Origin of the sequence: Bartonella phoceensis (assembly GCF_902825145.1) — a bacterium.
Lineage (GTDB): Bacteria > Pseudomonadota > Alphaproteobacteria > Rhizobiales > Rhizobiaceae > Bartonella > Bartonella phoceensis.
The window spans coordinates 57,672-173,014 of the sequence record NZ_CADEAD010000002.1; the positions used below are offsets into that span (position 1 = coordinate 57,672).

Annotated in this window: 102 protein-coding genes and 1 pseudogene (2 of these 103 cut by a window edge); 46 read left to right on the forward strand and 57 right to left on the reverse strand. The window is 39.6% G+C overall.

Annotated features, from left to right (window positions below; genetic code table 11):
• Together J7R07_RS02470 and J7R07_RS02475 are read right to left on the reverse strand one after the other, a co-directional pair.
• Nucleotides 1–150, reverse strand: partial view of a glycine zipper domain-containing protein gene (locus J7R07_RS02470; RefSeq protein WP_208435363.1) — the 5' portion only. Its footprint begins 252 nt before the window's first position; the window shows 150 of its 402 coding nt (coding positions 1–150); the start codon lies at nt 148–150; its stop codon lies off the left edge, out of view.
• Nucleotides 151–246: 96 nt separating this feature from the next.
• Nucleotides 247–882: a thiamine diphosphokinase gene (locus tag J7R07_RS02475; protein WP_208435364.1), complete on the reverse strand. Its 636-nt coding sequence runs from the start codon at nt 880–882 to the stop codon at nt 247–249.
• Between the two features lie 147 nt (nt 883–1,029).
• Between J7R07_RS02475 and J7R07_RS02480 the strand changes: the two genes are divergently transcribed.
• Complete coding sequence (locus J7R07_RS02480; protein ID WP_208435365.1) at nt 1,030–2,565, forward strand: M48 family metalloprotease; 1,536 nt, start codon at nt 1,030–1,032, stop codon at nt 2,563–2,565.
• Nucleotides 2,566–2,739: 174 nt separating this feature from the next.
• On the opposite strand, the gene J7R07_RS02485 is transcribed toward J7R07_RS02480, so the two are convergent.
• The gene (locus J7R07_RS02485) at nt 2,740–3,651 is read right to left on the reverse strand and encodes an RNA polymerase factor sigma-32 (RefSeq protein WP_208435366.1); all 912 of its coding nucleotides are present in this window, start codon (nt 3,649–3,651) and stop codon (nt 2,740–2,742) included.
• A 562-nt stretch (nt 3,652–4,213) separates the two neighbouring features.
• Here J7R07_RS02485 and J7R07_RS02490 point away from each other — a divergent pair.
• From J7R07_RS02490 to J7R07_RS02500, 3 genes are all read left to right on the forward strand, one after another.
• Nucleotides 4,214–5,779, forward strand: coding sequence for a hypothetical protein (locus J7R07_RS02490; protein WP_208435367.1), 1,566 nt, complete (start codon nt 4,214–4,216; stop codon nt 5,777–5,779).
• 21 nt (nt 5,780–5,800) lie between these two features.
• Nucleotides 5,801–6,139, forward strand: a complete 339-nt coding sequence (fdxA, locus tag J7R07_RS02495; protein WP_208435368.1) for a ferredoxin FdxA — start codon at nt 5,801–5,803, stop codon at nt 6,137–6,139.
• A 306-nt stretch (nt 6,140–6,445) separates the two neighbouring features.
• Entirely contained in the window at nt 6,446–7,030 is a 585-nt protein-coding gene (locus tag J7R07_RS02500; RefSeq protein ID WP_208435369.1) for a CarD family transcriptional regulator, read from the forward strand.
• A 518-nt stretch (nt 7,031–7,548) separates the two neighbouring features.
• Here J7R07_RS02500 and rpmF read toward each other — a convergent pair.
• Nucleotides 7,549–7,728: a 50S ribosomal protein L32 gene (rpmF, locus tag J7R07_RS02505; RefSeq protein ID WP_208435635.1), complete on the reverse strand. Its 180-nt coding sequence runs from the start codon at nt 7,726–7,728 to the stop codon at nt 7,549–7,551.
• Nucleotides 7,729–8,046: 318 nt separating this feature from the next.
• Between rpmF and J7R07_RS02510 the strand changes: the two genes are divergently transcribed.
• On the forward strand, nt 8,047–8,949 hold the full coding sequence (locus J7R07_RS02510) for a polyprenyl synthetase family protein (RefSeq protein ID WP_208435370.1): 903 nt from the start codon (nt 8,047–8,049) through the stop codon (nt 8,947–8,949).
• 79 nt (nt 8,950–9,028) lie between these two features.
• Here J7R07_RS02510 and ispG read toward each other — a convergent pair whose 3' ends face one another.
• Nucleotides 9,029–10,270 carry a flavodoxin-dependent (E)-4-hydroxy-3-methylbut-2-enyl-diphosphate synthase gene (gene ispG, locus J7R07_RS02515; RefSeq protein WP_208435371.1) on the reverse strand — a complete coding sequence of 414 codons (1,242 nt, stop codon included), beginning with the start codon at nt 10,268–10,270 and terminating at the stop codon, nt 9,029–9,031.
• 239 nt (nt 10,271–10,509) lie between these two features.
• On the opposite strand from ispG, the gene J7R07_RS02520 reads away from it, so the two are divergent.
• Nucleotides 10,510–10,806: a hypothetical protein gene (locus tag J7R07_RS02520; RefSeq protein WP_208435372.1), complete on the forward strand. Its 297-nt coding sequence runs from the start codon at nt 10,510–10,512 to the stop codon at nt 10,804–10,806.
• 469 nt (nt 10,807–11,275) lie between these two features.
• Here J7R07_RS02520 and J7R07_RS02525 read toward each other — a convergent pair whose 3' ends face one another.
• From J7R07_RS02525 to J7R07_RS02560, 8 genes are all read right to left on the reverse strand, one after another.
• Complete coding sequence (locus J7R07_RS02525) at nt 11,276–12,283, reverse strand: HlyD family secretion protein (protein ID WP_208435373.1); 1,008 nt, start codon at nt 12,281–12,283, stop codon at nt 11,276–11,278.
• Nucleotides 12,280–13,941: an MFS transporter gene (locus tag J7R07_RS02530; protein WP_208435374.1), complete on the reverse strand. Its 1,662-nt coding sequence runs from the start codon at nt 13,939–13,941 to the stop codon at nt 12,280–12,282. Before J7R07_RS02530 ends, J7R07_RS02525 begins: the two co-directional genes overlap by 4 nt.
• Nucleotides 13,942–13,964: 23 nt before the next feature.
• The gene (gene atpC / locus J7R07_RS02535; RefSeq protein ID WP_208435375.1) at nt 13,965–14,381 is read right to left on the reverse strand and encodes an ATP synthase F1 subunit epsilon; all 417 of its coding nucleotides are present in this window, start codon (nt 14,379–14,381) and stop codon (nt 13,965–13,967) included.
• A 72-nt stretch (nt 14,382–14,453) separates the two neighbouring features.
• On the reverse strand, nt 14,454–16,070 hold the full coding sequence (gene atpD, locus J7R07_RS02540) for a F0F1 ATP synthase subunit beta (RefSeq protein ID WP_208435376.1): 1,617 nt from the start codon (nt 16,068–16,070) through the stop codon (nt 14,454–14,456).
• 19 nt (nt 16,071–16,089) lie between these two features.
• On the reverse strand, nt 16,090–17,001 hold the full coding sequence (locus J7R07_RS02545; RefSeq protein WP_208435377.1) for a F0F1 ATP synthase subunit gamma: 912 nt from the start codon (nt 16,999–17,001) through the stop codon (nt 16,090–16,092).
• Nucleotides 17,002–17,021: 20 nt separating this feature from the next.
• On the reverse strand, nt 17,022–18,557 hold the full coding sequence (gene atpA / locus J7R07_RS02550) for a F0F1 ATP synthase subunit alpha (protein WP_208435378.1): 1,536 nt from the start codon (nt 18,555–18,557) through the stop codon (nt 17,022–17,024).
• A complete protein-coding gene (gene atpH / locus J7R07_RS02555) occupies nt 18,557–19,141 on the reverse strand; it encodes an ATP synthase F1 subunit delta (RefSeq protein ID WP_208435379.1) in 585 nt (194 codons plus the stop codon). The genes atpA and atpH overlap by 1 nt, the downstream gene beginning before the upstream one ends.
• Before the next feature lie 415 nt (nt 19,142–19,556).
• Nucleotides 19,557–21,779, reverse strand: coding sequence for a primosomal protein N' (locus J7R07_RS02560; protein ID WP_208435636.1), 2,223 nt, complete (start codon nt 21,777–21,779; stop codon nt 19,557–19,559).
• 272 nt (nt 21,780–22,051) lie between these two features.
• On the opposite strand from J7R07_RS02560, the gene J7R07_RS02565 reads away from it, so the two are divergent.
• Nucleotides 22,052–22,279, forward strand: a complete 228-nt coding sequence (locus J7R07_RS02565; RefSeq protein WP_208435380.1) for a hypothetical protein — start codon at nt 22,052–22,054, stop codon at nt 22,277–22,279.
• Nucleotides 22,276–22,929, forward strand: a complete 654-nt coding sequence (fsa, locus tag J7R07_RS02570; RefSeq protein ID WP_208435381.1) for a fructose-6-phosphate aldolase — start codon at nt 22,276–22,278, stop codon at nt 22,927–22,929. Before J7R07_RS02565 ends, fsa begins: the two co-directional genes overlap by 4 nt.
• Here fsa and lptE read toward each other — a convergent pair.
• The gene (gene lptE, locus J7R07_RS02575; protein ID WP_208435382.1) at nt 22,926–23,504 is read right to left on the reverse strand and encodes an LPS assembly lipoprotein LptE; all 579 of its coding nucleotides are present in this window, start codon (nt 23,502–23,504) and stop codon (nt 22,926–22,928) included. The two genes, fsa and lptE, sit on opposite strands and share 4 nt — an antisense overlap.
• A complete protein-coding gene (leuS, locus tag J7R07_RS02580; protein WP_208435383.1) occupies nt 23,491–26,133 on the reverse strand; it encodes a leucine--tRNA ligase in 2,643 nt (880 codons plus the stop codon). The genes lptE and leuS overlap by 14 nt, the downstream gene beginning before the upstream one ends.
• 166 nt (nt 26,134–26,299) lie before the next feature.
• On the opposite strand from leuS, the gene J7R07_RS02585 reads away from it, so the two are divergent.
• The 6 genes from J7R07_RS02585 to J7R07_RS02610 all read left to right on the forward strand — a co-directional run bounded on the left by J7R07_RS02585 (nt 26,300) and on the right by J7R07_RS02610 (nt 33,609).
• Nucleotides 26,300–26,989: a YggS family pyridoxal phosphate-dependent enzyme gene (locus J7R07_RS02585; RefSeq protein ID WP_208435384.1), complete on the forward strand. Its 690-nt coding sequence runs from the start codon at nt 26,300–26,302 to the stop codon at nt 26,987–26,989.
• Nucleotides 26,990–28,857: 1,868 nt separating this feature from the next.
• Nucleotides 28,858–30,816: an acetate--CoA ligase gene (gene acs / locus J7R07_RS02590; protein WP_208435385.1), complete on the forward strand. Its 1,959-nt coding sequence runs from the start codon at nt 28,858–28,860 to the stop codon at nt 30,814–30,816.
• Between the two features lie 15 nt (nt 30,817–30,831).
• Nucleotides 30,832–30,993, forward strand: a complete 162-nt coding sequence (locus tag J7R07_RS02595; RefSeq protein ID WP_208435386.1) for a hypothetical protein — start codon at nt 30,832–30,834, stop codon at nt 30,991–30,993.
• A 331-nt stretch (nt 30,994–31,324) separates the two neighbouring features.
• Nucleotides 31,325–31,984, forward strand: a complete 660-nt coding sequence (ftsE, locus tag J7R07_RS02600; protein ID WP_208435387.1) for a cell division ATP-binding protein FtsE — start codon at nt 31,325–31,327, stop codon at nt 31,982–31,984.
• On the forward strand, nt 31,977–32,930 hold the full coding sequence (locus tag J7R07_RS02605) for a cell division protein FtsX (RefSeq protein ID WP_208435388.1): 954 nt from the start codon (nt 31,977–31,979) through the stop codon (nt 32,928–32,930). The genes ftsE and J7R07_RS02605 overlap by 8 nt, the downstream gene beginning before the upstream one ends.
• 4 nt (nt 32,931–32,934) lie before the next feature.
• Nucleotides 32,935–33,609: a YdcF family protein gene (locus J7R07_RS02610; protein ID WP_208435389.1), complete on the forward strand. Its 675-nt coding sequence runs from the start codon at nt 32,935–32,937 to the stop codon at nt 33,607–33,609.
• 395 nt (nt 33,610–34,004) lie between these two features.
• On the opposite strand, the pseudogene J7R07_RS02615 reads toward J7R07_RS02610, so the two are convergent.
• The 7 genes and pseudogenes from J7R07_RS02615 to J7R07_RS02645 all read right to left on the reverse strand — a co-directional run.
• A pseudogene (locus J7R07_RS02615) lies at nt 34,005–34,576 on the reverse strand (type ISP restriction/modification enzyme); the annotation flags it as partial.
• A gap of 703 nt (nt 34,577–35,279) precedes the next feature.
• Entirely contained in the window at nt 35,280–37,268 is a 1,989-nt protein-coding gene (locus J7R07_RS02620; RefSeq protein WP_208435390.1) for a MacB family efflux pump subunit, read from the reverse strand.
• Between the two features lie 3 nt (nt 37,269–37,271).
• Nucleotides 37,272–38,498, reverse strand: a complete 1,227-nt coding sequence (locus J7R07_RS02625; RefSeq protein WP_208435391.1) for an efflux RND transporter periplasmic adaptor subunit — start codon at nt 38,496–38,498, stop codon at nt 37,272–37,274.
• Nucleotides 38,495–40,042 (reverse strand): efflux transporter outer membrane subunit, encoded by a 1,548-nt coding sequence (locus tag J7R07_RS02630; RefSeq protein WP_208435392.1) that lies wholly within the window; start codon nt 40,040–40,042, stop codon nt 38,495–38,497. Before J7R07_RS02630 ends, J7R07_RS02625 begins: the two co-directional genes overlap by 4 nt.
• 59 nt (nt 40,043–40,101) lie before the next feature.
• Complete coding sequence (locus J7R07_RS02635; protein ID WP_208435393.1) at nt 40,102–40,917, reverse strand: exodeoxyribonuclease III; 816 nt, start codon at nt 40,915–40,917, stop codon at nt 40,102–40,104.
• A gap of 30 nt (nt 40,918–40,947) precedes the next feature.
• A complete protein-coding gene (locus J7R07_RS02640) occupies nt 40,948–41,556 on the reverse strand; it encodes a LolA family protein (RefSeq protein ID WP_208435394.1) in 609 nt (202 codons plus the stop codon).
• Between the two features lie 116 nt (nt 41,557–41,672).
• Nucleotides 41,673–44,111, reverse strand: coding sequence for an FtsK/SpoIIIE family DNA translocase (locus tag J7R07_RS02645; protein WP_208435395.1), 2,439 nt, complete (start codon nt 44,109–44,111; stop codon nt 41,673–41,675).
• Nucleotides 44,112–44,577: 466 nt separating this feature from the next.
• Between J7R07_RS02645 and J7R07_RS02650 the strand changes: the two genes are divergently transcribed.
• Nucleotides 44,578–45,840 (forward strand): ubiquinone biosynthesis hydroxylase, encoded by a 1,263-nt coding sequence (locus J7R07_RS02650; protein ID WP_208435396.1) that lies wholly within the window; start codon nt 44,578–44,580, stop codon nt 45,838–45,840.
• Between the two features lie 916 nt (nt 45,841–46,756).
• On the opposite strand, the gene J7R07_RS02655 is transcribed toward J7R07_RS02650, so the two are convergent.
• Complete coding sequence (locus J7R07_RS02655; protein WP_208435397.1) at nt 46,757–47,044, reverse strand: H-NS histone family protein; 288 nt, start codon at nt 47,042–47,044, stop codon at nt 46,757–46,759.
• A gap of 724 nt (nt 47,045–47,768) precedes the next feature.
• Between J7R07_RS02655 and J7R07_RS02660 the strand changes: the two genes are divergently transcribed.
• From J7R07_RS02660 to virB11, 19 genes are all read left to right on the forward strand, one after another.
• Complete coding sequence (locus J7R07_RS02660) at nt 47,769–48,434, forward strand: lysozyme family protein (RefSeq protein WP_208435398.1); 666 nt, start codon at nt 47,769–47,771, stop codon at nt 48,432–48,434.
• Between the two features lie 127 nt (nt 48,435–48,561).
• Nucleotides 48,562–48,858 (forward strand): KorA family transcriptional regulator, encoded by a 297-nt coding sequence (korA, locus tag J7R07_RS02665; protein ID WP_208435399.1) that lies wholly within the window; start codon nt 48,562–48,564, stop codon nt 48,856–48,858.
• A complete protein-coding gene (gene trwL, locus J7R07_RS02670; RefSeq protein WP_208435400.1) occupies nt 48,824–49,138 on the forward strand; it encodes a VirB2 family type IV secretion system major pilin TrwL in 315 nt (104 codons plus the stop codon). The genes korA and trwL (J7R07_RS02670) overlap by 35 nt, the downstream gene beginning before the upstream one ends.
• A 134-nt stretch (nt 49,139–49,272) precedes the next feature.
• The gene (gene trwL / locus J7R07_RS02675; RefSeq protein ID WP_208435401.1) at nt 49,273–49,587 is read left to right on the forward strand and encodes a VirB2 family type IV secretion system major pilin TrwL; all 315 of its coding nucleotides are present in this window, start codon (nt 49,273–49,275) and stop codon (nt 49,585–49,587) included.
• A 157-nt stretch (nt 49,588–49,744) separates the two neighbouring features.
• Nucleotides 49,745–50,059: a VirB2 family type IV secretion system major pilin TrwL gene (trwL, locus tag J7R07_RS02680; RefSeq protein WP_208435402.1), complete on the forward strand. Its 315-nt coding sequence runs from the start codon at nt 49,745–49,747 to the stop codon at nt 50,057–50,059.
• A gap of 137 nt (nt 50,060–50,196) precedes the next feature.
• Nucleotides 50,197–50,448, forward strand: coding sequence for a conjugal transfer protein (locus J7R07_RS02685; protein WP_208435403.1), 252 nt, complete (start codon nt 50,197–50,199; stop codon nt 50,446–50,448).
• Between the two features lie 211 nt (nt 50,449–50,659).
• Nucleotides 50,660–50,968, forward strand: coding sequence for a conjugal transfer protein (locus J7R07_RS02690; RefSeq protein ID WP_208435404.1), 309 nt, complete (start codon nt 50,660–50,662; stop codon nt 50,966–50,968).
• A 13-nt stretch (nt 50,969–50,981) separates the two neighbouring features.
• On the forward strand, nt 50,982–51,290 hold the full coding sequence (locus J7R07_RS02695) for a VirB3 family type IV secretion system protein (protein ID WP_208435405.1): 309 nt from the start codon (nt 50,982–50,984) through the stop codon (nt 51,288–51,290).
• Between the two features lie 2 nt (nt 51,291–51,292).
• Nucleotides 51,293–53,764, forward strand: coding sequence for a VirB4 family type IV secretion/conjugal transfer ATPase (locus tag J7R07_RS02700; RefSeq protein ID WP_208435406.1), 2,472 nt, complete (start codon nt 51,293–51,295; stop codon nt 53,762–53,764).
• Complete coding sequence (locus J7R07_RS02705) at nt 53,761–54,534, forward strand: TrbJ/VirB5 family protein (RefSeq protein WP_208435407.1); 774 nt, start codon at nt 53,761–53,763, stop codon at nt 54,532–54,534. Before J7R07_RS02700 ends, J7R07_RS02705 begins: the two co-directional genes overlap by 4 nt.
• Before the next feature lie 249 nt (nt 54,535–54,783).
• Entirely contained in the window at nt 54,784–55,668 is an 885-nt protein-coding gene (locus tag J7R07_RS02710) for a TrbL/VirB6 family protein (RefSeq protein WP_208435408.1), read from the forward strand.
• Nucleotides 55,669–56,115: 447 nt separating this feature from the next.
• Nucleotides 56,116–56,811: a TrbJ/VirB5 family protein gene (locus J7R07_RS02715; RefSeq protein WP_208435409.1), complete on the forward strand. Its 696-nt coding sequence runs from the start codon at nt 56,116–56,118 to the stop codon at nt 56,809–56,811.
• A 251-nt stretch (nt 56,812–57,062) separates the two neighbouring features.
• Nucleotides 57,063–57,230 (forward strand): hypothetical protein, encoded by a 168-nt coding sequence (locus J7R07_RS08340; RefSeq protein WP_246464830.1) that lies wholly within the window; start codon nt 57,063–57,065, stop codon nt 57,228–57,230.
• A gap of 399 nt (nt 57,231–57,629) precedes the next feature.
• On the forward strand, nt 57,630–57,761 hold the full coding sequence (locus J7R07_RS08580) for a type IV secretion system protein (protein ID WP_425489180.1): 132 nt from the start codon (nt 57,630–57,632) through the stop codon (nt 57,759–57,761).
• A gap of 366 nt (nt 57,762–58,127) precedes the next feature.
• A complete protein-coding gene (locus J7R07_RS02725; RefSeq protein WP_208435410.1) occupies nt 58,128–58,271 on the forward strand; it encodes a TrwH protein in 144 nt (47 codons plus the stop codon).
• Nucleotides 58,268–58,966, forward strand: coding sequence for a VirB8 family type IV secretion system protein (locus J7R07_RS02730; protein ID WP_208435411.1), 699 nt, complete (start codon nt 58,268–58,270; stop codon nt 58,964–58,966). Before J7R07_RS02725 ends, J7R07_RS02730 begins: the two co-directional genes overlap by 4 nt.
• Nucleotides 58,967–58,979: 13 nt before the next feature.
• A complete protein-coding gene (gene virB9, locus J7R07_RS02735; protein WP_208435412.1) occupies nt 58,980–59,786 on the forward strand; it encodes a P-type conjugative transfer protein VirB9 in 807 nt (268 codons plus the stop codon).
• Nucleotides 59,786–60,952: a type IV secretion system protein VirB10 gene (gene virB10 / locus J7R07_RS02740; protein ID WP_208435413.1), complete on the forward strand. Its 1,167-nt coding sequence runs from the start codon at nt 59,786–59,788 to the stop codon at nt 60,950–60,952. Before virB9 ends, virB10 begins: the two co-directional genes overlap by 1 nt.
• A complete protein-coding gene (gene virB11, locus J7R07_RS02745) occupies nt 60,924–61,988 on the forward strand; it encodes a P-type DNA transfer ATPase VirB11 (protein WP_208435414.1) in 1,065 nt (354 codons plus the stop codon). The genes virB10 and virB11 overlap by 29 nt, the downstream gene beginning before the upstream one ends.
• A gap of 1,331 nt (nt 61,989–63,319) precedes the next feature.
• Here the strand turns inward: virB11 and J7R07_RS02750 are convergent.
• The 7 genes from J7R07_RS02750 to rimM all read right to left on the reverse strand — a co-directional run bounded on the left by J7R07_RS02750 (nt 63,320) and on the right by rimM (nt 69,441).
• Entirely contained in the window at nt 63,320–64,099 is a 780-nt protein-coding gene (locus J7R07_RS02750; RefSeq protein WP_208435415.1) for a succinate dehydrogenase iron-sulfur subunit, read from the reverse strand.
• A gap of 14 nt (nt 64,100–64,113) precedes the next feature.
• Nucleotides 64,114–65,958 (reverse strand): succinate dehydrogenase flavoprotein subunit, encoded by a 1,845-nt coding sequence (gene sdhA / locus J7R07_RS02755; protein WP_208435416.1) that lies wholly within the window; start codon nt 65,956–65,958, stop codon nt 64,114–64,116.
• A 4-nt stretch (nt 65,959–65,962) separates the two neighbouring features.
• Nucleotides 65,963–66,349 carry a succinate dehydrogenase, hydrophobic membrane anchor protein gene (gene sdhD, locus J7R07_RS02760; protein ID WP_208435417.1) on the reverse strand — a complete coding sequence of 129 codons (387 nt, stop codon included), beginning with the start codon at nt 66,347–66,349 and terminating at the stop codon, nt 65,963–65,965.
• Between the two features lie 18 nt (nt 66,350–66,367).
• Nucleotides 66,368–66,769 carry a succinate dehydrogenase, cytochrome b556 subunit gene (gene sdhC, locus J7R07_RS02765; protein ID WP_208435418.1) on the reverse strand — a complete coding sequence of 134 codons (402 nt, stop codon included), beginning with the start codon at nt 66,767–66,769 and terminating at the stop codon, nt 66,368–66,370.
• A 484-nt stretch (nt 66,770–67,253) separates the two neighbouring features.
• Nucleotides 67,254–67,694: a 50S ribosomal protein L19 gene (gene rplS / locus J7R07_RS02770; RefSeq protein ID WP_208435419.1), complete on the reverse strand. Its 441-nt coding sequence runs from the start codon at nt 67,692–67,694 to the stop codon at nt 67,254–67,256.
• 215 nt (nt 67,695–67,909) lie between these two features.
• Complete coding sequence (gene trmD, locus J7R07_RS02775; RefSeq protein WP_208435420.1) at nt 67,910–68,608, reverse strand: tRNA (guanosine(37)-N1)-methyltransferase TrmD; 699 nt, start codon at nt 68,606–68,608, stop codon at nt 67,910–67,912.
• Nucleotides 68,609–68,898: 290 nt separating this feature from the next.
• Nucleotides 68,899–69,441: a ribosome maturation factor RimM gene (gene rimM / locus J7R07_RS02780; protein WP_208435421.1), complete on the reverse strand. Its 543-nt coding sequence runs from the start codon at nt 69,439–69,441 to the stop codon at nt 68,899–68,901.
• A 131-nt stretch (nt 69,442–69,572) separates the two neighbouring features.
• On the opposite strand from rimM, the gene J7R07_RS02785 reads away from it, so the two are divergent.
• Nucleotides 69,573–70,382, forward strand: coding sequence for a SapC family protein (locus J7R07_RS02785; protein WP_208435422.1), 810 nt, complete (start codon nt 69,573–69,575; stop codon nt 70,380–70,382).
• A gap of 3 nt (nt 70,383–70,385) precedes the next feature.
• The gene (locus J7R07_RS02790) at nt 70,386–71,354 is read left to right on the forward strand and encodes a tyrosine recombinase XerC (protein ID WP_208435423.1); all 969 of its coding nucleotides are present in this window, start codon (nt 70,386–70,388) and stop codon (nt 71,352–71,354) included.
• 22 nt (nt 71,355–71,376) lie between these two features.
• On the opposite strand, the gene J7R07_RS02795 is transcribed toward J7R07_RS02790, so the two are convergent.
• Nucleotides 71,377–71,655, reverse strand: a complete 279-nt coding sequence (locus J7R07_RS02795; RefSeq protein ID WP_208435424.1) for a BolA family protein — start codon at nt 71,653–71,655, stop codon at nt 71,377–71,379.
• A gap of 120 nt (nt 71,656–71,775) precedes the next feature.
• Here J7R07_RS02795 and J7R07_RS02800 point away from each other — a divergent pair, with 120 nt between their 5' ends.
• From J7R07_RS02800 to cobT, 3 genes are all read left to right on the forward strand, one after another.
• Nucleotides 71,776–72,396, forward strand: coding sequence for a J domain-containing protein (locus tag J7R07_RS02800; RefSeq protein ID WP_208435425.1), 621 nt, complete (start codon nt 71,776–71,778; stop codon nt 72,394–72,396).
• Between the two features lie 197 nt (nt 72,397–72,593).
• Entirely contained in the window at nt 72,594–73,580 is a 987-nt protein-coding gene (cobS, locus tag J7R07_RS02805; protein WP_208435426.1) for a cobaltochelatase subunit CobS, read from the forward strand.
• A gap of 14 nt (nt 73,581–73,594) precedes the next feature.
• Nucleotides 73,595–75,505: a cobaltochelatase subunit CobT gene (cobT, locus tag J7R07_RS02810; protein ID WP_208435427.1), complete on the forward strand. Its 1,911-nt coding sequence runs from the start codon at nt 73,595–73,597 to the stop codon at nt 75,503–75,505.
• Between the two features lie 397 nt (nt 75,506–75,902).
• Here cobT and J7R07_RS02815 read toward each other — a convergent pair whose 3' ends face one another.
• Both J7R07_RS02815 and rpmB read right to left on the reverse strand, forming a co-directional pair.
• Complete coding sequence (locus tag J7R07_RS02815; RefSeq protein ID WP_208435428.1) at nt 75,903–76,589, reverse strand: VUT family protein; 687 nt, start codon at nt 76,587–76,589, stop codon at nt 75,903–75,905.
• 116 nt (nt 76,590–76,705) lie between these two features.
• The gene (gene rpmB / locus J7R07_RS02820) at nt 76,706–76,999 is read right to left on the reverse strand and encodes a 50S ribosomal protein L28 (RefSeq protein ID WP_208435429.1); all 294 of its coding nucleotides are present in this window, start codon (nt 76,997–76,999) and stop codon (nt 76,706–76,708) included.
• A gap of 268 nt (nt 77,000–77,267) precedes the next feature.
• Between rpmB and J7R07_RS02825 the strand changes: the two genes are divergently transcribed.
• Nucleotides 77,268–78,053: an SURF1 family protein gene (locus J7R07_RS02825; protein ID WP_208435430.1), complete on the forward strand. Its 786-nt coding sequence runs from the start codon at nt 77,268–77,270 to the stop codon at nt 78,051–78,053.
• A 276-nt stretch (nt 78,054–78,329) separates the two neighbouring features.
• Here the strand turns inward: J7R07_RS02825 and J7R07_RS02830 are convergent, their stop codons facing one another.
• The 5 genes from J7R07_RS02830 to htpX all read right to left on the reverse strand — a co-directional run bounded on the left by J7R07_RS02830 (nt 78,330) and on the right by htpX (nt 84,840).
• Entirely contained in the window at nt 78,330–78,482 is a 153-nt protein-coding gene (locus tag J7R07_RS02830; RefSeq protein ID WP_208435431.1) for a DUF1127 domain-containing protein, read from the reverse strand.
• A 364-nt stretch (nt 78,483–78,846) separates the two neighbouring features.
• A complete protein-coding gene (gene purH / locus J7R07_RS02835) occupies nt 78,847–80,463 on the reverse strand; it encodes a bifunctional phosphoribosylaminoimidazolecarboxamide formyltransferase/IMP cyclohydrolase (RefSeq protein ID WP_208435432.1) in 1,617 nt (538 codons plus the stop codon).
• Between the two features lie 166 nt (nt 80,464–80,629).
• A complete protein-coding gene (locus tag J7R07_RS02840) occupies nt 80,630–82,330 on the reverse strand; it encodes a heparinase II/III family protein (protein ID WP_208435433.1) in 1,701 nt (566 codons plus the stop codon).
• Nucleotides 82,331–82,395: 65 nt separating this feature from the next.
• A complete protein-coding gene (locus J7R07_RS02845) occupies nt 82,396–83,763 on the reverse strand; it encodes an RsmB/NOP family class I SAM-dependent RNA methyltransferase (protein WP_208435434.1) in 1,368 nt (455 codons plus the stop codon).
• A 33-nt stretch (nt 83,764–83,796) separates the two neighbouring features.
• Nucleotides 83,797–84,840, reverse strand: a complete 1,044-nt coding sequence (gene htpX / locus J7R07_RS02850) for a zinc metalloprotease HtpX (protein ID WP_208435435.1) — start codon at nt 84,838–84,840, stop codon at nt 83,797–83,799.
• 83 nt (nt 84,841–84,923) lie between these two features.
• On the opposite strand from htpX, the gene J7R07_RS02855 reads away from it, so the two are divergent.
• Nucleotides 84,924–85,142, forward strand: a complete 219-nt coding sequence (locus J7R07_RS02855) for a DUF1674 domain-containing protein (RefSeq protein WP_208435436.1) — start codon at nt 84,924–84,926, stop codon at nt 85,140–85,142.
• Nucleotides 85,143–85,279: 137 nt separating this feature from the next.
• On the opposite strand, the gene rpsP is transcribed toward J7R07_RS02855, so the two are convergent.
• The 4 genes from rpsP to J7R07_RS02875 form a co-directional block, all read right to left on the reverse strand.
• Entirely contained in the window at nt 85,280–85,645 is a 366-nt protein-coding gene (gene rpsP, locus J7R07_RS02860; protein WP_208435437.1) for a 30S ribosomal protein S16, read from the reverse strand.
• 33 nt (nt 85,646–85,678) lie between these two features.
• Nucleotides 85,679–85,993, reverse strand: a complete 315-nt coding sequence (locus tag J7R07_RS02865) for a chorismate mutase (RefSeq protein ID WP_208435438.1) — start codon at nt 85,991–85,993, stop codon at nt 85,679–85,681.
• 21 nt (nt 85,994–86,014) lie between these two features.
• A complete protein-coding gene (gene ffh, locus J7R07_RS02870; protein WP_208435439.1) occupies nt 86,015–87,583 on the reverse strand; it encodes a signal recognition particle protein in 1,569 nt (522 codons plus the stop codon).
• 217 nt (nt 87,584–87,800) lie between these two features.
• Nucleotides 87,801–88,457: a carbonic anhydrase gene (locus J7R07_RS02875; protein ID WP_208435440.1), complete on the reverse strand. Its 657-nt coding sequence runs from the start codon at nt 88,455–88,457 to the stop codon at nt 87,801–87,803.
• Nucleotides 88,458–88,711: 254 nt separating this feature from the next.
• Between J7R07_RS02875 and J7R07_RS02880 the strand changes: the two genes are divergently transcribed.
• Nucleotides 88,712–93,415 carry an NAD-glutamate dehydrogenase gene (locus J7R07_RS02880; RefSeq protein ID WP_208435441.1) on the forward strand — a complete coding sequence of 1,568 codons (4,704 nt, stop codon included), beginning with the start codon at nt 88,712–88,714 and terminating at the stop codon, nt 93,413–93,415.
• 176 nt (nt 93,416–93,591) lie between these two features.
• Here the strand turns inward: J7R07_RS02880 and J7R07_RS02885 are convergent, their stop codons facing one another.
• From J7R07_RS02885 to J7R07_RS02900, 4 genes are all read right to left on the reverse strand, one after another.
• Nucleotides 93,592–94,578 (reverse strand): DUF2125 domain-containing protein, encoded by a 987-nt coding sequence (locus tag J7R07_RS02885; RefSeq protein ID WP_246464833.1) that lies wholly within the window; start codon nt 94,576–94,578, stop codon nt 93,592–93,594.
• Nucleotides 94,579–94,801: 223 nt separating this feature from the next.
• The gene (locus J7R07_RS02890) at nt 94,802–95,548 is read right to left on the reverse strand and encodes a glutamine amidotransferase (RefSeq protein WP_208435442.1); all 747 of its coding nucleotides are present in this window, start codon (nt 95,546–95,548) and stop codon (nt 94,802–94,804) included.
• A gap of 93 nt (nt 95,549–95,641) precedes the next feature.
• On the reverse strand, nt 95,642–97,186 hold the full coding sequence (locus tag J7R07_RS02895; RefSeq protein WP_208435443.1) for a heme biosynthesis protein HemY: 1,545 nt from the start codon (nt 97,184–97,186) through the stop codon (nt 95,642–95,644).
• 11 nt (nt 97,187–97,197) lie between these two features.
• Complete coding sequence (locus tag J7R07_RS02900) at nt 97,198–98,403, reverse strand: COG4223 family protein (RefSeq protein WP_208435444.1); 1,206 nt, start codon at nt 98,401–98,403, stop codon at nt 97,198–97,200.
• 383 nt (nt 98,404–98,786) lie between these two features.
• Here J7R07_RS02900 and tsaD point away from each other — a divergent pair, with 383 nt between their 5' ends.
• The 3 genes from tsaD to J7R07_RS02915 all read left to right on the forward strand — a co-directional run bounded on the left by tsaD (nt 98,787) and on the right by J7R07_RS02915 (nt 102,088).
• Nucleotides 98,787–99,881: a tRNA (adenosine(37)-N6)-threonylcarbamoyltransferase complex transferase subunit TsaD gene (gene tsaD, locus J7R07_RS02905; RefSeq protein ID WP_208435445.1), complete on the forward strand. Its 1,095-nt coding sequence runs from the start codon at nt 98,787–98,789 to the stop codon at nt 99,879–99,881.
• Between the two features lie 477 nt (nt 99,882–100,358).
• Nucleotides 100,359–100,793, forward strand: a complete 435-nt coding sequence (locus tag J7R07_RS02910) for an EVE domain-containing protein (protein WP_208435446.1) — start codon at nt 100,359–100,361, stop codon at nt 100,791–100,793.
• 611 nt (nt 100,794–101,404) lie between these two features.
• Complete coding sequence (locus J7R07_RS02915) at nt 101,405–102,088, forward strand: response regulator transcription factor (RefSeq protein ID WP_208435447.1); 684 nt, start codon at nt 101,405–101,407, stop codon at nt 102,086–102,088.
• A gap of 373 nt (nt 102,089–102,461) precedes the next feature.
• Here the strand turns inward: J7R07_RS02915 and J7R07_RS02920 are convergent, their stop codons facing one another.
• From J7R07_RS02920 to argH, 5 genes are all read right to left on the reverse strand, one after another.
• Entirely contained in the window at nt 102,462–103,226 is a 765-nt protein-coding gene (locus J7R07_RS02920) for a class I SAM-dependent methyltransferase (protein ID WP_208435448.1), read from the reverse strand.
• 248 nt (nt 103,227–103,474) lie between these two features.
• Nucleotides 103,475–105,910: a TIGR02302 family protein gene (locus J7R07_RS02925; RefSeq protein ID WP_208435449.1), complete on the reverse strand. Its 2,436-nt coding sequence runs from the start codon at nt 105,908–105,910 to the stop codon at nt 103,475–103,477.
• Between the two features lie 397 nt (nt 105,911–106,307).
• Nucleotides 106,308–107,582: a diaminopimelate decarboxylase gene (gene lysA / locus J7R07_RS02930; protein WP_208435450.1), complete on the reverse strand. Its 1,275-nt coding sequence runs from the start codon at nt 107,580–107,582 to the stop codon at nt 106,308–106,310.
• A 9-nt stretch (nt 107,583–107,591) separates the two neighbouring features.
• The gene (gene lptM, locus J7R07_RS02935; protein WP_208435451.1) at nt 107,592–107,771 is read right to left on the reverse strand and encodes an LPS translocon maturation chaperone LptM; all 180 of its coding nucleotides are present in this window, start codon (nt 107,769–107,771) and stop codon (nt 107,592–107,594) included.
• A 60-nt stretch (nt 107,772–107,831) separates the two neighbouring features.
• Nucleotides 107,832–109,232 carry an argininosuccinate lyase gene (gene argH, locus J7R07_RS02940; RefSeq protein WP_208435452.1) on the reverse strand — a complete coding sequence of 467 codons (1,401 nt, stop codon included), beginning with the start codon at nt 109,230–109,232 and terminating at the stop codon, nt 107,832–107,834.
• A 33-nt stretch (nt 109,233–109,265) separates the two neighbouring features.
• Here argH and J7R07_RS02945 point away from each other — a divergent pair, with 33 nt between their 5' ends.
• The gene (locus J7R07_RS02945) at nt 109,266–109,961 is read left to right on the forward strand and encodes a TlpA disulfide reductase family protein (RefSeq protein WP_208435453.1); all 696 of its coding nucleotides are present in this window, start codon (nt 109,266–109,268) and stop codon (nt 109,959–109,961) included.
• 1 nt (nt 109,962) lies between these two features.
• On the opposite strand, the gene J7R07_RS02950 is transcribed toward J7R07_RS02945, so the two are convergent.
• The 6 genes from J7R07_RS02950 to J7R07_RS02975 form a co-directional block, all read right to left on the reverse strand.
• Nucleotides 109,963–110,478: a YaiI/YqxD family protein gene (locus tag J7R07_RS02950; protein ID WP_208435454.1), complete on the reverse strand. Its 516-nt coding sequence runs from the start codon at nt 110,476–110,478 to the stop codon at nt 109,963–109,965.
• A complete protein-coding gene (locus J7R07_RS02955; RefSeq protein ID WP_208435455.1) occupies nt 110,475–111,329 on the reverse strand; it encodes a YihY/virulence factor BrkB family protein in 855 nt (284 codons plus the stop codon). The genes J7R07_RS02950 and J7R07_RS02955 overlap by 4 nt, the downstream gene beginning before the upstream one ends.
• A 309-nt stretch (nt 111,330–111,638) precedes the next feature.
• The gene (locus J7R07_RS02960) at nt 111,639–112,571 is read right to left on the reverse strand and encodes a prephenate/arogenate dehydrogenase family protein (protein WP_208435456.1); all 933 of its coding nucleotides are present in this window, start codon (nt 112,569–112,571) and stop codon (nt 111,639–111,641) included.
• Nucleotides 112,572–113,359: 788 nt separating this feature from the next.
• Complete coding sequence (holA, locus tag J7R07_RS02965; RefSeq protein WP_208435457.1) at nt 113,360–114,400, reverse strand: DNA polymerase III subunit delta; 1,041 nt, start codon at nt 114,398–114,400, stop codon at nt 113,360–113,362.
• Nucleotides 114,401–114,404: 4 nt separating this feature from the next.
• A complete protein-coding gene (locus J7R07_RS02970; RefSeq protein ID WP_208435458.1) occupies nt 114,405–115,199 on the reverse strand; it encodes an ABC transporter ATP-binding protein in 795 nt (264 codons plus the stop codon).
• A protein-coding gene (locus tag J7R07_RS02975) for an ABC transporter permease (RefSeq protein WP_208435459.1) crosses the window boundary here: on the reverse strand, nt 115,192–115,343 show its 3' portion. 745 nt of this gene lie beyond the right edge of the window; the window shows 152 of its 897 coding nt (coding positions 746–897); the start codon falls outside the window, past its right edge; its stop codon occupies nt 115,192–115,194. The genes J7R07_RS02970 and J7R07_RS02975 overlap by 8 nt, the downstream gene beginning before the upstream one ends.

Below are 115,343 nucleotides of genomic sequence, written 5' to 3' on the forward strand. Positions count from 1 at the left end.
AGTACTTCCACCAATTGCTGTCCCTGCCAAAGCACCGATTGCAGCACCCCCCACACCATAACGTGCCACGCGTTGATCATTAACGGTACAAGCCACCGTACTAAGGCCAATTGCTGAAACAACAGCCACTTTCAAAACTGATTTTAACATATTAAAACCTCTCCTTATCAGTATATCAATATATTATTCATGCCAGCACTTCATCACCTGTCCCCCTCTGCCTTACTCAAATATACCAGAAGAGCCTTATGGAATAGGTACAGACGCCAACAATATAGCTTTTCCAGAACCTAAATGGCAAGAAAAGGTTCCACAAATACGGTTAGAAAGTGTCAAAGAAGACCCAAATGACACATTTTCATCATAAAGTGGCCATTTTACACCTGAGAGCGTCAAGCCTTGTAAATCAGAAAAACCGACAATACTAAACAAACATCCCTCAGGCAAATCATATGAACAAGGTATGGGCAAAACTGGCCAGCCTTCCTCCAAACCGCTCGTCAACAACACTGGAATACCTTTTTCGGCCATTGCCAGTGCTTGTGTCATATGAGAAAGACTATGATCACTTCTTTCACCGCCCAAAGCACCACACAAAATAAGCTGCTTGGCGCCATTTTGCAAAGCTCTTTCACATGCCAAAGCACTATCGGTCATATCTTTATCAGAAGGAAAAACCTCACGCGGAATATCACTATATCGACTTATTAAAACCTGATCAGAGGAATCGAAGTCGCCCACCCACAGCTCAGGAATGACATTCAACGCTGCTGCATGACGCATTCCACCATCTGCAGCAATCACACGACTATTTTGAATTTGATTGAGCAAACGATCAGTGATACCGACATCTCCATTTAACAATATTGTAAATGTTGTCATGCCCTCTTCTGCCTTTCGCAATGTTTCACTTGCATAAGCCCTTTTTTATAAAAAAGAGCTATTTTTATAGATAAGAACCGTGATATAGCCAAAATACTCCTTATACTAAAAGTTTCTTTATTGTAAAAAAATGCATACACGACACAAATGAAATTTACCAAAATACACTCCGAAGATGTGGTGCACGATGGTCAAAGGCACCGGTTTTTTCAACAAAACTTTCTTTCTTACACCAGAATGTATAAAGCCACTTTCATAAGCTTCATACTTCTTCTTTCTGCTTGTCATATGCATCTCCCCCAAAATGACATGCTTTCTTCCTCAGGTCTTTCTGGAACAACCAAACGTACCAGCAAACACAATATCTATGTCAGATTAAGCGCTATACAACACCCGCGGATTTTACAAATATATGGCGGCGCATATCATAATGCAAAACTTGAACGTTTATTAGCAAATATTGTGCACAAACTTACAACTCTATCACACGGTGCACGACAAAGCTATTCTGTCACCATTTTAAACTCTGAAAGCGTTAACGCATTTGCCCAACCAAATGGTTCTATCTATATAACCCGTGGCATGCTGGCATTGGCCAATGATTCCTCAGAAGTTGCCGCAATTTTAGCCCATGAAATAGCCCATATTACTGCCAATCATGGCATTTTACGTTTACAAAAAGAAGCCCAATTGAAGATGACAAATCACATGTCACCTCATCTTCTCTCTCACGCTGAAAGAAACGTGCACAGCCATCTTGAAAACAAGCAACAACTTGCGCAATTTTCACGCAATCAGGAACTGGAAGCCGATTCCCTTGCGTTGGAAATGCTCCAACAGGCAGGATATGATCCCTTTGCTTCTCCACGCTTTCTCCAATCAATGGAAGCCTATAGCGCTTTTCTTAATCTCTCAGGGACAAAAAATACCTCCCTAGATTTTCTAGCAAGCCACCCAACCACCCCCCAACGCATTCGCCTTGCCAGAGAAAAAGCCCGTAAACTCAGTATAGTAAACAAAAAAAACACAGATCATGATTCCTTTCTCAAGAGCATTGATGGCATGGTTTTTGGGGGAGACTTTCATACAGGTTTTATACGAGGCAACCAATTTATTCACCCACAATTGCGTATAACTTTTTGTATTCCAAACAATTTCACAAGAGAAAATTCAATGCATACGGTCTGGGCCAGCAGATCAGATAATATTGCCATTCGTTTTGATGCTTTGCCATATCCTGCTGAAACATCTGCAAGTGATTATTTAAAAAGCGGATGGATTCTAGGCCTAGATAAATCTTCTATCCGCCCAATCACAATTAACGGTCTACCTGGAGCACAAGCCCGCGCAGCCGATGAACAATGGCAATTTGATGTGGTTGTCATTTTGTTCAACAACCATATCTTTCGTTTTCTGACTGCTGCCCCCCATAATTCTCAAAATTTTGAAACGATTGCTGAAAAAACGGTTCAAAGCTTTCACTCCCTTTCACCATCACAGTTAACAAAGCTAAAACCCTCAAGAATCCGTATCGTGCGTGTAAAACAGGGAGAGAGTGTCGCAAATCTTGCCAATAAAATGCAAAATATACCACAAAAAGAAAAACTCTTTCGCATTCTCAATGCCCTCTCACCAACCCACACTTTACACGTCGGTAGAAACATTAAAATTATTGCGGAATAAATCTGACGATCTTTACCGTTTTTTGCACTTTTAATCCCCTCATACCCTCTGAATTACCGCCTACATTCTGAAAAACTCTCTGCCCGCATCTGGTTGCACGTTACAACCAGCCACGGCATACATCCTCTATTCCCTAGACCCCTTCAGATTACCTTCTTATAAAATTTTCAATACTTACATTTCATAAGCTTCTGCTGAATGAACCGTAAGAAGAGCAGAACGCAACTTTTGCAAAGCACGTGCTTCAATTTGGCGCACGCGTTCTTTCGAGATTCCTAACTTTTCACCCAAAACTTCTAAGGTCGCCCCTTCTTCATTCAAACGACGAAAACGAATAATTTCAAGCTCCCGTTCATTAAGAATTTGCAACGCATCATAAAGCCATTGTGCTCGCCGTTGGCTATCAATTGCTTGCTCAATTAAAGCATCAGGCAGCGGGCTATCATCTACCAAAGCATCCATTTTGGCAATAGGATTATCACTGTTGTCAGAAACAGAACCGCTCAAGGAATTATCAGAGCTGGAAAAACGAAAATCCATTGTTTCAACATCATGAACTGAAACACCAAGCTTTTCAGCGATTGTGCGAAAGATATCTTGTTTTGAAAGAGCACTGTCATCCTGCACCAATTTCGCTCGCAAACGCCGAAGATTAAAGAAAAGTGCTTTTTGCGAAGAACTTGTCCCGCCTCGAACGATAGACCAATTTCGTAAAATATAATCTTGAATAGAGGCGCGTATCCACCATGTTGCATAGGTCGAAAAACGGACCTCCCGATCAGGTTCGAAACGCGCAGCAGCTTCCAAAAGGCCCACATAACCTTCTTGTACCAGATCCCCCAATGGCATTTTGAAACGTTTAAAACGGTTCGCAATCGCAATAACCAAACGCATATGTGCCGCTGCAATTTGATGCATAGCCTCATCATCGCGTTTATCTTTCCACCGCAAAGCCAAATCATGCTCTTTTTGTCGTTCAAGATAAGGTGCTTGCATCGCAGAACGCATCATATTGCGTCCCAAGCTTTTATCTGCGTCGCTATAATTTTTGCCGTTTTTATAAATAGCATTTGAAAGATTACTCATAATAACCCCTTGCGATTAAAAATATCAAAATTGATTTGGTAACGACATCACCGTTCTTCCTCAAAAAGAACGCAAAAGTTGTTTGTTTCAATGCCACTACTTTAGCGTGTATTTTTATAATCGCAATTGTTTTTTTATTACAATTGTAAAACTTATTGTTACAGAACACAGTTTTGCCTCTAAAACGGCAATATGATGTACACCGCTTACCGGCGAAAAATATATAGAAAAGCTTTCTTTGTAATATTATTGTGACAGGTTAGAAAAAAATAAAAAGGACAGGAAAAATAAATACTGTTTTGTTTCATGATGCTAATAGCCTTTTGAGCGAAGAGTTTATTTTTGCTTCCAGCTTTACAATGCAACTAATACGTGTAATGAACATTTCTAAAATATTCAAGGTAAATAAAAAAAGAAATACCCAAAGTTAAAGAAAAAAGAAGTATTAAAAACGACAAGAATTATTGAAGAAAATGCAACAAACGTGTTAAAGGAGCAACACAATGATAGAATTGTTGAGAATAAGCTTTTTACCAGTCTAGCACTGAGAAAGAAAATAATCATGGATAGCAAGATTGTTCAACGGAATGAGATTTTTCAGGATGATATTCTTATTGAAAAACAGGGAAATGGCAAATTTGAAGGTTTTCGTTTTTATGCCAACAAAAACAATGCCAACCAAAGCGATGAAACGCAAAGTTTCATAGAGAATGAAGATTTGATTCTTGCTTTTTCCAAACGTGCAGCACGTCTTTGTGCTTGTCCTAATAAAGATTTTACACTGAGTTCTGATGGCATTGTGCGCTGGATTGGTCAGCCCGTGGGTCAACTTATTGCAACAGAGGATTTTCTAAAACCCAGACTGATTATTTTAGCAGATACGCAATTAACAGGAGAAGCGCGTGATAACGTTGTGAAACGCCTAGAGCGTTTTATAGCTTTTCATTTTGAAATGGCTTTAAAACCTCTGTTTGATTTACGCAATGCCGATAGCTTGACAGATTCGACAAGTGGTCTTGCCTTAAAAATTGTCAACTCTTTAGGCATTTTACCACGTCGAGAAGTGGCTGAAGTTGTCAAAAACCTTGATCAAGAATCACGTTCTGTCCTGCGACGTCTAGGTGTGCGTTTTGGCGCTTTCCATATTTATGTTGCTGGCATGCTTAAACCAGCATCAGTCCAAGCCACGACATTGCTGTGGAATCTGCAAAATGGGGATCATGACCAAACTGGATTGGGGGAAATTTTTGCAGCATTATCTGCGGGACGAACCTCGCTTGTTGTGGAACCTAGCTATAACCAACAATTTTACCGACTAGCCGGTTACCAGATCCTAGGGCAGCGTGCTGTACGCATTGACATTTTAGAACGCCTTGCAAACCTGATCCGCCCTGCTCTTCATTGGAAACAAGGCAATACACCCAAACCCGAAGGCGCTTATGATGGCAAAAGTTTTTTTGTTACATCCACTATGATGTCGATTCTTGGAGCCAATGGAACTGATATGGAAGAAATTCTAAAAGGGCTTGGCTACCAATCGCATGCCGTAAGCAGCACGGTTTTTGAACAACATCTCCTTGCAGACAAAGCCTCTTCTCATGCATATACGAAAACACAAGAGGTTCCAGAGGCAGAGTTTGTTGGCGATCAATGGCAAATCATGAAAACCTTAGAAACAAAAGAGGAAGCAAAAAGACCTTTATCTCCTTGTGTTGAAGCACAACCAAACAGTATAGATCGTTTACCGAAAGCTGAACTCGTTGGCGATTTTGCCAAACAAAAATGCTTTGCAACAGAAGATAAAGTTGTTTTACTATGGCGCTATAATTATCAATTTCACCACCATGCACAAAAAAAACGTGATAAATCTGGTTACAGGTGGAAAAATAAACCGCAAAAAGCGTTTAAAAAAGGGGCAAGTGCGAAAGAAAACACCTCCCTGGAAACCACGTCATACACAAAGCATTCTTATAAGTTTCACAAACCACATGCCAAACGTGGGAATGATAAATCGTTTCAAAAAGAAAAACACCCTAATCCTGATTCACCTTTTGCAAAATTAGCTGTGCTACGTAATAAACTTGTAAATAATAAAGACACAGATACGCTTTCCTCCGAAGATCACTAAAACAACAAATGGAGGTAGATCTTGACTCATGTAGTAACTGATAACTGCATTCATTGCAAATATACTGATTGCGTTGAAGTGTGTCCTGTTGATTGTTTTTATGAAGGTGAGAATATGCTTGTCATCCACCCTGATGAATGTATTGATTGTGGGGTGTGTGTACCGGAATGTCCAGCGGAAGCCATTAAGCCTGACACCGAACCAGGGCTTGAAGAGTGGTTAGAACTGAATCTTCAGTATGCAAACAAATGGCCTAATTTAACTACCCGCAAAGACCCTCTTCCTCAAGCAAAAGAAATGGATGGCGTTCCAAATAAATTAGAAAAGTATTTTTCAGAAAATCCAGGAAGTGGTGAATAATAATGATACAACATACACCATACGCCTTCAAGAATGAAGAAAATTACCTTGTAAAAATGAAAATTCCTAAGCAAAACGATTGATTCTTTTGAATTTTTATGTTAGTGTTATTTTAATATAATTATCTTTCTAAGTATTTTTCTTTGCTTTTCTCTGTAGAGCAATGTGTTTTTTGTTGGATTTAAAAGTACTCGACTTTTATGCTCACTCAATTAGTGTAATATACTTGGTTAAGAACACTCAACATTCAGGTTTGCAGCCTGTTTTCCGATACATTTGTTGATCATAAAGGGAGTAAACTAAAATATGGCATCCCAGCACGGAACGTCCTCCAGTACTAAAGGATTTTCAACCTCTGAATATATCGTTTATCCTACCCATGGAGTGGGTCAAATTATAGCGATTGAAGATCAAGAAGTTGCAGGACACAAATTAAAACTCTTTGTTATTCATTTTGCAAAAGACAAAATGGATGTCAAAGTGCCGATTGCGAAAGCCCTTTCCGTTGGAATGCGTAAATTATCTGCCGTCGATTCTGTTGAACGCGCATTAAAAATTCTACACGGAAAAGCACGGGTTAAACGAACCATGTGGTCACGCCGTGCTCAAGAGTATGATGCTAAAATTAATTCGGGGGATCTTATTTGTATCGCTGAAGTAGTGCGCGATCTTTTTCGCTCAAATCTACAACCTGAGCAATCTTATTCTGAGCGTCAGCTTTATACTGCTGCACTTGAAAGAATGGCTCGTGAAATTGCTGTTATCAATAATCTTTCTGAAACAGAAGCTATCAATCTCATAGAGATGCATCTTTCAAAAAAGCCAAATCGTGAATTTAAGGCTGAGAGAGATGAAGTGAATACAAGTGGGGAAGCTGTTTACGCTGCATAAGAAATCAAGTTAAAATATTTTGCTAACAAAACAAAACCAGCATATCGTTGGTTTTGTTTTTTATAGCCAGAACTTCATCAACAGTAGAACATTTGATAAAGAGCTCACTTACGTTTTTCTGTTCAACAATATATGAGTAAAACCGAATAGGATGTGCCGATCATTAAAATTTCACATCTTATAAAAATTGATATTTAAACTTTCTCTAGCCCTTTTTATACTCTATGTTTTAAGAGCGTTACTTAAGAAAAATAGTTTATTATAAGGCTTATCTCTTCAATACTTACGAGAGTTTTTGCACCATTTTCTCTTATAGTCTATGCTACAGAGAGCATTTATGAAAACACTTATCTTATTCTCTCAATAGAATAAGAAAGTCACTAAACCACCGCACGAGGGGAATAGTGCGTATTTCACTCTTTTCACGAAAAAGAACAACTGAAAAACACATTCAACCCGTGTACACACACTTACCGACGATAAAGTGACCCCTACCCCTTTGTAGAGAGACAAAATGCTCAATCTTTAGCAGGTAAAACTTGGCGTCCGCAATACATCCCTGTTTTCAAATCAATATGATGAGGGCGACGCAATTCACCAGAGTTTCTATCCTCAACATAAGTCGGTGCCTTTAAGGCATGAGTCGAACGGCGCATACCCCGCTTTGCTGGAGAGGTTTTTCGTTTAGGTACAGCCATAAAGAGACACTCCAAATCTGTTAAAACAAAACAGGCAGCATCAAGAATGACACAGCCTTTATCAAAAACATCATAAAATCTGGAAGGGTTATACACTGATTAAAAGCTTTTGGCTAGACTTTCATTTCATTTTTTGTTTGGCATTTCATTTTTTGTTTGGCTTTCACAGAGACTTTCGCATACAGTGAGTGTGAGTATCAAAAGAAAAAATGATTTTTTCATAAGAAAACTATACAAATGTAACTAAAACGAGCAAAAGCAATGCCCTCTTTCTTGTAAATTTCAAGGTTTCATTTGCAATAATATAAGGAAGCAAGAATGCACGAATTTGCCACCCTTCTTGCAAAACATGGTCACAGCGTTGAAAGCCGACTTGCTATACTGCTCGGTGATCAAGCCCAAAATGGTGAAATTTCCCGTCCTGAAATCTTGCTCAAAACTATGCGCTACGGTGTTCTCAATGGTGGAAAACGCCTGCGTCCTTTTCTTGTTATGCAAAGTGCTGCTCTTTTTGATATCCCGTCTGAACACGCTCTTGATGTCGCCTGTGCTCTAGAATGTGTGCATTGTTATTCGCTCATTCATGATGACCTCCCCGCCATGGATAACGATACACTTCGACGTGGCAAACCCACTGTCCACATAGCATTTGATGAAGCAACAGCGATTCTTGCAGGGAATGCTCTTTTAACATTTGCTTTTGAAATCATTGCTGATAAAGCCCGTGCACTGTCTTGTGACACCCGAATAAAGCTGATCACAGCTCTTGCACAGGCCGCAGGACTTGGCGGTATGATAGGTGGCCAAATGCTTGACATTGAGGCAGAAAAAAAACCGCAAGCGAGCACCAATATTATCACTCTACAACGCATGAAAACAGCAGCCCTTATAAGCTTTGCTTGCCAAGCAGGAGCCATTATCGGCAATGCTTCAAAAGAACTAACGGAAAGACTTTCTGCTTTTGGGACATATCTCGGTTTAGCCTTTCAATTGACAGATGATCTTCTCGATGTGACAACCAGCAGCGAAGTACTAGGCAAAACCGCCGGTAAAGATGAAACGGCGCATAAAGCCACTTTTGTTCGTCTTTATGGTATTGAAGAAACACAAAAAAAGCGAGATGACCTGATTACGAAAGCCGAAGCACTTTTACGCCCCTTTGGCGACAAAGCGAAAGCTCTCCAACAAGCAGCCCATTTTAGTGCAACACGAAAAAATTAATATTCACCAGCCATAGCACAAGCAAAAAGGCAGGCAAAACAAAGTGTTTTTTTATTTTGAATCCATACAACGGTTTCTTTCAACCCTGTCCAAAGCGTTTATGGATATAATCACTCAAGAGAGATTCAAATTCTTCAGCAATATGGTTACCCCGCAAAGTCTTTACCTTTTGTCCCTCAATAAAAACAGGCGCCGCCGGACTTTCACCCACTCCCGGCAAAGAGATTCCAATATCAGCATGTTTTGATTCTCCTGGTCCATTGACAATACATCCCATCACTGCCACCTTCAAACTTTCAACACCAGGATACTTTTCACGCCAGATGGGCATATTTTTGTACAAATTCGCTTCAATTTTTTGCGCCAATTGCTGAAACACTGTCGAGGTTGTACGACCACAACCAGGACAAGCAGCAACAACAGGCAAAAATTGCCGAAACCCCATCACTTGTAAAAGTTCTTGTCCCACCTTCACTTCTCGTGTCCGATCTCCACCGGGTTCAGGCGTCAAGGAAATGCGGATTGTATCCCCAATTCCTTGCTGTAACAAAATTCCCAAAGCCACAGAAGAAGCAACAACACCCTTTGTTCCCATTCCTGCTTCTGTCAAACCCAAATGGAGCGCATAATCACAACGCTCTGCCAGGGTACTGTAGACAGCAATAAGATCTTGAACATCACTCACTTTAGCAGAAAGAATAATTTTATCACGTCCCAACCCCAGCTCTTCCGCAAAAGCAGCCGAATGCAAAGCCGACTGCACAACAGTTTCCCGCATCACTTCTGCCACAGATAAGGGATTCTCCTGCTGTGCATTTTCATTCATAAGCTGTGTTAATAACACATTATCAAGAGATCCCCAATTCACACCAATACGAATGGCTTTATGATACCGACAAGCAATTTCGACAATTTCTGCAAACTGCTGATCCTTTTTTGCGCCAAAACCAACATTTCCAGGATTGATCCGATATTTTGCAAGAGCCTTAGCACACGCAGGATGTGCTGCCAAAAGTTTATGGCCAATATAATGAAAATCTCCCACCAATGGTACAGAAAAACCCAACCGTTCCAATCGTTCTCGTATTTTTGGCACAGCAGCAGCAGCTTCATCACGATCAACGGTGATCCGAACCAATTGGGAACCGGCCTGCCAAAGAGCAGCAATTTGTGCAACGGTTGAATCAATATCAGCAGTATCGGTATTGGTCATTGACTGAACAACAATTGGGTTATTGCCACCCACCATCACATCACCAACCGCAACACCAACAGACCAACGACGTTCAAGAGGTTTAGATAAAGGATACGGTGTGCTCATCAAGCCCTCAAATTTCAAAACTTGGTATATATCGAACCTCATTTATGACAATGCTTGTCAAAGTACAATTTAAAAAATGAATGAAAGACACCACCTCACTCAACCAAAGCTATTAGCTTTCTTACATCACTGACAAGTAAAGCCATCAATGCAACCTTTCAATTTTCAAGCCGTTATAGCAAAACCCCAAACACAATGCCAATTTTCGTAAAACATCAAATACATAAAGGAGTTAACAAATGTGTTTATTTTCAACCCACGCAAAAAATGCTAGAATTAAAAAACGTATCGCACAATTAAAAAGTGAACTTGTCCCTGCAAATCGTTGGCGTTCTCATAATAGCAGCTTTGCAAACATCTTAGACATGCTTGATACATGGAAACAAAAAGGCCATCACGCACTTTGCCACCTCAATGAGCATGCTACAGAATTGAAGAAAAAAGCAAAAGAACACCCCAAAACAATTATCGCATTGGCTACAGGAGTGGTTTTAGCGAGCTTTTTGCTGATCCGCAAAAACCAACAACAGAGCTAAAGCCCTTTTAATGCCCGCTTTGAATCGGGCATTCTTTTATAGCGTAAAAAAGTGAAAAAATACCATCACCATCCCAATCAAAGTCTCACCGCCCTAATGGAATGAGGTCCCCTCTAAACCGCCAATCTGATTACAGACTGGTTTCTCTCGCATACATTTTCCGTCTTCACGACCGCTATAATTTCCCCATAAGTTCATAAGAAAAGCTTTGCCGTGACTCTTCCCCGCAACCTTCTCCTTCCACGCTGAATGCATGCAAAAGAAAACTGAAATCAGAAAGAAACGAAACTCTTATCTTTCATCTGCATGAACATACCTTATCTCACCGTTCTAAAGCACAATATCTTACAGCAGTACAGATAAGAGTTTAAAAAGATGTAGCATGACAAACCAAATAAAGTCTTCCAAACTTAACACCCACTTACTACAAACAGCGGGCATAAAAATAAAATTTAAAAAACCCAAAATTCTACCCTCCAGAAGCAATACGCTGTGACGTATCCACATACGTGACAACTGACATACCAGGAATAAGCTTTTCAGCCCCTTCTTGTCCAGGATCTAAAGCAATACGCACAGAAATACGCTGTGCAATTTTAATAAAATTCCCGATTGTCGTATCTGTTTTTAATAATGAAAATTCTGAACCAGTCGCAGGTGCAAAACGAACCACACGTCCTGTTAATTTTTTATTGTTCAATGCATCAACAGAAAAAATAACCGGTTGCCCAACACGCATTTGCGAAAGCTGCGTTTCCTTATAATTGGCAACAATCCAAATATCATCAGAAATAACTGGCACCAATTGCGTACCAGGCAAAACATATTGTCCCACCCGCGCACCAACCAACCCAATATATCCCGTTATAGGAGATAAAATCTTCGTATGATCCAGGTTGATTTTAGCCAACTCGACGCCAACCTGCGCACTTGCCACCTCCGATTGTAGACTTTGCCGTTCAAGACCCAATTGTTTTTGCAATTGGCGTTTTGTTTCAAGCGTTGCCAACAATTGCGAAAGAGGACGAGAGACAGAATTGGAAGCATCTGTAAAATCGATTTTTTTGTTTTCAGACAGAACATTAGAAAATGCTTTCGAACGCGCCAATTCGGCTTCTGTTGCATTAATTTCTCCCTGCAAAATCTGAGCCTGCAACATAATGCTAGAAAGTTTAGCATTTTTTGAATCTAAAACAGCCTGTGCCTGCGCAAGCTGTTGACGAAAAAGAGCATCATCGAGTTCAAAGAGCAGCATTCCCTTTTCAACGCGTTGGTAATCTTGAACATAAATTCGTGCAATGACCCCAGAGATCTGTGAACTAACCAAAGTAACACTGCCCTTAACAGAAGCATTATCGGTTATTTGAATTGTACTGACAAAAGGAGGAAGTCTCCAAGCCCATAAAATTAACAAAACACCCGTAATACCTGAAAGGAATGTAATAAGCGTCGCTCTTGACCTTAATGCTTTTATCATTTCTCACACCCCTCCTCACCACTTTTATACCGCTTTTCAAATGCATACAAAGCATATGGTTTTACAAATATTTTGAAAAAAAAAGCAGCAAATACAACTATTGCAATATAAAAATAAAGTCGAAAAACATCATCATAAGCAAAAATATTTGCTGTTAACTTAAACTTTTCAATCAATCTAGAGGTATCTTGTTCACTTCCTAAGAAGTCAGGAACAGAAGCACCATAAGAAGGCAAAAATAAGGTATTCGTCTCCCCTGAAATAAAGGGATTTGTGACAGTAATATTTTGTGTTAAAGATTCAAAGTTCTTATGAGCGAAAAAAAACTGTAAACTACCAAAAAAAGCCGACCCCATTAATCCGCCTGTCACTTGTGTCAAGAGAAAGACAGCAATAAAACTTAAGACATAACGTGGTCCTCGTGCACCAGCTATCACAAACCCCTTGCAAAGAGCAGGAGGTAAAAAAAGTGCGTAACTAAAACTGACCAACCCTTGACTGAGCATCATATCTTGGGGACGCGTTAAATGATTCACGTGACTATCTAAATAAGCTCCAAGCGCCAGACAAGCCAAGGATAAAAGATAAAAATAATCCTCACGTCCAGCACGTAGAAAAAAGACACAAACTGCACCTCCTAAAAGACTACCCAATACAATCGCAAGATACATGGGAGCCATCTCACGATTTAACAAACCAAAAAGATTAAAAAATCCTACTGCTAAAGTTGACCTTTCTAACAAAAAAACGTGAAAGATTAATAAGATGAGAACAGAGTGTACGATTTCTTTACTGAAAAGCCAGCGTAAATCAATCAACGGGTTTGCTCTATTAAGTTCAATCATAATCGCAATGACTAACGAAGCAATAGCCAGTGCAAGTGCCCACCCAATCCATGGTGCTTCATACCACCAATACAATATGCCAACAGACATAATCATGGCATTAAGCCCAAGACCAAGTGCAATCAAACCATAACTCACCCAGTCTAACTTCTGAATAACTTTACTACGGACCACAGGAGTCAGTGGAAGAGCATAGATACATCCCAAACTGATGAGAACCAACCCCATTTCCATCGCTGAAAGGCTCGAAAAACTCCCATTTTCCAATAAATCCGGTGAAATTAAACGCGATAAGGGAGCTGCTAACGCAGCATTCGTATAATTTAAACTAAGTCCAATAGTAAATTTCTTTGCCGGTGCAAAAGCCTCCATCATATAAAGCAGTGCGAGTGAAGCTAAGGGCGCTGCAGCAATACCAGCAAAAAAACGAATGATAAGAGCAGAACGCAAATCTGTCACAAAAAGCTGCAAGACACAAACCAAAACGAAGCCAAGAATTGATAACTCAGCAAAAGCTCGAAGCCCAAACTGGTAGCGAATTTTGATCAACATGATCGCAACACTCACATTTGGTGCCATATAAGCCGCAACCAACCATGTCGTTTCGGTCAGGGTTGCGTGGAAATCCCCCGTAAGACGAACAATGTTAGATTGAACAACATTCGCTCCCAAACCATAGGCCCACTGCAAAATAAAAGAAGCAAAAATATAAACAAAACATTTCGGCAAAGGCCCTGCGAAAACACGACCTGGATGCGGAAAAGGTTTTCCTCCTCTTTTAGCAGACATAACCGTACTTTTTTTTCCGCCCATGCCCCTTTTTCCTGTATAATCCTTTACGCCTCTGTTCCCCCAGAACCAGCAGCTGTTAGTTGATGAAAAAACTTTTCGACGTTATGATTTATCTCATCGCTTATGCCCTCTTCTAACGTTGCTCGAACTTGCAAAATCTTCTGTTCCAATGCATCAAAAGAAAGATGCTCAACACCAACAACGTGCTCCACCAACAGAGAACAACCGGAAAAGGTAATATTAGCAACGCCTCCGTAAACAGCAAACAGCTTTTCCCCTGAAGAGGTACGAACGCGAACACTGCCCAACACAATGCTTGCCACCAGCGGTGCATGATGCGCCATAATTGTCAGAGCACCTGACGCTGAAGGAAGAACAACAGAAACCACCTGCTCTGAAAACACAATTTTCTCAGGCGACACAAGCTCAAATAAAAAATGCTCTTCTTTATTGTGTTCCACAAAAATCTCCACAAGGCTTGACGTAAGGACTCTTCATCCTCTTCACAAAAAACATCCCTTACAGATTTCTTCTTATGAAGAAGCCTCTGCAATAAGACGTTTTCCTTTTTCTATGGCTTCATCAATCGAACCAACCATATAAAAAGCGGCTTCCGGCAAATCATCATACTCACCAGCGCAAAGACCTTTAAAGCCTTTTATTGTCTCTTCTAAGGGGACGAGTTTTCCGGGTGAACCAGTAAAAGCTTCAGCCACATGGAAAGGTTGCGAAAGGAAACGTTCAATTTTACGTGCCCGCCCTACCAACAATTTATCATCTTCAGAAAGCTCATCCATTCCAAGGATAGCAATAATATCCTGGAGAGCTCTATAACGTTGCAAAATAGTTTGAACCTGACAAGCAACCGTATAATGCTCTTCTCCCACAATCAATGGATCGAGCATGCGCGAGAAAGAATCAAGCGGATCAACGGCTGGATAAATTCCCTTTTCAGCAATCGAACGCGAAAGAACCGTTGTTGCATCCAAATGGGCAAAAGATGTTGCAGGTGCTGGGTCTGTTAAGTCATCGGCTGGAACATAAATAGCCTGAACAGAGGTAATAGATCCAGTTTTCGTACTGGTAATACGTTCTTGCAAAGCACCCATATCCGTTGCTAAAGTTGGCTGATACCCCACAGCAGAAGGGATACGCCCCAAAAGCGCTGAAACTTCAGCCCCTGCTTGAGTAAAACGGAAAATATTATCCACAAAGAAAAGAACATCCTGTCCCTCATCCCGGAAACTTTCCGCAATGGTCAATCCTGAAAGAGCAACACGAGCACGTGCTCCTGGTGGCTCATTCATTTGCCCATAAACGAGCGCACATTTTGATCCTGCTGTTGAACCATTATTCTCTTTTGGATTCACATTCACACGGCTTTCGATCATTTCATAATAAAGATCATTTCCCTCACGTGTACGCTCTCCAACGCCAGCAAAGACAGAATACCCACCATGGGCTTTTGCAATATTGTTGATAAGCTCCATAATGAGAACGGTTTTACCAACCCCAGCCCCACCAAACAAACCAATCTTACCACCCTTAGAATAAGGCGCCAACAAATCAACGACTTTAATACCCGTGACAAGAATTTCTGACACGGTTGATTGCTCAACATATTCAGGAGCATCTTGGTGAATAGAACGCTTTTTGGCTGTCACAATTGGACCCACATTATCAACCGGCTCTCCAATCACATTCATGATACGACCAAGCGTTGCCTCTCCAACAGGAACACTGATCTGTGTTCCTGTATCAAAAACCTTTTGACCACGGATAAGACCATCAGTGGTATCCATAGCAATCGTACGCACGGTATTTTCACCCAAATGCTGTGCAACTTCCAAAACCAGGCGATTGCCTAAATTGTCTGTTTCTAATGCATTAAGAATATTTGGCAACGCATTTTCAAACTGCACATCAACAACAGCACCAATAACCTGTTTGATCTTACCAACGGCCCCTTTTACAGGGGTATCTTTAGGACTTTTCGGCATATTTTTCTGAGAAGAAGACCGCACAGGCGTAGACGAATCTTTCATACCAGTCTGAGATTTCGAGGCGGCTTTTTTCACGCCTGAACGAGCAGCTGTTTTCTTTTTTTCAACCTTTGCTGTTTCCTTGCTTGACGTCACTGCTTTTACCATCAACCCTTACCTTTTCAATTTAAAGCGCTTCAGCGCCCGCAATAATTTCGATCAATTCCGTAGTGATCTGTGTCTGACGCTGACGATTATAAGCCACCATCAATTTATTAATCATTTCACCCGCATTACGCGATGCATTGTCCATAGCTGTCATTTTCGCACCCATTTCACCAGCAACATTCTCAAGCAAAGCTCTAAAGATTTGCACTGAAAGATTGCGCGGCACAAGCGCCTCCAAAAGAGAAGCAGCATCGGGCTCATACTCATAAACCATCGCTTGTAGATCTTGGTTTTGCTCTGCCTTTTTAACGCCTTCTCTTGTCTCAACAGCTCCTTTTGTAGAAACCATTGGGATCAAACCAAAAGCTGTTGGGCGCTGATTAATCACTGAAACAAATTCAGAATAAAACAGCGTACACACATCAAAAGCGCCCTCATTGAACAAATCAACAACCCGTTGGCTAATCATGGCTGCCTCGGCAAAACCAACACGCTTGACAGAATGCAAATCAATGTGATCAATCATTAAAGCTTTATAATCACGCGATAAAATATCTGCACCCTTTTTACCCACGGTTAAAATTTTAACGATTTTACCAACGGCAAGCAGTGCCTTAATCTGTTCGCGTGCACGGCGTGCAATCTGCACATTAAAAGCACCACACAAACCACGTTCAGCAGTACACACCACCAAAAGATGCACATCATCCCGACCGGTTCCCCGCATAAGAGGCGGAGCATCAATGCCATCAACATCGGCAGCAACATTGGTTAAAATAGCAGCCATCCGCTGCGCATACGGGCGTGCAGACTGCGCTGCCTCTTGTGCACGGTGCAACCTCGCTGCCGCAACCATTTGCATGGCTTTGGTAATCTTCTGTGTTGCCTTCACCGAAGCGATACGGTCTCTAAGATCCTTCAACGACGCCATTTAAGCATTCCATCAATTTATCACGAAAAATTCTTCGCGTAAGACTTCAGAACAGTCAACAACTGATCCTTAAGTTCATCGGTTAATTGTTTCTGGTCAGCAATTGCTTGCAAAAGATTCTGGTGATCATTGCGTAAAAGAGTTAAAAGCCCCTGTTCGAACCGAGCAACATCAGCAATAGCCAAAGGATCAAGAAAACCATTCACCCCAGCAAAAATGACAGCCACCTGTTCTTCTGTTTTCAGGGGAGAAAATTGCGGCTGCTTTAAAAGCTCAGTCAAACGTGCACCACGGTTTAAAAGACGCTGTGTTGAAACATCCAAATCAGAACCAAATTGTGCGAAAGCAGCCATTTCACGATATTGTGCCAATTCCCCTTTGATCGAACCAGCAACTTGCTTCATTGCTTTGATTTGCGCAGCAGAACCAACACGCGACACAGAAAGACCCACATTCACAGCAGGACGAATTCCCTGATAAAACAAATTGGTTTCTAGAAAAATTTGCCCATCAGTGATCGAAATCACATTTGTAGGAATATAAGCAGAAACGTCATTCGCCTGTGTTTCAATGACCGGCAAAGCTGTCAGAGACCCGGAACCATTTTCAGCATTCAGCTTTGCAGCCCGCTCTAAAAGGCGCGAATGAAGGTAGAACACATCACCGGGATAAGCTTCACGCCCAGGGGGACGGCGAAGCAAAAGAGACATTTGGCGATAAGCAACAGCCTGTTTGGAAAGATCATCATAACCGATCAAAGCATGTTGACCATTGTCACGGAAATATTCACCCATTGCACAACCTGCAAGAGGCGCAATAAATTGCAGTGGAGCAGGATCAGAAGCGGTCGCCGCAACAATAATAGAATATTCAAGGGCTCCCCGTTCTTCCAACACTTTAACGAATTGTGCAACCGTTGAGCGTTTTTGACCAATAGCAACATAAATACAATATACTTTATCCTGTTCGTGCTCTGCACCTTTTTCGTGGAACGGCTTCTGGTTTAAAAACGTATCGAGTAAAACTGCTGTTTTCCCCGTTTGACGGTCACCGATCACCAATTCACGCTGTCCACGTCCAATGGGAATGAGTGCATCAATAGCTTTCAATCCGGTTGACATAGGCTCATGCACAGATTGACGTGGAATAATCCCTGGCGCCTTCACATCAACACGACGACGCTCTGTTGTCTTAAGAGGTCCTTTACCATCTATAGGATTTCCGAGTGCATCGACAACACGCCCAAGCAGAGCCGGTCCCACGGGAACATCCACAATTGTGCCTAACCGCTTAACACAATCACCTTCACGAATATCACGATCCGATCCGAAGATCACGACCCCGACATTATCAATTTCCAGATTCAAAGCCATACCGCGTACGCCATTTGAAAAGGAAACCATTTCACCTGCTTGGACATTATCCAAACCATACACACGGGCGATACCATCACCCACAGAGAGAACCCAACCAATTTCTGAAACTTCAGCCTTTTGGTCAAAGTTCCTGATTTGCTCTTTTAGAATTTTTGAAATTTCAGATGGTCTAATATCCATCAGCTGACCTCTTTTTTCAATGCAAGCTTAAGCGAAGACAATTTTGTTACAAGAGACGTATCAATCTGAGACGACCCCACACGAATGATCAACCCACCAAGAACAGTTGGATCAACAAGAATGTGTAGTAAAACTTTTCCCCCCACGACACCTTCCAAAGCTCTACGCAGCTCTTTTTCTTGTTGAGAATTCAGGGGATACGCAGAAATGACCTGCGCGGAAACTTCTTTACGAGAGAGAGCGACATGACGTTGAAAAGCGTGTAAAATACCATATAAAGCACAAAGTCGACGGTTTGTAGCGATAACGCGCAGAAAACTACCGACAATCTTACCAGCACGCTCATCAGCAAATTTGATGCTTGTACAAACAGAATGCATCACTTCAACTTGCTCTTTTACTGAAAAGAATGGACTTTCTATAAAGCGTTTTAAGTCTTCATTTTGGTCCAAGATAAGCAAAAAAGATGCCACTGCCTTTTCAACTTTTTCAACGATTCCTGCTTCTTGCACGAAATCAAAAAGTGCTTGCGCATAGCGTTGATCTACTAATGGCAGCGGTATAAGAGAAAATGAATCCGACACGAAATACCGCCTCTTTCCCTTGAGCGACTCTCTGATAGTTATCAGATGATAATGAAACAAACACTTTAAGATTTTAAGAATCTTCTTAAAACCCACAACAAAAAACATTTCGGTTTCTAGCATAGACATAAAAGACTCGCAACACTCCAAATCGATGCTTTCTAAAAATTTTTTTGTGAAAAGAATTTTTTCAAATATACAATGAGCATCATAGTTTTTATACGCTGTTTTTGGTATCTCCTACGAGATTTTTCAAGGATCTTTTTTGCCCCATACACGGTCTAAAATCAGAAGCAAAACAGTGTCCTTCACTATTTAAACGAGATATTTTTCCTAACATTCTCTCACAAAAAAGGGCGCTACCGCTACCGATAAAAAAATCTCTCCATGATATTGCACTATATTGCTTTGTTTTCTAAAGAAAACTTTGCGGATCAATATCAATCTGAACCCGAACTGAAGAAGGCATTTTGGGAGCATTTGCCAGCATCGCACGTATAAACCCTTGTATATCAAAAGAACGCTGCCCCTGTAGCAAGAGCCGAAAACGATAACGCCCTCGAATAAGAGCCAATGGAGCTTCTGCAGGCCCCATCAATGAGATGTTTCTCTCACCAGGAGAAACTTGGCGCAATACCCGTGCATAATGTTCTGCCGCCTGACGTTTTTCTGAAGACACAATCAAAGAGGCGAGTCGTCCATAAGGAGGAAGATGATAATGCTGACGCATGGCAATTTCATGCGTGTAAAAATCCTCACGTTGTCGTGAAAGCAAGGCTTGTATCACAGGATGATCCGGTTGGTATGTTTGCAACAATCCTAGACTTTTCAATCCCATACGCCCTGCTCTCCCGGTCACCTGAGACAAGAGCTGAAAGGTGCGCTCACTCGCACGTAAATCGCCATTGGCAAGACCAAGATCAGCATCAATAACCCCTACCAACGATAACCCAGGGAAATGGTGTCCCTTCGCGACCAACTGTGTTCCAATAATAATGTCAACTTCGCCCTTTGCAATTGTTTCCAATTCGCGCCGCAATTGCCCAATCCCCCCTTGAAGGTCGGTTGAGAGAATCAGCAAACGCGCCTGTGGAAAAAGTCCCCGTGTCTCTTCAGCAATTCTTTCCACACCAGGTCCACAAGCCACGAGATGGTCTAAAATCCCGCAGTGAGGACACGCTTCAGGAATTGGCTGATGATAACCGCAATGATGGCATTTAAGTTGCCCTTGTAAACGATGCTCTACCAGCCAACTTGAACAATCTCTGCAATGAAATCGATGTCCACAAACACGGCATAAAGTTAAAGGTGCATAACCGCGTCGATTGAGAAAAAGCAGTGCCTGTTCACCTTTTTCGATGGTTTTTAGCAAAGCCTCTTCAAGAGCAGAGGAAATAAAACGCCCCTTTTGCACACCTCCTTTACGCATATCAACCACCCGTAGTTGTGGAAGCGCAGCTGCTTTAAAGCGCGACGGCAAATTAACCCGTTGATAACGTCCCCACAAAACATTTGCCTGGCTTTCAATCGACGGTGTTGCTGAAGATAAAATAACAGGAAAACGCTCGAACGAACCCCGTGCAACCGCCATATCACGCGCATGATAAAAAATACGCTCTTCCTGTTTATAGGCACCATCATGTTCTTCATCAACAACAATCAACCCAAGATCATGAAAGGGGAGAAAAAGTGCCGAACGCGCTCCAGCCACAACCCGTACCCGACCTTCGGCAACCTGTCGCCATACACGTTCTCGACGACGTGGTGCCAAATCAGAATGCCATTCAGCGGCAGCTGCTCCAAAACGTGCATGAAAACGATCTAAGAATTGTTGTGTTAAAGCAATTTCAGGCAACAAAATCAAAACCTGCTTGCCCCCTGTAAGCGCTTGGGCAACCGCTTCAAAATACACCTCTGTTTTCCCTGATCCTGTCACACCATCAAGCAGAAAAACGTGAAACTGAGAAGACAACACACCTTCCCGCAAAAGCCTTGCTGCTTTACTCTGTGCTCCCTCAAGAACAGTGGGGCAAAAGTCAGGATTAGGCATCCCTACAAGCGCTGGTGGGGGCACCATAACCTCTTCAAAAACCCCAAGCGATTTTAACCCTTCAACAACAGAAACAGAAGTTCCCGCCGCATGAGCAAGGCCAGAACGTGTCCAAATCCCACCATCGCGTGCCAACTTCAAAATCCGTGAGCGTGCTGGTGTTAAACGCTCTATGTCTCCCCCACAATACCGCAAACCAGGCATTGGCGTCTCTGGTTCTAAAGCAGCCGGCACACATAAAACCAATCGTGCAACAAGCCCGAGAGGGGTCATTGTATATCGGCTCACAAAACGCAAAAATGTGATCATTTCCTCTTTTAATGGTGGACAATCAAAAACATGGAGGAGAGAGCGTAATTTTTTACCTACCACCGATGCAGCACTTTGCCCTTCTTTTACCGCTTGCTCTCCAATATCCACCACAATACCACAAACTTGGCGCCCCATTACCGGAACACGAACAAAAGAGCCAATTTCAGCTTTCATAAAAGAGGGAACCTCATAACTATAAGCATGCGCAACAGGAAGAGGAACCAAGACCGAAACAATCTTTCTCTCCTGCACGCTTTCTGTTACCTTTGACTTCATCTTTTGTCTCAAATTTTATACGCACCTCTTAGACAAAGAGCATCTAGTTTCTTTTTTGATATCCGTTGGTGAAAAACCCCTTACGGGGCTTAGCATTTCAACCCTCCAACAACACCTTATCCATACACCAACCATCACTAAACCACAAAAAAGAACCCAATCTCCCCCATAGTGGATAGAAACCCATAAAAAGAAGCATACACAACATAAGCGATTTCATAACCCCACATCATTGAAAATAAACAAAAAACACATCCCATCCTTCATAAAAAATGAAGTTTAATCAGTATCAATATCAAATAAGAAGACCTCAAATGCTCATAGGACAAACAATTCCCTCTGAGATTTTGCTCTCTTTCCAAATTTATGTCGTGGCTTATCATATAAGAGTAAAATCCTTCCTCTTGCTTTTACCACAAACAATAGCGCATAACAAAAAACAGGGTGAATCATCAAAGGCTTTAAAGGAAAGAACTAAAAACCAAGGAGATTGGATATGAAATTTTTTGTGGATAGTGCTCATATTGAAGAGATCCGAGAATTACAAAATTTAAGCCTCGTTGATGGTGTCACCACCAATCCCTCGCTTATCTTAAAATCAGGACGGAATATTTTTGAAGTCACAAAAGAAATCTGTAGCCTTGTCAATGGTCCTGTTTCTGCCGAAGTTGCAGCAACAGAATTTGAAGACATGATGAGGGAAGCAGCTGTTTTTGCAAAAATTGCTGACAACATTTGTATCAAACTTCCTTTAACATTTGATGGATTGAAAGCCTGTAAAGCACTAACAGCACAAGGCTTAAAAACCAATCTCACACTTTGTTTTTCTGCTAATCAAGCCCTATTAGCTGCCAAAGCAGGTGCAACATTTGTTTCACCGTTTGTTGGCAGAATTGATGATTGCGGAAATGAAGGCCATGAACTGCTTCATGAAATTCGTACAATTTATGACAACTACAGCTTTGAAACGCAAATTTTGGCAGCTTCAATCCGCACTGTTAATCATGTTAAAGAAGCAGCACTAAGCGGTGCAGATGTTGCAACTGTCCCACCAGCAATCTTAAAAGCATTAGTAAAACATCCTTTAACCGATAAAGGATTACAAATCTTCCTCGAGGATTGGCAAAAAACCGGGCAAAGTATCGCTTAACCTTTTGCCAAATCTCTTGAAAGCAACAGTAAAATCTGCTCCGCCAACTCTTCAGCTACCCGTTTTTTCGCATCTTCTTCTGCTTGCATGGTTGCATATTCTTGGCGAAGCCGTTCAAAAGATGCGCTCACGGTTCCCATACCACTGCCAACAGGAGTATTTTTCATATCTTGCAAGGTATAGGAAACTTTCCCCACTACAGTTCCAACGGAAGGGCGTCCTTCTCTTTTTCTATCGAGATCAACCTCTATCTGTACAGAATTTCTTATAAACAGGGATGTTTGCAATGTTAGTTGATAAGCTGGATCATTGGGTTGGCTGCCATTTTCATAAAGAAGAAACAACAGGTGATTCCGCACCATTTGTCCAAAACGATCTGAAGGTTCTGCAATAATAATACTTGCGAGTTTTTCAGAAAGTCTCAAGGATTTTGGTTCTGAGGAGTGACGATAAGAAACAGAATCTATTGTCGTAACCTCTGACATCTCATGATAAAGTGGTTCAATTTTGCATCCACACAAAAGTGTTAACAAAACAGTAAAAGTCACAAAAAGAAAATTTTTAAAGCACGACATTGACAATCCTTTTTGGAACAATAATCATTTTTTTAACAGGTTTTTTACCCACATGCGCCTTTACAAAATCAAGAGCCAGAACAGCTGCTTCAATTATTTCTGGAGTAGCCGTTGCTGCCACAGTCACCTCACCACGTTTTTTACCATTAATCTGTATCGGCAAACTATAGCAATCCTCAACGATTAATGTAGGGTCATAAACGGGCCAAGGAAGCTCAGACATTAAAGTTTTCTCTCCTAGAGCAGCATGGCATTCTTCAGCTAAATGAGGCATGATAGGTGAAATCAATGCAAGGAAAAAATCCACTGCTTGGCGCAAAGCCGCCTTCATTTCATCCTCCATATCTCCCACCTTATTGAGAAAAGGCGCCATAATATTCAAGAATTCATAAAGACGTGCGATTGCCCGATTAAAAGCAAATTTTTCCAAATCATCCCCCACGGAATAGAGTGTACGGTGCGCCACCTTTGAAAGCTTCAAAGCCGCCCCCTGACGCCCAGTATGGGGCTCCACTTCCCTTAACATCGGAGCACTCAAAGCCACATGGCGCCAAACGCGTTGCACAAAACGATGCGCTCCTTCAACCCCCGATTCTGTCCAGATAACATCCCGTTCAGGAGGAGAATCAGACAGCACAAACCAGCGTACAGTATCGGCTCCATAGGATGCAATAATATCATCAGGATCAACGACATTCCTTTTTGATTTAGACATTTTTTCAATCAAACCAATCGTCACTTCGCTTTGATCAGCTAATTTATAAGCGCGCCGCTTTCCATCCTTTTCAACAATAGAAATTTCTTCTGGTGCAACCCATCCTTGATCATCGCGATAGGTTTCATGAACCACCATGCCTTGGGTAAAAAGCCCCTTAAAAGGCTCATCCACAGCCACAGAACCCAACAATTTCATGGCACGCATAAAAAAGCGCGCATAAAGCAGGTGTAAAATGGCATGTTCAATTCCACCAATATATTGTTGCACAGGCAACCATTCTGTTGTCGCTTGTTTGTCGACAGGTTCTTGTGCAAAAGGTGCAGTAAAACGTGCATAATACCAAGAAGAATCCACAAATGTATCCATGGTATCGGTTTCGCGTTTAGCAGCCTTTCCACAAACAGGACAAGCAACAGTTTGCCATGTTTCATGACGCACAAGTGGGTTCCCCGGCTGATCAAAAGTCACATCATCAGGCAACACAACGGGTAAATCCGCACGCGGAACAGGCACCACCCCACAAGATGTACAATGGATCATTGGGATCGGGCATCCCCAATAACGTTGACGCGAAATGCCCCAATCACGCAGACGAAATTGTACTGTTTTTTTCCCCTGTGGCTGTCCATTAAGCATTTGCCCCTCAAGCCTTTTGGCTGCTTCTTCAAAAGCCTGTTGGGGTGTCAAACCATCCAAAAAGCTGGAATTGATCATCACACCATCACCAACATAAGGCGTTTCAGTAATGATAAAATCTTCTTTCTCCACCCCTGAAGGCAACACCACCGGCTGCATAGGAAGACCATATTTACGGGCAAAATCGAAATCCCTTTGATCATGGGCAGGACAACCAAAAATAGCCCCCGTTCCATAGTCCATAAGCACAAAATTGGCGATATAAACGGGAATATGAATCGTTGGATCAAAGGGATGAACAGCCAAAAGTGGTATGCGAAAACCTTGTTTTTCAGCAGTTTCAAGAGCCACCGTTGTTGTTCCACCACTCCGACAACTTTCGATAAAAGCCTCCAGTGCTTTATCTTTTTGTGCAAAAGCTTGCGCAATGGGATGATCAACAGACAGAGCCAAAAAGGAAGCACCAAACAGCGTATCAGGCCGCGTTGAATAACAAATAATCTCATGAAAGGATGTACAAACCTCATCAGTCTTCTCTGTCGGCTTCAAAGCCCAGCGAATCAAGAGACCTTGTGACTTACCAATCCAGTTTTTTTGCATAGTACGCACTTTTTCAGGCCACTGTTCAAGATCTTCAAGCCCTTCCAGTAAATCTTCACTAAAGCTACTAATTTTGAAAAACCACTGCGTTAATTCACGTTGTTCAACCAGTGCGCCAGAACGCCAACCCCGCCCATCAACAACCTGCTCATTGGCCAAAACAGTATGGTCAACGGGGTCCCAATTCACCTTAGCCACTTTGCGCACCACCAACCCCTTGTGATAAAGATCAAGGAATAACATTTGTTGGCGGTGGTAATAATCCACATCACACGTTGCAAATTCACGCGACCAATCCAAGGAAAACCCCAACTGCTTTAATTGCCCACGCATCACGGCAATATTCTGATAAGTCCACGTTTTGGGATGCACTTTATTCTGCATAGCAGCATTTTCAGCCGGCATACCAAAAGCATCCCACCCCATAGGATGAAGCACATTAAAACCTTTTGCACGTTTATAGCGTGCGACAACATCCCCCATAGCATAATTGCGCACATGCCCCATGTGAATGCGCCCTGATGGGTAAGGGAACATCTCTAAGACATAACATTTTTCACGGCAATCTTCCTCCTTGGTATAAAAAATTTTCTTTTCATCCCAAACTGCTTGCCATTTTTTTTCGCAGGCACGTGGATTATAGCGTTCGCCTAAATTATAATGTTCAATTGTCATTCCCTTTATACTCTTTATTCTTTAATAAACTTGAACCAAAAACTTGTTTTATGCTTGACCATGGATTAACTCCATCGTCAATATTTTCAGTAATATTTTACAAAGTTTTTTCAAAGCGCCTCCAAACAATACCGCAACCAGCAAAAAAAACAGAAAGCAAGAAAAAATGAATACACAGATTCCCCCACATCGCTCCTCCGTTGAAACATGGAAAGATCTCCAAAAAGATATTGCAGAAACATGTAAAGACTATCACCGCCTCAGAGAGGAAGTTCAACTTATCGCTGTTTCAAAAACTGTTCCCGTAGAAAATATACTTCCCCTTTTACAAGCAGGTCAAACTTTCTTTGCAGAAAACCGCGTGCAAGAAGCTACTGCAAAATGGACCGATCTGCGTCAACAGTTTAAAAATATTGAACTTCACCTCATCGGTCCCTTACAATCGAATAAAACAGCACAAGCTGTCAAAATTTTTGATGTCATTCAAACCGTTGATCGCGAAAAAATAGCCAAAAGCTTGGCAGAGGAAATGCAAAAACAAAACAGACATCTCCCCTGCTATGTTCAAGTTAATATTGGCTTAGAACCGCAAAAAAGCGGTATAGTACCACAAGAAGTGGCGCCTTTTGTTGCCCAATGTAAAAACCACTATGGCCTTGATATCATCGGCCTTATGGCCATCCCGCCTGTAGAGGAAAATCCAGGCCCTTATTTCGCCCTGCTAGCAAAGCTAGCAAAACAAGCAGATCTGCCGAAGCTTTCCATGGGCATGTCCAATGATTTTAAGATAGCTCTTCAATTTGGCTCTAACGTTCTTCGCATTGGTTCGGCTTTATTTGGAGAGCACCCTGTTTAAAGCTATTTTCACCAAATTGCCTCAAAAAAAACCCACTTATAAAGGCAAAATGATAAGAACAACAAAATAAATTGCCCACTCATGGAAAAAAGTACTGTGAAATCAATAATCGCAAAAGAATATTCAGCACGGTTATCGCGATGTTTCTCATTAAAAACACATGAATTGTATCAACCTCTTCGAGACGTAGGAATAATTCCCCCTCTTGTCAATAACGCACCACAAACAAAAACTTAAAACATGGATATAAAGACAACGCCTCAACCTCGTATAAGCCGACTGGCTAAATACCTCCTAAAGTGCCTAAGAAAGTTCTAAGAACCGTGCAAAATTACATAGATAGCAATCGCGAGAAACCAATAATATAAAAGCTTTCTGCACTCTGAAAGGGTAAGCCGTGCTCAATAATCACCTAAAAAATAAAAGGATTTATAAAACAAACCTCAAACAACAGCAATGAAACTACATTCAATAACGGTATGAATATATTGCTTGGTAGTTTTTATAAATATAGAAAAAAATACTACTTATTTGGATGAATGACTCATTTGCTTTTATTTTTTTGTTAAAAAAGTAGTGCTTAATAACTCGTATTAGAATAATATTTTTATTATTTATATAGTATTTTTATTGTTAATTTTAAAAATTATATTTTACATTTCTCTAAAATGTATGACAGAAAATTTAAATCAGTATATTGATACAATTTTTTAATGGAGACAAAGGGAAGAGTTCTATAAATAATCTTGGTTTAAGCGTAATTTATACGATACATGATTCAACACCTGTTTATGCAAATGATATCACCGTAGTGATTTTGTTTATCACATAGCTACAGAATGCTTGAAACCAAGAATTCAGACAAAAGCAGACGAAGTATTTATAGGTGGTGTGGCTAGAGAAGTATCAGGTGTAGTCTCAGCTAGCCTCCAAGGTTTTTGAAGAGGTGTTCTTGTGGGCTTTGTCCAGAAAGTTTGGGAATTTTGGTTCTCATTGAAAACAAATAACGTATAAAGATATCTCTGAAAATAATAATTTGTAAGTATTTTCGAAAAAATATCTAAATTGTATTGTATATAACTATGATTTATACATACTTTATAGATAATTATATTTTATAAGTGTATATTATAAATTGTATTTCGTTATGACATATTTTACTGATAAACTTATTGCATCGCTTATAGCAACAGTTTTTTTGGTTTAATATATTTTACTGTAAATTTATTGATTACAGTTGGAAATCTTCTCTAAAAGAAGCATTATTAATAAGATCTATATTCTTTCTTATGAATTTTTCATTTAACTATATTGGTTTATATCAACTTGTGAGAAATATTTTATATTGGAGGTGCATTCTAAAACCGTAAGAATGTTTTGCATGTTTGTTCTATTTGTCTCTCTCTATGCCACTATTGCCAAAGTATTCTATGGTCTGAGTTGGAAGTTCTCTATCACAACAGGATTATTGGGAGGAATTCTGTTTTTCCTTTCTGATAGTTTGTGTAAATATTTTAAGTCTATATGAATATCTTAATTTTTAAAATAAGAGAGTATAAAATAAAAAACATTTAAAGAGGGAAAGCACCTTTATCCTCCTTTTTTAGACTATTGAAAAACTCTCATTTTCTTATGTGCTTATAAAAAGTTTATACTATACTTTGTCACATTTAAGCACCCTAAAAGAGCATAAAAATACTCTCTTAAATATAATTGCATCAGAATTTAAAAATTGACTATTCTAATCTTTGTAATTTAGTCTAACCTCAAAATGAAGATTTTCATTTAAGAAAAAAATTGGAAAAACTCTGCCAAAGCATAAAATGACAAGGATTGATTTTTCTAAAAAAAATTAAAAGAGGGAACATATGTCTGAAAAAATTTATCCAATACAAGAGTATATCAAAAAAAATGCTTTAATCGATGAAGAGACTTATCTCCAGTGGTATCATGAGAGTATTAATGATCCAGAAAGCTTCTGGGCGAAACAGGGTCAATGTATTGAATGGTTTAAACCTTTTACAAAAGTAAAAAATACTTCTTTTGACGGTGATGTATCGATTCAATGGTACGAGGATGGAATAACAAATGTTGCCTATAACTGCATTGACCGCCACTTAAAAACCCATGGAGACAAAATCGCTCTGATTTGGGAGGGAGATAATCCTTATCATGATAAAAAAATAACCTATAATGAACTTTATGAACATGTTTGCCGTTTTGCCAATATTTTAAAGAATCACGGTGTCAAAAAAGGTGACAAAGTCATCATTTACCTAACCATGATCCCCGAAGCAGCCTATGCCATGCTTGCTTGCGCCCGCATTGGTGCCATTCATTCGGTGATTTTTGCTGGCTTTTCTCCTGAAGCGATAGCAGGACGCATTGTTGACTGTGAATCGACCTTCATCATTACCGCTGATCAGGGCTTGCGTGGTGGAAAACGGGTTAACTTAAAAGACAATGTTGACCAAGCGATTGAAAGAGCAGCTCATCAGAATATGCATGTGGACCAAGTCATGGTCATACGCCGTACCTGCGAACCAATTAATTGGGTAGAAGGACGTGATTTTTGGTACCACGAGGAAATGCCTCATACCGCAACGGATTGCCCGGTAGAAAAAATGAATGCAGAAGATCCACTTTTTATTCTTTACACCTCCGGCTCCATAGGAAAACCCAAAGGTGTTTTGCATACAACAGCTGGTTACCTTATTTACGTATCTATGACCCATAAATATGTTTTTGATTATCATCCTGGTGAAATTTACTGGTGTACTGCTGATATTGGCTGGATTACGGGTCATTCTTACTTGATTTATGGCCCTTTATGCAACGCAGCGACCACTTTAATGTTTGAAGGGACACCAGCTTTTCCCGATAAAAGCAGGTTTTGGGAAATTGTTGATAAACACCAAGTGAACACGCTCTACACAGCACCCACAGCCATTCGCACCTTAATGGGTGCGGGAAATGCATTTGTTGAGCGCTCTGAGAGAACATCTTTGCGCCTTTTAGGCACCGTGGGCGAACCAATTAATCCAGAAGCATGGGAATGGTTTTACCACACGGTTGGAAATGACCGTTGTCCTATTCTTGATACATGGTGGCAGACCGAAACAGGAGGGCATATAATTACCCCCTTGCCCGGAGCAACAAAGCTCAAAGCAGGTTCAGCAACACGTCCTTTCTTTGGGGTTCAACTTCAAATCATAGATGAGCAAGGAAATGCTCAGGAAGGAGCAACAGAAGGCAATCTCTGCATCATTGACTCATGGCCTGGACAAATGCGCACCCTCTATAATGACCATGAACGCTTTATTCAAACCTATTTTTCCACCTATAAAGGAAAATATTTTACAGGCGATGGTTGTAGACGCGATAGCGATGGCTATTATTGGATTACGGGACGGGTGGATGATATTCTCAATGTTTCTGGGCACCGGCTAGGGACAGCAGAAATTGAATCAACGCTTGTTTCTCATCCTGCTGTTTCAGAAGCCGCTGTTGTTGGTTACCCTCATCCCATTAAAGGACAGGGAATTTATAGTTTCGTCACCTTAATGGAAGGAACATCCGTGAGTGAAGAGTTGCAAAAAGACCTTATCAAGCATGTAAGAAAAGAGATAGGCTCCATTGCCACATTGGATCAAATTCAGTTTGCTCCTCAGCTCCCCAAAACGCGATCGGGAAAAATTATGAGACGTATTTTACGCAAAATTGCTGAAAATAATTTTGACAATCTAGGAGATACTTCAACACTTGCCGAACCACAAGTCGTTGATGATCTTATTGCTAATCGCCAAAATAAAGAAGCCACAGTTTAACGCAGAATACCATCGGTGGCTTTAGCCTTTCCGCTAAAAAATGATTTTGACATTTTTGCTACAGTCACCGACCCAAAAAAGGGAAAAGCGAAAGAAGCTTTACAATACCCTGAAAATAGACACTTTTTCTCCATAGGCAAACAAGAAATGATTAAAGATCAAAGCTGTGGAACATGAATTGTAGTAGGGATAGAGTTATCAATATAAAGTATTTTTTTACCAATCACCAAACGAAAAAGATCACTCCTAAGCAAAAAAACGGAAGCAACGGTTTTTATGTTTATGCTAGAATGACCTCAGAATTCCTGCTAAACTCATAAACAAAGAAAAACAAGGAAAGAGGGTAATTCAAGATACTACACACAATATTTTTTAATAACAAACGAAAAATGGTGAAAGAAAAAAATATTTTAAGAACCGTGGGATATGACCCCAACCAAGAGCCTAAAAGAATAAAAGCAAAAGTCCTTATAATGATGCAAGAGAACAACAGAAGTGGTAACAAAAAGTGATTCATTTTGAAAATGTTGGTTTGCGCTATGGAATGGGACCAGAAGTCCTTCGTGATATTAGCTTTCATATTCCTCCTGGATCCTTTCAATTTCTCACGGGTGCCTCTGGTGCAGGTAAGACATCGTTGATGCGTCTGATGTTTTTGGCACTCAAACCCACCCGCGGCCATATTGATCTCTTTGGAAACGATACAGCACTGCTCAAACGACAAGAGCTCCCTGCACTTCGGCGACGTATTGGTGTTGTTTTTCAAGACTTTCGTCTTCTTGATCACATGACCACCTACGAAAATGTCTCTCTACCATTACGCATTAAGGGACAAGAAGAAGCAACCTATCGCAGTGAAGTAGAAGATCTTCTCTGTTGGGTAGGTCTTGGAGACCATATTCATGTTTTACCCCCTGTTCTTTCAGGTGGAGAGAAACAAAGAGTAGCAATTGCCCGCGCGCTCATTGATCAACCGGAAATTTTGCTTGCTGATGAACCAACAGGAAACGTTGATCCACCTTTGGCAAAACGTCTGCTCCGCTTGTTTATTGAATTAAACCGTTTTGGAACGGCTGTCATCATTGCCACCCATGATATCGCCTTGATGGAACAAGTTGCAGCACGACGGATGCTTCTCCATAACGGACGGATGACAATTCATGAATAAGTCTTTCTCCATTTTTCCACGCGATAAAAAAAATACAACTGCAATTATTCCCAGTGGGAACATTTCCGGGCAAGCACTGATTGCAGTGATTGCTATTATGACATTTCTTTCAAGCCTCACATTGATCAGTGTTGATTTAGTACAGCGTGCAGCGCGTAACTGGAGCAGTCAAATTAGCTATGAAGCTACCATTCAAATACGCCCCGTTGAAAATGTGGATATCGAAAAATCCCTTCATGATGCGGTTCAATTGGTTAAAACATTTAACGGTATAGACGATGCCATAATTGTTGACCAAACAGCCACTGAAAAATTGCTTGAACCTTGGCTTGGAAAGGGTTTAAGCTTAAATGAATTGCCTATTCCCCGCCTTATCATCGTAACACTGAAAGAGAATGAAGAGATCAACTTTCATGCAATCAATCACGCCATTAAAACACGAATTCCAGGAGGCCAATTTGATGATCACCGTATTTGGATAAATCGTTTTACAACAATGGCCCACACCACTGTTTTCATTGGCTTCTCAATTTTAATATTGGTTCTAGGTTCATTGGTTCTCACGGTTATCTTTGCCACACGCAATGCATTGGCAGAAAATGCACATATCATCAATGTGTTATACTTTCTGGGGACTGAAATGCTTTTCATTGCACGCCAATTTGACTGGCATTTTTTTAAAACTGCGCTGCGGGGTGCATTATATGGCGGTATTGCAAGCGCACTTCTGTTTGCTGTTTTTATCCTTTGGACCAACTATAACATAGGGAGAGTGGAAGCCAGCCAAATCACTGCTTTGTTTGGGCATTTTTCCATAAGTTCCATTCCTTATGGAAAAATCATTGGCCTTATTTTTTTCGTTTCTTTTCTTACCATGCTTACAAACCACATGACTATTTTAGCACAACTTAAAAAAATTGATCAATGTGAAAACGGTTTATTTTAATTGTATGATTCACGACTCACAAAATTCTCAGTCACTGATGCAAGACAATCAAGAGCATTCCCTGAAAAAATATGCCACAGGTAATTTATGGAATTTTTGTTGCGTGTTTCGCTATTTTTCATCGATAGTATTTTTTCTTTTAACAGTTGTTCTATTTTTTTGTATCGGTTTTGTTATTTTTTCTGAAAAAACCGAACGACTTCAACCACCAAACACTTTATCAAAAGCAGATGCAATCATTGTTCTTACAGGGGGAGAAAACCGGATAGAAAAAGGGCTCAGTCTCTTACAAAAGGGGCTTGGTGCGCGGCTCTTGATCACGGGTGTTAACACAACAACCAATTTGAAAAATCTTATGTATAGTACGCATATTACCCCACAGCTTTTCACCTGTTGCGTTGATATCGGATATCAAGCGACCAACACAAAAGGTAACGCTGAAGAAAGTGCCGCTTGGATCAAAAAACACCACTATAAAACACTTTATATCGTCACCCACGATTACCACATGTGGCGCTCTTTGCGTGAACTGAAATATCTCATGCCTGACATTACTTTCATTGCTTATCCCGTTAAAAAGAGTGGCAATGAAAGCACGATACAACAACTCAATCAAATGCGCATTCTTGCATTCCAATATATCAAAACCATCCACGTCTACATAAGGACCGTATTCTGAGTTTTCCCTTCCTCATTTTCTAAAAAATTTGCCATAAGATAAGCAACACCGTCGTTCTTTACCAATCCAATATTGCAAAAAACACTTGAGAATGTTCATAAGGGGATGTTCATAAAAGGTATTATTTTCAGGACTCAAACACCAACCCTACCTATGATGTACAAAAGAATGGTCCTGATTGCTTCAAGATAAGCAGTCTAAAAATGAGAAAACTAAGATATCCAAGGTTCTTATTCAAATTGAATAATGGTAAATTACCCTTTACAAATCAAGGCATTTATCTGTGCACACCTCACACATTCTAGTAAAATACCTTATATAGAAACTTTAAAAGCCTTCTATTACTACCGCTCTAAAGAGTGGTGTTTTACCACTGTGCTTCAAAAGACGTTCTTTTACGGCACAACGGATAACTGAACATTTTCAGTCTCTCGCACTTCCAATTTTGGGAGAGACTATGCACAATTTTTATTGTTTCTAAGCTTACTGTAATAATCCGTTGAAACAATTCCAGAGGATAGGCTGGGTTCCCCACTGTCTCAACAGCATAGCGATTAGCATCATTAACGATACCGCGCACTTTATCCGTTTTGACCACCTGCCGCTCCATCACCCATTCAAGAACAGGTCTACCACTGACCACATACTCATAAGCTTCAAGAGGAATATTCTACATTGTGTTATTCGCATTATAAACCACAGTGCTTTTATCAAGAACACCACACTTACCCACAAATTTCATCGCTTCAACACGGTAAAAACTCACTTCATCAGAAATCATCCAAGTTCTTGGATCACCCTTTTTATAAATAACGGGATAGGGCTCAACCTCTTCATAATTCCTATACAAATCACCAAGCTTTCACCCTACTGTCACAAAAGCCCAAAAATCCTCTATTTTTTTAACTGTTGGAATTCGCTGCAATTCTTTAGACAAATTATGCGCATAACGTGCACGATAATCCTCAAATTGAAAATAGTTTAATCTCATACTCAAGAGGAAGACAATGCAACAAAGTATATCGTAAAATTAATCTCCAGCTCTACCGATACACATAATAATAAATGAAGCAATTACCATTCCCAGTATTATAAGCCTATAAGTGTACTCACCTAGCCCTTCATAAGAAACTGGAACTTCGTGTGAATCTGTAGCTCCATCGCATCAAGCTATCAAGACTCCCAAACTAAACTTTACTCATACGAGCGCCCCTCCCTTTGCCATCCAACCTGTAAGAAAAAGAACCGATTCACGAATAAACAAAAGGAAAAGAAAAACTCTATAGGTTAACACACCTCGTATACCAGTTTATTTTTTTGGATATAAGTCGTTTTTTGTTTAAACTTGCTTCTCCATTATCTCGTGTGCCAATAGATACCTCTCCACTCTCCCTCCTACTTCGAGGTTAATAGGTTAAAGTCCTAAAGTTACTACATATTGTAGTTTGTATAGCGAAAAAACACGACAAAAAATTATTCATGATAGGTTGTGCCGTAAAAACTTATTCTTTAATGTGAAGATACAAAGCACGCTCCACCTAGCGAATAAAGCATCTTCTAAGATAAAACCACGAAGAATACGAAACCTTTCCTATCCGTGTTTTACTCCATAAACACTTTATCCAAGTGGATCGCGTAACAATACCCCTATCTATTATAATGATTGATGCTTAATCACGCGAAAGTGCGACAACAGGATCCAATCTTGAAGCTTGCCGCGCTGGTGAAAAGCCAAAACATATCCCAATAAGAGTGGAAAAAGTAAGGGATAGGATGATTGAATCAATTGTATAAACCAGGTGGATAGGTGCCTTAAAGAGTAAAAACAAACCACCAATAGAAAAGCCAAAGAGGATTCCCAAACCTCCACCAATCACACAAACCAAAATTGCTTCAATGAGAAATTGCTGCAAAATATCACTCTGACGCGCCCCCACTGCCATACGCACCCCAATTTCATTAACCCGCTCAGAAACAGTGACCAGCATAATGTTCATCACCCCAATCCCACCGACAATCAATGAAATAGCTGCAATAGAAGACACTAAAAGCGTTAAGATATGGGTACTTTCCATGATACGCTCACGAAAGAATTCTGAATTTCTAATGAAAAAATCTTCCCCACCATGCCGCATACTTAAAAATCTTTTTACCATAGTCTCCGCCAAATGTGAATCGATATTATCGGCAATCTTCACCATAATTGCCCGTACCTGTGTTGTTCCAAGGAAACGCGTTTGCACCGTTGTATAGGGTAAATAAATTTGCAACGTATTTGATACACCCCCATTTGCCTGATTTTTGGGGTCCACAACACCGACAATACGCGCGGGAACATTCCCCACATGTACGACTTTTCCAAGAGGGCTCTTACGGCTATGAGGAAAAAGAATAGGAATTGCATCCTTTTCGACCACGAGATCAACCGCCCGATTACGCACACTTTTTTGATCAAATAACTGCCCCTCAACAGCGGTAAGCCCCTGTGTTTGAAAGAACTGTTCTCCCACCCCTACAACCACAGTATTCACTTCAATTGAGCCAAATCGCACTTTCGATTTTACAGAAAGTTGCGGTGTTACACCAGAAACATAGGGCAACTTTGACAAAGCCTCTGCATCCGCTTCAACAAGGCTTGTTATTTTCTCTGCTTGTGGATCAGAAAAGCTTTTTCCTGGAAAAATTGTTAATGTATTGGAGCCTAAACTTTTAAAATTTTCCAATATCTTTTCTCGCGTACCATTTCCCAAAGCCACCATAGCAATAATCGCTCCAATACCGATAATCACTCCAAGCATTGTTAAAAAAGTTCGCATGCGGTGCGCATTCATTGCCAACAAAGCCATGACAAACGATTCACGAAAATGCTCTACAAAAGAACGAAAAAAACTGAGTAACTTGGGATCTTTCAGATTTTGTTTTTCATGAAGAAGTATGCTCTCAGGCCTTTTTTTTGCAACCTTTGACACATTGTTAGCAATAATTTCCCCATCACTGATTTCAATAATACGCTCTGCTCTTTCAGCTACCTGCATATCGTGCGTTACAATGACAATGGTGCGCCCTTCTTGATGAAGCTCATCCAAAATACGCAACACTTCTTGACCACTTTGTTTGTCCAATGCACCGGTTGGTTCATCCGCCAGAATAACCTCTGCATTATTCATCAGGGCACGGGCAATAGAAACACGTTGCTGCTGCCCCCCCGAAAGTTGATTTGGATAATGATTTATTCGATCACCCATACCTAAACGCTTTAGAAGATCCTCTGCACGTTTTTTTCTTAAATCTGGTGCACACCCTGCATAAATAGCTGGAATTTCTACATTGCCAAGCGCTGTTAATTCATTCAATAAATGATAGCGCTGAAAAATAAATCCAAAATGATTGCGCCGCAAAGCTGACAATTCATCAGCAGAAAGGGTAGCTGTTTCTCTTCCTGAAATCAAATAACGACCAGAATTTGGTCGATCCAGGCAGCCTAGAATATTCATCAAGGTGGATTTTCCTGAACCGGAAGCTCCCACAATCGCCACCATTTCACCACGCTTAATGGTGAGATTCATGTTTTTCAAAACAGTAAAAAATGTTTCACCAGCAGGAAATATGCGCACAACATCTTCCAACACGAGGACAGCATCTGCTTGCTTTGCTTTCATGCTTTAGCTCTCATCTTCGCTATGTTCATAGGGAATATCTGGCATCCCTCCATCCTGTGAGCCCGTTATAACCACTTCACCCTCTTCAAGCCCTGAAACAACTTCTGCCATCACTCTGTTATTAAGCCCAATGGTCACCTGCTTAGCAACCACTTTGTTTTTCCCCTCTAAAACAGAAACCCACGCTTTCCGTTCTTTTGTCTCATCGCGTAAAGCATCACTTGGAACCAATAAAACATTTTGGGCACGTCCTAAGATAATATGAACTTGCGCAGTCATATAAGTCCGCAAAAAATTGTCCGCATTATCAACATGTACAATTCCACTATAATAGATAGCCGATGACATGAGAGTATTAGAACTTCCTCCCGTACCGGGATTAATACTCACATCAGCACGAATTGATTCAGGAGCCGGTTCTACCCTTTCTAAAACACCCTCATAACGGCGCTGTGAATTACCCAAAACCGTAAAATAAAGCGGTTGCCCAGGCTGAACTTTAAGAACATCAGCTTCTGAAATTTGTGCTTTTATTGTCATTTTTGACAAATCACCTAAAATAACAATTGTTGGTGCCGATTGGACCGCATTAACATTTTGCCCTTCTTCTACAACGGTTGCTAAAACTGTTCCCGCTGAAGGAGCAGTTACTCGAGTGTAACCTAGATTGACTTCTGCACTGTTCACATCAATCTGTGCTTGTATAATCTGCTGACGAAGCTGTGTAATTTGCGCCTCGCGTATTTTCACTTGGGCTGCAGCCTCATCAAGATTCGCCCGTGAAATGGCGCGTAATTTTATCATTTCTTTTTGACGGTTTAAATTCTTTTGTGCAAGAGTAAGATAGGCTTGATGTTCTATAAGACTTGCATAAAAGTGAGACAATGCCGCTTTTTTTCTTCTTAGATCATTTTCCTGATCTGTGGGATCAATTTCTGCCAAAAGATCCCCTTCTTTAACAACACTGCCAGGAAAAACACGCATAGAAATCACACGTCCTGTTGCACGCGCACCAACAGCAACCAATCGATAAGGACGCACAAGACCAGAAGCTAAAACACTTTCCTCGATATCACCACGCTTAACCACCGCAGTCATATAAGTGGGTGATGATGTCCCAAAAAAAGCAGAGCGCATCCATAAGAATAAGATAATAAGAAAGAGAGCAGTTAAAAATAGGAAAAGCTTTTTGCGTTTTGTAATAAAATTTTTTAGACAGCCTTTTTTCATTGCCTTACCTTTGTCCGCGAACGGGATATACCATCAACGACTTCAGGGCGAGACACATCAACTTTACCATCCCAACCACCACCCAACGCTTTCATCAGCGCAACATATTGCGTGACAAAAGCAATGCGGCTATCTTCAAGCGCCATTTGTGCAGAATAATAGGAACGATCAGCATTTAACAATTCAAGGAAGCTCGTATTTCCATTTTCAAAAAGTTTGCGTGAAAGTTGTAAAGAATGCAGAAAAGCTTTATTTGCTACGATAAGCTTTTCCAAACGTTGATGTTCTTTAGTCAATTTTACAAGCGCATTTTCTACTTCTTCTAAAGCTTCTAATACAGCAGTCCGATAAGCAATAAAGGCTTGATCGCGCTGTGCACGCGCTACTGCAATGGAAGCAGCAATTTGTCCTCCACGAAAAAAGGGAAAACGAAGATCAGGTGTCAGCGCCCAAGTCATTGTTGGGATCTTCCACAATCGATGAATTGTCTCTGTTGCTGATGAAAGACTACCGGTTAAAGTAAGTGACGGATAGAAATCTGCTTCACGTTGACCGATCCGCGCTGTTGCTTGTGCATATTGACGCTCTGCCCGTCGTAAATCTGGGCGTGTTAACAAAATATCGGCTGGAATTCCCGCTGATATTGGCCACTTCGGTTGCGGAATTTTTACATTTTTTACATTTTTTTGCAAAAGATTCTTTAAAGCCATAGGTACACGACCCGTTAAGACGGAAAGGCGATGAATGCTGGTGGCCAAATTGGATTCCATCTGTGATATATCCGCTTCTGTATTCGCCACTTGCGCTTGCGCATTTGAAACATCAAGCTCCGAAACATCACCAGCTTGTAATTTGGTACGCATTAAATCATATGTTTTACGCTGTGATAGAGCAATTTGCTGTACAATGAATAACTTTTGTTGCCAACCACGTAGTTGAATATAATTTGCTGCAATATCCCCTAACAGCGTCACCATGATAGCACGCATCTCTTCCACAGACGCTTCAAAACCATAACGTGCAGCTTCAACTGCTCGCTTACGTCCACCAAAAAAATCCAACTCCCAAATCGCATCAAAACCACTATTATATTGTGTTGTATATTGGCTTAAAACATGACGAACTTCTTCAGTTCCGGCACGATTTGTTGCAATGAAACCTGAAATCTGATGAGGTTCCAGATAGCCATTACGATTTACTGAAACTGTACTTGCTATACTTGGGAAAAGAGAGCCTCTTGTTTGCCCTAAATTCGCGCGTGCCTCGCGAATCCTTGCTTTTGCAATAGCAACATTATTATTTCCAGAAATCGCATAATCCATTAATATATTTAAAATAGGATCATTGAAACTACGCCACCATCCCGCAAGCACAACCGAACGCCCAGTATTCTGCGTAGTTTGTTCTCCCCAACCTTTTGGAACACTAAAATATGTTTTCTGGTAATTAGGACCAACCATACATCCTGATAATATAAAAAAACACAGGAAAATACTACAGAGTATTTTATTATAAGTAACCCCTTTAAGATTTCTTATATACATTTAATCTCCTGCATTTTTTAGAATCAGTAATATTATTAATACTTAATTTACTTCTTATTTCAAACTTGACATGAAAAATCAAATACAGTTTGTACTGGAACATGATCTGAAGGCTGATTCCACCCTCGAGCAGCACGAAAAATTGAAAGATCCAAAACAAAAGGTGCTAAATCGGGAGAAGACCAAATATGGTCAAGCCGCCTCCCACGATCAGCAAGCTCCCAATCGCGTGCACGATAACTCCACCATGTATAAAGCTTGGTAGGAACAGGAATATGCATACGCATCAGATCAACCCATCCACCTTGACAACATAAAGCCTGTAAACGCCCAGTTTCAATGGGTGTATGACTTACAACCTTTAACAATTGCTGATGAGACCAAACATCCTCTACCAAAGGAGCAATATTCAAATCACCCAGTAAAAGAGAAGAAAGACCATTTCCCTGATCAGCACGGATAGAAGACATTTCTTCTAAAAAATCAAGTTTATGACGGAATTTTTCATTCACATCAGCGTCAGGCACATCACCCCCAGCGGGAACATAAAAATTATGAATCTTTATATTTCTACCAAAAACTTCAACAACCGCTGAAATGTAACGACAATCTTGTTTTTGACAAAAGGAGCGTTTTTCAACACTCTTAAAAGGTAAACGTGAAATAATTGCTACACCGTTGTAAGCTTTTTGTCCACAGAGTGCGACATATTTATATCCAGCTGCTTCAAAAGCCTCAACTGGAAATAAAGCATCTGGACATTTTGTCTCCTGTAGACACAAAATATCCACAGAAAATAGCTCCAAATATTGAAAAACCTGTGTAAGACGTAAACGGATAGAGTTAATATTCCAAGTCGCAACACGAAAAAACATCTGTTTTACTTCCAATGTTGTAACAATGTATTATTTTTTCGAGGGAAGTGTGAACATTCCATCAACAAACCGAACACCCGTGCGTACATTCATAATTTGAACAGTGGTTTCCAAATTTTGTTGATCAACAATTGTCCACTGACGTAAAGTGGCGCTTTTAGAATCAAAAACCATTCTTATTTGCCCTGTTCCAATATTTGTATCACGCAGAACAATCGTCACCACTTCTGGATCTTCACGAAATGCCAATAAACGCCCGGATGATATATTAATTTTATCATCTAACAGAAATTTCATAGGCGTTTGAGAAAGCTGTGAAAAATTCCAAGTATTTAACGCACGATTGTTAATTCCTACAAATTGACCATCTGCAATAATCTGTAAAGGCATTTTTTTGTAAACAAAACGAATCTTCCCTGGGCGCTCTAAATAAAACGTTCCCTGAGATATTTTTCTCTTTGGACTAGACTGAATAAAATCACCTGTCATTGTTTTAATTGCCGCAAATTGATTAATAATATTCTGCGCCCTTGTCATTTTATTGGATGATTGTGAAAAAGCCGGAAAAATTAAACAGAAAAAGACAATAATTCCTACAAATCTAAAGACTCTTTTTTGCAGTATAAAAAACGTTTTCATAAAAAATACTCCAAAACGATACGTAATTATCTTATTATTAAGTATCAAATGGTGAATAAACATCTTTTTCTAAAAGATAAAGACATTGTTTGAAACGGCTATACAAAGATTTTATTTTAAAAGCGTTCTTCCTCAGCAGGGACTAAAATTTCTCGTTTCCCTGCATGATTTGCCGCACTAATAATACCTTCCTCTTCCATCCGCTCAATCAGTGAAGCAGCACGGTTATATCCAATACCTAAACGACGCTGAATATAAGAGGTTGAAGCCTTACGATCGCGCAGAACAAGTGCGACAGCTTGGCTATAAGGATCATCTGCTGCAGGAGAAGCCAAAGAAATATCCGTATTATTTTCTGCAATCTCCTGGGTAATGGTTTCCAAATAATCGGGCAATGCTTGTGCTTTGAGATGTACCACAACCTGCTCCACTTCATCATCAGCCACAAAAGGTCCATGAACACGCTGGATACGCCCTCCTCCCATCATGAAAAGCATATCTCCTTGTCCCAATAATTGCTCAGCACCCTGTTCACCAAGAATTGTTCGGCTATCGATTTTTGAACTCACAGAAAAAGAAATACGTGTCGGAAAATTGGCTTTAATCGTTCCGGTAATCACATCCACCGAAGGACGCTGGGTCGCCATAATCACATGAATACCGGCAGCACGTGCCATTTGTGCTAAACGTTGAACTGCTCCCTCAATATCTTTGCCAGCAACCATCATCAAATCAGCCATTTCATCAATAATAACAACGATATAAGGCATAGGACTAAAATCAAGTGTTTCCGTCTCATAAAGAGGCTCACCGGTCTCATGATCAAACCCGACTTGAATTGTACGCACTATTGTCTCACCCTGACTTTCTGCCTCCTTGAGACGTGCGTTAAACCCATCAATATTGCGAACGCCAAGTTTTGACATTTTACTGTAACGCTCTTCCATTTCACGAACAGCCCATTTCAACGCAATCACTGCTTTTTTAGGATCTGTCACCACGGGTGTTAACAAATGGGGAATACCATCATAAACCGAAAGTTCAAGCATTTTCGGATCCACCATGATGAGACGGCATTGTTCAGGTGTCATGCGATAAAGAAGCGATAAAATCATCGTATTAATAGCAACAGATTTTCCTGATCCTGTTGTCCCTGCGACCAAAAGATGCGGCATTTTTGCTAAATCTGCGATAACTGTTTCACCACCTATTGTCTTACCCAAAGCAAGTCCTAGTTTTGCTTTATTGTCTATAAATTCTTGGGCCTGCAACATTTCCCGTAAATAAACCATCTCGCGCTTTGTATTGGGCAGTTCTATTCCAATCACATTACGTCCTGGCACCACAGCAACACGCGCTGAAATCGCACGCATTGAACGCGCAATATCATCTGCCAAACCAATAATACGAGAAGACTTAATACCGGCAGCTGGTTCCAATTCATACAAAGTCACCACCGGACCAGGACGCGCATCAATAATTTTTCCCTTAACACCAAAATCTAACAAAACACCCTCAAGTTCTTGAGAATTCGCTTTTAAGGCCGTAGGAGAAAGCCTTGTATCTCTTGCTGCTGGAGGTGGCACCGAAAGATAATCCAAAAGCGGCAAAAGGAAACCACCATTCGAAGAAGCCGTTAAAGATTTCAAAGCACGCTTTTTAACAGGAGAAATGGGTGCCTTCTCTTGATATTCCTGACGTTGGATTGTTTCATCAAAGAAAACGGGTTCAATGCGATCAAATGATTTTTCTTTTCTCTGAGAGCGCATTTTGAAAGAGAAAAAGCGAAAAAATCGCGCTTGTAAAAAATAAAAAAGATGTAAAATGGCTCCAAGAGTTGTAACAAAAAAACTGTGCTGAACTTCTTCTGCAGCATATTCCGTATCTTCTGACATTTCAAAAATTGGATCAATGTTTTCGTACTTCTGGACATTTTTTACTTTGCTTTTCTTTGTCTGCCGCCGTCGCCATACAACATTGCCCGCAAAAGCAGCCATGAAAAAACTTAAAAGGATAAAAGGTATACTCAAGAGCACATTCTGAAATGGAGAAAGGGAAACAGGACAGATGAAATAAGCAGCACTTAAAACCTTATCTCCCAAAACGCCTCCCAAACCCATCGGCAATGGCCAATACGTAAAAGAAGCAATAGGTGTCATAAGGGCAAAAGAAATTAAAAAACAAACTGTGGATACCACCCATAAAAAAAGGCGAAAAATCAAATTGTGGATATCCTTTTGTGCCAACAAAAGAAACGACCAAAATAGGAGCGGCAATAAAACCCCAAGACTTGCTAAACCAAAAAATTGCATGACAAAATCTGAAAAAATTGCCCCTGGCCACCCCATAGAGTTTGTAATCTTATTTGTATTTGCATGGGTTAAGGATGGATCCGCAACATTCCAAGTCGCCAGAGCAAAAACGCAAAAAACAACGAAGCCCAAAAGCCCAAGCCCAATGAAAACACCAATCTGGCGCAAAAACATTTCCATAAGCCGTGAGCTATAAGATTTTTGCGCTTCTAATGAATCATAAGAAGAAGAATTTTGGTGCATCCATTAATTCCAAATAAAAAATTTTCGCCTGAAAGAGTTGTAAAATTATGACTGCAAAATATTAACACAGTTTTAACCATCACATTCATACAACTTCTTATCTGAAGTGTTATAAAACATTACCCTTCAAAAGGATGATACGAAGACGCATTCATGCATCATCAAAAGTAGAATGTCATTACTGTTTAATTTCAGTTTTATTTTGCAACAACTAAGTATACAAGTATAGAAGTGTAAAGTTAAACAAAATGTTCAAGACAAGATTTACTCAGTGAAGCTATGAAGGAAATTACATGAGGTTATCAGGAGAAATAAACCAAAGTCTCCCTGTTTTAGAGATTCAGGAAAGCCGAAGAGTCTTGTTTTTTAGAGCAAAGAGAAAGCCAAGATATTGTATAAAAGGGCACGTTAAAGAAAGATATCCTGTTTAAGAACAAACAAGCTACAAACAATGGAATGAAGTATTGTGTATTCTGATCCTAATAAAAGTGAAAAAACCAATAAAAATATAAAACAATGCGATCTTCTCATTGCTGGGGGGGCAGTTGTTGGTCTAACATTGGCAATAGCACTTAAGCAATCAGCCCCTGAACTGAAAATTAATATCGTTGATGCTGCTCCTCAAGAAGATATCCCCGCTTCCAATATACGCACCATTGCCCTTTCTGCTGCTTCTATTCGTATGTTAAAACAATTGCACTGTTGGGAACATATAAAACCCCATGCCCAACCCATTCATTCCATGATCATCACGGATTCATGCATAAATGATCCAGTCAAACCAATTTTTTTAACCTTTGAAGGGAATGTTACCCCCAATGAGCCTTTTGCTGCTATGGTGGAACACAGAGAGCTCATCAACATTTTAAAAAAACGTATAAAAGATCTTGATATCGCTGTTATTGCGAACATGCATGTTGTTGATTTTCACCAAGAAGACAGACAGACAACTGTCACTTTAAGCAACGAAGATATTTGGCAAACAAAATTGCTCATTGCAGCCGACGGGGCACATTCAAAATTACGTGAAAAAGCAGGCCTTAAAAAGTTTTCTCATCCCTATAAACAAACAGCAATTATTTGCACGATTGAACATGAAAAACCTCATCATGGACAAGCGACTCAACATTTCTTACCTTCTGGACCTTTCGCTCTTCTCCCTCTCAAAGGCAATCGATCTGCTATTGTATGGAATGAATACCATAAAACTGCACAATATTACCTCAAAGCTGATGCCTTTATTTTTGAAACAGAACTCGAAAAACGCATTGGTCATCGGTTTGGAAAAATCTCTTGGAATGGTGAGCGTCAAGCCTTTCCCTTGAGTCTTTCTTTAACACGTCACTGCGTCAAACCTCGTTTTGCTCTTGTTGGCGATGCTGCCCACACAATCCATCCTATCGCAGGGCAAGGACTCAATTTAGGACTACGTGATAGCGCTGCACTTGCCGAAGTTATTATCGAAACAGCACGATTAGGTCTTGATATCGGGTCCCTTACAGCCCTGGAACGCTACCAAAGCTGGAGACGTTTTGAAACTGTGCGTATGGCTTTAAGTAATGACTGGCTTAATAAACTTTTTTCTAATGACAATCTCTTCTTACGAATGCTCCGTGATACTGGTCTTGGCATTGTCAATCAAGCACCAAAGGTAAAAAAATATCTTATTCAGGAGGCTTCTGGACTCACTCCTAACGCTCCACGTCTGCTCCACGGATTCCCAATTTAAGAAAAATGAATAAAAATCGCACGGTTTCACTTTTTGCAGTCATAAAGTTAGGACTCTTTTACATAAAAAGAAGCTTTTTGTTTAATTTGAAATGACAAGATTTTAAGAGAATCCGTTATAATACACAATAAAGTTATCAATACCCTTACCATCACACTATGTAACAACTAGTATATAGAAACCTACGACTTCCCATACACAAAAAAAACAGACAGTACCTAAAAAACTACTTCACATTTTTATTTTCAATGTACTTTTCAAGCTCATTTATACAGATAATAAAATTTGATAAAAAATACTTCAAAATGTGTTGCAAAATTATATGCAGACTCATATTAGACACAAAAAATTTTATTTTCTAAAATACCTTCTCATCAGAATCACAGGAACCATAAAAAATAAAATATGATGATTTACGTATAGTTTTAAAAGCGAAAGACCAGACCTAAATCCATAAAAGCACCCGACTCATAACGAAGCAGTATTTCAGAAATATAAAAACATGCATCTGCCTATATTTATTTACAACGGTAATTTATCGATTTTACATATCGAATTATATACGCGAATATAGTAAATTGTTGATTTCAATCCTTTTTGATAATGCAATAAAAACCATTCCCTTGCACGTTGCAAGAGGAAATGACATATAAAAAGGGTAAAAATGTTTCTCATATATGTCCTTAATAGGAAAACAGTCGCAATATTTTGAGTGAACAAATAAAAAAAGAAGCAGCTCTTATGGCGATATATTCCTCGTTGTATTTGAGCGAATTTGTTGTGCTTTTTATGACTTTATTTGACCAATCAATATTTTAATACATCAGTTTTTTATACATCAAATAACGCACAAGAACACACTTCTTAAATTCATATTTCTTGCTATTCCTTACCTCTTGCAAATATTGGATACGTATTATGTAACTTCTAGTTCTTCAAGCGTATAGCCATTCTCCAACCATTCTTTAATCCATTTAGGTCTACGCCCACGCCCATTCCACAATTCCCATTGGTTATTGGGGTTTCTATAATGACGCTCTTTGTTCACAAGATCAGCAATATCAATTCCATGTGCACTAGCAATTTCAAGAATTTTCCGCCGTGCGTTTTGCTTCTCTTTTGCCTGCCGTTTCTTTAATTCCACATCGATTTGGGCACGCATCTCTCGTAACTCATCAAAATTCATATTTTTGAGATCATTCACCTTAATTACTCCCCTTGCAAAAAAGAATTGTGCTTTGCCATATTTTGAACATATTTATATACAAGTTTTGCCTATTTATTATCGAAATTAAAATTATGACGAATATATCGCTCTGATGGAGATGTGTTTTGAACCACGAAGAATTGTTTGTTTGTGTCTCGGTTGTCACAATCATATCCTTTTTCAATTTGACCGTTGAAATTGGGAACCAGGGTGTAAAAAAATCCCTACACTCCCCTGAATCCTGTGAATCAGCGGACAGAAATGAATACAAATCGCCACTCTATAAGTTATGGCAATACGTGACAAAGAACAAGCCCTCTCTGCATAATAGTGGCGCGTTTTATTCTAACAGGAAGAAATGCTCCCTTATACGGTGGGTTTCTGCTTCATATCTATATTCTTCTAAAGGGTTTAGGCAATCAGGAAATTACATAAGACAATTGGCCTCCAAAGCTATCTTAAGGAGGTTATTGTTTAAAAGTAGTTTTCCTTTCTGCAAACATGATGACTATAGTACTGGTTTTTATTTTGTTCCACATGTTTATCCAATCGGTCAGATATTGGCGTATGTTAAAAGTCAGATCTATGATCGTAACAGATATTCTAAGCTGGGCAATTTTACTGTGCGAATCTATAGAGATGCAGTAGAGCAACAACCAAAGAGATCATGCAGACTCAGCATTTACATTAATAGAATTTTTCATCATCGGGTGTGTTGCTCATGACTGTTCCAAATTTTGTGATGTTTACTGTTGTATACGTGTCTGCTGTATATTTTGTATTGTCTTCAGTTTCCGTTATGCAAGGGGCCCAAGATGATGTTCATACGGTAGGTGTGAATAATGATCATGGGTTATTGCATCAAGCATCCATCTCTAAAGAAGCAGGTGTAATAGCTAATCTGTTTAAGCAGAGTAGTCATAATTTTGACGTAAAATTAAGAAGAATTGGTGTCGAAAATATGCAACAATTTGGTATCTCTTTCTCTGATATGTTTGATCCTTGCAAAAGTCTTAAAATGGTACGTACTGCTTTGTCGCGTTGTTATGAGCAAATAGCATCGGGGTATGATTTTGAACAAGCTGCATTGCAAAATGTGGTAGATTTTTATAACGCGGGAAATTCCGAAAGTGGTTTTAGTGCTGCCTATATGCGGAGGGTCATTTCCCGTATCCGAGTAAAAAATCCAAAAGATTCTGTGATTTTAGAGGGGGAGTCACAAGATACTTTAAAACTTCGTACAGGAGAGTCGAGACCGGAGATTGAAATAGAATCTCTTTCCACCTCTCCAGAAGAGTTGGTAGATGTATTTATGCATAAAGCAAGTGGTGTTCATGATGCTTTCACAACGGAAAGTGCTTCTTCATTAGGAAAACAACAGGAATGATGCTTATTGCGTTTACGGATTGGAACCATGATTTTGATAGGATATAGGAATGGAAGGTAGATAAAGAAATATTAAAGCTCTAGTTAGTATAAGATTGGATAGTTTTTTCTAATTAAGGGCGGAAACAATGAAAATGATAGAACAAAATAGTGTCGATATGGCATTTAACCAAAAGGCAGCACGTGAAATTACGGTTGTGATGTGTTCAGAAAGAGAGTGGTATTTTACGTTTGTTGCAGATGATCCGATAACCGGCAGTCCCAGTAAGTATACGCTTCTCACACAAAGAGGGAAATTAAGGACTTGGGCTGATCCGAAATATCTCTTTAAGTTTCTTCATGAAAGAGGAGTTGTTTATGGCAGTTTTAAACTTAATCAGGGCGAAAAACATGAAACAATCAAATATTCTTCTAGCAGCAGTTAATAATAGGATTATTGAAACTGTTGTAGCTGTCACTACGTTTTTTATGGCTCATCCTGTATGTGCCCAAGCACAGGATTTAACTAAAGTAAGGGGTATTTTAGATAAATTCAAAACAGAATTGGGTACAATTATTCCTATTGCTGCTGCTGTGATCCTTTTGTGCTTAGCAATTGGTTATGCTGGGCGTTATATTGAAAAGGATACTTTTGTACGGTGGGCAATCGGTGTTGTCATTGCTGGATCAGCAGCTGAAATTGCTAATTTATTATTCACGAGATGAAAATGGATTATTTAAAGGCCGTGCAAAAAGAAAAACCTAGATTTTAGTGTTTTATCCATATCAATCAGGATTTTGTTTACATTGGAACAGAAGGGTTATTCGTGTCAAGTTATAACTTAAATTGGGGTAGTTACATGGAACAATTAAGTATTTTTCGAACAATAGTTGGTGGTAGGTTCGTGAGAACTGTTACTATGGCCATGGCGTTTTTTATGACTCATCCTTTATGTGCTCAGGCGCAGAATTTAACTAAAGCAGGAAATATTTTAAAAAAAATCAGAGATGAATTGAATATAATTGTTCCTATTGCCGCTGCTGTGATACTTTTGTGTTTAGCAATTGGTTACGCAGGGCGTTATATCGAAAAAGATACATTCGTACGGTGGGCAATTGGCGTTGTCATTGCAGGATCTGCAGTTGAAATTGCCAACGTATTGTTCAAGCCATGAGTATAAATCAGAAAGTGTGTAATATCTCTTCTTATTCAAGGGATGTTGTGTGTTCCAGTTGTTTTATACAGACTCATGTATATCGGCAAAAGGGTTGTTTGTACCGAAACAAGGAGACCTGTTCGTGTCAACTTTAATCTGGATTAGGATAAACAATATGAGAAAAGTAAGTATTTTTCAGATGGTGTTTAATAATGTAGTCATTGCAGTAACTGCAATGATGATTGCGTTTATACCATCTGCTGTGTATGCCCAACAAGGGGGGTTAGAAAATGCAAGAAGGGTTTTAAATACCTTTAGAGAGCAATTGATTTTGATTATCCCTGTTGCTGCTGCTGTGATACTTTTATGCTTAGCAATTGGTTACGCAGGACGTTATATCGAAAAAGATACATTCGTACGGTGGGCAATTGGCGTTGTCATTGCAGGATCTGCGGTCGAAATTGCTAATTTGTTGTTCAAAAATAACTAAGGATAAGGTGTCAAGTATTTAATATAGAGTATTTTCATGCAGGCAAGAGTCCCTATTTTATTCTGATCGGTGAGAGTTTTTATTGTCTTGCAGAAAAGGCTTGTTCGTGCCAATTAAATTTAATGAGGCTGAGCAATATGAAACAGTTAAGTAATTTCCAATCAAAAAATAACAGCAGGAGTAATATAATTGCTGCAGTTTTGGCTGTGTTTTTTATGGGTGGTTCTTTATATGCTTCAAACATCCTAGAAAATGCTAAAAGAGCTTTAGATGTTCTGCAAATAGGAATTTCTATAACTATCCTTATTACTATCACTGTTATACTTTTGTGTTTAGTGATTGGTTATTTAGGGCATTATATTAAAAGGACTATGCCATACAATAGATAATCTGTGTTGGTGTCACGGGTTTGCGCGTTGATTTAACGTTACATTATTAAATTCTAATTGTTAATTATTGCAAAGCTTGTGTAATACAAAATATTTTTAAAATGTAATGTTTTTATACATTTTGTTTTAGATAGAGCAGTTATGGATTTTATCTATGCTACAAATAAACAGACATTATTTATGACAACTTCAATTATAATGAGAATAGAATATGAGATGCTTTAATACCCTTCAAGCAAAAGTTAGCATTAAAATTATTGCCGTTTTGAGTGTTCTAACTGTTTTAACAACCCAATTTGCATATGCTCAAGAAAAAATGAGTAAAATAGATTTGTTCCTGGGCTTGCAGTATGGACTTAGCCTGCTTGTTCCTATTGCAGGTGCTGTTATTCTTTTCTTCCTATTGCTTATTTATGCATTTCGCCTCATCTCGAAAGCCACGTTTTTACGGTGGGCATTCAGTGTTATTATGGCGAGTGCAGCATTTTACATTAGCACGATCTTGTTTCATATTACTTAAATTGGAGCTTCTGATGAAACCACAAGAACATAAAACATTCCCCTTATTTAAGGGGGCAACTCGTGTTCCAACAATTTGGGGTGTGCCAATGATGCCGCTCATAATTATGGCCGTGAGTGTGGCTGCTGTTGCCATGACAATAAATATCTTTTTGTGGTTTATTGCGTTGCCGTTATGGTTTATTATGGCACAAATTACTAAGAATGATGATAAAGCATTTCGGGTTTGGTGGTTGTGGATCGATAGCAAATTTCGCAACCGTAACAAGAGCTTTTGGGGTGCCTCAAGTTACAGTCCCTCTAACTACCGTAAAAGGAGATAAGCATGACGGCTGTTGAAAGCAAAAAGCGCCTTATGTCAGAAACGCCAATAAGCCTTTTTATACCCTATTCACACCACATTACAGATACGATTATTTCTACTAAAAATGCAGAATATTTGTCGGTTTGGAAAATTGATGGTCGTTCACACCAAAGTGCTTCGGAAGAAGATATTTTTCAGTGGACTAAAGAACTAAACAACACTTTACGTGGTATTGCATCAGCTAATTTGTCGTTGTGGACTCATATTGTGCGCCGCCGTGTTTATGAATACCCCTCTTCAACATTTGATGAAATGTTTTGTCACCAGCTTGATGAGAAATACCGACAAAGTTTTACTGGTTATAATCTGATGGTTAATGATCTTTATTTAACTGTTGTTTTTCAGCCGGTAGCTGATAAGGTTATGTCATTCTTCTCTCAGCATGAACGTGAGACGCTCGAACAGAAAAAGATGCGTCAGGAATCATGTATCAAAGCTCTTAATGATATTAATCGTACTTTAGGTCAGTCATTAAAACATTATGGTGCAGAGCTTCTTGGTACTTATGAAAAAAATGGCCATGTCTATTCTTCTGCACTTGAATTTCTTAGCATGCTTATTAACGGCGAACACCATCCTATGCCAATCTGCTACGACCGTTTTGCTGATTATATGTCTATTAATCGACCTTTTTTTTCAAAATGGGGAGCATTCGGTGAACTTCGTACGATGAGTGGGATACGTCGATTTGGAATGATGGAAATTAAAGAATACGACGTGGTAACAAAACCAGGTCAATTCAATATTTTGCTAGAAAGTGACTTTGAGTTCATCTTAACACAAAGTTTTTCAGTGCTTTCACGACATGCGGCTAAGGATTATTTACAGCGGCATCAGCGTAATCTTATCGATGCCCGCGATGTTGCTACCAGCCAAATTGAGCAAATTGATGAAGCATTGAATCAGCTCGTAAGCGGACATTTTGTCATGGGTGAACATCATTGTACACTAACAATCTACGGTGATACAATTCAACAAGTTCGTGACCATATGGCAAAGGCGAGTGCGATACTTCTAGATGTTGCGGTGTTACCAAAACCCGTGGATTTGGCTATAGAGGCCGGTTATTGGGCGCAACTTCCGGGCAATTGGAAATGGCGGCCGCGTCCGGCACCAATTACATCGCTGAACTTTTTGTCATTTTCATCCTTTCACAATTTTATGTCAGGCAAGCCAAGTGAAAATCCATGGGGACCAGCAGTTACAATTCTTAAAACAATAAGTAAAACGCCTCTTTATTTCAATTTTCATGCTTCTAACCTTGAAGAAGATTCAACAGATAAGCGTTTACTTGGAAATACTGCACTCATTGGACAATCTGGTTCCGGTAAAACTGTGTTGCTCGGGTTTTTGTTAGCACAAGCACAAAAATTCAAGCCAACAACTGTCGTTTTTGATAAAGATCGTGGTATGGAAATTGCCATCCGCGCGATGGGTGGTAAATATCTGTCATTTAAAGCTGGTAGACCAAGTGGTTTCAACCCATTTCAACTTTCCCCTACACAAGATAATCTGATTTTTTTAAAACAATTTGTTAAAAAATTGGTAGAATCTGGTGGTAAAGTTACACACCACGATGAAGAGGAAATTGACCACGCTGTCATGTCTGTCATGAGCAGCAATATTGAAAAATCGTTGCGTCGTTTATCTTTTTTAGTGCAATTCTTGCCAAATCCACACTTAAGTGATCGTAATGCACACCCTTCTGTTCACGCGCGTTTGATAAAATGGTGTGAAGGAGGTGATTATGGGTGGTTATTTGATAATCCTAATGATGCACTTGATCTCTCAACACATCAAATCTACGGTTTTGATATTACCGAATTCTTAGATAACCCAGAAACTCGTACGCCTGTTATGATGTATTTACTTTATCGTACAGAAGGAATGATTAGCGGGCAACGGTTTATGTATATTTTCGATGAGTTTTGGAAACCTTTGCAAGATCCCTATTTTGAAGATTTAGCAAAGAACAAACAAAAGACTATCCGTAAACAAAATGGTATTTTTGTTTACGCTACACAAGAACCCAGTGACGCTTTAGAAAGCAATATCGCCAAAACTCTTATTCAACAATGTGCGACCTATATTTTTCTGGCCAATCCTAAAGCAAATTACGAAGATTATACACAAGGTTTTAAGCTAACGGATACTGAATTTGAACTGATTAAAGGGCTCGGTGAATTTAGTCGTCAGTTTCTCATCAAGCAGGGTGATCAATCTGCACTTGCAGAACTCAATCTTGGAAAATTCCATATGACGATCAATGGAGAAACCATCGAGCGTGATTTCAGTGATGAACTTTTGGTGTTATCAGGCACACCAGACAACGCAGAGTTGGTTGACAGCATTATCGCTGAAGTGGGTGATGATCCGGCAGTATGGTTACCAATTTTTTTACAGCATGTAAAAATCGATAGGAGGGAAATATGAAAAGGGTAATTGTTGCAATAATATTTGTTGTAACTTCAGGCTGCCCAAATTTGGCAATGGCCATGTGGTGGGGAGCGGGATTAGGAGATCCAACAGTGGTGTGGGGAAATCCATCTAAAAGTCCTCCTCAAGATCCCCCTCAAGATCCCCCTGAAAATCCCCCTGAAAATCCCCCAAAGCCCGCTTCAAATACTATTGTAGTGCCTAAACCTTTGGTTAATATTCTTCAATTATTGAAAAAACAGATTGAGCAATCAGAAAAAATACATCAATCTATCGCAGGAAATAAGAAATCTGATAGGGAGCAAATGCCCTACTCTAGTTTTTTTCTCAAAGAACCAAAAACGATTTATGATAAGACAAAACGTGCAAAAATGTCGGTACCGCTCAGAGAGATGCAGTACAAAGAAGCTCTTTTTGGATCTGCCCGTGATATGCGTAAATCTATCGAACAACGTATCTTGTACACAATGGCTATAAATAGGCATGTCAGTGAAGAGGCTTTTGAGAACACAGATGCCCGTTTAAATTATGTTTTATTTTTGTTAAATAAACTTGACGGAATGAAAGATCTAAAAAGCCTTACAGACTTGCAGATCCGTGTGAACAGCATGATGGCCCTGATCGACAATGAAGGTACAAAATTTCAAATGGTTGCACATCTACGCGACACTGAAAAGGAGCTTATCAAACAGCAAAAACGCAAACGAAATCTAAAAATTCTATCTAGTGAAAATAAAACAATGCCAATTATACGGTCTATTCGATGAGGTTTATATAACAATCTTCTCCTATGCTATGGTCTTTTCTACTTTACTTGTACTTGTGGAGAAAATTCGATCACAATATTGAATACAGCTCTAAAATTAAAAGGAGTATACGGAAAATTTTATCAGCTCCCAAATGGTTTTAACGAGAGAGCGTTTATAGCAATCTACATAACTGCACCATAAAACACATACTGCGTATCTATGTCTCACAGGTAATAAAAAACTAAAATTCACTCGAGAGGAAATGCTATGGACTTCACAATGTTCACACAACTGTTCAATTACATTGATCAAGCAACAAAAACATATGTTACAGACATTTCCTCAAAAGCGATTGTTGCAATTACACCTATCGTATCAATTGGTCTTACCATCACTTTCATTATATATGGGTGGCTCATTATTCGCGGCGCAATAGGTATGCCAGTTTCTGGGTTTCTAAGTCGTTGTCTACGGATAAGTATTATTACTTCGATAGCACTAAGTGCAGGACTTTATCAATCAGAAATCACAAACTTGATAACAAAAATGCCTTATGACCTCTCAGCTGCAATCATAAACGATCCACTACAGGACAAACCATTGGCCAACTTGATAGATAAAGTCGCTGAAAGAGGATTCGAGCGTGCAAGCGAAGCTTTTGAAGAAACTGCTTTCTTAGATGGTGATGGGCTCCTTTACGGTCTCTTCGGTATTCTTATTTTGATTGCAACAAGCTTCCTCGTAGCAATCGGTGGTGCATTTATCCTGTTAGCAAAAATCGCACTCGTTCTTCTGGTAGGATTTGGACCACTTTTCATCATTTCCTTACTTTGGCAACCAACCTATCAATTTTTCGAACGATGGATAGCTCAAATCGTAAGCTATACAATTTTCTTGGTACTTCTAGCCACCATATTTAGTCTGATGATGGATATTTTTGCAAATTATATGACTGATTTGAAATTCGATGGAGAACAGAATGTGAGTTATGCGCTCGGCGGTGCTCTCGTTTTATCCATTATTTTTATTGTACTATTGTTTAAGATATCAAGCATTGCCAACACTTTGGCAAAAGGCGTTACATTTGGACATCTATGGAGATTAGATACTGCAAGAAACAATGCTACCCGCAATAATCGCGTAATTAAATGACCTATCCCAACCATCAAATAGAAGATATCTGCACGCATAATGAACATTCTGGATAAACAATAAAAAATGATCGAGTATGATTATAGATAATATATTTTTTAATCAAAATTGTAAAAATAATAAAAAAGTATTAGAGATGTATATTACAGTTATAAAAGTGGAATATTAAAATGAGAAAATCACTTTTATAACTTTGACTGCTTATATTTTATCAGCTTGTGATTATTATAAAAGCTGAAGTAAATAAGTAATTTGGTTTATGTGCCTATTAAGAAGGTCGTTTTTGCTAGAATCCAGCAAGAAACAAATTAGGTCAGTAAAAGCAGAACGATTTAATAGTTATTATGAGTGTTGAGGTTTAAAACGTGAACTCGTAGGTAAGTTTGTAAAATCAGCGATATAATTGTTCATCCTTCTAAGATATGTGAAAAGTAAAAGGAGTGAAAGATGAAAAGGTTTATTATTACAGCGGTATTAGGTATGTTTTTAGGAGTACCAAGCTACGGACAAGATTATATTATTCCTGGTTTTGAGGTAGAGAAATCTGGTAAAGGAGTTAACATCGCTGGTTTTTCAAATTCTTATACAGAGTTACTGAAAAAACAACTTGAAAGTATGGAGGAAATACGTAATTCTATAACTGGTGCTCGGACAATCAATAAGGTACCACAGAAAAATGATGGAAGTTTATATTTTTCAAATCCACAATCTATCTATAACAATGAAGAACAGACAGAACTTGCTGCAAAAGTTCCCCAGCTCTTCAGAGAGATAATAAAGAACGAAAACTATCTTCGTGATTCTTCTATCGACGATGCGCGTGAAGCTATCGATACACGCAGACAATATGCAGCAATTATTGATAAAGCTGTGACTTTACAGATTTTTCAAGAAATAGAAAATCGCTTTCAGCAAATTACAGACATGTTAGTTACGCTTGATAAGATAAACGATTTAAAAGGTATTATTGAAATGAAGACGCGCATGGAAGGCATGCTCCTCATGATTCAGAATGAAGCGGCAAAACTGAAAATGGTTGCACACTCTCGCGACATCGAACAAACACTCATTGACCGATTAAAACGTAAACGCAATGTGCAAATTCTTGGAAGTTTAAATAGAAAAATGCCTAATATAAGATAAATTTATTTAACAGTTCTTTTTACATCATTTATCTTTTTTATTTCTACTCTCAAGAAAATTTAACATATAGAATTTAGTGCTCTCTCAACAAGATAAAGTAACAGATATAAATTTAGTTGATTTCACGATAATTCTCTTCAAAATAATTCCAATGAGAAATACTCGGATGTGTTGTGTAAATATAAAAAACGTACAACATATTGCCATGTTGTAAGCTAACAAAAACTCAAAATTCACTCAAGAGGAATACTATGAACTGCACAATGTTCACGCAATTGTTCAATTACATTGATCAAGCAACAAAGACAGATGTTATGGACATTATTTCAAAGGCAGTTTCTGTAATTATGTTCTTTACATCAACCAGTCTCACCGTTGCTTTCATCGTATATGGTGGCTTATTCTCTGCAAGGCAATAAATATACCAGTCTCTAGGTTTCTGAACCGTTGTCTGCGAATAAGTGTTATTATACTTCAAGAGCTCTAACAGGAAAACTTTATCAGCCTAAAATCACAAATTTAATAAAGGAATTATAGAACGATTTGGTTAAGTGTACTGATAAAAGATTCCTTAAATAATAACCAACTAGCTCACTAGCCTGGCACAACAGTTGGTAAGAGATTCGATTGTATAATCCGTATTTTCGAGGAAGGTATTTTCTCGAATGTTGATGGGCTGATTTATGCTTTTTTCAATATAGGTATATTGCTTGTTGCAAAAAGCTTCCTTATAGCAATAGGAATACACGCACTATACCAATAAAAACCGCATTTACTCTTCTGGTAAAACGCGAAACACTCTTTATTATTACTTTACTCTGCCACAAACTTATCGTTTTTTTGAACAGTGGATAATCAAAATTCTAAGCTATATAATTTTCTTTATACTCCTAGCTACCATATTTAATCTGATAAGGACTATCTTTGTAAACTATAGGGAAAGATTTTAGAATCAATTACCAACAGAATACGAATTACATATTGGTTGCAATTCTCATCCTTTCCATTATACCCACTGTACTGTTTCTCACACTGTCAAGCATGACCAATGTTTTGAAAAAGGCATTGTATTTAGGTATCTACGGAAATGAGAAACTATAAGAAGCAATAATTCCCATAAAAGATGCATCACTAAATAATCAAAATACAAAAAGCGCGCATTAAAAATATCTGCACTGCTGATAAATTTTTCAATAAAAAAATGAGATAACGAAAAATAAAGACCATATATAAAAATATATTTTATAATCAAAATTGAAATAATGATAAAAAAGTGTTATGAGGGTACATTACGGTTATAAAAGATGAGTATTAAAATGAGAAAGACCATTTTTATAGTTTTGATTGCCGGTCTTTTATCGGCTTGTGAATTGGCACCAAAACTAAAGCAACCAAGTGGCTGGAACCGCGTGCCTATTAATAAAACAGTCCCTGCCGAAATTCAGCGAGGAACAATATGATAAAGAAACAAGCTAAACCAGTAAAAGCCGAACAACTTAATAGTTATTATGAGGAAAGTCGGGGTTTGGAACGTGAACTCATTAATGAGTTTATAAAGTCACGTAAGACAGCATGGCGTGTGGCAGGTGCCATTGGTATTTTTGGGTTATTCGGCATAATGTGCGGAATTATTGGCTTCTCCCAACCAGCTCCAATGCCCTTGGTGCTACGCGTTGATAATGCGACTGGCGCAGTCGATGTAGTTTCTGTGATACGCGAGCATGAAACCAGTTATGGTGACGTTGTAGATAGATATTGGCTCAACCAATATGTGCTTAACCGCGAAACTTACGACTACGATACTATTCAGTTGAGCTATGACACTACAGCGCTTTTAAGTGCACCAACCGTTCAACAGGAATTTTATCGAATCTATGAGGGTGACAATGCGCGTGACAAGATACTTTCTAACAAAGCACGTATTACGGTTAAAGTACGATCGATCCAGCCTAATGGACGTGGTCAAGCGACTGTACGTTTTACAACACAACAATATGAAAGCAATGGTCTTGTTGGACCCAAACAACACCAAATCGCAACAGTTGGCTACACCTATGTTGGTACACCGATGAAATCATCTGATCGATTACTTAACCCCCTTGGTTTCCAAATAACAAGTTACCGCGTTGACCCGGAAATACTGTTGAATAATTAAGGAATTGATCATTATGAAAAAACTTGCGTTCATTGCTCTATTGTCATCGTTTTCCTTTCTTCATACGGTATCCGTGCAAGCACTTAAAATTCCATCTAGTTCACAGCATGATCATCGCATTCGCTATACAACGTATAACGCAGATGATGTCGTTCAAATTGAGACTGTTCTTGGCGTAGCCACACATATTATCCTTGAAGAAGGTGAACAATATATCACTCATGCTTTTGGTGATTCGGATTCTTATGCCTTTGCACATAAGGGGCGGCATGTCTTTATTAAGCCTAAAGCAGACCTTGCTAATACGAATCTCATCATTGTAACCGATAAGCGTAGCTATAAATTCCGACTACAGCTTCGGAATGATCGTGCTAATTCCACCTATGAATTAGCTTTTCATTATCCCGACGTGAATACAGAGAAGTTAGATGAAAACGACCAACAGCAAGCTGTTGAGCGTGGTTTTTACAAAGGTGTGAAAGGTTACAACCTCAGCTACACCATGAGCGGTGACAAAGATATTGCCCCGATAAATGTTTGGGATAATGGACGTATTACTTATTTCAAATTTCCCGCCAATGTGGACATGCCATCAATTTATGTGATGGATGCTGAAGATAATGAAAGTCTAATACCACGCACTGTTGTAGGCAAGGCCAATAATATTATCGCTGTTCATAAGGTCAATCCCAAGTGGATCATACGGCTTGGCAAGCGCGCCTTAGCTGTTTTCAACGAAGCCTATGACCCCAATGGTGCACCAAATACAACTGGAACAATATCTTCGGTGGTTCATCGCGTCAATAAAGGAGAGAAATAATGTTCGACGATAAGAAAGGAGATGGCATAAATAAAGGTGTAACGCCAAACTACACCGAACAAGAACACATTGAAGGTGCGTATGGTAGCTCCGAATTGGGTTCAGAGCGTCGTCCAGTGATTCCTGGTGTGCGTATATTGTTGATGGTAGGGTTTATTATCATAATCATTATACCGGTTGCTCTAACCTGGAAAGCTTTAAAAATGCGTAATGCTGTAGAAATGGAGGAAGAAAGGCCTCAACAGGTAGTGCAACAGATTATACCGCAGTATACCCCCCGCATTATAGAAGAACCAAAGGTTGTAGAGGAGATCGAAAAGCCCGCACAGACGGAGGATCCAGCGGAGGAACTTCCAGCGGCTTGGGCTAAACTTCTTCAAACAACAGTTCCACCACATTTGATTAAAGATTCTGAAGAATTAGCACGCAAGCGTATGTTAAATTCTAGTCTTAATAGCGGTGGCAGTGAAGGTTCTGTGGAGCATTTGAAAAATGATACATCTGATAATAGTAAAAACAATAGCGCATTATTCAACAACCTACAACCCGTGCGTTTAGGTCAATCACGTGCAGTTCAGCTTCGTAATCGTGATTTCCTTATTACCCAGGGAACACAGATGGATTGCACACTGGAAACGAAAATTATTACATCGCAACCGGGAATGACAACCTGTCATTTAACACGTGATATTTATTCTGCAAGCGGTCGGGTTATTCTTCTAGATCGTGGTTCTAAAGTTATTGGTTTTTACCAAAGTGGCATACAACAAGGGCAAACACGTGTCTTCGTGCAATGGTCGCGTATTGAGACACCTTCTGGTGTTATCGTGAATATTGACTCACCCGGTACAGGTCCTCTTGGAGAAGCTGGTATTGGTGGTTGGGTCGACACACATTTTTGGCAACGCTTTGGTGGTGCAGCCATGTTGAGTATAATTGGTGATTTAGGCGGATGGGTAAGAGATAAGGTTGGCTTAGGAAGTAAGAAAGATAAAGAGAAATCACAAACACGAGATTTTGCGGGTGCTGAATCGGTAGTGACCGGCGCGCTTCAAAATTCAATCAACATTCAGCCAACACTTTATAAAAACCAAGGTGAGCGAGTAAATATTTTTGTTGCTCGAGATTTGGATTTCAGTGATGTCTACAGCCTCGTTACACGTTAATCGGATACAGAAAGATCAAGCAGTTGCACAGCTTCTGCAGCCACTTGATCGTTTCTTGGAAGATCCGGAGATTACAGAATTATCGATCTGTCGCCCCTATGAGATCTGGACGAAAAGCCTCAAGGGTTGGCAGGTACATAATATGCCAGAGTTGACAGCTACTTTTTTGCAAACGCTTATCACAGCTATCATTGTTTATAATGGGATGGCTCCTAAGAGTATTAACTATGTACGTTTACCTGGTGGACAACGCGGTACAATTATACAAACACCGGCTGTTATCGATGGGGCTCTATCCTTTGTGATTCGCAAACATTCCCTCACGGTTAAGACCCTAGAGGAACTCAACGAAGAGGGTACATTTGATGGTTTTGTTGATGTAAGTTTCAATAAACCTTCAGAAAAAGAAGCAAATAGTTTCTTATCGAAGCAGGACTTCACACGGTTGGAGCCATTTGAAATAGAACTCTTGCGTCTCAAACGTGATAAAAAAATTCTTGAGTTTTTAGAACAATGCGTACTTCAAAAACGTAATATCATCATCGCAGGAAAAACAGGATCAGGTAAAACGACATTTGTTCGTTCTTTAATCGGAAAGGTACCGTTAAAGGAGCGTATTATCACAATTGAAGATGTTCATGAGCTTTTTTTACCCGATCATCCTAACCGTGTGCATATGATTTATGGTAACGGTACAGGTCGTGTTTCAGCTGATGAGTGTCTAGATGCGTGTCTGCGCCAATCGCCTGACCGCATTTTTCTCGCGGAACTGCGTGGCAATGAAGCGTGGGAATACCTTAACTCGTTGAATACTGGGCATCCAGGATCAATTACAACGACACACGCCAATAATGCTTTACAAACATTCGAACGATGTGCCACGTTAATTAAAAGATCAGAAGTGGGGCGTCAACTTGATATAGAAATGGTAAAGCTTGTGCTTTATACTACAGTGGATGTGATATTGTTCTTCAATGATCGAAAACTCTCTGAAATCTTTTATGACCCAATTTTTTCTAAATCGAAGATAGTTTGAGAAAATTTTGCAGTATCACAGAAAAAACAGCAGCCACAACAATTTTTTGTGTTTTTTTTAACCTCTTAAAATAAACTCCTCCTCTTCTCAATTTTCCGGCGAATCTTTCATGTCCTTATAGGAGCTGGAAAATTGATGATACAGAAGATTCTTATTGCTTCTGATCATTTTTTATTCATTTTTTGAAAAGTATATTTTTTTTATACAAAAAAGAAAAATCACTACAAAATAAACATTTCAACAAGAAGAATAACTCTCGATTTATATATCATCATAACTGCTATAAAAGACTTGCATGAGAGATGTACTCTAAATAATTTTTGTCATAAAGACAATAATTTATCTTTCTAAAATTCTATGTTCCACTTGTCTCATGACCAATGCAGATGTTTTTAATCAAACAACCCTGTTATACAATCTACCAACACGAAAAGCTTAATACACCACAAATTCCAATCAAGCAGAAAAAATTACATTCTAATTTGCTAACAGATCACATATTATATTTCATTACCGTTTCATTATGAGCATTTTCATTACAATTTTTTTACGCTATATTCTACTTTTTGTAGCACATCAAACGTGCATCTGAAAATATCTCGAAAAAAATTTTACTATTTCTTAATGTAAACTTACTGTGTTTTATGGCTTCTTCTTCTGTATAATTTTGCAGACTTACAGATCACTTCACAATCACAGAAACGATTGTGAGCTTTGGCCCTAAATTATACATAGCCTACACTTTTCTGCCCAATGATTGTGAGAAAATAGGGGCAATAAAATAAGAAATTTTTTAATGATCGTACTCATGAACAATACAAACAACAAACAGCGATCAATTATGCTCGACAGTTGCTATAAAGTTTTATCTCTCACATTGAGAAATATTTTTTATACCAAAAGATAAGATGACAAAGAATTTTCGTTTCGCAAGAAAATCCCTTGCGCTTGTATACAAATAACAAGAGAATCCAATGAAAAATGAAAACTTAAACGACTTTCTCTGAAGAAGATGAAAGAATGCAAAACTGGTCGCCCATAAAGATTGATCAAAACTAAGCATAATTTCTGTAAAAACCAAAAGCGTTCAGGCAATACCAATCTCTTACAGTAAGTTTTTCTACATTCAATATGTACTTTTTCAATGAGGCATCCCCTTTGCTCAAAAGAAAAGATATATCTTTTTTAAAAAGCGATAAGTACGATTGTTTTAATTCACGTATAAAAGCCAATAAGCTTTTATAGATTAAACTCCGTGTATCACTTTAAAGAATGCTAAAGCCCCACACATCTTCTTACCTCTCCCATTATCCTCATGAACTGGTACATTTTTAAAGCCGGCGTTCAACCATGAGTTTTTTAATCTCAGCAATTGCCTTAGCTGGATTTAGCCCCTTTGGACACGTCTGTGCACAATTCATAATCGTATGGCACCGATAAAGACGGAAAGGATCTTCTAAATTATCAAGACGCTCACCACACATCTCATCACGTGAATCAGCAATCCAGCGATAAGCCTGTAGCAAAATAGCTGGTCCCAAATAACGATCGCCATTCCACCAATAACTCGGACATGATGTCTGACAACATGCGCACAAAATACACTCATAAAGACCATCAATTTTTTTGCGGTCGGCGTAGCTTTGTAACCACTCTTTGGCAGGTTCAGGCGAAACGGTTTGCAACCAAGGTTCAATCACCCGATGTTGAGCATAAAAGCGCTTTAAATCAGGAACCAAATCTTTAACAACCGGCATAGAGGGCAAAGGATACACCTTAATGGGATGCTTGACATCATCCATACCTTTGGTACAGGCAAGTGTGTTTGCCCCATCAATATTCATTGCACATGAACCACAAATACCTTCACGGCATGATCGACGGAGTGTCAAAGTTGGATCGATATGATTCTTAATAAACAAGAGCCCATCTAGAATCATAGGACCACAAGCGGAACGATCCACATAATAGGTATCTAGATGAGGATTTTCCTCATCATCAGGTGACCAACGATAGACATGGAATTCTGTCAGTTGTGTAGCACCTTCAGGTTTAGGCCAAACCTTTCCTGGTTTTACTTGAGAATTTTTGGGAAGTGTGATTTGTACCATAATTCATTCTCCCCTTAATAAACACGTTTTTTAGGTGCAATACGTTTTAAGTCGATACCACCATCTGCTTCAGATGTTAAGGGATCAACATGAACAGGTCGATACGACAAAGTTACCTCACCATCTTTTGACAAATGTGAAAGGGTATGTTTACGCCAATTTTTGTCGTCACGATCTGGATAATCTTCGCGCGCATGAGCTCCCCGACTTTCTAAACGCGCTTTTGCAGAATAAACAGTCGTAATTGCATTGGCCATCAGATTCTCAAGCTCTAATGTTTCGACCAAGTCAGAATTCCATATCAATGAGCGATCTGTTACTTTGAGATCCGACAGTTCATCCCAAATTTGACTGATTCGCTGACATCCTTGTTGCAAAGAATCCTCTGTACGGAAGACAGCAGCATCTTCTTGCATAGTACGTTGCATTTTTTCACGCAATGCAGCTGTTGGCATCGCCCCTTGCGCAAAGCGTAAACGATCAAAACGCGTCATAATTTCGTCGACAGCCGCCTCATTAAGAGGCGGAATTTCCGCATTTCGATCAATCACTTCACCGGCACGAATTGCAGCGGCACGGCCAAATACAACAAGGTCAATTAATGAATTTGACCCCAAACGGTTAGCACCATGGACAGAAGCACAGCCAGCCTCCCCCACAGCCATCAAACCTGGTTGAACACGATCAGGTGAATCAGGCGTTGGATTGAGAACTTCCCCGTAGTAATTGGTGGGAATACCACCCATATTATAATGGACCGTTGGAAGGATGGGTATAGGTTCTTTTGTCACATCAACCCCCGCGAAAATCTTTGCGGATTCAGAAATTCCTGGTAAACGTTCATGCAATATAGCCGGATCAATATGGTTGAGGACCAAATGGATATGATCCTTTCTTGGACCAACACCGCGCCCTTCGCGAATTTCAAGCGTGATACAGCGTGAAACCAAATCACGTGAAGCCAAATCTTTAAAGGAAGGTGCATAGCGTTCCATAAAGCGTTCACCTTCAGAATTGACCAAATATCCTCCTTCACCACGCGCTCCTTCTGTAATGAGACAACCAGCACCATAAATCCCTGTAGGATGAAACTGAACAAACTCCATATCCTGAAGTGGTAATCCAGCACGTGTGATCATTCCACCACCATCACCCGTACAGGTATGTGCCGATGTTGCAGAAAAATAAGCACGTCCATAGCCACCGGTTGCCAGAACAACCATCTTGGCAGAAAAACGGTGTATTGTGCCATCATCGAGATTCCATGCCACAACACCGGTACACACACCATCAGTCATGATGAGATCCAGCGCAAAATATTCAATAAAGAACTGTGCATTATTTTTTAAGCTCTGACCATAAAGCGTGTGCAAAATCGCATGTCCCGTACGATCGGCTGCTGCACAAGTCCGTTGAACAGGTGGACCTTCACCAAACTGCGTTGTATGCCCACCAAAGGGACGTTGATAAATTTTACCTTCTTGCGTCCGTGAAAAGGGCACCCCATAATGTTCTAATTCATATACAGCAGCCGGTGCGTTACGCACCAAATATTCCATTGCATCGGTATCACCTAACCAATCAGATCCCTTGACTGTATCGTACAAATGCCACTGCCAATTGTCAGGTCCCATATTGGAAAGCGAGGCTGCAATACCGCCTTGTGCTGCAACCGTATGCGACCTAGTTGGAAAAACCTTTGTGATACAAGCTGTTTTTAACCCCTGCTCCGCCATACCGAGTGTTGCACGCAAACCCGCACCACCTGCACCAACAACCACAACATCAAATTTATGATCTACCATGCGATAAGAAGCATTACCTGCTCTAGCACCCAGAGATGATCCTGTTTTCGCCATATTTTTACCCCCCCAATGCAATTTTCAAAAGAGCAAAAATGATGACACCTCCCACGACAAAACAAAACAAAACATTTAAGACCAAGAAGAACATTCTTAGACCCTCACGTGGAACATAATCTTCAATAACAACCTGCATTCCAAGCTTCATATGATAGAGAACCGAAAGGGTCATTAATCCCATTAAAACAGTCACAACAGGATGTGCAAGCCGTGCACGCACAATACTATAGTCTTTTCCAACGAGTGAAAGAATGAGAACAATGAAAAAGATCAAAAGCGGTAGATTTATAAAACCTGTTAAGCGCTGTAACCAAAAATGCTCTGTTCCTTCATGGGCACTTCCACGACCACGTACTTTAGCAAGTTCTGTTCGAAAATCTTTTTTCATAGCCTCTCCACCCCTCAGCTAAACAATGCTATATCCAATAACCCAAATTGCAAAAGTAATAATAAGAGAAATAAACACTGTAGCCCAGGCAGTTACTGTTGCCTTTTTTTTAGCCAAAAGGCTAGGTTTCAGATCCCAAACAATATGACGAAGTCCACCAACCATGTGATGGATCCCCGCAAGTGTATAAAGCAACAAGATACAAAGTCCGAACCAAGAACTATAAATCTCATGAATTGTTTTGAATGTCTCAGCCCCACAGCTGACTGAAACTAACCAAACAGCAAGAAAGACTATTCCGAAATAAAGCGCTATACCAGTCATCCGATGCGCAATCGACATTGCCATCGTAATAGTCCAACGGTAAATACTTATATGGGGAGAACGAGGGCGCTCTTTCATCCTGATTGTCTCTGTCATAAAATACCCTGACCTGATTTTCACTGCAGCTGCATCATAAGCGATAAGATTCGCACAAAATGACCACCTGCATTAGCATTTCCATTTATTTGGCACTTTAAAGATACCAATATCACAGGTCGGTTATCTCAAATAACGGATTAAAGGTCACGCACAAAAAAACCGATCGTTCTACAGACAAGTAACTGTAAAAAACGTCTCAATCTAATATACTTTTATCTTCACGTCAAAGGTTTAACATCGTTTCTCAAATATAAATATGCATTTTTTCAAGTATACACATCCCCATCTCTAAATACGAATAATAACCCTTGGATTCTTGAATTCCAGCAAAGATTTAAGAGAAATAAGATGCAAAAAATCTGAGAAGAACAACATCTCACGTGCACTTTAAAACCCTTTTATTGCACTGTAACAAGAACTAAGAAAAGTAAACGAGCAACACACAAAACTGTTTATGCATAAATTCTAGCAGACACAGCATTTATTCGGCAACTTGTGTTTCAGCATCTGCACGCATAGCTGCTGCTTGTGCAACTTCAGCAACCTTTTCGCCTTTTTTCCGGTGATCTCTCTTCTCAGCGATACGTGCAGCTTTACCCCTCAAACCACGAAGATAATAAAGTTTTGCACGACGCACTTTACCCCGACGCATAAGCTCAACACCTTCAATCAAAGGAGAATAAACCGGAAAGACACGTTCAACACCTTCACCATAAGAAATCTTGCGCACTGTAAAGGTCTCATTCAACCCACCACCTGAGCGCGCAATACAAATCCCTTCATAGGCCTGAACACGTGTACGTGTACCTTCGCTCACGCGTACCATAACACGAACTGTATCTCCTGGCTGAAAGGCTGGAAATTGGCGTTTTGCTTCAATCTTTGCACATTGTTCAGCTTCAAGCTGTGCGATAATATTCATTTCTTTTATCCTTCATGTTCTTTATCGAACAGTCAGAGCGCTCAACTCTTGCCAAAAAAGCCTTTTTACACAAAAAAGAAGTTCTTTAGGCTATGCGTTACGCAGGAGCGAATGCACCATTCCTTCAATTTTAATTCTGGAACTACAGAAAACCCTTCAATTAAGAAAACTCTCCCAAAAGAAAGCTATTGCAATACACTACCTTACAATATGAATCAAGTTTTCTGACGATTTTTATCATAACGCGCATAAAGATCAGGACGACGTTGACGTGTTAAGAGTTCGGATTGTTGTTGACGCCAATCTGCAATAGCTTTGTGATGACCTGATGTTAATACTGGTGGAATGCTCCGTCCTTCGAAAAGAGAAGGACGCGTATACTGAGGATGCTCGAGCAAATCATTCTCAAAACTTTCACATCTTGCAGAAGCCTTATTGCCCATAACTCCGGGAAGAAGACGTACAATTGCATCCAAGAGAACCAATGCCGCCGTTTCCCCCCCTGAAAGAATATAATCACCTATAGACACTTCTTCCAATTCCCGTGCTTCTATTATTCGCTCATCTACACCCTCAAAACGTCCACAAACTAATGTCACTCCCGATTCACGGACCAAAGAGCGGGCATAAGTTTGGTTAAAAAGCCGCCCACGCGGGCTCATCAACAATCTTGGTGAATCATTTGGACAACTATCAAGTGCAGCTGCTAACACATCTGCCCGCATGACCATACCAGCCCCCCCACCAGCTGGTGTGTCATCAACACTATGGTGTTTATCCAAAGCAAAATCCCTAATATGCACTGTCTCTAGCGACCATATTCCTCGCGCTAAAGCTTGTCCGGCTAGAGAATAACCCAAAAAACCAGGAAACATTTCAGGATAAAGTGTTAGAATACGCGCTTGAAATTTCATTTTTTCATTCTTTCATCCTTCTTTTTGGCAAAAACTGTATCAAACCAGCACCAATCGGTCTATCATCAACACTATAGTGTTTAACCAAAGCAAGACCGTTCATCGACTCTATACAAAACGTCCACATCCCTTGCTTTAAAGCTTGCCTACTAAGAAATAACTCAAAAATTCAGGAAATATTTGAAAATAAGGTGGCCAGCATATGTTAAGTGAAAGCACGTTCTTGCATTCTTTTACTTTCCACTTTATTTTTGCTTTCACTTTTATTTGTTTGGTTCAAGTTTTTTCCTTTAAATCTTTTCTCCTGCATCACTTAAACCAGCAGCCACGGGATCAACAACAAGAAAACCAGAAGCAATGCAAATTTCTGGCACGGCTACTTTACTAAAGGGAATAAGCACAGTTTTGCCCGTATTCAAACGCATTTCAAGCAAATCACCAGCCCCAAAATTAAAAAAACCACTCACCTCGCCCAACATTTTACCAACACAATCCTGAACACGAAGCCCAATTAAATCAACTTGATAAAATTCATCCTCAGCCAAATCATCCATCAATTGATCACGAGCAACATAAAGGCGAATCCCTTTTAAGTTTTCAGCAGCATTACGATCTTCAATCCCTTTAAAATGCACAATCGCATTACTTTTTTGCATGCGAAGAGTTACAATTTCATAAGACTGCCCCATATCATCATAAAGGGTTCCATAAGCCTTTAAATTTTGTGGCTTATCACTTAAAATTTTAACCAAAATATCCCCTTTTGTACCATGAGCTGAACCAATAATGGCAAGATAGACTTTATTTTTAAGCTTTTTTTTACTATATTTCATGAAAAAATGTTGTCTCTCGAAAATGAAATTTTCAATTTCATAGTTTTCTACTCAATCTTGTTGCCATATCAGAAATTTTCCAAAAAGTCTTTCTTGGTAACAAAAGCAAATTAATTAAAAGGAGAAGTGTTATGGCAAATGTTATGCTGTTTTATAAAGATATCACCCCAATCAACAAAGTTTCTCATAAAAATCTGAAATTTGCGCCTCCAAGTGATATGTCCTTCGCCAAAGATACCCACTGGGTTCCTTTAGCAAGTAGTGAATATTTTCAAGCAGCATTAGATTATCCCATCTTGTTTATGTGTGCAGAAGATGAACAAAAGAAACGGCATTATACATCCGCTGCTCTTGTTGGTCTTTCGAACGATGAAAATGACTACATTTCTTCTGATAAAAGTTGGAAAACACATACTTATGTTCCAGCTTTTGTCCGCCGTTATCCCTTTGTTCTTGCCCAAATTAGCAATGAAAAAGAGCTTTCTGTTTGTTTTGATCAAAAATCAGGTATGTTTAATGAAGTTGCGGGTACAGAACTTTTTAATTCCGATGGCTCTATTTCTCCTTTTATGGAGGAACGTATTCGTTTTCTTGAAAGCTTTAAAATTGCTATGGAAAGAACTGCTGAATTTATTGACGCCCTTGTGGATATGGATCTTCTTAGTCAAAAATCCATCAATGTGAAAAACGACAAAGGTCTTTCAGCGCAATTAGAACATTTTTGGATTGTTGATGAAGAAAAGCTGAACAAACTCTCTGCAAGCCAACTTGCCAAACTTCATAAAAATGGCTTTTTGGGATTAATCTTTGCGCATCTTATGTCAACGAACAATCTTTTAAAAATACTCTCTCTAAAAGGTGAAAAGCAGCTTATCAATCGTGAAGAGCAACCGCAAAATGAAAAGAGTAAAGAACCTACAAAGAAAGAGACTCTCAATTAAGAAATGTCCATAAAAGATGACACGAGAAAAGATAAAAATGTTCCTCTCGTTCCAACAGATCATGCTATTTTAGCCGCACGAAAAAATTGGCTGGAGTGTCTGCTGCAAACACGTCGTATGGCCGTACAGACAGTACAGGCCTATGAACGTGATACACGGCAATTTTTGTCTTTTCTCTGTCAACATTTAGGCCATGAACCAACCTTTAGTGATCTCGCCAATTTACGCGTTATGGACTTGCGTGCTTATTTGGCTTATCGCCGTACGTACAATATAAGTGCTCGTTCTTTAAGCCGAGGGATAGCTGGTTTACGTTCTTTTTTCAGCTATTTATCCCGTGAAGGACTTGTTAACATCCCTGCTGCTAAACTAATCCGGACCCCAAAACACCCAAAATCATTGCCAAAACCTTTAACGGTAAAATCAGCACTGCATTTGGTCAAACCAGAAAATCAACAAGAAAATAAACCTTGGATCATCGCTCGTAACACAGCTGTTTTAATGCTTCTCTATGGCTGTGGAATGCGAATATCAGAAGCCTTAAGCCTCACACAAGAACAGTTTTCTGATCCCCAAAAAACAAGTTTATTTGTAACCGGAAAAGGCGGGAAAACGCGCCTTGTTCCTCTCATAAAAGTGGTTCATGAAGCTGTGCAGGATTATCTCAAATGCTGCCCTTATCCTTTACTAGATAACCAACCAATATTCCGCGGTGCCCGAGGTGGTCCCCTGCAACCAGCTATTATTCAACGCTCTATACGCGACTTACGTACGTATCTTGGTTTACCAGAAACCACCACCCCACACACACTACGCCATTCTTTTGCCACTCATCTTTTATCACGGGGAGGGGATTTACGTACTATTCAAGAACTTCTTGGTCATGCCTGTCTTTCTACCACACAAGTCTATACCCATGTTGATACAGACCACTTATTGGAAATTTATCAAAAAGCGCATCCCCGTTCTTGAAAAATTTTCCTGAATAGGACAATCAAACAGATTCAACTTCAAGTGCTAAAGCATGAACACAGGTTGCGAGCTCTTTTTGTAGAACTTGATAAATTGCGCGATGGATTTCCACACGTGTCATCCCTGAAAAAGAAGAAGACAGAATTTTCACGCGAAAATGCGTTTCTCCTTTACCATCAAAAGCATGTTCATCATGAGGATGCCCCTCATGAAGATGACTTTCGTTAATAACATCAAGTTTTTGCGGATGAAAAGCATCTTGGAGCTTTCTTTTGATTATTGTTTGAATTGTTGTAGACATACTTATTCCTTCATAAAATGAACGATGCAGTGTACTTTTCTCAGTATCAAATAAGTGTGAAAACAAATTTTTCAAAAGTCAATTCTTGTAAAATCGATTGATTTTGCATAAATCAAGAACATGACAATAACATCTAAATTATTCGATTCAATTCGTATAAGCTCTAATAAAAAACAAAAATCTAAACCAGAAGCACAACAGTGCCAATGGGAAGGGTGTGAAAAAGCGGCATCCCACAAAGCACCAGCGGGTCGAAATCACGAAGGTCAATATCTACACTTTTGCATCGAACATGTACGTTCCTACAATAAAAATTTTAATTACTTCTCTGGTCTTAGTGATAAAGATATAGCAAAATTCCAAAAAGATGCCCTTATAGGGCATCGCCCAACATGGCCTACTGATTTTAGCAATGGGACATCGAAAAAAACAGCTACCAACTATGCACAAATCCGCTCTGGTACAGCTGCCTATCAAAATCGGATGCGCGATCCATTCACACTGTTTACAAAACGCTATCCAACAAACAGCTCCTTACGAAGATTAAAACCCTTGGAAGCCAAAGCTTTTGATACCTTGGGGTTACCAGCAAATGCTTCAGCTGAAGATATTAAAACAAAATATAAAGAACTGGTAAAAAAGCATCATCCTGATTCCAATGGTGGCAATCGTTCTTCAGAAGAACGCTTTCGCGACGTTTTGCACGCCTATAATTTGCTTAAAAAGGCTGGTTGGTGCTGAGAAAGTATGTACCCTATAAAAACAGTTTTCTCGCTTGTGCCATCATTGTTTGCTTTCGCAAAATACCATAGAGTATAGAGCAAAGGATTTCTTTCATATCCAAGACTTTTATGATAGGGCATTGCATAAGTACTCTAACTTTAGTATCGTTTTTAATCAATAAAAATAAATAGCATCCTTCCCCTTCCAGTAAAACAATGACCAAAACGAATCTTACAGTTGAAAATGTACCCGATATTACACTCTGTGCCCGTGATGTGTTTCATATTGAAACGGATATGAAAATTCCTGCTTTTAGCATAAAGAGTCCCCATGTTCCTGATGTAGATCCTGATTATCTTTTTGATCAGCAAACAACTTTAGCGGTTTTAGCAGGTTTTACATTTAACCGCCGTGTCATGGTCTCTGGCTATCACGGCACAGGTAAGTCAACACATATTGAACAAGTTGCTGCACGTCTCAACTGGCCCTGTATCCGAATTAATCTCGACAGTCATGTCAGTCGTATTGATCTGGTAGGAAAAGATGCTATTGTTTTAAAAGATGGTTTACAAATTACTGAATTTAAAGAAGGCATTTTGCCATGGGCTTATCAAAATAATGTTGCTCTTGTTTTTGATGAATATGATGCAGGACGCCCTGATGTTATGTTTGTCATCCAACGCGTCCTTGAAGCCTCTGGAAGACTAAGCTTGCTTGATCAAAGTCGTGTTATTGCTCCTCATCCAGCATTTCGTCTTTTTGCAACTGCTAATACCGTTGGTCTTGGCGATACAACAGGGCTCTATCATGGTACACAACAAATCAACCAAGCTCAAATGGATCGTTGGTCGATTGTGACGATACTCAATTATTTACCCCATGATAAAGAGGTTGATATTGTTTGTTCAAAGGTTAAATTTTTTCAGACAACAGAAGGGAAAAAGACGATTTCACAAATGGTTCATGTTGCTGATATGGTACGTCAATCTTTTATCAATGGAGATCTCTCAACAGTCATGAGTCCGCGTACTGTTATCACTTGGGCAGAAAATACGACAATTTTTCAAAATGCTGGTTTTGCCTTTCGGCTTACCTTTCTCAATAAATGTGATGAACTCGAACGTGCCATGGTGGCAGAATTTTATCAACGCGCTTTTGGAGAAGAGCTTTCTGAATCACGCGTTCATGGTGTTTCGCCTTAAGGAATCTGTCAATCATGACCACCGATGCTGGCGACTACGACAAAAACCTAACCAACGACTCTTCCAACAATACTTTTGATGCTGAAACCTTTAAAAAAGCACTTTCCACCTGTATCCGCGCCATTGCTGGCACATCCAAGCTTAAAGTTTCCTTTAGCCATAACAGACCATCTTTGAATGAAAATTATGCACGTTTACCGGAATTGCCGCCCCACGCAACACATAAAGATATAACGGTTAGCCGCGGGTTAGGCGATTCCATGGCTCTACGTACCGTATGGCATGATAAGCGTATTCACAAACAATTGGCTCCTCCAGAAGCAGAAGCACGTGCAATCTTTGATACTCTCGAGCAAACGCGCGTTGAAGCAATCGGCACTTTAAGTATGGAAGGAATTGCACAAAATCTTGATGGAATGCTCGCCGATAAATATCAAAGAGCGCATTATGAAAAGATCAGTAGTCAAAGTGAAGCTCCTATCCAAGAAGCCATTGCACTTTTATTACGCGAAAAAACAACAGCACGCCCTCCCCCAAAAGAAGCAGGACCTGTATTAGAATTATGGCGTCAAGAAATCGAACAAAAAGCTGCCACGGAACTGAATGAACTAACCCACCATATTTACAACCAACATGCTTTTGCACGGGTTGTTCGTAAAATGCTTGTTTCGTTAAAAATGACTGCTCAGCTAGAAGAAACATCTGACAGTGAAAACAATAAAAAATTAAAAAGCGCGTGTGAACCTCAAAATCAAACAAAAAAGGAAAGCGAAAACCAAAAACACGCCAAAAGTGAAGAGCAAACAGCAACTGAAAAAGAAAGCGATGCACAAGACAACGGAAAAACTCAAGCAACACAATCAAATGGCAATGATCAAGCCGAAGAAGAACAACAAAGAAGCCCTTGGCAAGAAAAATCAAGCCAGTCCAAACGTCTTTCCACCATTTTAGAAAAAATGGATAAGCTTACTGATTATAAAGTTTTTACCCGTCAATTTGATGAAGTTTTGGAAGCAACGAACTTTTGTTCTGAAAGTGAATTGGATCACTTGCGTGGTTATCTTGATAAACAAATCAATCATCTCCAAAGCATTGTTGGGCGCTTAGCAAATCGCCTACAACGCCGCCTTATGGCACAACAAAATCGCAATTGGAATTTTGACCTTGAAGAAGGGTATCTCGATACAGCACGACTCCCCCGCCTTATCATTGATCCAATGCAACCGCTTTCTTTCAAAATGGAAAGCAATACCCACTTTCGTGATACTGTTGTTTCACTCCTCATTGATAATTCAGGCTCAATGCGAGGACGTCCCATTACTGTTGCAGCAAGTTGTGCAGATATTTTAGCACAAACGCTTGAGCGTTGTGGTGTCAAAGTTGAAATTTTAGGCTTTACCACAAAAACTTGGAAAGGTGGAAAATCACGCGAACAGTGGTTAAAGCAAAACAAACCCAATCAACCTGGACGCCTTAATGATTTGTGTCATATCATTTATAAAAGTGCTGATATTCCATGGCGCCGCGCACGGCGCAACTTAGGTCTCATGATGCAAGAAGGATTGTTGAAAGAAAATATCGATGGTGAAGCCTTAATTTGGGCGCACCAACGCCTTGTATCACGATGTGAACAACGTCGCATTCTCATGATCATTTCTGATGGAGCTCCTGTTGATGATTCGACACTATCGGTTAATTCCAGTAATTATCTGGAAAAACATTTACGCGCGGTGATTCAAGAAATCCAAACATATTCTCCTATAGAACTGATTGCCATTGGAATTGGTCACGATGTCACACGCTACTATCAACATGCTGTAACAATTATGAATGCTGAAGAACTTGCCAGCGCTATAACAAAACAATTAGAAGTGCTCTTTAGTGATAAAAAACACATCCTTAATAAAACTAAAAAAACTTTTTAAATCAGCAATATGATAACATGTTGTAATCTTGAAATATGCGGCTATACAAACTGGCACCATCACTATCTTTGCCAGCCCTCAATATTGCCAAAGATTTTCACATTTAAATGCTTCAAGAAAAGCATTTTTAGTTTTTTCTTTAAATGATTTTTACCCACACATCCCTATTTGTGACATACAAATGAACAATCTTTACTAACTTATGATGAGAGGGTTTGAAATCAGAGAATCTCGTTGGATTAGAGACTCTCATTCAAGTTGCAAAATGATAAATTATCATTATAAATCAATTCGTCATTATAAATAACATTATACTACATATACTGTTAAAATATTTCTCATACAAGACAAAGCAAACCTCTCCCACCTTTAAGAATAAGAATGGGGCACATAAATATTATTCTTTACTAACAAAAGCTGATTTATTTTTTGCATAATTTCTATAAAGAGGCAGTTTTACAGCTCTAAGGATTGTTCCGTAAGGAATCAACATACACAGACTCATAATAATTTTTACTAAAAAATCGCCAAAAGCAAGTAAGAGCCAAATTGGGATCTCAACCTCTCCTAAAACAGTATTCCCCGGGAGCGAACTATCGATATAACCTGTCATCTGATCGATAAAGGAAAAACAACTGGAAAAAGCAAGAGCAAAAAATAAAACCGTATCCAATGCTGAGCCAACCAATGCTGCTGCTAAAGGCGCCTTCCACCATGTTTTATGTCGTAAAGGAGTAAAAACCATAATATCAAGAAGTTGCCCAAATAAAAATGCCAAACTTGAAGCAATTGCAAGCCGCGGTGTTGCTAAAATCCAAGAAACAAAAATTCCCATAACAAACCCGGCATAGACTACACGGCGTGCAGCAGATGGACCATAAAAACGATTGGTTAGATCATTAACCAAAAAAGCAAAGGGATAGGTAAAAGCACCATAGGTTAAGAGATCATTCAAACCGAACCAGTAAACAGGATACTGAACCAAAATATTAGAAGCGGTCACAGCAAGACACATCGCTAAGATAGAAAAAGCAACATACTTTTTTTCTTTCTGTGCAAATAAAAGACCGTGTTCTGAAGACATTTCTTAAACCTAAGATACGGAAGGAATCACATACAACGATCAAAAAGCAGTAAACCCAAAAACACCACTTCCATAGAACGGAAACAAATAGCCAAGCCTTATCGTACCAAAGGCGATTATGCTGCTTGTTCAGCTTTTTTCTTAACGATTTGGCGCTTTAACAAACGGGCACGTTGTGACAATTCTTTATCATCGGCTTTAAGCAAGAAACCATCCAAGCCACCGCGATGCTCAACAGAACGCAAAGCACTTGCCGAAATACGCAAACGGTAATTTTTCTGCAAAACTTCCGAAATCAATGTCACATTGCAGAGATTTGGTAAAAAACGACGACGGGTTTTATTGTTTGCATGGCTAACATTATTGCCATACAGAACGGTTTTTCCTGTCAATTCGCAAGCACGAGACATAAACTTCACCTTTAAACTCTAAGAAACTCTCTAGTCCCAACACTTCCAAAACAAAATGAATAAAAAAACGCACAACACTACCTTGGACGATTGGGAAGTTGTGCTTTTAATAGGATGTCGATAGCAAAAGGTCAAGTCTTTTGTAAAGCCTTTTACATCCCTTATCGTTTCATTTTGCTATCTTTTTCCATAAAAGACGTACAAAATGTTTTTTTTCCCGCTCACCATGTTAAAAAGGCGTTCACCATTCTAAAAGGAAGCATAAATCATGAGCAAAATTGACCTCTCCATGACAGAGCTTCAAAAAAAACATAGCCGTTTTTCTTCACTTCTATTTGGTATGTTATGGGTGTGTTGTTTTCTTCTCTTTAGCGCACTAGGTATATGGCAAGTACAACGATTAAACTGGAAAGAAAATCTTATCAATAGTGCCAATCAGCGTGTTCATTTATCACCCATAAAAGCACCACCGCAAAATCAATGGGCACAACTTACTTTTGAAAAAGATGAGTATCGCCCTGTTATTATCACAGGAAAATTTTTAAAAAATAAAAATATTTTTGTCACTGCTGTTGCTCAAGACACTACAGGCTATTGGGTTTTGACCCCTTTACAAACAGCAGATAACACACTGACTTTTGTGAATCGTGGTTTTATCCCCATGGATGCACGCCATAGCTTTCAAAACGCAGAACAATCCCCCATGCGTGCACCACCTCATCAAGATTCTGCCATAGAAACAAAGCAAACTACAATTATAGGTTTGTTGCGCATGAGTGAAAAAAATGGCTTTTTTCCCCGCAAAAATAATCCTGACAAGAACTTATGGTACACGCGCGATCTCCCTGCCATGGCCCAAAAACTTGGTTTATCTACTGTTGCACCTTATTTCATTGATGCCGGGAAAAAAACGGCCCCACAAGCAACACTTCCCATAGCTGGTTTGACTATTGTGCATTTTCGAAATAATCACCTTGTCTATGCGATCACCTGGTTTATTCTAGCTGCTGGTGTTCTAGGAGCTTCTCTTTTTCTGCTACGGCAAAAAGACTAAAAAAGGTAAGGGATTCGTCCTCCAAAATATGATTGTTATAGTCTTGCTTTAAGAAGTATTCATCTCACAACAAAACACACTCTCATGGTGGTTATATTGAGAATTCCACCACCACGCTTATTTACTTTTTAAGAAACGACACACACCACGGTCATATATCATTCCCTATCATCCTCTTATACATGTTCTCTTCACCGAAGCAAAATAAAGAAAAAACGCCGCGCCACCCCTTTCCCCACAACAAAGCACCCTCTCAAACGCTATTCTTAAGAAAATCTAGAAAGACTTATAGGAATAACGCCGCGCAATTGAATCAATATTACCACGACAAATACCAAGATCATTAAGCTCATCTGTTGAAAGATGACTCAATGCATTAAGTGTCCGCCGATAACGGCGCCAATTACTGTAAGAACGCAGAATATTCATAACCTTCACCTAAACTTTGTTACTCTCTTTAAGGTATAAGGTAGAACAAAATATAAAAAAGAGTCGTGCTATAACTTCATGACAGATATGCACACACAACATGATAAGCTTATTTAAAATTTATCTCTTTCGAAACACTTTATCATTTAAAATTTGTTATTGGTGAAAATGCGGCAAATCTATAAAAATCATAGCTGAGCCATACACATCAAAAGTCACTATTGTTTCTTCATCACGCATGGATCCACCTGGTAGAAAAATTGCTGTTGCACCCACTTTAATAGCTACTCATAATCCCACCCAGTTACTACAAAAGAAGCCTACGAAACACTTATCTTGCTTGAAAAAACAACCACCAAAACCATTAATGACGAAAATGCCGCACACCTGTAAAAACCATAGCTAAACCATGTCTATCAGCAGCGGCAATCACTTCCTCATCACGCATGGATCCACCTGGCTGAATAACTGCTGTTGCACCCGCTTCAGCAGCTGCCAATAAACCATCTGCAAAAGGAAAAAAGGCATCTGATGCAACGACTGATCCTTTGGTGAGAACTTCCGCTAAACCTGCTCTCCTTGCACTTTCTTCAGCTTTACGCGCAGCAATTTTAGCCGAATCGATGCGACTCATTTGCCCCGCGCCAATTCCAACTGTCGCACTATTTTTTGCATAAACAATAGCATTTGATTTGACATGTTTTACCACACGAAAAGCAAATTGAAGATCACGCATTTCATCTTGACTTGGTGTCCGCTTTGTCATCACTTGTAATTTCAGATCATCAACCACCACATTATCACGCGACTGCACCAAAATCCCACCTGCAAGCGTTTTAGCAGTAAGCCCTCCACAACGCGGATCAGGAACACCGCCTGTTATCAGCAAACGAAGATTTTTTTTACTTGCTACAATTTCACGTGCCGCAATTGTCGCATCAGGAGCAATAATCACTTCCGTAAAAATTTTGACAATCTCTTCTGCACATTCTTCATCAAGGGGTTGATTTAATGCAACAATTCCACCAAACGCGGAAACATCATCACACATCAAAGCTTTCAAATAAGCCTCTTTTAAACTCGGTCCTTCAGCAACGCCACAAGGATTCGCATGTTTAATAAGAGCAACAGCAGCAGTTTTTTGTGGATTAAATTCTGCCACAAGTTCAAATGCCGCATCTGTATCGTTCATATTGTTATAGGAAAGTGCTTTACCCTGCAAAAGCTTAGCTGTTGCAACACCAAAACGTTTATCACTATTGCGATAAAATGCTGCCTTTTGATGTGGATTTTCTCCATAGCGCATCACATTTTCGAGATGTCCAGAAAAACTTTGCCAAGATGGTGTTTCAATTTTTAAATCCTTTGCAAACCATGTTGCTATCGCTGCATCATAAGCAGCCGTACGTGCATAAGCACGCATTGCTAACTGACGTCGCATAGAAAAACTTAAACACCCATCATGCTCCTTTAATTCAGAGAGAACCAAATCATAATCACTCACCGCTGTAACCACACCGGTATAAGCATGATTCTTTGCCGCAGCACGAATCATCGCTGGTCCACCAATATCAATATTTTCAAGAATAGTTTGTCCATCAGCTCCAGATTGAACCGTCTCTTCAAAAGGATAAAGATTCACTACTAAAAGATCAATTCCATGAATGCCATGCTGCTCCATAGCATTCTCATGGCTAGGGTCCTCTCTAACTCCCAAAAGAGCACCATGAATCAAAGGATGGAGTGTTTTGACACGCCCATCCATGATTTCAGGAAATCCTGTAATTTCAGCAACATCTTTAACCGGTAAACCAGCAGCCATTAAGGCTTTAGCAGTCCCTCCTGTGGAAATGAATTCAATACCGTAAGCGTGAAGCGCTTGTGCAAACGCAACCACACCCGTTTTATCGGAGACAGAGAGAAGAACACGACGGACCCGATGAAGATCAGGTATGGGAAATTTTTTTGCAACAACACCCATAAGAAAAATCCTAAAAGCGAAATGGTTAAAATCACGCAAAACAAGCTTGTGCATTTATAGCACACGCCGTTATCAAAATACACCGAAAGGATAAAGACTCTTTACTTTTTGCACCCAAAGAATAGTTCTTCTCTTATCCCTATTATAAAGGAGGAAACCACTACTCTCACTGACGGCGGATGAAGCGCCAACGAACCTTTTCTTTAAATGCAGGGCGAAAATATAAAACAATTTGTTGTGTGCGTTGCGGGCCTTTTAATGCCGTAAAGTCAATCGAATCTTCCAGACAAATATCAGCGTCAGGTGACATAAAATACCACTCTTGCCCATTGCCCACAGCTAAATGTACATACTCACCATCGTAGTTGACCCTCACTTGTGGATGAATATGAAATCGAACGGCAACATTATTGTGTTCACTTTCAGCTGTCTTATGTCTTTTTGAACGCTTCTCATTTGGCATAAAAAAACGATCAAAACCTTCGATCATTTCGCCATTTGTCGCTAAAATAAGACCACGCTCATGAATAAGATTAAAAGGTCGCACATAACCATTATGGCTGGCAATAAAGCCAGTTCTCTCAGAATCCTCTATACGGTGCACTTTAACATCCGTTGGCCCCTCAAGCAAAAGTGAAGCACTACCTTTCTTTTTTTTATGAAAAATGCCTACCGAACAATCATTAACCGTTGCTGTTGAATGGGCCGCAGTGACCCGCCCTAAATTTCGATATTCCTCACGCCCATAAGGATTAACACCGGTATTGATAATAAAGCGACTTCCCTGCGAAGACATTTCAAAAGACAAACACCCCGAACCAGCATGTTCCGCAGCAGAGCGTGGCGGAAACTTTCCTGTATCAGCAAGCACTGTTGTTTGATTAGCTTGTAAACGCTGAAACCCTGAATAACGTGCATAACTAAAAGGATTCCCTGCTGTTTCATCAAGTTTTAAAAGTGCCGATAAATGTTCGGGCACAAGAGGACCAACCCCATTAAAATGGGCCAATGTTTGATCTTCATGGATAAAAAACCGCAAAGCCGGCAACATACGTTCCACAGAATCAATGAGAATACGTGGTGCCGTTTCATTGCTGTGTATAAAAAGATGACGTAAAGACAATAAATCCGACAATAAGTTCAGCAAAATAACAGGACTACGCGAAATATGCCCCCCATCAACCAAGATCTGGCATGAAAGTTCTTCTCTGAGAATAGTTTGCACCTTTTTTTTCATAACCGCAGAAACAGGCAAAGCAAGAGAAGCGAATGTCAAAGCTACCGCTGCTTGTAAACGTTGATCATTGTTTTCCATACTAGCAATCGTTATGCGCAAATAACGAAATTGAAAACCAAGAGCACGTAAAAAGCGCTTTTCAAACCGCTCACTTGCCCCTTGCAACAGCATTTTCGAATGACAAATCCACGAAATTAACCGCCGTGCCACCACCGGTGCACTCCAGGCAAGCCCCTTTACTTTTTTGCCACCATGATCAAACCAATCTTCTAAGAGAAAACGCGCATGTGCCGTAGCTAAATCACTCTCTGCTGCTGCCATATGTCGCAACCAATGAAAATTATGAAGAGCACTTTCCCATTCTGGCGTTGGAGGAACCAACGAAAAAGGTGAAACAGCACCAGAATGAACGATATGACCAGCAAAAGCAAAACGACCATGATAAAATTCATGGGCCATCGTGGGATCAGCTAAATGCAAATCAAGAGGATACGCTAAAATTTTATGCGGGTGAAACCCCGAAAACCGCCAACAAAACAGTGGTCCAACCCATAAGCATCGTATAAATTGGCGTGCCTTATCCACAAAGTCCGACACCTTTACCTGAGGGCCTTTTACCGCAACTGCCACAATCTCATCTCCGTAACCACTGAATCGTGCACAATTTCGGCCATTTTAGTAAATGAACCGTTAAATTAAGCCACTTTCCGCAAGCGTGCTGCAAAAAAACCATCCATTCCTAAAAACACATTCTTCTCAGCATCAAAATTTTGCAGACAAAAATCTGCAGGGGTTGTTCGCAAAATCCCGGCAAAAGAAAGCAAATGCGGGATTGCCCCTACTTCCTCTAAACAAATAGGCTCTAAAATAACGTCGCCACGTACCGATAAAATTTTTTCAATAAGATCTTCCCCTTCTTCTCTTGCCAACGAACAATTGGAAAAAACAATGCGCCCCCCCTTCTTTACCAAAGTAATTGCTGCGATAAGCAAATCATATTGCAGCGCTGCCAATTTAACGATATCGTCCATTGATTTCGTCCATAAAATATCGGGATGACGACGGATCGTTCCTGTAGAAGAACAAGGAGCATCAAGAAGAACAGCATCAAAAAGCTGTTCGGGACGAAAATCTCTCACATCTCCCTGCCAAGTAGAAACTGAAAAATGAAGGCGCTCCATATTCGCTTTTAAACGCTTTATCCGGTTAGCAGAAAATTCAACCGCTGTTACGTCGGCCCCTTGCAAAGCCAATTGTGCTGTTTTTCCCCCAGGGCTTGCACAAAGATCAGCAACCCGTTTGTCCTGAATATTTCCAAGTAAACAAGCAGGCAATGCTGCAGCAAAATCCTGAACCCACCAAGCTCCTTCCTCATAACCTGGTAAATCAGCAACAGAACCATCTAAACTGCTCAATCGAACAGAACCGTTGGGCAAAACAACACCTCCAAGCCGTTTAGCCCATCCAACACTATCGGATTTGACCGTTAAATCGAGAGGGGGTGGAGTACTTTGAATTGCTAAAATCTGTTCAGCTTTTTCTTTTCCATAAGTTGAAACCAAAAGCTTACCAAACCATGCCGGAATCCCTTCAATGCTGGGGACCTGTTGACACAACACATCAGCCTCACGTGCAACATTGCGCAAAAGAGCATTGACCATCCCTGAAAACCGGCCCATACGGGGATCAAGCTTAGCCACACGTACAGCCAAATCAATAGCAGCATGATCGGGGATATTAAGGTACAGAATTTGTGCCACACTGATATGCAAAAGATGCTGAAGTGAAAGTGCTTGTAAAGGCAAAGGACGCGTTAAAAAGCGTGATAAAGCTCCTATAATCTGCCCTCGATGACGCAACGCCGCTGCCAAAATAGCGCGACACAACGAACGATCTCGCTGTGAAAGTCCTAAATATTGCGGATGTCCATGTTCGTTATCGGTCAAACCCGAAAGGGACGCGTGCTTATTAAGTATCGCCCCTAAAAGACGAACGCATACCTGCCGAACAACTAGTCCTGGAACATTTTTTTCGGACACACGACCCGCATTCCCGTGTTTCAAAGCAACACCTTTATTCTCTTAAGAGTTCTATGATCAAGACTTTTTTGAACCTTCATAACGAAGCCAAGAAGGGCGTTTTGTAACGTGCTGAAAAGCACTCTTTCCCTGTTTATCTGATATACTGGTCTGCGCATTAAGCTCTAGACCTCCATAATCTAAGCCCCTGCTTTTTTCATGCAAACCACCTTCTTCACTCCATCCCATGCTCTCGATCATTTTTCCCTTCATCTCTTCAGCTTGCCGATAAAGAGCAGCAATACGATTTGCCGTTGCTGGATGTGTCGAAAAAAGGCTATCAGCTCCTTCACCGCTCAAGGGATTAATAATAAACAGATGTGCTGTTGTTGGATTATGTTCTGCCTCTTCATTGTATACTCTACGTCCACCATCGGCAATTTTACGCAATGCCGAAGCCAACCATAAAGGATTACCACATATTTCCGCCCCCCGGCGATCAGCAGCATATTCACGCGTGCGACTAATAGCCATCTGCACCAGCATCGCTGCAAAAGGTGCCACAATCAGAGCTATGATTCCACCAATCCCCCCTGCACCATGAGAACGTTCTGAAGAATTACGCGGTCCCCCCATAAAAAAAGCGAAATTACCAAGCATTGAAATTGCTCCTGCAATCGTTGCTGTCAAAGTCATTGTTAACGTATCACGATGTTCAATATGTGCGAGCTCATGTGCCATAACACCGGCAATTTCTTCTGCACTTAACTGCTTTAACAACCCTGTACTTGCAGCAACAGCTGCATTTTGAGGATTGCGTCCCGTAGCAAAAGCATTCGGTTGTGCACTTTCAATAACATAAATTTTTGGTTGAGGAAGAGAGGCTTTCCTGGCTAAATCGCTTACAATCTTATAATAAACTGGTGACGAATCTTGATCAACTTGGCGCGCACCATACATGCGTAAAACGATTTTATCCGAATTCCAATAAGAAAAAAGATTGATTCCACTTGCCATCAAAAGCGCAAAGATCATGCCACTGCCCCCTCCAACAAGATAACCAACTCCCATAAAAAGAGCAGTCATAAAAGCCAAAAGCATTGCTGTACGCATTATATTCATTTCTCAAAAAACTCCATGATAAAATACAATCAATATTATATGATGGGGTTTTCTTTCTGCTTCTTCAATGGAATAGGTGTAAAATGGATAAAAAAGACGAGAAAATAAGCGAACAAAATGTGAGCACTGTTAATAAACAGCCACTCCTCTCTCCTGCAGCACAACGCGCCTTACACGAAGCTGCAGAAAGGCGTAAAAATGAAAAAAATGAAGAAAAACCTTTAGAAAATGGTGGACGCGGCGGCAAAGACCCCTCACGCTACGGAGACTGGGAAATTAAAGGCCGCGCCATTGATTTCTAAAAAACCAACGTTGACTTAAAAAATCAGATTTTTTTAAAGAAGATCCATTTTTTATCGACAAAAACGGATAACAATCGTTCTTCTTTATAAAATTTATAAAAGCTTTTGAAGATGCATTTGATTAGATTTCAGAATCATTATGCTTCTTCTGCTATTGCAGCAGCGGCTTCTTCAGCGGCTTGTTTTGCAGCAGCTATGCGTTCTTGTGCTTTTTTGCCAGGTTCACCTTTTTGTGGATTATTGCGGGTTGGACGTTTCTTTAAGCCAACCGCATCCAAAAATCGTAAAACGCGATCTGTTGGCTGAGCTCCTTGATCAAGCCAATATTGGATACGCTCTTCATCAAGTTTTACACGTGGTCCATCTTTAGGCAACATTGGGTCCCATGCACCAACACGTTCAAGAAACCGTCCATCACGCGGACTACGCACATCCGCAACAACAATGTGATAGTAAGGACGCTTTTTTGAACCTCCACGGGACAAACGAATTTTTAATGCCATATTTTATCTCCTATTCTCAGTCCTGGCTTTCGTCTAAATTGATTTGTTTTGTTTTTGTTCTTGAGCAATCACCTCATGGTTATGCACAACCTCTTCAATGACAAACTTTAAAAATTTTTCAGCAAAATCTGGATCGAGATGACTATCTATAGCCAATTGCCGCAACCTGGCGACTTGATGCTGCTCACGCAGAGGATCGACTGTAGGCAAATCATAACGCGCTTTTAAGTATCCTACAGCCTTCGTACAACGAAAACGCTCTGCCAAAATATGAATCAAAGTTGCATCAAAATTATCAATAGATACCCGTAAATGCGCTAATTCATCCAATATTTTTTCCTGCATCATACCTCCTTCCCTCTTCGCATCTTATTTTTTCTTGGGACGCTGAGGAAAATTTCCCCTATCGGCAATGCCACTGGAAAGACCAGGCAATGGAGACCCACGCCCTGGGAGACCAGGGAGGACCTTTCCTCCATTACCACTTTCAATTTGTTTTTGAAGTGTTGAGAGTTGCTTTGAATCAAACCCTGATAAATCAGGCAAGGCTCCGGGATCTCCACCAACAGCTCCCATACCACCAAACCCCATCTTAGAACCAAGCCCTCCTAACATTTTCCCCATCAAACCACTTTTGCCTTTACCTCCAATGGCTTTGACCATATCAGCCATTTGACGATGCATTTTTAACAGCTTATTAATATCAGCAGCACTTGTACCAGAACCCTTAGCAATTCGCTGTTTACGGCTATGTTTCAGCAGCTCTGGATTGGCGCGCTCAAAAGGCGTCATTGAGGAAATAATAGCCAATTGACGATTAAACAAACGGTCATCAAGACCTGCAGCAGCAATCTGATCTTTTACCTTACCCAAACCAGGTAACATTCCCATAATGCTACCCATCCCCCCAAGTTTTTTCATTTTCTGCAACTGTTCTGCTAAATCATTGAGATCGAATTTTCCAGCCTGCATTTTTCTTGCAAAAGCGGCGGCTTTTTCATGATCCATCGTTTCAGCGGCCTTTTCCACCAAAGAAACGATATCACCCATTCCAAGGATACGATCAGCAATACGACGCGGATGAAATTCTTCTAAAGCGTCTATTTTTTCACCGATTCCGATTGCCTTAATTGGCTTGCCCGTAACAGCACGCATGGAAAGGGCCGCACCACCGCGGCCATCACTGTCCATACGTGTTAAAATAATTCCTGTAATTCCCACCCGCTCCTCAAAAGAACGGGCAAGATGAACAGCATCCTGACCTGTAAGACTATCAGCAACCAACATAATTTCATGAGGAAGGGAGCAAGCTTTAATTTCAGCCAATTCAAGCATCAAAGCTTCATCAATATGGTTGCGGCCTGCTGTATCAAGAATGAGGACATCATAACCACCCAACTTGGCTGCTTGTACCGCACGTGTTGCAATATCAACGGGAGGTTGCCCAGCAATAATAGGCAGACTTGCAAGTTTTGCCTGTTCTCCTAATTGGCGTAGTTGTTCCTGTGCCGCAGGACGACGTGTATCCAATGACGCCATGAAAACTTTTTTGTTATTTTTATCTGTGAAACGCTTGGCAAGCTTTGCTGTTGTTGTTGTTTTTCCGGAACCTTGCAAACCAACCATCATAATAACAACAGGCGCAGGTGCATTTAAATCACTCAGAATGCCTTCATTTCCAAGAATATGAACCAATTCATCATGAACAATTTTAACCACCATCTGGCCAGGTTTAATTGATTTAATAATTTTGGCTCCAACAGCTTTTTCACGAACCCTATCAGTAAAAGAACGCGCGACATCAAGTGCAACATCGGCTTCCAATAAAGCGCGACGAATTTCACGCAGCGCCTCTGCCACATCCTGATCCGACAAAGCTCCACGCCCTGTCAAATGAGAGAGTATGGAACCAAGCCGCTCTTGTAAGGATTCAAACATTCTCTACCTCATTACTACATAACACACGAACCAAAGTGACACCCGAGAACGCACCGCGCCGTCGGATGTTGACCTCTGAGATCTCTTTATACCCTTAAAATGGGGTCTCAGTCGGTGGCTCCAAGTTAATCTTGTCACTGAAAGCTCATTCTTTCAAACAATAAAACCCTACATTTGTCAATATTTATCATACAATATCTTTAAAAGATAATAAATGTTATACTTCATTCTCCCCAACCTCAACACGCACAAAACAACCTGTTTCCTGCTCTATATTCCATAATTCACCACTTGAAATATCAAACCAAACCCCATGTAATGTCAAAATACCCTGATCTTTGCGTATTTTTATCCACGGAAATGTCTCTAAATTCCTCAATGAATAGTGTATAGAAAGCTGTTCTAATGCAGTCTGCTGCTCTGGCACGGTTAGTAATTTATCGCCAACAATGCTTTGCGCTGCTGGTACTAAAGAGTTTATCCATTGACCAATAAAATCCTTTGAAGATAAAGACATGCACGTTCCTTGCAGAACAGTGCTTACCCCCCCACAATGCGCATGACCAAAAACAACAATATGCTTAACCTCAAGCAATTGCACGGCATATTCAATTGCTGCCGATGTTGCATGACATTGGCTATCAGGAGAAAAAGGAGGAACCAAATTTGCCATATTGCGCAAGGTAAAAATTTCGCCTGGCTTAGTATCAAAAACTGTTTCTGGTACTACCCGCGAATCACAACAAGCAATGACCAAAACTTCAGGCTTCTGTCCTTCAAGCGCCAATTGTTGATAATGTGCTGTTTTATATGAAAAATGATTTATTATAAAAGATTGGTAACCATTTACAAGTCTTTCAGGCAAACGCGTCATTCTCTTTTTGCTTTCATTTTGTACATTTTAAAGAACAAAATATTAACATAAAAAATACTAAAAATTCCTTCTTAATTGACGCAAAATTTCTCCTTAAACTGAATTAAATATCACTACAAAATGGCAACAACCAGTTTATCTGCTCCAAATAAATAACTATTCCCTGCAACAAGAAGGTGATACACTAGAAAGAATAGTATAAAGATACGTTCCTATGAAAAAAGAGCACCAAAAACAAAAAAGGGAAAATCACTGTGTTACAACAACAAACATCAGAGGCAAAAAGCAATCAAAATAAAATAGAACAAATCCTTTTTTCTCATACCGATAAAGAAGATCTTATCCGTTACGAAGACAAAGAGCTCCAAAAAGCCACTGCTATCGCCATTGAGGCTTTTAATCTTTATAAGGCAGGAAAAAGTATCATTTGTTTTGAAAAAAATTTAACCCGTAACAACAAACCTATAACGGTTATCACGCTTATTAATGATAATAAACCCTTCCTCCTTGATTCTATTTTGAATGTCTTTAATCAACATAAAAACCATATTTATTTGATTGCCCACCCTGTTCTTGATTGTGCCTCCGGGCAACGCATCAGTCTGATGCAAATCCATATAGAATCCCTAAGCGAAAAACAAATAGAGAAGCTCAAAGAGGAACTTATCTTAGTTCTTGAACAGGTCAATGCCGCTGTACAAGACTGGCAACCTATGCTTGAAGAAGTTAAAAAGCATATCTATGCTTATCAAACACACCTCCCATCAAATTATAAACAGGAAGGTGAAAAAGCCATTGAATTTCTCAATTGGTTGATGGACGATAATTTCATCTTTCTCGGCATGCGCAGTTATGATTTTAACAAAAACCAAGGCCCCACCAAAGCCTTTACAGCCAACAATATTGAATTGGGTATTCTCACCGATGCCTCTATTCGTATTATTGGAGATGCACACGTGGAAGAACCTCCCCAAGAAATCCTCTCCTTTATGGAAAGTGAGAACCTGTTTATTGTCACAAAAGCCAACAGCCGCTCAAAAATTCACCGTTCTGTTTGGCTCGATTATATTGGTCTTAAAATCTTTGATAAAGAAGACAAACTGTGTGGAGAATTGCGCATTGTAGGGTTGTTTACCTCTTCAGCTTATACACGCTCTGTTTTGCAAATTCCTTTCTTAAAAGAAAAAGCCAAAACCATTATTCAACGGCTTGGATACAATCGTGCAGACTATTCTGGAAAAGCCCTTGTCAGTGTTTTAGAAACCTATCCAAGAGATGAAATGTTTCGTTCCGACATTGATACATTAACAGAAAATGCCAAACTTATCCTACAACTAGACGAACGTCCACGTTTGCGGGTTCTTGCACATACGGATTCTTTTGGACGCTTTGTTTCTATACTTGCCTATGTACCGCGTGATCAATACAGCAGCAACATTCGCGAAAAAGTTGGTGAATGTTTTGTTGAACTTTACAAAGGCGATTTTTTTGAATCCTATCCGCTGTTTTTGGAAAGTACTCTTATACGTGTCTACTACATCATCCATCGCAAGGTAGGTGAAAGTGTTCCTCTTATCGAGCGTACCACGCTTGAACACCATGTGCGTTCTATTGCACGGAGTTGGGAAGAGTGTGTTCAAACCATAGCACTTACTGGTAAAACAACAGAGCAACAAACGCGTTTGGCTAGTCAATTTCCCAACAGCTATCGTGACTTATTTTCCGCTAAAAACGCCATCGAAGATGCCGGACATATTTTAAGTCTTCATGATCAAAAGCCACTTTTTGTTACTTTTTACCATACAAATAACAAAGAAAAACGAAACATTTCTCTCCGGCTCTTTCACCGTCATGAAGCGCTCGCCCTTTCCAAGCGTGTACCACTTCTTGAAAATATGGGGTTTCGGGTTATTGCTGAACAAACACTTGAGTTACCCGATGGCAACGGACAATCTGTATATCTTCATGATATGCAACTAGAAAGTGCTTTCCAACTCTGTATTGATTTCGAAAAAAATGGTCAAAAGCATGCCGAAACATTTGAAGCCATTTGGTCTCAAGATTCTGACAATGATGCCTTTAATGCTCTAACCCAAACCGCTGAACTTGATTGGCGTGAAATTGTTATTTTGCGCCATTATGGACGCTATCTCCAACAAGTTGGAATTCCTTATTCACAAGACCGTGTAGCCCAAACTTTAAACGCCTATCCTGACATTACACAAGACCTTTACACTTTATTTCATTTGAAATTTCATCAAAGCCATACAGGAAAAGAGCGAGAAAAAAAACAACAGATTATTCAAAGGCGCATTGAAGAAAAATTACAGAATGTATCAGGTTTAGATGATGATCTTATCTTACGTCGTTATCGTAATCTTATCGATGCAAGTTTACGAACCAATGCATTTTCCCCTCTTAGCAATGGTAATCCACGGCGTATTTTAGCAACCAAGCTAGATCCACGCCAAATTGAAGGTCTTCCTGAACCACGTCCTTATCGAGAAATTTTTGTTTATGGACCAGAGGTTGAAGGGGTTCATTTACGCTTTGGACCTATCGCTCGTGGCGGAATCCGTTGGTCTGATCGTGCCCTCGATTACCGCACTGAAGTGCTCAGCTTAGTCAAAGCCCAACAGGTTAAAAATGCCGTTATTGTTCCTGTTGGCGCAAAAGGCGGGTTTTATCCGCACCGCCTTCCCCAAACCAATGATCGTGCCATAATCATAGAAGCTGCACGACAAGCTTATATTGACTTTATCACAGCTTTGCTCTCCATTACTGACAATTTGGTGAATGATAAAATAAGTGCTCCTCACGATATCATCTGCCATGATGGCGATGACCCCTATTTTGTTGTTGCTGCGGACAAAGGTACAGCAACATTTTCCGATACAGCCAATGCTCTCAGCCAAGCAAATAACTTTTGGCTTGATGATGCTTTTGCCTCTGGAGGTTCTGCAGGCTATGACCATAAAGAAATTGGAATTACAGCTAAAGGAGCGTGGGAAGCCGTTAAAAGACATTTTCGAGAATCTTTTAATCACGACATTCAAACAACCCCTTTCACCTGTGTTGGTGTTGGTGACATGTCTGGCGATGTTTTCGGCAATGGCATGCTTCTTTCCAAACAAACAAAACTTATCGCTGCCTTTGATCACCGCGATATCTTTATCGATCCAGATCCAAACATAGCTGAAAGTTACGCAGAACGGCTACGCCTCTTCCAACTGCCTCGTTCAAGTTGGCAAGATTACGACCAAACAAAACTTTCAAAGGGCGGTGGTATTTTTTCGCGCACAATGAAAACCATTACGCTTTCACCTGAAGCAGCACAGGCTATTGGTTTCGAGAAACAAATAGGAACCCCCTTTGAAATTATCTCTGCACTGCTCAAAGCACCTGTTGATCTTTTATGGTTCGGCGGTATTGGTACTTATATTCGTGCAACAACAGAAACAGATGCACAAGTAGGAGATCGTGCAAATGACGCATTACGCATTCCTGGTGAACAAGTTCGTGCAAAAGTGATTGGTGAAGGAGCTAATCTTGGCGTTACACAACGTGGACGGATTGAATATGTCTTAAATGGCGGGCGATGTAACACGGATGCCATTGATAATTCGGCAGGTGTTAATTGTTCAGATGTTGAAGTTAATATCAAAATTGTTCTAGCGTCAGCATTGCGTGCAAAGACGCTTACCCGCGAAGCACGCAATGAACTCTTGAAAGAAATGACTCCACAAGTTGAGCAATTAGTCCTACGCAACAATTATTTACAACCCCTTGCTCTTTCTTTAGCTGAAAGCCAAAGCATTGTTGATCTGCCTTATCAAATCCGCTTTATGCATGATTTGGAACAGAAAAAACTCCTCAATCGTAGAGTTGAAATTCTCCCTGATGAACAAATTTTGCGGCAAAGAATAACACAAGGACAGGGGCTTATGCGTCCAGAGCTTGCTGTTATTTTAGCATATGCTAAATTAACCCTAAAAGAAGAAATCGCTCACAGCTCCATTGTTGATGATCGTTATTTTGATACAATCTTGTTGCACTATTTTCCAACGCAACTTCAAACAAACTTTAAGAAAGAAATCATTAATCACCAGTTGCGTCGTAATATTATTGCAACAGTACTTGCCAATGATATTGTCAATCGTGGTGGGCCTACTTTTGTTAGTCGGCTACAAGACGCAACAGAACAAAAGGTCGAAAATATTATTCGTGTTTTCATCACACTGTGCGACAGTTTTGAAATATCGCAATTGTCTGATCAAATTGATAAGCTTGATAATAAAATACCCGGTCTTGTCCAAAATAAATTCTACGCAGCCATTACTTCAATGCTCTTTGAGACAACAAATTGGGGGTTGCGCAATATGGATTTCTCGACCCCATTAGAAGAACTTGTAAAAACAATAAAACAAGCCCGTATTGTTATTGAAAAACTGCTTACGCAGTCCAACGATAAAGATATCAAACAAAAGGTTAAAGAAAAGGCGATATATTATAGCGAAGAAGGAGCGCCAGAAACTTTAGCAAAGCAATTGGCTCTTTTGGAAGTTGCTCCAATAATTTGTGATATTTCTTTGATTGCAAAACAAAGCTACAGCGACCTTACCAAAACTGCAGAGATCTATTTCTCACTTGCGCAAATCATTCGTATAAACCGTATGAATGAAGCAAGCCGAACAATTCCTATACTGGATTATTATGATAGTATGGCCTTAAGCCAAGCTAAAGAAAATATCGCCGAAAGCTTACGAAAAATTGTTATGAAAATCTTGAAAAATTATGGAGCAAAAGAGGATCCATTTGCAGCCTGGAGTAAAACAAAAGAAGACCAAATTCACAATGTAACAAATCGTATTGGTGCTCTTATTGAAAATGATCTCAACATTTCTCGTTTTGCTTTTGCAGCAGGGTTGATTGCACAAATCCAAAACACGGTCTTTTAGACTTATAGCTGTGCAAAATGGCTAAGTTTTAAAAATTTTGTTTTGCCTCCCACAGGTAATCAACAAAGGAAAAGTGGCGATGTTATTTCTATTTTTAGACAGAGTAGCCAAAACAATCTCACTCTTCACCTTTTCAGGAGAGTTGATTATACAAATTCAAAACACAGTCTTTAGACTTAAAGTGGCGCAAAACGCCCAAGTTTTAAAAACCCTAATTTTGCCCATCCATGACTAACCTGCAAGGAAATAATAGGGTGTCCGTCTGCATTTTTAGGCATAGCGCCCAAAATAAAAAATAAAGTTTGTAGATTATTCGCCTGCTCAGGAAACAGACGCTGCATAGTGGTAAGAAGCTCCATATGCTTCACCAAGACAAGATCAAATTTTGCTGTTAAATATCCCTTATCATCAAAGGAAAATGGCCCACTGATATGTAATATACCACCTGTATGAAAAATCAATTCACCACGTTTTAAAAGTCCACTTTTCCCATACAAGTGCTGTTTCCAACTGCCTCCTCCATTTTCAAACAAATGAGGCGTATCATTGAAAACCCATTTTAAATTGCCATCAATTTTGGGAATATCAACAAAGAAAGGTGTAAAAAATACGGAAGCGTCAAAATCATCGAAAGTAAAATGCCCTGATAATTGATTCTTTTCACGTTTAAGATCAAGTCGTAAAAATTCTGCCGTTATTTTTTTGGGCACATTCTCTTGATCTAACGAAAGTGCAATCACATCCGGAGCATCTTTCAAAGATGTTTGAGCTTCAACATTTTCTCGTGTTACCTTTTTGTTTTTCGTTTGTGACCTAAATTTTTCTAGAAATTTTTGATTTTCAAGAGCGGGAGCAATAATGGAAACTTCAAGTCCTTCAGCCATTAATTTAAATGTCTTATCCGTTCTCCAATAGGGTTCTGTTTCAATCACCATATTGCGCCAGTGTGACACAAGAGAAGTTTTTTCAGAAAAAACAATTGATGCAGGAGAATGAATATTAAATTCTACCCGATGGGGCGTATAAATTGGTGCACCAACCGTTAAATGCCCCGTTGATAAGGAAAGTCCGTGCAAAGGCCAAGTAAATTGGAATTGATCACAAGCAACACCTATGCGTAATGGATAACCATGCTTACTGAGATGCTCGCATACAACTATCATATTACGAGCAGATGCTTTTACGAATAAATCAGAAACACGATCCCCTATTTTACGTGAAAAAAAAACCAGAGCGAACTATAAAGACATACCACAACAAGACAAAATAACCCACAAAGCAGAGAGCACACAGAAAGGTTTTTTTGTATTGATTTCAATGAAGAGAACAGAGACAAAATGCAAAATTTCCTTATTTCATGATGATGATGATTAAAATTCTTAACTCTCACGCATGGGTGATGGGTCCACAAAAAATCTGTTGTAATGCATTTTCAAACCATTTGCTCAAAGCCTGATCATAAATTAAACGCCCTTTCAAATGTGCGGAGGCAGGTTGAGCACCTTTTTCGGTCAATTTATGTGCTGAACGAACCACCAAGCGCCGCATCATAGCACGTGTAAATTCAGCATGAAACTGTAAGCCCCATGCATTGTTTCCATAACGGAAAGCTTGTGTAGGATATGTGTGCCCTGTTGCCAAAAGCACTGCCTCTTTAGGTAAATCATAAATACCTTCATCATGAAAATGATAAACCATTTCTGGCCAATTCATCAATGCCTTTCCTTGTAAGGTCGCTTCCAGTGGATACCAGCCAACTTCAACAGTCCCATCATTGCTTGTACGAACACATCCCCCTAGATTTCGCGCCAACATTTGCGCTCCAAGACAAATACCTAAAAAAGGTTTATCCTCTTTCAATGACAAAGAAATCCAATCAATTTCCTCACCAATATACGTGTCTCTGTCATTCACACTCATCGGTCCCCCTAAAATAACAACACCAGCATAATGCTGCAATGTCTTGGGGAGTTTCTGTCCTAAAATGGGACGATAAACATCGAGAACAAAACCAGTTTGTTGCAAAAATTTTCCCAAACGACCAGTATATGTCGAGCGACGATGAATAACCACCGCAATTCTCGGCTTGCTATTTATTTGCTGTTTACCAAAGCATCTTTGACTTAGAAACATTTTTCAACCAATCACTTTTGCAACCAAACAAATCCCCACTCTTTAAACATAAAGAATAATTTTGGTGAAGAGTATTCGCGATAATTCTTCTTTTTAAAACAACCGAAATTTTTTTTTCGATAAAGATTTCTCCCCTTCTGTTTTAACCCCTGGATCATCAACATTCAAATGGGTATGATCGAAGTTATTGACATCTTGTTTCTCTGTCTGCGTATTATGCAACAAAACAGCCTTTTCAGGAAGTAATTCTTCAAGTATTTTATCTTCAACATCAGCGTTTTTTTCCCCAATATTCTCTTTATCTTGTTTTTCTAGTACAATATTGGCAGCCTCTAATGTTAAGGGAAGCATGCGGGGAGGTGCTTTCCATTCAAAGCAGCCTAAACGTCCACTTATTGGAGAAACCACCGACCAAGAAGGAAAAACGCTACCATCACACATCCATACCGGATCGCGTTCAGCCCGAAGTGCCAAAGAAAGCCAGTGACGCATAGCACCCTGATTATTCCCCTGTGCTTCTTCAATATCTGCCAACAACAAATAAACACTTTCTCGCCGATGATATTGAAGTGCTTTTTGTGCTTGTTTTCTTGCCAGCACTGTTTCACCAGCATCTAAAGCCGCTTTAGCAATAAGGAAAGTGGCTTCAAATGTATCTTTATTATAAGAAGCAAGAGTCTTAGCTTTTTTTAATCGTCCGACAGCTCCTTTTTCTCTTTCAAGAAAAAGCGTACTCAAATCAGGATGAGGATCTTTCTGCCAAGCTGTAACTATCATTTTATCCGCTTTACGCGTCTCATTTAATTTATAAAGAATATCGGCAGCAATAACTGTTATGGGAACAAAATCAGGCTCCAATTTATGTGCTTTCAAAATAGCTGTACGTGCTTTTGTAGGATGCGTCTCAAACAGATGAAGAGCTTGCCCACAAAGCAGCAAAGCCTGTGTATGTTTACGCTCTGTAGTTGAACGTGTTGAACGCGGTAAAGCTTTTTGCGCGCGTTCAAAAATAGCAAGTGCTTTGTCCCACTGCCCGCTCGTGCTAAGCTGATCAAGCACAACTCGATGCGCCCACAAAAGTGCTGGTGATAAAGCCAATGCTTCTTCTGCATATTGCTGTGCAGCTTCATATGCTTTGCTCTTTATAGCTTCACGGAATAAACCGTAAAGCCCAGCCAATTTTGTTGGTGTTTCTTTTCTCATCTCCTCATAAAGACTGATAGCAGAAGCAGAATTATTTTGCAAAGACAAGGTTCGCGCTTTTAAGAGTTTTACCAATGGCTCTTCTTTACCTGAAAGATATTTGCCAACACGTGCTTCCATTTGTTGTGCCAACACACTATCGCCAACAAAGACCGCAAGAATTCCTTGTGAAAGCGCTTCATAACCGCGCTTTTTATGGCGTTTATAAAAATAACTGGAGAGGGCACCAGGTAGAGAAAAAAGTAGAGACAAAAGCCGTGCTAAAAGCGCTAAAATTCCGAAAAACAAAATAAGTACGCTTAAAACTGTAAGCAATGAAGCAGAAAAGCGAAAATGCAAAAATGTGAAGACAAAAACACCATTGTGATTAGCCACCCAGCCAAATGCTAAACCGAGTGCACATACAACAAAACTATAAATAAAAACACGTATCATCTGGAGCCTATTTACATCTTTGTTGCCTTTAAAGACCCTTGTTGCACAGACACCAACAACTCCTGAAGGAATTGATGAACAGCAATGCGTGTTTCAAGCTGATGAACAAAATCCATCGAGACATCTTTTGCATTTTGAGGCAATGTTTGCCACTCGCTCAAAGCCTTTTCGTAATCACCCATCTGAATAGCAACTTCCATCCGCGCGGCAATCGCCTCTACTGTCATACCTTCAACATTCCCAACCGGCCGCAAAACAATGAGACCTTTTATCCATGCTAAAATCCGTTTAGAAAAACCAGCATCTGAAGCAACACTATTTTGCGTACCAACGATTGCATCTGCGACACGAGCAAAGTCACTTGAAAGTTGTGCTGAACTTGGAAGACCTACAGTGGCTGTCTTTTGCAACAAATCAAGCCCCTCAAAAGAAGGGGATAAGTGCTGTAACATCTTTAATTCATTGCTATAAGACCCACCACGCTCTATGGCATTTTTCAGGGAACTTATTGCAATAAACAGTGCAGTATCTATGTCTTTTTTTGCATGCGTTTTCGCAGTAATTTCTTCCTGCATGGTCTCTAACTGTTGCTTTAAAACAGCAAGATCATTTGCATTGCTTTGTCCAACAGATAAGGCCGTTTCCATATTTGTTGAAGCTTCAACGAAAGTTTGCACAACCTCTTCAAGACCTTTCACTTTTTCCTCTAAAGCAGTAAAAGCCTTTCTGTTTTGCTCTTGCAATGCTTCATCGCTTTGAATTGTTTCTACCTGTCGTGATAAAAAAACAGAAAACTTTGTTTTCAACGCATCAATTTCTTGAAGCATATTCCCCAATTGCTCACTTGTTTCTTCACTTTGGCTTTTTCCTGTTTCAACAATTTGCAAAGCTTTTTCCTCTCCAGCATAGTTTCCCACAACAGAAGAAGGGAGCACACCCGCCCATTGAAGCCCGATCAAAAGACCTAAAGTGATAAGAGCACCTAAAACTCCTGAAATGAGCGCGCAAAGCCAAACCATACGAGGCGTGCATTGCTTTTTCTTGCTGTCCTCGCTCTGTTTTTTGTTCTCACTTTGTTTTCCTATTGTATCCAATTTCACGGAATTTTGTGTTATTTGTTCTGAATCATGATCCATCGCCTCATGTTCAATCACAGACGCTTTACGGCGTGTACCAGTGTAATGAGGTTTAACTTTTGGTTTTGAAGAATCTACCATCTTAGTCACTTTTTGTACACATTTTTTCTTAATGATAAAATAACAAAATAAAAAAATCTTTAAAAAATGAAGAATTTCTCAAAGCGCATCCTGTTTTAAGCTTCTTTTATAAAGCGTGTAACTTTACCAAAATTTTCAACCCTGCATCTTTTAAGGAACATTTAAAATTACAGACTTTCATGAACAAGATTTTGAAAACATATATTCATTCTATACCGAAAAATACAGTTCTATTTTTAATCAATAGGAGCCACTATCTTCAAAGAACGCACTAAAACACATTTTTCCATAGAAGAAATAATTTCACGAGAAATTCTTTGCATCTTTGCTTATCCGTGGTACCCACCTGAAACAAGAATTTTCAACATAAGGTTTTGTTTGAAATGCGTCTGTTAGGAATAGAAACAAGTTGCGATGAAACTGCTGCCGCTGTTGTTGAATACAATAATAAAGGAAACAGCAAAATTCTTTCTAATATTGTTTGGAGCCAAATTGATCATCATGCACCTTACGGCGGTGTTGTCCCTGAAATTGCTGCCCGTGCCCACGTTGAAGTTCTTGACAGTTTAATTCTGAAAGCCTTGACAGAAGCAAACACAAAATTGAAAGATATTGATGGCATAGCAGCCACAAGTGGCCCAGGTTTAATAGGAGGACTTTTGGTGGGAGTTATGAGTGCAAAAGCACTCTCTCTTGCCACAGGGAAACCTTTTATTGCCGTAAATCATTTAGAAGGCCATGCTTTAACAGCCGTGCTAACGCATAATGTCCATTTTCCTTATTTACTGCTATTGGTCTCAGGCGGTCATACACAAACAATTCTTGTTCACGGAGTAGGCAACTACCAGCGTTTAGGAACCACCATTGACGATGCCTTGGGAGAAGCTTTTGATAAAACAGCAAAACTCTTAGGACTTCCTTATCCTGGCGGTCCAGCACTTGAAAAAGCTGCTTTATTGGGTGATAAAAATCGTATCCCTCTTCCACGCCCCTTAAAAGGCGAAAAACGGTTAGATTTTTCCTTTTCAGGTCTCAAAACCGCTGTTCGGCAAGCAGCAACAGCTATGTCTCCTCTTACAGAAAGCGATGTTGCTGATATTGCAGCGAGCTTTCAAGCAGCCGTTACTGATACAGTGCATGATCGCATTCATTTAGCTTTACAACATTTTACGCACCAGTATCCTCATTCTCACGACAAAGGAAGTCGTCCTCCTGCGCTAGTGGTCGCTGGCGGAGTAGCTGCCAACCAAGCCATTCGATTAACACTACAAAAACTTGCACATCAACATGGTTTTGAATTTATAGCCCCGCCTCTTTCCTTATGTACTGACAATGCTGCGATGATTGCTTTTACTGGTGCACAAAAGCTTGCACGGGGAGAAATAAGTTCTCTTGATATTGCCCCCCGCTCACGCTGGCCATTGGATGAAAAATCCACACCCCTCATCGGGATGGGACGCCGTGGAACAAAAGCATAATAAAACTCGATACGCACTCTGTTTTCTATAAAAGCACTATGAATTACCGTTATCTAATATCTTATTTATGCCTCTTATTGTACTGTTGACTGTAGACTTTGATCTTCTTAAAAGCAGTTTTCTTACACCATTTTTAAAAGGTAACACACTCACAGACTGGTCTTTTTAGACCAAAATCAAAAAATATCAAAACTTGTTATGCTGAATGATTTTACTTTAAGTTCATTTTTCTGTTACGCATATCTTCTCTCCTGAAAATAAACCGAAGACCAGACAACCTCATGCAATCTATGAAAATAAGCAGAAAGTATACCATATTACGTTACCACAATTTAGTTCCCTCTAAAAAAGAAGAAAGAAATCTATAAGGTGTATTCTTTACCTCATTTTAAAAATCATACTTAATGGTGCTCTATAAATACATGTAAAAAACACCTATCTTGTGCAACATTAACAATCTGTAAAAAAGGAGAGCTCATGGCTTATTGGCTTTTTAAATCTGAACCTCATAAATGGTCATGGGATATGCAGAAGAAAAAAGGCTCTGAAGGTGAACAATGGGATGGTGTGCGCAATTATCAAGCCCGCAACAATATGCGTGCCATGAAATACGGCGATAAAGGCTTTTTTTATCATTCCAATAAAGGGTTAGAAATTGTTGGCATTGTAGAAATATGCGCTGAAGCACATTCCGATTCTACTACTTCTGACCCACGCTGGGAGTGTGTAGATATTCGTGCACTTTATGATATGCCGAACCCTGTTTCATTAAAACAGATTAAAGCAAACCCAAAATTGAAAAATATGGTACTGGTTAATGCCAGTCGCTTATCGGTACAACCTGTGACAGAAGAGGAATGGAAAGAAATCTGTTTGATGGGCAATTTTAAGAAAGAAATGCTTTCATTTTAACACTGTCACTTTTATCCATTGCCTAACATACCGTAAAAGACGCTCTAAATCACGACGGGCAAATACAATATCATTTTTTTAGGGACGTAAAATTTTTTCGTGCTCAATGCAAAAAATGTCACACCCCTCTTACCATTTTTCATTCTGTAATATTCCAATTTAGAATCAAAATTGCATAAAGACCATCTTCACGATTTATTTCTTCAGCACTGTTATTATAGGAAGGTATACTAAACAATCACATTTGGCATCACCAATTTCATCACACCAATCGTCTTGCAAGACGAATACGGCGAAAAGGCCAAAAAAAACAACAAAACCTGCTGTGGACTTCTCCCAAACATGCACATATCCTAAAGGAATCGCACCATATCCCTCACGCTTAAAAGCAGAAATACCATCCTATCCTAGAACACAAAAAATGATTTTGGCCAACGCACACCATACTTTGCGCACGATGGCTTGCTTCTTGGCAAATGACCATAGAAGCAACAAATTTTTGTTTTTTAGAGGTTTTCTTTTTCAATTTTCCTTGCATGAAGTCTTATTTTTCATGAAACTACTCTTCACCAATCGGTGCATCAATACATCTTAGCTTATAAGGAAAAAAAATGAACCATTACACCCTTTTAATCGTTGAAGAAGACGATGATTTGCGCCCTATTTTGGTAGAACAATTGCAAATGCATAAAGAATTTAAAGTATTCCAAGCAAAAACAGCTGAAGCAGGAATAACGATAACCCAAGAGAAAAATATTGATCTGATTATTTTAGAAATTGAATTGTCCGATCTTGATGGCCGTAAAGCCGCTCAAAAATTACGCTCTCAAGGATTTCGCGCCCCCATCATCATGATCACAAATCATGATACAGACTCCGATACCCTTTTAAATCTTGAAGTGGGTGCGAATGATTATGTGACAAAACCCTTCCGTTTTGCAGTGTTATTGGCGCGAATTCGTGCCCAACTCCGTCAATATGAGCAAAACGACGATACAGTTCTTTATATTGGTCCCTACACTTTTAAACCTGGACAAAAACTCCTCATTGATCAAAACAATAATAAAACGCGCCTTACAGAAAAAGAAGCAGCAATTCTTAAATATCTCTATTACACTAATGACAAAATCGTAAGCCGTGAAACACTATTAGAACAAATTTGGGGTTACAATGCAGATATTGTTACCCACACCTTAGAGACCCATATCTATCGTTTGCGACAAAAAATCGAAAAAGACCCTTCCAACGCACAAATCCTTGTTACTGATCAAAACGGCTATCGTTTAAACCTTTAACATTTCTCCCACATTGATCGTTTCAAAAACGGTTTTCATACCCTCACTTTTTATTGAAATACAATAAGATGAGTAGATGTAATATATTGATATAATTTATCATTTCATAACTTACGTAAATAAAAGCTCCAAATAAAATAATATATCTCATTGTAAATGTGCCTTATCATGAATCAACCAAAACCCTTTTCTTATCCATCACAAATGGAATGAGCCATAAAAATCACTTGAGACAAAGTTTAATGTTACCTCTCGTAAATCCTCACAATGCAAAAACAATTGTAACATTAAACTAGCAAAGAGAGTGAGAGTTTAAGCTTTTATCTCGCATAAGTGAAGGTGATCATGCCAAATGGATTTTGCATTCTATCCTTCACGAACGTTGTTGCAAAACAGGCTTAGAAACACGTTGAGAAGAATCTTCATAGGCTTGAGGCGATAATGTAGGAATAAAAATACGCCGTGATTGACGTCGTTTTACAAGCAAACCTTGATAAATACATTTCTGCGCTTGACATATTAAAAGTCCACCGAAATAAGGCAAAAGATAGCGTGCAAATGGCTCATAAAAAAATGAAAATAATCGCGAAACATAACCTGAAGAAGGCGTGTAATATACAATTTCTTGTACTGGCCCAGAAATAAAATTTGTTTTTTCAAACAAACGCGTAATCTGTTGTCGACTATAAGGTTCGCCGTAACCAAAAGGTGTAGAAGCATTGCGCGCCCAAAAACCTGAACGATTAGGAACAATAACAATCAAGCTGCCATTGGGCGTTAAAACACGCCATATTTCATTAAGCGTTTCGTATGAATTTTCTGTATATTCAAGCGCATGCACCAATAAGATACAATCAACCGAAGCATCGGGAAGTGGCAAATCTTCTTCAAAAACCAACGCTGTCGCGACCTTATCAGCACAAGGCCACGGCGAAGCACCCTGAGCAGCAGGCATAAAAGCGAAACATTGCTGTGCACGTGTACGCAATGCAGAAAGATAAGGAAGCGCATACCCAAAACCCATAACCCGTTTATCAGTAAGATCAGGCCACCATATATTTAATTGGTTACACAACGTCCCCTGCACACGCAGACCAAGTGTAGAAGTATAAAAATCTCTTAGTGTAACTATATCCAACTTAATATACCGTGTAGAAAAAAATTAACTATTACAGGCTTTTATATACTCCACGTATATGGATTTCTACCCTTTCACCGCAATGTCAAAAACTTTAATTTTTCATATTTTAAACTGAAATAACAAAACAACTGTACAAAATATTTTTATGATTATTTCTAACAAGCACTTCATCATGTTTTTTATTTTTGAACTTTGTGCCTTACAACGGTTTCTCCTACACTATTTTTGATATCGATTAAAGATGATTAATTAAAATGAAGGAGCCTTTCAAGATAGTTTTTTTCTGCTTCTAGGATATGTTCTTTACCAAGACGTCTGCGAATTTCTTCCAAAATCTGCCGTGCACGCATTTGCTCATTTTCTTGTGGTATAGTTGCATCTTGTTGCCCTTTTTGCCCTGTTTTTGAAGAAAGTGGACGTCCCAATGGATCTTCAGGACCAGCAGTAGCATCTTGTTTGTCTCCGGACTCTTTAAGAATTTCACGCATTTTTTCTAAAACATTTTGTGCACCCTGCCGCAAAGCTTCTAAAGCATCTGACTGATTTTGCATAGATATTTGATTGTTTCCCTGATCGAGAGCATCTCCAGCAGAATTCATTTTCTCTTCTGCTTTTTTGAATACATCATTCGATCCAAACCCTTGCGCTAATAATTCCTTTTCTAGCATTGACAATTCAGACTGCAATGCGGTCTGACGCTTTTTTAAAGATTTTCTTTGCTCTTCCGATACAGTTTCGCTACGCTGTTGTTGCTTTTCTAATTGGTGTGTTTCATTGAGAATTTCTTGTTGACGACGCATCAAATCTCCAAGCTGATCCATCTTTTCTTTCATTCTTGCAGATTGGTTCTGACTTTTCTCCCCACCTTGATTGCCTTTTTGAACTTGCAAGTGATCAAGAGTCTGTTCAATTTCAGCCAGCAGCCGCTCAGCTGCTAAAGAGGAGCCCATTTTGGCCATTTCTTCAATAAGATTAAGCTTTTTTTCTAATGAATCCTCTGAAAGATTGGGAGGGCTAAAATTGTTATTGTTGGGATTATTCTTGTTTTGTGCACTTTCAGCTAAAACGTGAATATACGCATTCATAGCTTGACGTAAATTTGCCATAAGCCTTTCAATTTCTGTCGCGGGGGCACCGTACCGAAGTGCATCACGCAAAGCAGCTTGCGCTTGTTTTAGATTTTTCTGGACAGATTCGAGCTGATCGCCTTCAATTCCCAAAGCAATCTGCCATAAATAATCAACGACACCACGCAAATCATCTTCTGTCTCTGCCATAAAAAGCCTTGTCCATGCACTCTGTAAAACAAGAAAATGTGTGAGATTTTGCAGCCCCTCCTTTGGACGTACAAGCAAAGCAGACAGCATATCAAGTACACGTTCCTGCGCAGAAGCATCCAGAGCCAATATACGACGCAATTCAATCACTGCGCGCGCAACAGGATTCGAAAAAACACGCTGTGGCAGTGTCATAATAAAAGTTTTACTCCGCCCTTTCTGTCCCGCACCATCCTCTGCCACTAAAGTAATTTTGACTTCCGAACCAGCCCAAGGATGTCCTGACACATCTTGTACTGTCCGCATTTTACCTTTTCCACCACGGGGTAGAAGAAGTTTTATTTCAGGTGCCTTATAAAGAGCAGGAGTGTTTTTGTGCAGATCAAGAAAAGGCTCTATTTCAACAAAGGCCTTTATCACTCCATAATCATCATCGAGCTCATACTGAAGTTCTAACGAACCAGTCAAAATCCGACCTGGTTTTTCCAGCCAACGAACTGTTGGGTGCTGATCTTTCATCACCTGTAAATGCCACTGCTGTTGCTTATGTCGTGATGAAACAAGCAAAGTTATTGAATGTTCTAAGTGTGTTTCAAAATGAGCGATTTGATCATTCAAAGCCACCTGTTGGTTTTTCTTTGTCAATGAAATTTCTCGTGCATCCTTTTCAGAGATTGCTTTTACCGTAATGCCGGCACCATTAACAACACGTACAACCAAATTACTCCCCTCAGGAACTGTCAACTGTGTTTTCTCGTCTTTTGTTAAATAAATAGGTGCAACCCCGGTATAAGCAGGGGGTGTTACCCAAGCATCAATCCGTATAGATGCTTCATCAACAATAGGACGTAAATCAAATGCATCTGCCAAACGCCCCCCTAAAGAGCCAAAAGAAAAACTAAAAGCACACACACAAAGAAGAACACATACAGTTCTCAAAGCAAAAGGATCACAAGCCGCACTATTAGGATAGATAAATCCAGTTTTTAAATTGTATAATTGTTTTGCCATACGGCGTTGATGTTCACGCCAAACAATCGCGCGAAAATCTTTCTCATTTTCGGGGCACAAATGATCTGTTTGAACACTTAAAGGCTGATGTTTAAGACCATTTTCTTGTTCAAGCCGCTGATTAACTTCTTTCATTGTGGGAAATCGAAAATGAATAAGAAAAAATAAACTTCCCACAGCAAAAAAAAGTATCAACCCAAGTAAAAGCAAATGTGGCCAATAACCCAAAATGCTAAAAATGCCCAACCAACTAAGCGAACAGAAAAGACTAAGAATCAGAAAAAACGGTAATAATCGTATCCATATCCGCTCAAATGAGAGGATAAACCACATCAAAACGCGCACACAAAAAAGCTTTATGATCGCAAAACTTTTGATGTTTTCATCTTTCATAGACAAGCATTTGTTCCCTTTAAAAGTGATGAATTGAGACCTTAATATCTTCCTCGCCTGAAAAAAAGACGAAGACTCTCACCTCCCACTCATTCGTAACCAGATATTTCTCTCAGGTAAATTTCACCCTCTGACCACTTATGTGACCCGCTTCATAGGATCACCCGGCAAATCTTGCACCAAATATCTATTCAATCTTAAACTTTTACACTTGGTTGATGCAAAAGAAAACTGAAATTAGAAAGAGACGACAATGTATTTTATATGCATGAATGTACCTGATATCACTCTCCTAAAGGAAAATATTTTACGACACTAGGAATAAAACCCATACAAAACAATCTCCATAAAATAAATTGTTTCATAAAAGTTTAATAAAAATAAGACCAAGTAACACTTAACAATGTTCGATCCAATCTGGAATATGATCACATCCTATCAATTGCGCATAATCAAGGCGTGGACGAATAACCGCATAACGTGTATCCTGAACAAGAACTTCTGGCACCAAAAGCCGGCTATTATAGGTACTTGCCATCACGGCACCATAAGCACCTGCCCCTGTAATCACCAAGAGATCACCCGGTGCCAAAATTGGTACACAGCGATCTAATGCTAAATAATCCCCGGTTTCACAAACAGAACCAACAATATCTGCCCGAATAAACTCTGCATCTTCTGGTGCTTGTTTCATAAGTAGCACATTCTGCCAAGCATCATAAAGCGTTGGGCGCATAAGATCATTCATCGCCGCATCAACAATAACAAAATTCTGTCCTTTCCCCCTTTTTAAATAAAGAACAGATGTTACCAATACACCAGCTTCACCAACAATGCTACGTCCTGGTTCCACAATAATCCTGATCCCTAAAGGTGCAATATGCTTCTTCACAAGCTCTGCATAATCAAAAACAGACGGTATAGCGTGTTGTTCATGACCGTATGAAATACCAAGCCCGCCACCAATATCGATATGCGTTATCGTATAACCATCGCTCCATAACTGACGCACAAAATCTGCGATAATAAGAAAGGCCTCTTCAAAAGGTTTTAAATCACAAATCTGACTGCCAATATGCATATCGATACCGCAAACCTGCAATCCAGGCAAAGCGGTAGCTTTTTTATAAGCATCTCTTGCAAACAACAATGGAATACCGAATTTATTCTCAGACTTTCCTGTCGTAATTTTCTTATGAGTCTTTGCGTCAACATCTGGGTTAATACGCAATGAAACACGTGCTATTTTGGAAAGTGCGACAGCACGTTGCGATAATTGTTCGAGTTCGGGCTCTGATTCAACATTAAAACAATAAATATCCTGAGTAAGAGCAAAATCTATCTCTCTCTCTGTTTTCCCAACACCTGAATAAACGATACGATGGGCAGGAATACCAACAGCAAGCGCGCGCCGTAATTCACCTTCTGAAACCACATCAGCTCCCGACCCATTCGCTGCTAAAAGCCGTAAAACAGCTTGATTAGAATTGGCCTTAACCGCATAAGCAATCAAACTAGGCATTTCTTTAAATGCCTTTTGATAGTCTTGAAAACGTGTAACCAATGCGTTTGCTGAATAACAATAAAAAGGTGTCCCGACATCCTGTGCAAGAGCAGAAAGTGAAAGACCTTCAGCATGGAGCATACCTTGATGATAAGGAAAAAAATGCATACTTCCCTCCTACTTTATCAAACGATCAAGAAGGAAAGGTTTATCTTCTTCACTTTTAGCAACAGATGCTCCTTGCACAGCTTTCTCCAAACTTGGAGAAGGTATCTCCAATGGTCCTTTACGCCCACATCCAACAACGACAACACTCCCCAAAAGGACAATTGTTAAATTCTTTAAAATGTTTTTCATACGCCCTTTTTTCTCCTATTGATGTTTCTTTTTATTTTGTTGGATTTACAATTCAACCATTTAAGCTGTAACAAGACGTTTTTTCCAATAGGCAATTTGGTAAAGTACTTCTGAAGGCGCTGTGCCACCAAAACTTTTACGGCTTTTAACTGATTTTTCAACCGTTAAAACATCAAAAATTGCTGCATTAATCTCTGGACATATCCTTTGAAGTTCATCTAACGACAAATCATTAAGGCGACATTGTTTTTTTTCTGCTAACGCCACAACACGCCCTGTAATATGGTGTGCTTCACGAAAAGGAAGGCCTAATTCACGCACTAACCAATCGGCAAAGTCTGTTGCGGTTGCATAACCAGCATCAGCTGCTTGTTTCATAGCATCCTTGTTAACTTGCAAATCACCTATAATCTCTGTCATTGCTGCCAGTGATAATTCTAGATTCAAAGCCCCATCAAACACATATTCTTTATCTTCTTGCATGTCTTTCGAATATGCAAGAGGTAATCCTTTCATCACCGTTAACAACCCTATCAGTGCACCATTTAGTCTTCCACCTTTGGCACGCACCAATTCCGCTGCATCAGGATTTCTCTTTTGTGGCATAATGGAAGATCCGGTTGAAAAAGCATCCGATAAACGGATAAAATGAAATTGTTCACTTGACCAAAGAATAATTTCTTCCGCTAAACGGGAAAGATGCATTGCACAAAGAGCACCAGCGCTTAAAAACTCCAAGGCAAAATCACGGTCTGCAACACTATCAATGGAATTGCGTGTTGGTTCTCGAAAGCCTAGTGCTTGTGCTGTCATAAAACGATCAATTGGAAAGCTTGTCCCTGCCAAAGCAGCAGCCCCCAAAGGCGATTCATTCATTCGCTCAATCGCATCACGCATCCGCGACAAATCTCGACCAAACATTTCAACATAAGCCATCATATAATGACCAAATGTTACAGGCTGTGCCGATTGTAAATGTGTAAAGCCTGGCATAAAGCTATCGGCGTGATGTTCTGCTCGAACAAGCAATTGCTCTATCAATCTTTTTAAGGCTTGCGCTATTCTCTGTGCTGCCTCACGCACCCATAAACGAAAATCAACGGCTACTTGATCATTGCGTGAACGTGCCGTATGCAAACGCCCTGCTATAGGACCAATCAATTCGCTCAGTCGTGCTTCAATATTCATATGAATATCTTCAAGCTTTCGTGAAAAAACAAATGAACCCTCTTCAATTTCTTGACGAATAAGCTTTAAACCATGAACAATTTTTTCATAATCTGATTGTGTAATGATCTTTGTTTGCGCTAACATTGCGGCATGAGCAAGTGAGCCTTCAATATCTTGTCGATAAAGTTTTTGATCAAAATCAATCGAAGCGTTAATTTCTTCCATAATTGAAGCAGGTCCTGTTCTAAATCGACCACCCCACATCTGGTTCTTTAACTTTTTATCTGTCATACTCTGAAAACACCCATAAAAAGGACAAAAATCATGATTCCTCAAACTTTGATCAACCAAAAAAAGAAGAACAAAAAGAGATTCTTCATCGCATCCTTTTTTGTTGCTGTAATCTTAATTGTTGTAAGTTTATACGCAATAAAAAGCCCCTACGACAAGATAGAGTCCTTTTTTACCGCTTTTATTTCAGGAGAAAAGTCCACAAAAGTACCAGAAGAAAAAATGACGACGATCCGAAAAGCAGCAAAAGGCTTTTTCACCAATATACGATTTGCGGATACACCCTCAGATGTAAATCAATTCTCTTTCAAGGATATTCAAGGAAAAGAGCACAAACTCTCTGAATTTACCGGCAAACCTTTGTTGATCAACCTATGGGCTATTTGGTGCGCACCCTGCCGCACGGAAATGCCCGAACTTGCCCAATTAAAACATGAATTGGGTGGAGAAAACTTCGATGTGCTAGTAATTAACACCGATAAAACAGCTCCTCCTGAAAAAATACAGCAATTTTTACAGGATGTTCATGCTGATAATTTAGTTTACTATCGTGATGAAACAATGAATATTTTCAACAACCTTCGAAAACAAGGACTCGCTTTAGGATTGCCCATCACATTTTTGGTTGATAAAAAAGGTCATCTTATTGCCTCATACAATGGTGCAGCTCCGTGGGCCAATGACGATGCTAAAACACTTATAAAAGCTGTCATTCAAGAAGCACAATAAACTAATAACCACACCTTTTTAAACGTTGTATAGCTAAATCCAGCGCTGACAAAAAAGCAGAACGATCTTTGCGACAAAACGGCCGGGGACCACCCATCATAGTGCCCTGTCCACGCAAATCGTCCATCAAATTGCGCATTGCCAAAGCTTGACCAATGGAATTTACATCAAAAACACGCCCCGTTGGTGAAAGACAAATACCTCCAGCTTTCACAACCTGTGCTGCTAAAGGGACATCACTGGTAATAACGATACACCCCTCATGTGCATGTTCTACAATCCAGTCATCGGCACAATCGAGTTCACCAGCAACAACGACTCTTTCAATGAGCGCTTCATTTGGAAGAGCCAAAAAGCGATTCGCCACCACAAATGTTTTAAGCTGATAACGATTCATAACACGATAAACTTCATCTTTTACAGGACAAGCATCTGCATCAATCAACAAAGTGATGGCAGATTTTTGTTCGTTTATTCGTCTCTTCTCTTCTCTTTCACACAAAAAAGACTTTTTCATTCATCTGAAGGTTGCACATGGTTACGATAAAATATTATCGCCGCGTTTATTTCACCTCCAAAAATAAAAATTGCACTTAATATGTAAAGAAAGATAATGGCAACCATAATGGATGCTAGCCCTGCATAGGTAGAAATATAATTAAACATTGTCAAATACTGTGCAAAAGCGAGAGAAGCCACAAACCACACTGACATTGTTACCACGATTCCTGGTAAAATATCTATAAATTTCCGTCGCTCTGCTGGAAGCCATTTATGAACAATCAAAAGGCTTACAAATAAAACAACCGCTGCGATTGTATAACGCCATAAACGAATGATACCGATATATTCTGTAATGAAAAAAGAATGATTTTGTATAATCTTGATCAGCAAAGGTGCTAAAACCAATAAAAAGCTAATCACAACAAGACCAACAGCCCCAAGGATCACAAAAAATAAACTTTGAAAACGACAAAACAACAAACTACGCCGATCAACAACACGATAAGCTTTATTTAAAGCTGTACGCAAGGCCTCTATCCCATTAGAAGCAAAATAAGCCGCTCCAATAATAGAAAACGTCAAGACATCTCCCCGCTGAATGGTTAAAACATTGATAATTTCCTGAGATAAAGGCTCTGCAATGACATCTGGCAAGAGATACATAAGCGCTTTAATTTTTTGCGGCGTATATGTAAAAGCACCAATAAAACTTGCAAGAGATGTCCCAAAAATAAAAAAAGGAAAAAATGCCAAAAGTCCCGATAGTGCAATATGACTGGCAAGAGCACTCCCATTACCGCGCCAATAATGGCTTACTGCATCAATAAGGATATAATAGCTATACCAAAAGATATTTCTCAACAAATTTCGATACTTTCTGGCAATACCCTTTTTCTTAGTCTATCCAATTTGCATCAAAATCTCAAAACAAACACTTGTGAGTATAAAGGGCAATGAGCAATAGGGTCAAGCCTTGCTTGTAACAAAACTGAAAAGAACAAATCAACAAATTTTACAGATTAAGAACAAAAGACAGTTAGTGTGCACCCATAAAAACTTTTAAACACTGATCCTCTGTCCTCGAACAATCACTCTTCCTCTGTATGGGGATCTCAGAATTAGGGGAATATGCATTACTAGAAAAATCAGAGAAATTGAACAAACACTTTGTTTTTACTCACCCTCTTTAGAAACATTATGGCGCCCAAAATCGGGAGCATCAATTTCCTGTCCAGCTTCAATAATATTACGACGCACAGCGCGCGTCTGTGTAAAAAAGTTAAGCAGTGTCTCACCATCTCCCAAACGAATTGCCCGTTCTAAAGAAGCAAGCCCTTCACTAAAACAGCTCAACATTTCTAAAATAGCATCCTTATTATGCAAACAAATATCGCGCCACATAACAGGATCAGAAGATGCCAAACGAGTAAAATCACGAAAACCTGAAGCAGAATAAGCAATTACTTCTGAGTTTGTTACTTTTTCTAGATCGCTCGCTGTCCCCACAGTATTATAAGCAATCAAATGCGGCAAATGCGAAACAATAGCCAAAACAAGATCATGATGTTTAGGCTCCATTTTTTCGACACGCGCGCCACAAGCTTCCCAAAATGCTGTCAATTGCGCTACAGCGGCGGCATCACTGTCAGCAAAAGGCGTTAAAATACACCAGCGATTCATAAACAAGTCAGCAAAACCAGCATCTGGACCTGAATATTCTGTTCCAGCAATCGGATGACCAGGAATAAAATGAACTGTTTTTGGCAATAAAGGTGCCATTTCTGCAATGACCAAGGCTTTCGTAGAACCAACATCACTCACAATCGCTCCAGGTTTTAAACGATCACAAATGGTTTTAGCTACTTGTGCGCTTGCTCCAACAGGAACAGAAACAATAATGAGGTCTGCTCCTTCGACAGCTTCTGCATTATCGGTTGTATAAAAATCGCCAAGTTCTAATTCACGCGCCCTATTCAATGTTTCTTGACGACGTGTTGCAATAGAAATATGAGCTGCAAGATTTTTCTTTTTTATCACTCTTGCTAAAGAAGAGCCAATAAGACCAATCCCAATGAGTGCTATTTTTTCAAATCGAATTTGGAGCATCTTTCACCTTTAACGACTCTTTGCAAACGGCAACAAAGCCACGATTTGTCTGCCTATTTTTGCAAAAGTTATGTATCAAACATTAAAAAAACCACAAACGATAAGAGAATAAATAACAAAGTCATGCGATTCTCCAATAATCACCTGCACGAACCATTAACAGATTATTTTTACCTAGAAAATGCACAAAAAATGAGTGATAGAAAATGAATATCACGCTCTAAAACTTGTAAATTCATTGCTTACAAGCATGCATCAATGACGTAAACTGCTCTCCACAAAACATTATCAATTTCATTTCAAAACGCTCCTTATAAATGTAAGCAGACAGCACTTCTTCGTGTTTTTTGATTACATCGCACAAACTCCTGTGACTATACAATCAACACAAGTTTTTCCAATGGTGAAAACTCTAGCAAATAATGCATACAAAAAAATACTGCGATTCTAAAAACGTCTTTTTCCTGCTACCATAAATCAAACTAACATAAGGAAAACGTACTCTACCAATAAAAAACTAAAGAATAATAACGCTACATCCTTGTTATGAGGCCATTTCATAGAGAAAAATAGTATTAAACGCTCGGAAATAAAAAACTTATCTCGTCATAAATTTCTCATTTTCATCATAAAAGATTACGCAAACAATAGGTGCAACCTATATCAAAACGCTTCTTTAGAGACCGCTCTTTTAGACTTCAAAAAAATCAGTCTCTCTTATGAGAGAAAATATTTGATAAAATTTTCAAAGTCTTGAAACAAAGCTTCATACATACAGCTTAAACATTTCAAGCTACCACTTGGCGCCGTGCCACAATTGTAAGATCCAGCAAAACTTGGTGAATGATAGCTTCGCTCAAAAGTGGATTTTTACGGCTGTCTAAAACAGCACTTTGAATTCTCTTCATCGCATAGGAAATATGTTCTAATTTCCAATATCTTAAAGCTTGCTCAACGGTTTTTTTCCGTTGAAAAAAAATGGGGGGCCGTGCTTGAGAAACCACAATAGAAGGAGATTTTCCTTCAATCTCCACTTGATAACGTAAAAGCTGTAATTGTTGAAAATGCTTTTGTGCCGTACTCAAAATAAAAAACAGTGTACCATGCATTATCGCATATCGGCTAAAATGCGCTTCAAAACTTGGCACATCGCCTAATAAAAGAGCGTCAATCACTTCATCTAGAGAAAGAGCACTCACATCACTCACAACGGCCTTCACATCTTCAAGAGTAATATGACTCCCTAAGGCATAAAGACAAAGCTTCTCCAATTCACTCCGAGAAACAAGACGATCCCCTCCCAAACTTTCATGCAACCACTTGCGTGCATCCAAAGAGAGAGTCTTCTTAAAATGGCCGAAAACCTCATCAATCAAACCATCAAGGGAATGAGCATCATCGGCAAAACAAGGCAGAGCCATTGCTTTTGATGCCGTTTCAATGACATTACGCAATCCTGTTCCTTTTTTCAAATCCCCTGCCTCAATGAGAATAAAACACGCATCCGGTGGTTCTTCGATTAAAAACTTCAAGGCTGTCAGAAAGCCTTTTTGGTTAGTACCGTTAGAGACCCATATCAAACGATCTCCCCCAAAAAGTGATACAGTATGCGCTTCATTCCCCAAACGAGCAGGATCTTTATCAATCTCAGCTGCATCTAAACGAATCGTTGAAAATGGATCTTCTATCGCTACCTGTGTAAGCTTGACAAAACGCCGTACACGCTCACAAACAAGACCACGATCTGGTCCATAAATGAGAACAATAGGAAAAGCACGTGAAAAACGGGTTAGAAAATAATCAACTTCATGCGCTTTTTTCTGAGCCAAAATATTAATCCATTAAAAGTGCATCATCATCAAGAGCTTCCCCACGGACTTTCTGAAACATGCCGATTAAATCACTTACACCCAAACCATTACGTTCTTCTTTACACACATCCAAAATCACTTTTCCACCATGCAACATTAATGTGCGATCTCCGTGATAAAGAGCCTGACGCATAGAATGTGTCACCATAATAGTTGTTAATTTTTTCTCTTCAACGATTTTTTCGGTCAACCGCATCACAAAATCAGCCATTCCTGGATCTAATGCTGAGGTATGTTCATCGAGCAATAAGACATCTGCATGGGCTAAAGTCGCCATCACAAGACAAACTGCTTGACGTTGCCCACCTGATAAACTGTCCATAGGATTATGAAGACACGCTTCAAGACCAATGCCCAATTGGGCAATTTCATCCCGAAAAAATTGCCGTTTTTTATGGTTTAAAGCTGAACGCAAACCACGACGACTTCCCCGTAGAGCAGCCAAAGCCAAATTTTCTTCAATTGTTAAAGAGCCGCAGCTTCCCATTAACGAATCTTGAAAAACACAAGTCACCCTCCCAGCGCGCTCACTAACCGATTGCCTGGAAACATTTTGCCCATTGATCACCACTTTTCCTGTCGAGGGAAGAATTACGCCTGCTAAAACACTAAGCAAAGTTGATTTACCAGCGCCATTTGAACCAATAATTGTGACAAAACCGCCCCGATTAATCTTGAGGTTAATATCAATTAATGCTTGTTTTTCCAAAGGTGTTTGCGGTTTAAATGTGACTCCGACATGAGAAAACTCAATCATACTTAAGCCCCCTCCAATAGCGTGGTGTAATAAGAGCTGAAGCAACGAGCAGTGCAGTGATCAATTGAAGATCTGTCGACGTATCAATCCCAATACCGTTTGCCTCGAAAGCGAATTGCACTGCAACACGATAAAGAACAGAAC

What these genes read in the sequence shown, in the direction of transcription:
- J7R07_RS02475 (WP_208435364.1), bottom strand. Translation starts at nt 882, where the DNA reads ATGACAACATTTACAATATTGTTAAATGGAGATGTCGGTATCACTGAT.
- J7R07_RS02480 (WP_208435365.1), top strand. Translation starts at nt 1,030, where the DNA reads ATGAAATTTACCAAAATACACTCCGAAGATGTGGTGCACGATGGTCAA.
- J7R07_RS02485 (WP_208435366.1), bottom strand. Translation starts at nt 3,651, where the DNA reads ATGAGTAATCTTTCAAATGCTATTTATAAAAACGGCAAAAATTATAGC.
- J7R07_RS02490 (WP_208435367.1), top strand. Translation starts at nt 4,214, where the DNA reads ATGGATAGCAAGATTGTTCAACGGAATGAGATTTTTCAGGATGATATT.
- J7R07_RS02500 (WP_208435369.1), top strand. Translation starts at nt 6,446, where the DNA reads ATGGCATCCCAGCACGGAACGTCCTCCAGTACTAAAGGATTTTCAACC.
- rpmF (WP_208435635.1), bottom strand. Translation starts at nt 7,728, where the DNA reads ATGGCTGTACCTAAACGAAAAACCTCTCCAGCAAAGCGGGGTATGCGC.
- J7R07_RS02510 (WP_208435370.1), top strand. Translation starts at nt 8,047, where the DNA reads ATGCACGAATTTGCCACCCTTCTTGCAAAACATGGTCACAGCGTTGAA.
- ispG (WP_208435371.1), bottom strand. Translation starts at nt 10,270, where the DNA reads ATGAGCACACCGTATCCTTTATCTAAACCTCTTGAACGTCGTTGGTCT.
- J7R07_RS02520 (WP_208435372.1), top strand. Translation starts at nt 10,510, where the DNA reads ATGTGTTTATTTTCAACCCACGCAAAAAATGCTAGAATTAAAAAACGT.
- J7R07_RS02525 (WP_208435373.1), bottom strand. Translation starts at nt 12,283, where the DNA reads ATGATAAAAGCATTAAGGTCAAGAGCGACGCTTATTACATTCCTTTCA.
- J7R07_RS02530 (WP_208435374.1), bottom strand. Translation starts at nt 13,941, where the DNA reads ATGGGCGGAAAAAAAAGTACGGTTATGTCTGCTAAAAGAGGAGGAAAA.
- atpD (WP_208435376.1), bottom strand. Translation starts at nt 16,070, where the DNA reads ATGGTAAAAGCAGTGACGTCAAGCAAGGAAACAGCAAAGGTTGAAAAA.
- J7R07_RS02545 (WP_208435377.1), bottom strand. Translation starts at nt 17,001, where the DNA reads ATGGCGTCGTTGAAGGATCTTAGAGACCGTATCGCTTCGGTGAAGGCA.
- atpA (WP_208435378.1), bottom strand. Translation starts at nt 18,557, where the DNA reads ATGGATATTAGACCATCTGAAATTTCAAAAATTCTAAAAGAGCAAATC.
- J7R07_RS02560 (WP_208435636.1), bottom strand. Translation starts at nt 21,779, where the DNA reads ATGAAGTCAAAGGTAACAGAAAGCGTGCAGGAGAGAAAGATTGTTTCG.
- J7R07_RS02565 (WP_208435380.1), top strand. Translation starts at nt 22,052, where the DNA reads ATGAAGTTTAATCAGTATCAATATCAAATAAGAAGACCTCAAATGCTC.
- fsa (WP_208435381.1), top strand. Translation starts at nt 22,276, where the DNA reads ATGAAATTTTTTGTGGATAGTGCTCATATTGAAGAGATCCGAGAATTA.
- lptE (WP_208435382.1), bottom strand. Translation starts at nt 23,504, where the DNA reads ATGTCGTGCTTTAAAAATTTTCTTTTTGTGACTTTTACTGTTTTGTTA.
- leuS (WP_208435383.1), bottom strand. Translation starts at nt 26,133, where the DNA reads ATGACAATTGAACATTATAATTTAGGCGAACGCTATAATCCACGTGCC.
- J7R07_RS02585 (WP_208435384.1), top strand. Translation starts at nt 26,300, where the DNA reads ATGAATACACAGATTCCCCCACATCGCTCCTCCGTTGAAACATGGAAA.
- acs (WP_208435385.1), top strand. Translation starts at nt 28,858, where the DNA reads ATGTCTGAAAAAATTTATCCAATACAAGAGTATATCAAAAAAAATGCT.
- J7R07_RS02605 (WP_208435388.1), top strand. Translation starts at nt 31,977, where the DNA reads ATGAATAAGTCTTTCTCCATTTTTCCACGCGATAAAAAAAATACAACT.
- J7R07_RS02610 (WP_208435389.1), top strand. Translation starts at nt 32,935, where the DNA reads ATGATTCACGACTCACAAAATTCTCAGTCACTGATGCAAGACAATCAA.
- J7R07_RS02620 (WP_208435390.1), bottom strand. Translation starts at nt 37,268, where the DNA reads ATGAAAGCAAAGCAAGCAGATGCTGTCCTCGTGTTGGAAGATGTTGTG.
- J7R07_RS02625 (WP_208435391.1), bottom strand. Translation starts at nt 38,498, where the DNA reads ATGAAAAAAGGCTGTCTAAAAAATTTTATTACAAAACGCAAAAAGCTT.
- J7R07_RS02630 (WP_208435392.1), bottom strand. Translation starts at nt 40,042, where the DNA reads ATGTATATAAGAAATCTTAAAGGGGTTACTTATAATAAAATACTCTGT.
- J7R07_RS02635 (WP_208435393.1), bottom strand. Translation starts at nt 40,917, where the DNA reads ATGTTTTTTCGTGTTGCGACTTGGAATATTAACTCTATCCGTTTACGT.
- J7R07_RS02640 (WP_208435394.1), bottom strand. Translation starts at nt 41,556, where the DNA reads ATGAAAACGTTTTTTATACTGCAAAAAAGAGTCTTTAGATTTGTAGGA.
- J7R07_RS02645 (WP_208435395.1), bottom strand. Translation starts at nt 44,111, where the DNA reads ATGCACCAAAATTCTTCTTCTTATGATTCATTAGAAGCGCAAAAATCT.
- J7R07_RS02660 (WP_208435398.1), top strand. Translation starts at nt 47,769, where the DNA reads ATGACTGTTCCAAATTTTGTGATGTTTACTGTTGTATACGTGTCTGCT.
- korA (WP_208435399.1), top strand. Translation starts at nt 48,562, where the DNA reads ATGAAAATGATAGAACAAAATAGTGTCGATATGGCATTTAACCAAAAG.
- trwL (WP_208435400.1), top strand. Translation starts at nt 48,824, where the DNA reads ATGAAACAATCAAATATTCTTCTAGCAGCAGTTAATAATAGGATTATT.
- trwL (WP_208435401.1), top strand. Translation starts at nt 49,273, where the DNA reads ATGGAACAATTAAGTATTTTTCGAACAATAGTTGGTGGTAGGTTCGTG.
- trwL (WP_208435402.1), top strand. Translation starts at nt 49,745, where the DNA reads ATGAGAAAAGTAAGTATTTTTCAGATGGTGTTTAATAATGTAGTCATT.
- J7R07_RS02685 (WP_208435403.1), top strand. Translation starts at nt 50,197, where the DNA reads ATGAAACAGTTAAGTAATTTCCAATCAAAAAATAACAGCAGGAGTAAT.
- J7R07_RS02690 (WP_208435404.1), top strand. Translation starts at nt 50,660, where the DNA reads ATGAGATGCTTTAATACCCTTCAAGCAAAAGTTAGCATTAAAATTATT.
- J7R07_RS02695 (WP_208435405.1), top strand. Translation starts at nt 50,982, where the DNA reads ATGAAACCACAAGAACATAAAACATTCCCCTTATTTAAGGGGGCAACT.
- J7R07_RS02700 (WP_208435406.1), top strand. Translation starts at nt 51,293, where the DNA reads ATGACGGCTGTTGAAAGCAAAAAGCGCCTTATGTCAGAAACGCCAATA.
- J7R07_RS02705 (WP_208435407.1), top strand. Translation starts at nt 53,761, where the DNA reads ATGAAAAGGGTAATTGTTGCAATAATATTTGTTGTAACTTCAGGCTGC.
- J7R07_RS02710 (WP_208435408.1), top strand. Translation starts at nt 54,784, where the DNA reads ATGGACTTCACAATGTTCACACAACTGTTCAATTACATTGATCAAGCA.
- J7R07_RS02715 (WP_208435409.1), top strand. Translation starts at nt 56,116, where the DNA reads ATGAAAAGGTTTATTATTACAGCGGTATTAGGTATGTTTTTAGGAGTA.
- J7R07_RS08340 (WP_246464830.1), top strand. Translation starts at nt 57,063, where the DNA reads ATGAACTGCACAATGTTCACGCAATTGTTCAATTACATTGATCAAGCA.
- J7R07_RS02725 (WP_208435410.1), top strand. Translation starts at nt 58,128, where the DNA reads ATGAGAAAGACCATTTTTATAGTTTTGATTGCCGGTCTTTTATCGGCT.
- J7R07_RS02730 (WP_208435411.1), top strand. Translation starts at nt 58,268, where the DNA reads ATGATAAAGAAACAAGCTAAACCAGTAAAAGCCGAACAACTTAATAGT.
- virB9 (WP_208435412.1), top strand. Translation starts at nt 58,980, where the DNA reads ATGAAAAAACTTGCGTTCATTGCTCTATTGTCATCGTTTTCCTTTCTT.
- virB10 (WP_208435413.1), top strand. Translation starts at nt 59,786, where the DNA reads ATGTTCGACGATAAGAAAGGAGATGGCATAAATAAAGGTGTAACGCCA.
- J7R07_RS02750 (WP_208435415.1), bottom strand. Translation starts at nt 64,099, where the DNA reads ATGGTACAAATCACACTTCCCAAAAATTCTCAAGTAAAACCAGGAAAG.
- sdhA (WP_208435416.1), bottom strand. Translation starts at nt 65,958, where the DNA reads ATGGCGAAAACAGGATCATCTCTGGGTGCTAGAGCAGGTAATGCTTCT.
- sdhD (WP_208435417.1), bottom strand. Translation starts at nt 66,349, where the DNA reads ATGAAAAAAGATTTTCGAACAGAACTTGCTAAAGTACGTGGTCGTGGA.
- sdhC (WP_208435418.1), bottom strand. Translation starts at nt 66,769, where the DNA reads ATGACAGAGACAATCAGGATGAAAGAGCGCCCTCGTTCTCCCCATATA.
- rplS (WP_208435419.1), bottom strand. Translation starts at nt 67,694, where the DNA reads ATGAATATTATCGCACAGCTTGAAGCTGAACAATGTGCAAAGATTGAA.
- trmD (WP_208435420.1), bottom strand. Translation starts at nt 68,608, where the DNA reads ATGAAATTTCAAGCGCGTATTCTAACACTTTATCCTGAAATGTTTCCT.
- rimM (WP_208435421.1), bottom strand. Translation starts at nt 69,441, where the DNA reads ATGAAATATAGTAAAAAAAAGCTTAAAAATAAAGTCTATCTTGCCATT.
- J7R07_RS02785 (WP_208435422.1), top strand. Translation starts at nt 69,573, where the DNA reads ATGGCAAATGTTATGCTGTTTTATAAAGATATCACCCCAATCAACAAA.
- J7R07_RS02790 (WP_208435423.1), top strand. Translation starts at nt 70,386, where the DNA reads ATGTCCATAAAAGATGACACGAGAAAAGATAAAAATGTTCCTCTCGTT.
- J7R07_RS02795 (WP_208435424.1), bottom strand. Translation starts at nt 71,655, where the DNA reads ATGTCTACAACAATTCAAACAATAATCAAAAGAAAGCTCCAAGATGCT.
- J7R07_RS02800 (WP_208435425.1), top strand. Translation starts at nt 71,776, where the DNA reads ATGACAATAACATCTAAATTATTCGATTCAATTCGTATAAGCTCTAAT.
- cobS (WP_208435426.1), top strand. Translation starts at nt 72,594, where the DNA reads ATGACCAAAACGAATCTTACAGTTGAAAATGTACCCGATATTACACTC.
- cobT (WP_208435427.1), top strand. Translation starts at nt 73,595, where the DNA reads ATGACCACCGATGCTGGCGACTACGACAAAAACCTAACCAACGACTCT.
- J7R07_RS02815 (WP_208435428.1), bottom strand. Translation starts at nt 76,589, where the DNA reads ATGTCTTCAGAACACGGTCTTTTATTTGCACAGAAAGAAAAAAAGTAT.
- rpmB (WP_208435429.1), bottom strand. Translation starts at nt 76,999, where the DNA reads ATGTCTCGTGCTTGCGAATTGACAGGAAAAACCGTTCTGTATGGCAAT.
- J7R07_RS02825 (WP_208435430.1), top strand. Translation starts at nt 77,268, where the DNA reads ATGAGCAAAATTGACCTCTCCATGACAGAGCTTCAAAAAAAACATAGC.
- J7R07_RS02830 (WP_208435431.1), bottom strand. Translation starts at nt 78,482, where the DNA reads ATGAATATTCTGCGTTCTTACAGTAATTGGCGCCGTTATCGGCGGACA.
- purH (WP_208435432.1), bottom strand. Translation starts at nt 80,463, where the DNA reads ATGGGTGTTGTTGCAAAAAAATTTCCCATACCTGATCTTCATCGGGTC.
- htpX (WP_208435435.1), bottom strand. Translation starts at nt 84,840, where the DNA reads ATGAATATAATGCGTACAGCAATGCTTTTGGCTTTTATGACTGCTCTT.
- J7R07_RS02855 (WP_208435436.1), top strand. Translation starts at nt 84,924, where the DNA reads ATGGATAAAAAAGACGAGAAAATAAGCGAACAAAATGTGAGCACTGTT.
- rpsP (WP_208435437.1), bottom strand. Translation starts at nt 85,645, where the DNA reads ATGGCATTAAAAATTCGTTTGTCCCGTGGAGGTTCAAAAAAGCGTCCT.
- J7R07_RS02865 (WP_208435438.1), bottom strand. Translation starts at nt 85,993, where the DNA reads ATGATGCAGGAAAAAATATTGGATGAATTAGCGCATTTACGGGTATCT.
- ffh (WP_208435439.1), bottom strand. Translation starts at nt 87,583, where the DNA reads ATGTTTGAATCCTTACAAGAGCGGCTTGGTTCCATACTCTCTCATTTG.
- J7R07_RS02875 (WP_208435440.1), bottom strand. Translation starts at nt 88,457, where the DNA reads ATGACGCGTTTGCCTGAAAGACTTGTAAATGGTTACCAATCTTTTATA.
- J7R07_RS02885 (WP_246464833.1), bottom strand. Translation starts at nt 94,578, where the DNA reads ATGATAGTTGTATGCGAGCATCTCAGTAAGCATGGTTATCCATTACGC.
- J7R07_RS02890 (WP_208435442.1), bottom strand. Translation starts at nt 95,548, where the DNA reads ATGTTTCTAAGTCAAAGATGCTTTGGTAAACAGCAAATAAATAGCAAG.
- J7R07_RS02895 (WP_208435443.1), bottom strand. Translation starts at nt 97,186, where the DNA reads ATGATACGTGTTTTTATTTATAGTTTTGTTGTATGTGCACTCGGTTTA.
- J7R07_RS02900 (WP_208435444.1), bottom strand. Translation starts at nt 98,403, where the DNA reads ATGGTAGATTCTTCAAAACCAAAAGTTAAACCTCATTACACTGGTACA.
- tsaD (WP_208435445.1), top strand. Translation starts at nt 98,787, where the DNA reads ATGCGTCTGTTAGGAATAGAAACAAGTTGCGATGAAACTGCTGCCGCT.
- J7R07_RS02910 (WP_208435446.1), top strand. Translation starts at nt 100,359, where the DNA reads ATGGCTTATTGGCTTTTTAAATCTGAACCTCATAAATGGTCATGGGAT.
- J7R07_RS02915 (WP_208435447.1), top strand. Translation starts at nt 101,405, where the DNA reads ATGAACCATTACACCCTTTTAATCGTTGAAGAAGACGATGATTTGCGC.
- J7R07_RS02925 (WP_208435449.1), bottom strand. Translation starts at nt 105,910, where the DNA reads ATGAAAGATGAAAACATCAAAAGTTTTGCGATCATAAAGCTTTTTTGT.
- lysA (WP_208435450.1), bottom strand. Translation starts at nt 107,582, where the DNA reads ATGCATTTTTTTCCTTATCATCAAGGTATGCTCCATGCTGAAGGTCTT.
- lptM (WP_208435451.1), bottom strand. Translation starts at nt 107,771, where the DNA reads ATGAAAAACATTTTAAAGAATTTAACAATTGTCCTTTTGGGGAGTGTT.
- argH (WP_208435452.1), bottom strand. Translation starts at nt 109,232, where the DNA reads ATGACAGATAAAAAGTTAAAGAACCAGATGTGGGGTGGTCGATTTAGA.
- J7R07_RS02945 (WP_208435453.1), top strand. Translation starts at nt 109,266, where the DNA reads ATGATTCCTCAAACTTTGATCAACCAAAAAAAGAAGAACAAAAAGAGA.
- J7R07_RS02950 (WP_208435454.1), bottom strand. Translation starts at nt 110,478, where the DNA reads ATGAAAAAGTCTTTTTTGTGTGAAAGAGAAGAGAAGAGACGAATAAAC.
- J7R07_RS02960 (WP_208435456.1), bottom strand. Translation starts at nt 112,571, where the DNA reads ATGCTCCAAATTCGATTTGAAAAAATAGCACTCATTGGGATTGGTCTT.
- J7R07_RS02970 (WP_208435458.1), bottom strand. Translation starts at nt 115,199, where the DNA reads ATGATTGAGTTTTCTCATGTCGGAGTCACATTTAAACCGCAAACACCT.